Source organism: Sulfurisphaera tokodaii str. 7 (genome assembly GCF_000011205.1).
Classification (GTDB): domain Archaea; phylum Thermoproteota; class Thermoprotei_A; order Sulfolobales; family Sulfolobaceae; genus Sulfurisphaera; species Sulfurisphaera tokodaii.
On the sequence record NC_003106.2, the window covers coordinates 2,508,012 to 2,623,354 of the forward strand.

A 115,343-nucleotide genomic window follows, 5' to 3' on the forward strand; every position below is an offset into this window, starting at 1 on the left:
CTCATCATGAAGTCAGCCTAATCGATTCAATCACAAAAAATCATGGAAAAAGCAACGGGGGGATAGGTCATGAGTAATTCTAACTCTATCTTTATAAACCTTTCTCTCACGCAAACCCTTTTTAGGAGACGGTTTAACGATAAAAAAGCCCATGAAAAGAAGGACAATAATACAATATACGTTACAGATCTCCTATATTGCCCACTAAAGTCAAGGTTAAGAGAACAATTTAAGGAACTCACTTACGCTGAGGCTTACACTCCTTCAACTCTTCAAGGCTCATTAATCCATGATAGTGTAGAAAGGATTCTACGTGAAGAGCTTAATGCTGAAGTTGAGGTTCCGATAAGTAAGGAGATAAAGATAGGAGACCAAGTTTATACATTAATAGGTAGAGCTGATGCAATAAAGGATAATGCAGTTATTGAGATAAAGACCTCAAGAAATGATTCGGGTATACCGAGAGTTGAGCATGTACTTCAACTAAGGATTTACCTCAACATGTTAAACAATAATCCAAATTGGGATAAGCGCTTATCCCAAAATGGAACACGATTTTACGGAATTCTACTATACATAACTCCCGATAGGATTACTGAATTCCACATAGAAGATGGAATAAGTGAAGATGAACTAAGTGAATTAGTTCAAGATTTCATATACACTAGAATTACCCCTAAACACGATTGGGAATGTAAGTATTGCGTCTTTGCTAAGGTTTGCCCTAACAAGGTGATTATTAATGAAGGTAAAGACGCAAGTTAAAGCAATAATTACAAACGGGGACTACAAGAGCCTAACCATAAACGGTATACACGTAGTAATAGATGATGATAACGCATACATCAATGACACACCTATACCTAAGGAGATAGCAGAAGACGTAATAGACCATGTTAAGGCTGAGACACCAATACGCTTACACCTACATTACGTAGAGTATGAGGCTAATCTAACGTTAGAGATAGAGGATTACGGCATAACGGTCACGCAAAGAGGGAAGGAACTCCTAACGATCATTTTCAAGGGGAATAACGCGTTACTACTCACTCCTAAGCATTCACACAAGATAAGGAATGCTGACAGATTGAGGAGATTGCTGAAACGTGAGGTCATTTCCCTATGCGTGAGATAAATCAACTTTTAATCCCTGGGGTAACGTTACAGAGGACAGAGAAGAGGACTACAATAAAGGGAAAGCCCTATAACTACGCTCAGTACTACGTTTATATACCAAAGAAGTTTGAGGCTCTTGTTAAGGACAAGGAATGGTTAGTTACGGTTATCTTAGATGACCAAGAAATCCCAATAGGCTTAAAGAAACCTACTAGGCATAACAAACACTACATCATAACCTTACCAAGTAACTTAGCAGTGTATTGGGAAAAGTACGTTTACAAAGAGGTTACGATACTGTTAGAGAGAACGGGTTAAGGCATGTCTTCTTTTTCCTCTCCTTCTTCTGTCGATTTTTGGATTATTTCACGTTTGAAAAGGGAAAACGCAGTTCCACTTACTATTATGGCTGAGGAGTATGCAAAGGAGAAGAATATACCAAAGCAGTCAGCCCGTAAGGTATTGGAAAAGCGCCTAAAGGTTCTTGTTGAACAAGGTATCGTAGAGAAGTTAAAGACTTATCCAATCTCCTACACGCTAAAACGTTTACCGAAAAATTTCATTTTACCTTCTAGTAAAATTTTAAGGCTTATCTGTTCCTTTGACTTGAGTTCAAATAATCACAATTCCCAAATTCTAGGAAAAAGTGCAAATCCGAAACAAAAAATACAAGAATTGAGGAAGATAGGGATAAGAGTAATAGCCCTGGCTAACAGATATAGGCAAAAAGCATTACTTACTGCTCAGTACAAAGCCTCTATTCGCCCTGGCACTAGAGAGCATTCGGATATCGCCTTTCTTTATCAAGAGAACATTAAGGAATGGAACAATAGCGTAATGGTTTTCATGAATGATGATGAGGAATTCATGATCACTAAAGTTAGGACTAGGTTTAACGATAAGAAGAGGGCGTTTATGAACGTAATTAAGAGTAGTAAGGCTTTAGATAACGCGTTTAAGCATCATAAGAATGCAATCATGATTACCCTTACCGTACCTCATATTTTTCCGCTAATAATTCCAGTTAAGGATAATGGGAAAATTATCGGCTTTATCCCCCTACAAGACTCCATAATAACTCAACTTAAGACATTAATGATGGCATGGATTAGACAAATGTGGAAGGGTAAGGATATCAAGGTCTTTACGGCTTACGAGTATCATGGGGATTACGTTCTTCATATTCATGTTATTCTGTTTGGGGTCCCATACCTCATTCCATGGGATAGAAAATTCGGAAGGAAGAAAGAAGACGCTTTCACATACTACGTTAGGCGTTACAATATCCCCTTACCCTCAGACCTGGAAACAAAGATGAAAGAGGGAAAGTTAGAGCGAAAGGACAAGACCCTTATTAATAAGCACATCTTTACGGCGTTACTTGATATGTGGTTAGAGAAGATTCTGGTTAGGTTTGGCTCAGCCCTTCATATGAATTTACTCCAGGCTTACCTTGACTATAAGAAGAAGGAGAAGTTACAAGGACCGATAAACGAGATTCACCGTATAAAAAACGGGAAATGGAAAGGTAAACCGCCGAAAGATGCAGTAATAGAATACAGTTCGGGGGCATGTTATAGAAAGGTTCAATCACCAAAGCAATACGTTTTAAAGTACGTTCTCAAAATGGCTTATCTTATAGCTAATAGTAATGTGGCCAATGTAGAGGAGAAAGACCAGGCTAAGGTTTACGGCTATTGGCTCTTTGGGAAACGCTTTAACTCTTATTCTCCTTCATTACTTCCAAAGGAGAAGGAAGTTAAAATCCCCTATTGGCATTTTGTAGGGGTGTTTAGAAAACTGGATTTACCGGATTACGTAATGGATAGACTAAGTCTCGATTTGACGTGAGGAAACATGATAATAGGGATTGGTAAAAGTCCTTTATCGTATTTTGTGTGGAAGTATATGAGTGAATATATCTATAACCCTCTTTACCCTTATCCTCTTTTTTATGACGCTAAGAGAGACCTTTTGACGAGTAAGTTAGCTTATATTGATTATTTGAGGAGACTGCAAATTAAGAGGAATGAGGTTAAGATTGCAGTTTACCCCGATTACGTTTTACCGCATGAAAGTCGTGTGAATTTATCTCTATTAAAGTCGATTGAGTTTATTGTTCCCATTCACTCCTTAGAAAAGGACATAACGATAGTTGAAGAGTTACAAGAGATGGGCTTTAAGGTTTATTATGGTTATGCCTCAGATAAGCGGTATAGGTCATATACGCTTAGTGAGTTCCTTAGTATAAAAGGAAGGAAATGGTATTTGGGAATTTCAACAATGCGTGAATTTGAAGAGGCTCTACGCTATAATTTTGATGGTATTGATATAACTGGTTATCTCCTTGGGAATCATAAAATAAGAAAGGATTCGGAGAGACTAAAAAGGAGAGTTGAAGAGTTGATTATAAAGGTTAAGCAAAAGCGGATTACGGATTTCATTGGAAAAAGCTATTAGCTTACCCATTTTGGTATAAGCGCTTATCCCAACGGTGAAATGTACGGGATTATAAGACGCAAGAGGTAACGTTTTCATATACGCGTTAGCGGAATAATTTATAAAGACGGTATACACGCAAATATGCTAACGTGCAACATTTACGTATTGTATATCTCGTTAAAATGCAACTATTTAACCCCTTAAGAGGGGTGCCCGTGGCGGAATTAGAAGTAATTAAAAGTAAGGGGAAGTTACGCCGCGGGTAAACACCTAGCTTCTGCAACTGTAGAAGGTGCCTTTAAACTGTAACCAGCTATAGGTCTACCAATTTTCCTAGATCAAGCTTTAATTTAAAAGCAAACGTTAATAATCAACAAAACATTAGCTGAAAACTACTGATAACAAAAGAGTTATAATTCAATCAGCAAAGTTGTATTTGTGATAATTTCTACAGTCCCTGGACCAGTAGCATATCCATTAATTGCCTCAACAATGAAGAGGCACGATTTTGAAATTAAATTTGAAAAAGTCCCTAATGCTGATGTGTATCTAGATGCAATACCTATTCTTGGAAAAGTTGATTATGTTCTATTATCTAAGCTTCTAATTATAACTCCTAAAATTGGTAAAAAGATTGCAGTATGGAAAAAAGGAAGTGCTAATGACATTCTTTTACAACTTCTAGTAAAGCTTTACAATATTTCTCCCCAAGTTGTTTATACAGACAATCCATTTGAGGTACAGAAGTTATACCAGGATGGTGAAGTAGACTCTGCACTAGTAACTGTAGGTGTTACTACTAAAGGAGTATTCATAGAGGATCTATTTAAGAGTAAAGGAGTTATGTTACCGGGAATTTGTGGTGCTAAAGGTGAAAATGAAGATTTTTCCTCAGTCTATAAAGAGGGTATTGATCTATTTAATGAAAATCCTGAAGAAGTATCAGAGTACATTGCCGATAATTTACCAATACCTAGACCTTCAAGTTTTATAGAGAGGATATTTAAAAATGCTGAATACAAGGTAGAAAGAGTAAACTTTAACTTTGATGAACTAAAAAATGGGATACTTCATGATACTTCTTCACTCTACTAAAGACGATATTTACGGGAAAATACCACTAATACCAATTGGTAGTATTGAGCAACACGGACCTCATTTACCTATGGGGACTGATTCTATAATCGTCGAGGAAATAGCAAAGAGAATAGAAAAAATGCTAAGCGATAAGATCCTTCTTTTTCCCACAATATATTATACTTGCTCAATAGAACACGGTGATTTTCCATACTTTGGGGTTTCTTATATTACAATGATTTCGTACTTAACGGAACTGGTTAATCAATTGTCGAGATATTTTGATAAGGCGATAATATTAAACGGTCATGGAGGAAATGAATCAATACTTGATATTGTAAAAAGAAGTATCAATTTTCAAAATAAACACTTTAAACTTTACATATTTTCGGTTGTGGGAAAGGGTTTAGAGTACTTTAAAATACGTGATTTGCATGCCGGTACAGTAGAATCTTCTATAATTAAATACATAAATCCCAGATTAGTTAGAGAGGAAAGATTAAAGGATATTGATTACACAGTCAAGGACGGAGTGTTTAACACGATAACTACATCTGATGCTAACCCTCACGGTATAATAAACCTAGACGGTAAAGTTAAGATAGATGAAAAACTTGGCGAGGAGTTCATAAGTCGTGTTGTAAACGATTTGTACTCTTTTATTTTATCTTTGGAGTGACTTTTTTCCAGCTTCTGTAAGTGCGTATCTTCCTTTCTCTTTTTTAATAAGTCCTTCTTTAATCAAATCGTTAAGTTCTCTTTTTAAAGCATCAGTAGAAATATTAAGCTGATCCTTTATATCTTTAAAAAGCACTGGTCTATTATAAGAATTGATTATACTAAGAATCTTTTCTTTTAATTCGCTTAACATTGATTAAATATATTGTAAAAGACTTATAAAAAATGATGGTTTACTACCGAATAGTTAAGTTTTTTAACTATCTCTCCATTATAACCTCATGGCCTGGTTTAACCTTGAAGAGTTAAAAAAGTACATAAGAAGAGATAACTCAGTACTTGTTGTTTGGGATGTACAAGAAGCATTGGTAAACAGTATTTTCAATAAAGAAGAATTCTTAGGAAAGCTGAAAGAGCTAATCTCAGCAGCTAGACAATATAACGTTTCAATAGTTTACACGAAAATTACTCCTTACCCAGAAAGGTTCCAAAATCCAGCGTTTAGAAGAAACTTTAATCCTGGTGATATAGTCAAAGAAGTTTATCCACAACCAGCTGATGTTGTACTTAACAAAAACACACCTAGCATATTTGTGGGTACAAACTTCGAATTAATGTTAAGAAATGTAGGAATTACAACGATTGTATTTACGGGTATTGCTACTGATATTGGTGTTGAAACTTCTGCTAGACATGCACAAGCTTTGGGTTTCTTACCGGTAATTGCTAAAGAGGCAGTATCTTCAGCTGATAAGGCAGCACATGAAAGATCATTGGCTAACCTTCAAAGGCTAATGTTGGTTCTGAGTAATAAGGAAATCATAGAAAGATGGTCAGCTTAAATTCAACTGGAACTTTTTCTGGGTTATTTTTATCGTATAATAATTCTTGAAGTTAAAAACATTAGTATCGTTTATCTTTTTCTGTTAGGGACGTTCATGCTAGGATTTTGCAACTCTTGTACTCGGAGACTTACGTAATTCTAGTGTATAATAAAGACAAATTATGATGGAAAATTTATACATAATTTTATTGTGTATTTATCTAAATCTGATGGAAGATACTACGTTCTAAAATATGTGAAATAAATCTTATCTTCTAATTTGAGTAAAAGTCCCGCATACTAGTGTGAAAGAATTTTAAATCTTTCTACAAACTTTATTTTTAATGAATTGCATAGAGGTAAGAAATGTTATAAAGAGGTTTAATGGTATTTATGCTCTTAATGGTATTTCATTCTCAATTCCGTGCAATGGGAAATATGCATTGTTAGGTCCTAATGGTGCTGGTAAATCCACTACTCTAAAGATTATTTCTGGTCTCTTAAGACCAGATTCTGGTGAAGTATACATAAAGGGTATGAATCCCACCTCTGTAGAAGTAAAAAGAATTTTAGGTTATTTGCCGGAAGATGCGATGCCTTACAGAAATTTAACAGTAATAGAAAATCTTGAATACTTTGCTTCTTTGAGGGATTTACCTAAAGAGAGAGTTAAAGAAATGATTTATCTTTTGGGGTTAGAAGATTATATGTATGTTGAGGCTGGTAAGTTATCAAGAGGAAATTTGCAAAAACTTTCTTTAGCACTCGTTCTTCTTCATAACCCAGAAATTGTCTTACTTGATGAACCACTTAATTATTTAGATATCCCGACGCAAGAAAGAGTAATAAACGTATTAAAATCATTAAACGGTACACTTTTAGTCTCAACACATATAATGTCAATAGCAACTAGACTAACTGATCACGTTATAATAATTAATCACGGTAAAGTTATTTGGACTGGGTCTATAGATGAATTAAGGAGTTTAGGGAGGGAAGATGAACCGATTGAAACCATAGTAACAAAAATCATGAGTGGCACACTATGAAACTATTTAAAATTGCTTGGCTAAAGATTAGGTCAACATACTCTCTACCTCTGCTTATCTTCTCTATGCTAGTTTTGATCTTTTATATATACATAGGCGTACTTGAAGCAGAAGTTACTCATCTTATTCCAAATAACTCTTTTACTCTCACATCTTTTAAAACTACAATAATAGAACTAATCGCGATCTACTTAATTTCTTACTCCATTTTCCCGACAAGTAGGGTTATTTCAAAATCCGACCAAGATTTTCTTTTTATGATCCCTGCTGATGAAAAAGAATTAGCAATAGGAATTATTTGCTCTTATTTAATTATCAACTTATTAGTAGTAGGAGTTTTAATTCCATTTACAGCTCCTATTTTAAGTTTTGGTTCATTCGCCTTATTCCTTATGTTCTCTATACTATTCTCCTTTATACCTATACTCTCATTAAGACTAAGGACTTTATATAGAGTAATATTTACAATCTTGTTACTGTTATGGTTCATTTCAGCTTACTTTAATTTTCCTTATTCCCCATTATCAATGTTAGATAATTATACTTACTCATATTTTATACTTTTAGGACTTACCATTGTAGTCATTTTCTTTTCTTTATATAAGCTTAACGTGTATGATTTAGTTAGAGTAAATTATCAATCTACCAGATCAATAAAAAATCCCATTACTTTCTCTCCATCCTCGTCTCCTCTTATTACAATGTTAAAGAAAAACATAAACTTAATCGAGCTAGGAGGAAGAGTAAGTCAAGCAACTGGAGGGCAATATGTGATTGCTAGAGTAAAAATATATTATATCTTAATACCAATCATAGCTTTAGCTCTATTGGTCTATCTATTTCCAACAACCTCATTTTTAGTTTTCTTAACTGAGTTTTTGATTTTATTAAACTATGCTCAAGCATCATTTATTAATGAACCACTCTGGTTAGATTTATCAATTATGTCACCGTCAAAGTTTGCTAGAAATTACCTAGTAAGTAAAACCCTCACTCTGTATATTCTTTTTATCCCACTAACCATCTCTGAAATACTATCTAGAAATATAAGTTTTGCAATAGCATCGTTAGAATTTCCTCTCACTTTTATATACCTTTCCTCTATGCTTGCAAGATTTTATCCAGTTCCACAGTCTGGTACACAAGTCCTAAACTTAAGAAGATTGATCTTTACAATTATCGGAATTATACCAGTGCTAGTGATCTTATTTCTAAGCTTAGTTTTCCCACTCTTTACCTTTTTGATCATAGCCATTGTAGTCTCATACTTCTTCCTAAACGAGAGGTTCTGGGAAAAGGCGTTTGAAAATGCAATCTCGTCACCTTATTGAACATTTCTCTTTTCAGTTAATCTACACCTCGTATCCATCTTAAATTTTTCGTCTTTAGTATTATTTTTCTATAAAATTATATGGAATACACTTTTATTCTAAATTCTTTGTTAACGATATGCGGACACATATAGGTTATGAATTTCTATTTTAGAAGTCTCTTCACAAATTTCATACATTACTAATTTATTCGCTTCTTATCGTTTTTATTTTTGTATCATACCACATATATTACTAAAAAAGCATTTACTATTTATTTTCGTCGTCTCTTTCACTCTTAAGCTATCACTTAATCTCTCTTTTCCGATTTTTAAAGTCTTTATAAATGTTAATCTATATTTATAAACATAAGTCAGAATATAAGCTTGCTTTTAGATATTATTTTATAATTAATGATATATAACTGTAAAATTAAAAATTATCTTTTAGATTCCCTTCTTTCTTCTCATTTTTCTCTTTTTCAAGAACCTCAAAAAGATGTACCCATGCTAAAAAGCATGGATCTACTTTCTCCCTTTTTTCACTCATTTCGATAACCTCTTTAAGAAATTCTTTACTCTTTCCCAAGCATCTTCAGCAGCATCTTTATTATAAACTGGTCCTCTATCATTAAAGAACGCATGGTATGCCCCAGGATAAATCTTAAGCTCTAAATCTTTCTTGTATTTTATTACTGCTGATATTAAATCCGGTAATCCGGATAGTATTGGTGGATCTTCGCCTGCATATAAACCTAGAATTGGTCCCTTAATCTTCTGTACAGCATCAATAGGTTGAGGATTCCTACCATAAAATACTATAGTCCCATCGAGTGGTACTTCAGTAGCTAACTGGAAAGCTAGTCCTCCTCCCATACAGAAACCCATACTAACAATCTTCTTATAACCTTGGGAATTTAGATATTCATAGGCCTTAATCAGATCCTTTATCATCTGTTCTTCCATTTTAGCCCTTCCAGTAACTAACAATTCAACTACTTTTTTACCATTCTCATCAAGTGAACTGATTATTTCATTATATGTACTGGGATCTGTCCTTTTTTCTGCTGGTATACTCCAGACTTTTCGCATAACATTCTGTATATTTTCTGGTGTAAGGATATTTTCATACTTGGTATATAGCTGTGGGGCAAACGCAAAATAACCTTCGTTAGCTAGTCTTCTTGAAATGTCCTTAATATTATCATTAAGCCCCCATATCTCATGAATTACAATAACAGCTAGTTTAGGATTTTCTGGGGAAGCTATAAAAGCTCTTATATTTGAGTCGTATGAGTTATAAAATATTTCCTTTTCCGAAAGCATAATCATGTATGATAATAAACAAATTAAAAATTAACTACTTAAATTCAACAGTTGTAAAAAATATGTTAAAAACTAATATAGTTAATTTATATAAGAAAATCATAGATCATAATATGAGATTTTATACATCTTGAAATTAGCAACAGAATTCCATCATAATATGCTGATAATTATGAGTATAAGTATTGTGTCGTCATTATGGTATAAATTTATTAGATAACCTTTTCTTTACATGGAGTATGAGTATTAAATTAAGGTATTATTATATGCTAAAATTTACAGAAATATAAATTATTCCAATAAAAGCATATGATTGTAATACTCTTTGGGTGACTCGTGGATTTTTAGTATTTAAACAATTGGGATACTAACTAAGTTTAGTGTTACTTGTTTATTTAAGCATCTGTATTAATTTTATATAAATATGGGCTAATCGTTAAGCAATGTAAAAAATTATTTTTATGTATATTTATTGTATTCTACTTACGTATATTCTTGGACAAACTATTTTGTAGTTTTCCTCTTGAACAATTTATTTATAATTCATAAAGTCTAATAAACATTTTTTATCGGCCAAATTATAAAACCTATTTTATACGTTCAGTAATATCTTTCTCTTTTTAAGTTTTTTATTTATGTAACATTTTGTTATGTTAATTTTTAAAAAGTTTTTAAGGTTCTCTTAAAGTATAAAGGCTAAGGAAGTAAAAAACCATACCAAAAGACAAATATATCATTTATATAGCTACTCTTGTTTTTAAATCTAAAGTCCCAAGCATTATTTATCATTAAACTTAAGACTTTCTTACTTAACAAGGACTCTATACTTTCTCTGAAAGTACCATTATATCTAAGTGATTATGAGATTTCTTTTTATCTCTAAAGTAATATAAATTGAAATTTTATTATATGAATAATTTTCTTTAAAATTATGATAATCAAATCTTTAACTATTTTTAGGGCTCTCTCATCGAGCTTATTTTGTTTTACGATTTTATAAATTATTCCTCATTACGAGCTTAATTGAGAATATATTTGTTTATTAAGCATAAGCATGTAAGTTACTCTTGGTACTTTAAGCTCTTTACTATTCCTGTAATCCCACTACTTTAGAAACATATTCTTATTTCTATAAATTTTTTGAAATAACCAATCCTATATCGCAAGATACTGTTAGTTCTAAACCTGCATCAAATACATATCCGTCTAGAACATCTATTACTGGTTTAGATATCCTCTCCGAAATTGATAAATCTTCTCTTCAGTTCATCAAAACCTCTAGTGTTAGTTAAAAAACTCACTTAAATCCCTTCTCGAGTTGAAAGCCTTACATCCTTCTACGATGGATTTCACGAACGAACAAAACTGAGTATTATAAGAGTAAAACAAATAAATTGCAAGGAGAAAATAACATAGTTCTGTAGTTCTAAGAGGTAAAACACCCTTTCGTTAGAATGTGCTGTAACGTCTCTAAAACTATCTAATAAAAAGGTCAAATCCGAGTATTGAGGACTTGAACAAATTATTCTGGGAGCTGAATAGAGTTAGCACAATGCAAAGAAACATGGTATTATGACCACAAAGGATATATAGGGTTTACTATATATCTAGCGTACTTTTATAACGTAAACTCGTCTTACCCAAATACTAGAAGTAAGCATCTTCATCCATATACTCATAATCTCCTGTTAAAGAATAACCATTCTTAAAGTTTTTCTATATTAACATTTTAAGAAAAATTTAAAAATTGATAGCTTAAAAACAAATCATATTATTTCTATCTCAAATCAATTGAATAGTATATTTTATTCTAAAACAAATTATAGATATTAATTTAATTGTTTGAATTATTAAATATAATGATTTTCCGATAAGTGTTAAATGATTTTTATCTGCGATCACTTTTTAATATATAAATTAACTATAATGATCTCTCGTTTTCTTTAAGATAATCTATATAACTCATAATGGCATCTCTTATTAGGTCACTCCTATTATTATAGCCCAATCTTTTGACTAAGTCATCTATTGTTTTTAAAAAATCTTCATCAAGTTTAAATGTTATTACATGTATCTCTTCCATGTCTAAAATATAAGTATTTTCATCAAGTTTGATAGTCTTTTCCATTATAATAACCCCATTATTAATAATAGATTACTAGATTATAAATGTTATATTTGAGTTAACTATGATAAATAGATAAATTATACGATGAAATATTAAGATTTTAGTTTTATAAATAGGATCTTCTATCATATTGTTAAAAATCTTCAAATATGTGACATAGAAATTTTAATCGGAATTCATCTGCTTAGTATATTTATTCGCAGTTATTTTCATACTTAGATATTCTATAATTATATCTATATTAGGAAGTTCTATTTCCAAGGGATTTTCCAGATATTCTTTATTAAAGGGTACCGGCACTATTAGAGGGTCTCTAAAGTACTTTCTTATTTTTTCATAATTTATCTGATAATCTGATTTCACTTGGTTGATTACTATAATTATTGGATTAAATAACTTTACTTTATCTATTATGGGAAATTTTTTCTTAAGTAAATCATTTAAGAAATCATTTATTGGTAACATCATTCTTAAAGTGTATTCTATTATATCATCTGGGGGCGTTAAAACAACTATTGCCCTATACGTAAATTCATTTGTAATCAAGATCCAATTATAAAGAAATTTTTCAAAACATTCATCTGTAAATAAAGACGGGTTATCAATCACTATATTCTCGTAACTAAAATAATATTTTTTAAATTCTTCCATAAGGTGTTTATCATCTGCTGAGAGAAATTCGGGGCTACATCCCATATTAACTACTCTTAATGAATCAAAATCCTTCCAATAAATCCCTCTAGGAAATTTATCTTTTATTCCAAAATGGCTAGAAATTGTTGTCGATAAAGATCTATCTATTAATATTGTAGGTTGATACTTTGATAGTTCCTTAGCTATTTGGTATGAAATTGTTGATTTACCTACTCCACCCTTTAGACTAGTAACATTTACCACTCCCATATAATCTCTATTTGGTAAAGATATTGATAAATATAATATTATATTCTCTATGTGAAGATGTTTAAACATTCTTTGAAATATTTAAATTCGTTTTAATTATTTTTATTCTTAGTACTGGAGACACCTATAATTATAGTACCTATTAATAAGCAGAAGTAAGAGTAATTTCCCAATATTAATGATAATATTTGTTTATTAGAATAAAATATAGCTGATAATATTAATTCAATGATCCCTGTTAAAATAAAAGCTCTACCCACGTTTTGTAGTTTCACTTTTATCCACCCTCTGTAAGATAAAATAGAATGAAGCAACAAAGATTATAGTAAGTAGTAGGGTCTCAATATTATATTTGCTTTCATCAATATTATGGTGTAAGAAATAAGAGGGAATTGGTTTGTTAATTCCCGGTCCTAAGGGTATGCTTGCCCCTATTAAGGTTGCGTTAATTCCATTACCAAGGTAATGTATAACTATCCCGTTATATTTATCCACATAGATTACAAAATTATGCTCATGGATTATCCCCACCTCTATTCCGTCATATTGAGTAATATTATTTGATGTCATATTATCATTAATAAGAAGAAAAGATGGATAATGTACTACATAGGATAAAGTTACATTATGCGAAATTACAGTCATATTTACAAGAATAGAAGAAGTAGAAGCCATGTTAAGTATTGTTATTAGTAGGTAATAATGTGTGTAATTTCCAGATATTAAATAAAGTAAGGTAATATTGATAAAATCCAACTTTTTCACCTATTTAGCTGTTATATACGCGTATACACTTAATAAAGTAAAGAAAATTAATACATAAAGCCAGACTATACCTATATAGCGCATAAAAGGTACATTAAGATAATATATTATAATAGGGGAAGTTAACGCTAAGAATATCATAATTTTTATTAAAGCAGTATCATAACGTAAGCTAAAAGTCACTTTTAATAAAAATCTTAAAAATATATTATTCTTCATTTTTATTAAACTCGGAATTCTATATGCTAATTTTTTTCCTTCACTAGTTATGATATAACATTGTTTTGCGTGTCCAAATAAAGTTTTTTTATTAATCTTTTTAAAAATACCTTTTTCTGCAAACAAGTCAATATAATATTTTAGTGTCTGAGTAGATATTCCTAATTCCCTTGATACTTTTTCAACTGGTAATACATCACTGTTAATTAACGATGCTTTTAGCATTTCAATTAAATAGAAATATTGTATAGAGTTATTAAGCGGTATTTCATCTTCAATTTTAGGTAAAGTAGTATAGTGTGTAAGGTCATTTAGTTTATTTAATATCTCTTTTCCTTTTTCAGATAAATCATATATATCATATTTAATCTTAACAACTAATTCTTTATCAGTTAGTTTCCGTATAGCATCAAGTACAGCCTTTCTACTATTGTTAGTTGCTTCTGCAATTTCAGAAACAGAGGAAGGACCTTTTGATGCAATATATAATAAAATATCCCATTGGATTTTAGCTCTTCCAAAATCAACAATTGAGTCTAATTCTCTTAAGACGTCGAATATATTATGATTCATATCATCAAATAATTTATATCTTCGTCTATTTAAATATTGATAATGATTATACAAACGTAACAACTACTACGAATTCTTTATAATATTAATTAAATAATCAATTCCCTCATATAAATTCATAGTTATTACTTTTGAGTTAAACTTTATAATTAAATTATTCCCATTTATTACTATAGTATTATCTTTGAGAGTATTCATTGACTGTAACTGAGTAGTAACTATAAATTTTTTCCTTACTAACTCTTCGGCATTTTTACCATAGACCATAGAGATATATTTATAGAAAGTTTTTTCATTCTTTATATTAGGAATTCTTGATTCTTCTATTAAATATATAGATAATAATATTACTAATAGTATGAGAATATACGTTTTTAAATCTGCAATTATGATCATTAATGTTGAGTTTATACCAACTAACATTATTTTATATAATTCTTTCACATTCATTTTCTCACCCTAAATAAGGAACACTATTAATACTCATGTAAACTCCCCAAAGTATTAGGAATAGGATTACTAGATATGAGATACTGAGTCTCTTTAGACTATTTACTGCATAAGCAGTTGGGATAAATAATGGCAAATCTATTACTAAATTACTTGCTGGTTGAAGCACTATAATACCTAGCAAAGATATTACGTAGAGAGATTTTAGGATTCCATTAAGATATCTTGTCCCATATGCCGAAAGCAAATAGTAAATGAGAGCATTATTTGAACCCCAGCTTATCACAGCAATTTGATAGACTAATTGGTTAAAATTAAATAATCCTATCGGTACTGGGAAAATTCCCGCAAAGATTGCATAAAGTCCAGTTATAGTGAAAGGTATTATTGAAAATAAATATATGATTTCATATTTAGAAGGCTTAGTTTTCTTAAAAATAAACATAAATAAATAGTAGATTATAATAGCTGAGGATAACTGGGCCCAGGCATAAATATGGGATAAAAGTGCAAGAAAAGAGAGCAATATGGCTAATGCTAATCTCTTTCTCTTAATAAGGTATGAAATAGATATAAACATTAAAGAAATTGAAAACAAATTGGCCTCTAATCCAGAATAAAGAAAGGTTATAAGCATAGGAGACACAGCAGCCAATAAAGCAGATAGGTTTGCTATTTTATTATCTATAGCCGAAGCTAGTTTATATGCAGAATATACATAAAGTAGTGAAATAAATACGAATTCGTAAAATGCTACTTGATACGGTCCGAATACGAGGGATAAAGAATAAAGCATTAGCAAATATAACGGCCTAGAATAGAAGAACCAACCATCAAAAGTGGGATGTAAAAGCCATGAATAATAATATGTAAAGTCAACAGTTTCTGGTATTTTAGCAGGATTAATAAAGGGAATATATGGAATTAAAGCAATTAGTAATACTAAAACATAAGGCAAAAATAACGGTATTCTAATACGTATATTACTTTTTCCGTTTAACAATGCAAATAGAATCCCAGAAAACCAAATAATAGGAATAGCTATTGGCAATCCGCTATTAAGTATTAATAATGGGACAGAGAAATAAGAGTTAATACCGAGTAGTATCCTCAACAGTAACCACGTTATCATAGACGAATTTACTGTTATCAGGACATAAGTAATAACTGAGCTAACCCCTTTCCTTAATTCATAAATGATCGGAATAAGGAGAAGAATAGGTGTTAATTGTAATGAATAAAAAGAGAGTAAAGATAATGGTAATAAAAATGCGTATCTCCTAGGATTATATAATACCATTAATGCAGCTGACAATATATTAAAGAACATTGAAGCTAACTTCCATTCGAAGACTGGATAATATGTTATTCTATTTATTGTTATGTAAATACCATTTCCTAGAGAGTATGCAATAATTAAAATGAGTGCACTAATCCAAGGAATATTTGCACTTTTAGCTAATTTTATCATATTTTCTCACCATTTTTACTAAGAGCAACGATGTAGCAAAAGTAAATAATACGCCGGTGATAATAAATTTTGATTTCTTATTAAATATATGAATATCAGCTAGTTTATATAAATTAGGAAAAGAATCATTAGCTATTCCAGGGAAATTGGCACTTACTAAGCATGAAAGGGAATTATTATTGATTTTTTCTTTTAATATTAATCCATTTTTTGCAACTATTAAATTTCTGCTATTATATGCTAAAATTTTATGTCCATTCAGAGTATAATAAGTTATATTTCCTGATATATTTGAAAAAATTTGTTGTGGTTCTAAAGATACATTATAAATTAAAATTGTATGACTATTAGGATTTATTACATACATTGTAACAAATTTTAAAGTCAAATTATTAATAAAAACATAAATTATATAAAATGTAATATTATGATCAATAACCCTATATTCTAAAAATATAGGAGTCATCAAAATTATATGCAAATTTAGTCTTTAAAAGGATATCCGATTCTTCGTCGACTGGTAGTCGAAAGTAAGCTGAAGATTTTTAAAAACAATCGGAGCAAGATTACTTAGAAAGTGAGAAAAAATGGGAGCAAAAAATGCAATAAAAAAATATAATAAAATAGTAAAAAGAAAAGGACTTGCGGGTTTAGACACTGCAATAATATTAATAGCATTTATTATTACAGCATCAGTATTAGCGTATGTTGCAATAAATATGGGATTATTTGTAACGCAGAAGGCTAAATCTACCATAAATAAGGGCGAAGAGACAGCTTCTACTGCGCTAACTTTATCTGGTTCTGTATTATACGCAGTAAACTATCCTACTAATACTAAGAGTTACTGGATATTCTTTACAGTGTCGCCAAGCTCTGGAGTATCTAGTGTTGAATTGTCTCCAGCTACTACAGCAATATCATTTACAGCATCTACGGAAGGTATAGCTTATTCGAATATATACAAGTATACATTATTAACTGTATCTCCATCAACATTAAGTGATGTTGTATACTCCAATAGCCAATATCTGAGTTTAGTAGATACTGAATCAAGCGGTGGTCAAACTTATGTGTATTATCCAAATCCATATTATGCATTACTAGCACTTAATTACACCTTATCTCAGAAGGTAAACGATAAAATTATAAAATATTCACCATTATTCATAAATTATACGCCAATACCAACTAAGCCTTCATGGTTACAAAGTGATAATGTGTTCTCATTTACTCTTAATATCAGCGGTAAACCTGTTACCTATTGTGCATTTGTTAATCAAACATTTGCATTTACTTATCCGGTAGCAGGTGACCCTCTAGTAGGTAGTGCAATAGCACCGGCAGGGTCTGTAATAGGTGTGATGATATTATTTGGTCCTAGTCTGGGCAGTCATGTATTTCAATATCAAACAATAAGTATACAAATATCGCCTAATATAGGATCACCATTAACATTAAGCGAATATATATACCAGCCTGAAGGCACTGTTACCGTAATAGGATAAGAAAACTTTAAAAGGTAAATAAGGTGAGTAAATTTTTTTATTTTAAAATTTAAAGGGGGTGTAAATTGATAGGTTTAAATTTCCAACAAATTATTGACTCTACTCTATTCATATTACTTGTAACTATAAGTATTCCTTTAACAGCTTTCTTCATATTACTTTTTAAGGTAATTTTACCTAAGACTTCTAAACCTAAAACACTTCAACAGCCTCCACCACCAGAGCAAGTTCCTCAGCAACAGCAACAACAAGAGAAAAATCAGCAATTAGAGGAAACGTTTAAAACATTAATAAATAAGATTGACAAATACCAAAGTGACCTAGTAAATGTGATAAATACTTCTATGAATGATTTAAAACAAATGATACAGAGTATGAATTCATCAATAGAGGATGTCGTATTATCTTTAAAGGCTTCGCAAGCAGATTCAACTTCGCCTTTTAATATTATAACTAAGGAAAGCAATGAAAGCCAAAAACCTGAAGGTGCTAAAAGTTTAAAGGCGGTAGCTGAAATTGTTGGAACATCAAATATAGACCTTACAAGCTTCGTTAGAAATTGTGTATTATTAGAAGTTTTAGAGTATGATGATTCTAAAATAACGGCGTTATATGAATTAGGTTATATTTCTGCTGATGATATGTACATACTTATGAAGATTCAATCATATATTAGAGCTAACAATGGGAAGATCAGAGCTAAGGAATTGGCAAGTATCGCTATGAATGTGGCTGAAAGTTATTCAGCAATAACTGCAGATATGAAGAAGTATTTGCTGGTATTGGAGGCGAATAAGAATGGTTAATGAAGCGATAAGTGAGTCCATAATGATAATAGTAAGCATAGTCTTAATAGGGGCATTGGCCGGTGTTGTTTTTTCTCTAGTATCTTCTATATCAACAAGTATGATGTCCTACGGTTTATTAGAATCTCAGAAGTTAGTTACGAATTTACAGATAGATTATGCCACTAACACAAGCCCTACTACTGTAGTAGTTTATCTGCAAAACGTGGGAGAATCTACAATATTTAATTTGGAGCAGAGTGTATTATATTTTGGCCCAGAGGGAAGTTTACAACAAATAGGATACAATACTGGCACACCACCCTATTGGACTGTTAATACTAATACTTTATATCCAGGATCAGTTGCCAAAATTACTATCTATTTGTCCTCACCTTTATCCTCAAACCAATATTACACTGTTGAGATATATACTCCTAATGGATATTCAGTAAGTTATACTTTTGGGGTGAGTTAAAAATGAGTTTTTCACTTATTTTAACATATGCTTTTCTAATTTTTATCTCAGTCTCATTAGCTCTTATTCTCTTAAGTACATATATTAGAAATCAACAACTTTTGACTTACTCAGAAGAAATTCAACAGAGAATTGAGTTAAATGAATTAAATACAAAAATATTAATAAAAAGCGTTTATGTAAGTAATAATCTTGTATATGTAACAGTAACTAATAACGGCTCAACTACCTTCTATGATTTTAAATCATTCGTAGTTATTGTGAAATATTATGCTAATATTAGTAATGTATCAACACTAATACTTTCTCAATATAACTATTCAACTGTATTGGCACCTTATAAATGGACATCTAGTGCGGTAGTAATTCCACCAGATAGTAATGCCGTTTTTACTATTGATTTACCTTATCCTCCTTATCCAAATACTAAGGCTACAATTGTTATATCTACTAATTATGGTAATGAGGCTATATGGAGGGGTATACTGTGATTATAAAGACTGGAAATGAGGATTTAGATAGGCGATTAACTGGTTTACCCTTTCCAGCCTTAATCATGATTGAAGGAGATCACGGAACTGGCAAAAGTGTGTTAGCTGCACAAATATGTTATGGATTGTTAATTTCTGATAAAAAAGGTTATGTAATAACTACTGAACAAACTACTAAGGATTATTTAGTGAAAATGAGGGATGTAAAAATAAACTTAATCCCCTTTTTTATAAAGGGTAGCCTTGGAGTAGCTCCGTTAAATACAAATAAATTTAACTGGAATTCAGATTTAGCTAATAAGATTCTTGATTTGATTATAGATTTTGTGAAAAAGAGAAAAAATATTGAGTTTCTAATTATAGATAGTTTGTCTGTATTAGCGACTTTTGCTGAGGAGAGACAAATATTACAATTTATGAAAGAGTCTAGGGTTTTAGTAGATTTAGGAAAATTAATACTTTTTACAATTCATCCAGATGTATTTAGTGAAGAAATAAAAAGTAGAATTACTAGTATAGTTGATGTTTATTTTAAATTATCAGCTGTTACCATAGGTGGTAGAAGGATTAAAGTATTAGAGAGAGTAAAGACGGTAGGTGGTATTCAAGGTTCCGATACAATATCTTTTGATATAGATCCGGCCTTAGGAATTAAAGTAATTCCGTTATCCTTATCGAGGGCGTAGCTATGAGCTTTGTTAATGATTATATAGGGAATTTAAAGGAAAAACCTATTTTAGTTGATAATCCCAATTCTCTAAAAGGATCTAAGAGTTATAATGCAATATATAAAGTAGACGATAACATCTATATACATGTTCAAAGTTTACAATCTGAAGATGGATATAATCAATATACTGTAATTGAACCACCAAGGCCTAAACCAGAAGAGATGGAGGAAATTGAGGAAAGATTTGCTAAAGTGATAGGAGATAAAGATCCTCCAATAACTATTGAAGAGAAAGAAAAATTTATTATACAAAAATTAGAAAAAATATTAAGTAAGATGAAATTATCAGTAGCTAAAGAATATGTTATTTATCATTTTATACGAGATAAATTATATTTAGGAATAATCGAACCACTAATTAGAGATCCCTATATTGAAGATATATCCCTACCAGGGTTAGGTCATATATACATAGTGCATAAAGTTTTTGGTCCAATGAGAACATCAATAAAAATAGAAAAAGAAGAAGAATTAGATGATTTGATTATATCCCTAAGTGAGAAGACATATAGACCGGTATCTCATAATAGGCCTATTGTTGACGCAAGTTTACCGGATGGTTCTAGAGTAAATTTTGTTTATGGAATAGATGTAAGTAGAAGAGGTTCGAATTTAACTATTAGAAAATTCAGTAAAGTTCCAATAAGTATAACCCAGTTAATATCTTTCGGTACTATGTCTCCACTATTAGCTGGTTATATTTGGATGATGTTAGATGAAGGTATGAATTTATTTGTATGCGGTGAAACTGCTTCTGGTAAAACTACGACCTTAAATGCAATTACTGCATTTATTCCGCCAAATTTAAAAATAATTACGATTGAAGATACGCCGGAGTTAACTGTTCCTCATTCTAACTGGGTTGCGGAAGTGACTAGGGAAACTGGAGGAGAAGGTACAATAAAACTATTTGACTTGCTAAAAGCTGCTTTAAGGCAAAGACCAAACTATATTCTCGTTGGCGAGATAAGAGATAAAGAAGGAAACGTGGCTTTTCAAGCTATGCAAACTGGTCATTCGGTAATGGCAACATTCCACGCTGCAAACATAACAACTTTAATACAAAGACTTACAGGATATCCGATAGAAGTGCCAAAAACTTATATTAATAATCTTAATATAGCTTTATTTCAGACAGCATTATATGATAAAAAAGGGAATCTGATTAGAAGAGTTATTGAAGTTGATGAGATAATTGACGTAGATCCTGCTACCAATGATGTAATTTACATACCTTCATTCACTTATGATGCAACAGAAGATAAAATAATTTTTGCAGGAAGAGGTTCATCATATTTAATAGAAAATAAAATAGCAATAAGAAGGGGAGTTAGTAGGAAAAATATTGGAATTCTCTATGATGAATTAAACTTAAGGGCTGAATTTCTTAGAATTTTAGTTGAAAAAAAGATATTTAATTATTTTGATGTATGGGAATATATTCTTAGAGCGAGACAATTAGGCCTAGAGGAGGCAGTTAGATATGTTAAAAATATTTAACAAGAGAGATGAAGTAGATTCAAAATACATATTTATGATAGCTTATATGTTAGCATTGTTTTCATCGGGAGTTCCACCAGAAATAGTTATTCTTCATCTATCTAGAGAAAATTCATTTGAACCTTACGTCAAATTTATAAAAAAGATAAAAAATCTAGTGTCAGGATATAGGTATAAATTCTCGTCAGCAATATCGTTTACGACTAAAACTATTAATATTAGATATTTAAAAGAATTCCTAATAAGATTCTCACAAGCTGTTACATTTGGAGATGATATGGTAGAATTTCTGACTAGAGAGATAGACTTCTCATTATCTGAATATAACGCATCCTCCACTAGATTAATAGAATCAATGAATAACTTTCTTACGGTTTATGCTACTTTAAATAGCTCTCTCACGTTTTTAGTAGCTGATATGACAATATTATCTTTAATTTACGGTGGTGGAACTGCATTAATAGTACAACTTGCAATACTGTCCTTTGTACTATTAGGAAATTTAACTGTTGTAATGTATATGTTATATAGACCAGAAAGTTATATGAGATATGGTAAAAAAGATAAAACTATTCTGTTTTTATCCATAATGATACCTGTTTTGTTATCATTTATATTTACCTCATATATAACGTTGTTAATAATAGGCATAATACTAGCAATCATCGGGTTTAGATATAAAACATTTGAGAACAAAATTTATAATATAGAGAGACATTACATACTTTTTATAAGATATTTTTCTAGAAATTATGCAATAGTAGGTAACTTAAAAGAATCACTGATTGCTGTATTAAGAGGAGATTTAGGTGATGTGAAACCATTAATAAAAAGGGCTATAAATAGACTTTATCTAGGTATAAATAAAGAAAAAGTATTCAAATTAATAGGTGATGAAAGTAAAAGTGTTCTAGTGAGTATGTTAACTAAGGTTATATATGAAACAATAACTATGGGTGGAAATATTTTAGTTGTAGGAGAGATCTTAAGTAAGATAGGTGATTCAATATTAAATATAAGAGCTAGGAAAGAGCAAAATGGAAGAGCGTTCGAGACTTCAATTTATGCATTACAAACTGCCTCGGCAGGAATATCAGCTGCATTAATATCTATTGTAGGAATTTTAAGTAGTATATTTTCAATAGGGGCTGTATCTACAGTTTTTAACTTTACGCCAGTAAATGTAGATTTAATATCCAAAATATTGCTTATCATTATATTAATTTTAAGCTTTGCAAATGGGATTGCAATCACATTAGCTTATGGAAGATCCATATATGCGGGCCTATACTTTATAGGAATATTATTAATACTAAGTTCAATAACTTATCATATAGTCCTAATACTTACTGGGGATATATTTAGGGAGTTATCCTCTCCATCAGGAGTCTTACATGTTCCTTAGGTTTTCCTAAATATCTCTCAAAAAATTACGTAAATACGATTTTTGAATAGGAAAGATTAGGCCCAGCAACAAAAAAAAAACAAATTTAAAAAAATTCCATATACAGATATAATTTCATAAATTATTATGGAAAGGATTAATTGTTAAACTATATCTATTTATGTATTTTAACTAGTTATAATCACGTATTAATGGGTACGAGTTTTTCAAAAATTGTGTCCTTATTTTATTCTATTTTTTATCATATACAAATTTTATTATATAATCTCTGCAAAAATTACCAAGTTCTAAAAAGGTAAGTAAAGATACTAATTTGCCTGTTATTGATACTCCAATAAATAACCATGCCCAAAACTTTGTTTTAAATCCGCCTAGTATTGATGCAGCGGAAATGTTTATTTTTACCATATATAAAAACAAGAGATGCAAGATGCGATTACATCAAGTAGTGCTAAGAAGATCTGATACTTAAAAACTTAATAGAAATTAGCAGATAAGTAAGTAGTTAAGTTAATAAAGTCACTAGGTTAGAATATCACTAGGTTATAAATTTATGAAAACGAATCGTATATTTCGATGGCTAGATTTAGTGCTCTATAGGGTATATTCACTATAAGGATAGTATATACTTTAATGATAGCATTATAGAATATAGTAGCGTGAGTAAAAATGCTTATATAACTCAAAATAATTCAAAAAGAACGTAAAATCTAACTCTTGAATGAACACTGTGTCGTTACTTACAAGCTAATTTGAGTAATAACTTTATCTACTTTGACTATTCCAAATTCACTTATAATATTTCTAACATATGTTGGTGAGTTAAACGTTATTTTCTTCTCTTTCCTTGCAGCCTTACCCTTAATCTCACCGTCACCAAAAGAAACTATATCGCCATCATCTAACTGTATTAAACTTCCTTCCCTTATATATATCGGTAAATTGCTCTTACTATTCACCCAACCTTCACTTATTTCTTGATTCCAGAACTCCATCCACTTACTCTTTCTTGGTAAATAGACTATCCTCTTATCACTTTTCTCTATGATAGGAGCATAAAGTACATGTTTACCAACCAAGTATTCATCATCAATCCTATATGTATTTTCGTCATCTGGAAACTCATAAAACAGTGGTCTAATTATAGGATGTCCAGTTTCATGTGCTTCTATAGCTAAAGAATATATGTAACTTAAAAAGTTGTACCTAGTTTCTATCACTCTTTTCACTCTCTCTTTATAATAATCTGGCAGAAAAGTCGGTTCTGTGTCTATCCCGTCTTTACCCTTGTGTGTTCTAAACATCGGAAAGAACATTGCAATCTCAAAGTACTTAACCAGTAATTCTAACGAGTTATCTATCTTTTCAAACCCTCTACCCTGGAAACCACCAATATCAATCCCTATATAGGCTATTCCAGAAATTGATAAGCCAAGGATCAACTGTAGTTGTAGTTTTAAGTCATCCCATGATGGCGTATTATCACCTGTCCAAATACCGGCAAACTTTTGTATTCCAGCATAACCGCCCCTAGTGAGTATGAACACTTCTTCTTTGTTCTTAAATCCCTCATACGTTGCCATAGCCTCGTAATAGGGATAAGCATTCCTAACCAATTCGTGGTATACTTTTTTGCCTTTATGATAATGGATTACATTCTTAGGAAAGGCTAATAATAATCTATCTCCACCCTCTTTATACTGTGAGAAGTCTGTTGGTTCGTTCATATCTAACCAGATACCATCAATACCTTGGCTTAACCATTTACTAATTAACTCACTCCACCACTTCCTAGTTTCTTCTCTAAAGAAATCCGGATATACTGAGTTACCAGGCCATAATTTTCCAACAAATAATTCTCCCTTATCAGTCTCACAATACTTACCTAGACCAGACAAAAATACGTCATAATTCTGGTCAGCTTTTATTGAGTGATCAACTATTGTTATTATCTTTACACCCCTTCCATGAACTTCTTCAATAAACTTTTTCACATCTGGAAACTTTTCCTTATCCCAAGTAAATAATTTGTATGAGTCCATATAATCAATATCAAGGAAAATTCCAGTAACTTTGAATTCCTTCATTAAATCAAGTAACTTAACTATTTCATCTTGAGGAAAATACGAGAATCTGGAAATTAGATAACCGAAAGCCCACTTTGGGGGTAGATAGGGCTTGCCAGTAACATCTGTATATTTCTCAATAACCTTTTCTGGTGTTGGACCCTCAAATACGTAAATTTCTACGTCTTTATGTGGTATCGTAATTATGACTTTTGAATAGTGAGTAAAACCAACGTCTATAATGACTTTTGAAGCAGAATTTACAAAATATCCGGTAGCTTTTCCCTTGTAAATGGAGATGAAGAAGGGAATATTAGCATATAATGGATCCTGGAATCTTTTATAAGCCCCCGCGTCTACATTATACATCACGTATCTAAACCTTTTTCTGTCAAGTTCAGTTGCTTTTTCTCCTAAACCAACTATGTGTTCCTCTAATTCTAATTTCTTTTCTACGACAACGGAATTTTCGCCTTCAATTATTTTTAATCCTTCTGGTATTTTATCTACCCTTTCTCCTTGAAAGTTAAACTCTACTGGGGGTATTGGATTATTTACTCTTATTCTATAAATCCCATTTCTCTCTTCGACTTCAATCATAGGTAGAGATTTATGCTGAAAAATAAATCTTTTATTATGGATAATGGCATACCTTTAGGAGGTTTAGGTACTGGAAAGATTGAGTTCTTCCCAGATTTAACAATTGGTAATATTACTATAATGAATAATTGGAGTAAACCATTAAGAAATATTAGGGGATTTCATATAGTCAAAGATGGGATATTTCTTCAAACAAATCCCGGTAGGAATGTTCCATCACCTCCTGAGTATAAGAAGGTTAAAGAGATAAAGGTTATAGAGAAATTCCCTTTAATAAAATATGAAATCCCGGAAGTTAATGTTAAGATAACTATTTATTCTATAATTAATAAGGATTTGAAAGAGTCTTCTTTACCAGCAGTAATAATTAAGGTTAGAGGTAATGGAGTCTTTGCAATATCTTTTCCTAATATTGTGGGTAGTAGGAGGGCTGGGAGAGTTAATTATGCATTGAAGAAGAAATTAAATGGTGTATTGTTCACTAATGAGAGGTCTTTACAATGGGATCCTGCTTATGGTAATATGTTTTTAGGTTGTATAGGTTGTAAAGTTTACGCGGGTTATTCGTTTTATATACCATCTGAGAGGGGAATGACTGAAGATATTTCACCACTGCTTTCTCTAGGTGAAAAAGATTATTATAAGATTGAAAGTTATGCTAGGGAAGAGATTGCTGGGATTGTTTGGAAAGAAATTGATGGTGAAGACACGTTTGTTCTCTCTTGGTATTTTAATGGTAAGCCACATCATTATCCCTATGGTCACTATTGTGAGAATTGGTTTAGTAATTCTTATGAAGTTGCAGAATACATCTTTACTAATGAGCCTAAAATGGGGCTTGAGGATGAGGATTCGTGGATTAATGAAGCATATAGGGATGGTTTATATATTCTCACCCACAGTTGGTTTACTAAGGATGGTAGATTTGCTATCTATGAGGATCCAGAGATTTCTCTTTTAATGAATACTATAGGAGCCATGACTTGGGATTCTGCATCTTTTCCTTTGCTTGAGCTTTACCCAGATTTAGTGAAAAAGATGGATGAGTATTTTGGTTTATTTATTAGAAATGGTGAGGTACCGCATGATTTAGGTGAGGAAAGTATTGAGGCTCCAATTTATGGTGCCTCTTATGGCTATCCATGGACAGATTTAGGTTCTACTTGGGTTTTAATGATATATAGAGATTATAAGTTTACTAATGATTTAGCTTTTCTAAAGAGAAATTACAGAAAAATGAAGGAAGTTATAGATTGGTTAATTTCTTTAGATAAGGATAAGGACTGTATTCCCGATAGTAAAGGTGGGTTTGATAATTCTTATGACGGCACTTATATGTATGGCGCTTCATCATATGTAGGATCAATGTTTCTCTGTGCTTTAAGGGCTTTTATCTCAGCTTCCAAGATTCTTGGAATGGAGTACTCAATATATGAGGATTGTTTAAGAAGAGGTATAATGACTTTTAATTCCCTATGGAATGGTAAATATTTTATTGCGTGGAAGAGTGATAACAGAAAAAAGGAGAGTTGTATGAGTTCTCAAATTTTGGGTCAATTCTGGTGTGATATTTTAGGTTTAGAACCTATAATTGATGAGGATAAGATTGTTCAAGCTTTAAGGAGTATTTATGAGTTAAATGGTAAAGCATCGAAGTTCTGTCTTGTAAATTCTGTTAACCCAGATGGTAGTATTGATACTGAGACTGATCAGATGAGGAGTTGCTGGTCTAGGGTTGCTTTTGCTGTTTCTGCTCATATGATAATTAGGGGTTTAAAGAATGAAGGAATTGAGATTGCTAATAGGGAGTGGGAGACTATAAAGAGTTTGGGGAAATGGAATCAGAGTTCTAGGATTGATGGGATGACTGGTAATAAAGTTGGACTACCTTATTATATTGGTAGTGCTTCAACATGGTTTATTAAGTTTGCTTTAACTAACTTCACTAAATGAGAAAAAACTTCCTTATTTCGTCATGGCTCTTCGGTTTTGGGAATAGTATTTCCTCTCCATTAGTTTCACTTTACATTTATGTTACATCATCAACATTTTATGCGTTAAAATTTATACTTTTTAATTCACTCTTTATCTTAATGTCATATTTTATAGCTGGTTATATACTTTCAATAAAAACTAAAGTGTTAAGTTTATATAAGATTGGTATATCTCTTTACATTACTTTTTATCTCCTTTTAGCTTTATTAAATGTGAATTCTTACAAACTGGTAGACTTAATTAGCGTTATCTACGGCTTTGCTCAAGGATTTTATTGGTTTGGTTGGGATGTGATTTTTTACAATACTCCAAGAAAAATGGAGTTCTTTAATAAATCTTCTTACTTAGGTTATTTAACAACTCTCCTAGCTCCAGCAATTTATGATATAGTCCTATCTATTTTTCATAGTACCGGTTATATAATTCTTTTCATCTTATCTTCTTTAATTTTACTTACTGTAATATTACTAGTGGAAGATATTAAGATTAACGTTAAGCTTAATTTAAAGAAATCTTTCTCTGTAATTACTAAAAATGAAAATTATAAGTATACAATGGTTGCCTTAGCACTGGTTGCTGGTTATAATTATGTTGTGGGGAATTTGAACCCAATCCTCATGTATAAGATCTTCTCTGGTAACTATACATTTTTCTCTATAACCAACTATATCTTAGGGCTTATATCTCTATTGTCTGTATATTTTATTAGAGGTAAAATAATAAATAAGGTTAGGCATAATTATGTTGTTTTATCTTCCTCTCTCCTTCTAGTTGTTGCTACTTTCTTTATACTTCTATATCCTCTAGTTTATCTTATATTCTATTCGTTCTTCTCTCCCCTAATCTACCCTATAATAGATGTCCATAACTGGAACAATATAGAGAGAAATCTTCTTTTACCTTACCTAATAAATAGGCAAATATTCCTTAACATAAGCAGAATAATGGCTAGCCTAATGGATATTTACGTAGTTAACGTTGACATGGGGATAATTGTTTTAATACCTTTACTTATATCTGCTTCAGTAATATTTTATTCTTGGAGGATGAAAGTATGAAATACTTGTATTCTTATGCTCTGGACTCTGGAGTCGTGTTAGGTGGTATAGGTACTGGATCTATAGAAATAAGAGCTGATGGGAGGTTGTATGATTGGACAATATTCAATAATGGTAGTTATGCTGAAAGACAAGAGATTAGAAGGGTTTATTATCTCACTCAAAACGATTTCTTTACTGGAATAAGATATGGAAATAAGGTGAGGATTCTCCAGGCTTATGATTATTATTTTGGTGCAAGCCCCTATTACACACCATGGTTAAGACCTGTAAAGAGTTTAGAATATATGGGAGAACCGCCTTTTGCATTCTTAAACTTTAAGGATGATTTTGAAGTTAAACTAAGAGCATTTTCACCTTTCATACCGCATGACCTTAAGAATTCCTCCTTGCCAGTTGCAATATTTGAATATGAGGTTGATAAGGATTCAGATTTTATAGTAGGTATAAGAAATCCATTTGAAAGCGGTAGAATCGAGTTTAAGAGGGATACTTTAGTTTTTTCTGGTGAGGTTACCTCTAAGGATCCTAGATATGGTGGTAATTTATGTATAAAGGTTGTTAGAAGTCCATGGCTTGCAAAGGGAGATAACTTTCCTCTATTTAAGGAGTGGAATGAATTTAGAGAAAAGGGATATATTTCCACTAATCAAGGTGATAAATGGGGTTTTATTGGTAATAAGAATAAGAAGTTTACTGTAATACTAGGCTGGTATTTTCCAAATCACTTAACTGCTAACGGCAAAAACATAGGCCATTATTATGAAAACTTCTTTAATAACTGTCTTGATGTCGTAAATTATGCTGAGGAAAATCTTATCTATCTAGAAAAAATGACTAACGAGTTTCATGATGCTCTTTATAATACTCGAGGAGTTGAGAATTGGATAGCTGATTTGGTTGGATCCCAGTTGACAACTCTTATTAAATCTACATGGTTGTCGAAAGATGGTAATTTCTATATCTGGGAAGGATATTATCAGACCTCAGATGAAAGAAAGGTTGGTGAGCATCCATATACTGATGGGCCAGTTAATACTGCGTTAAATACCATCGATGTTTCCACGTACTTTATTTATACTCTTACAGTATTATATCCACAATTAGCAAAGAATTTGCTTTTAACCTCTTCTAGGAGTGCATTAAGTTACGATAACCCTCTATATATTTTTTACTCATTAGCAATGCCAGAGAATAGATCAAAATATGTAGAGAGAGTGATTAAAGATCCCTCTATTCCCTCTTCTATCGAAAAGCTTTTGCAAACTGTAAAAGAGATAGCTAAGGAAACTGGAAAAGATCCCAAGGGAAGAATTGCTCATTATATATATAGAGATTTAAAATTTGATGAATATGGTAGGAACGATTTAAATCCAGAATTTGTACTAATGTGGGGTTTAGTTTCTAAATATACTGGCGATATTGAATTTATGAAATCCTTATATCCTGTAGCAAAAGAGGCTATGGAAAGTGTTTTAAGGACTCATTCTTATGAAGGTTTAATTTATAGTAGATTACCTAGTGGTTTTGAGTGGAATAGACAAGTGTTTTCTTATTTTAAGGACGTTAATATTTATGATAATCTCTTCTTAGTTGTCTCTTTATTAGGTATAGATTCCTTTCACATGAGTGTTAACACTTTTGATGATTGGACTACAATTGGTATTAACTCTTTTGTTTCTCTTCTAGGTATTTCGGCTTTGAAAATACTAAACGAGTTAGGAGGAGATAAATATAATGTTGAAAACGCTCTCTCACTTTATGAGTCTATGCTTTGGAATGGCGAATATTTTGACCTATGGTATGATCCAATATCTGGATATAGGGATAAAACTTGTCAAGCTTCACAACTATTAGGCGAATTTTATTTAAACTTATTAGGTTATTCTCTTCTAGATAGAGAGAAGACAAGGAAAACTCTACTATCTATTGTCAAATACAATTTGAAAGAAGAGGAAGGAGTGATTAATGGTGCTTATCCAGATGGTTATAGGCCTTTAATGAGGGAATATGAAAATCCATTAAAGATTAAAGAAGCTAGCATTCATCAAGATACTCCTTGGAGTGGTGTTGAGTTTTACTTAGCCTCTCACTTAATTTATGAGAAAATGATTGATGAGGCTAAGAAAGTGTTAAAGGAAGTTTATGATAGATATTCTATTGCTGGCAACTTCTGGAATCATTGGGAGTGGGGTTCACATTATTCAAGACCTCTATCCTCATGGCTAATAATTCCAGCATATTTAGGACTTATTTATGATGGTGTTAACAGAGTCCTTACTTTAGATCCTGCAATCGAGGAATTATCGTGGATAATTGTTTTGCCAGACTTTTGGGGAAGGATTAATGTAAATAAGGAAAAGACAGAAATTAAGATTATTGAGGGTAAAGCTGTTTTAAAGAAGATTGATATTAAAGGTAAGAAGATTACAAGAATAGTCGCTGATGGGAAAGTTGTTGATGGGGATATTATTGCTGAGAAGGAGATAATTGTTGAATATGAGTAAATAAGCTTACCTTTCATTGTGCTCATGTAAGAGTTTTATCTAGAAAAATTCTAAATTTTTCATCATAATTATATAATGTTGTGTAAGATTTTGATAATTTACCACAGACATAAATACCATCTTCTCCTTTATTTAAACTATACCATGTAAGTTTTGGTTTATATGTCTCTATTTCCTCGAAGATCTTTTCATACATTTCCCTTAATATACTTACTTTAGTGTTTTTTATTATCTCTTCCTGTCTTTCATTCAGATAGTAGGATTGATTATATAAGTTTTTTAATATATCAGTCTTATCTATTTTTTTCTTGTTCATGTGCTGTAAAGACTCGTATCCTTCTCTCATTAATGTAATAACTTGGTTTAAATCTAATCCTTCAATACCTTCTTTTTCCTCGTTTTCGCACTTAGGTATGACTAAAAATATTCTGTCTTCTGGTAAAGATACTTTATCAATAAAAAACGAGTCAATTGCTATTTTGTTAAAAACATAATAGGGGATGTTCATGCTCTTAGCCTTGGATTTGTTATTTCGTCTATCCCGTAACTTAGTAAAATCAACCCAAACATTAACCCTATTACAGCCAAGCTTGGGAAGATTAAATACCAGACTCCTTTTCCTCCGAAAATAGCACCCATATTAAGTGCTTGATTTATCATATACCCCCAGTTATTTGGATTAACTGGCAATACACCTAAGAAATAAAGACCAACAGCCGCATAAAGGGCTCCTTCAACATTGAAAATAAAGTGTACTGCTATATATGAGCCTAAATTTGGAATTATTTCTCTGAAGATAATATGTAAATTACTAAGACCTAATATTCTTGAAATTTCTATGTATTGCATTGATTTTAACAAGAGAACTTGTGACCTAATTGATCTTGCTAATCCTGTCCAACTCATGGAACTTAATATTAATGCCAAGATAACTGGGTTTGAAGTTCTGATAAGTGTGGCTAAAATAATGTAAACCACTAATGTAGGTAGTGTCATTACAATATCGTTTATTGCCATAAGTATGTTATCAGCAATCCCTCCTAAATACCCAGCAGTTATACCAATTAAAATTCCTATTAATGTAGTAAATAATCCCGCAAGCAAAGACAATTCTATAATGAATCCAGCACCGTAAACTATATTAGCTAATATACTTTCACCTAAAGGACCTGTACCTAGGATATAATAAAAGTTTGGTTGAGGAGGAAGGAAGATTTTCTTAGCATTTATTGTTGATACTATTGGTGGGCGAATGAAGAACGGGAAGATAAATGCTAAAATTAAGTAGAAGACAAGTATAATTAGCCCTACTCGACTCTTTTTATTCCTCCATATTAACTTTATATATTCTAGTATGTTCATATTAAAATATTCATATTAACAGTATTTATCTTTTCTGACGCTGTTTGTCCATACACTTTCATTTCAATTATAATTGAGTATAGGACTTAGTCCTCATTGTTAGTTGGTCTTAGACTCCTTTAAACCAACGTCACGATGCTCATATTTCTGCTATTTTTGGAAATATGGTGGAAGTTTATCGTTTATTTTCTTAAGCTTTTTCTTATTTTATAAATTGAAAATATAATGAGAAAAAGTGATAGGATGAGGATATAAAGTAAGATGGGAAGTACTGCCATATTATTATAATCAAAAATAAGGGAAAAAATTGAGAGGAATAAAAAAATGTATCCTATAGCTAATAAAACCCTATATTCTTCTAGCGTTTTATTTTACCTCCTTCTTCTTAGCAGGAGTACAGCAACTATAATAACCACGATTATTATCGCTACAGCTACTCCTACTATTAATCCTACATTAGTAGTACTCACAGTTACAGTTGATGGAGGTACTACAGAGGTAGTTGTAGAGGTAACGGTAGAGGTAACTGGTACTGTAGTTGTAGAGGTAACTGTTGGTATTGATGTCGTAGTTGTAGTTACTGTTGTAGGAACAAGATATCCATATTGGAATCCCGCTTGTAAGAGTGCTGTTCCTCCAATTCCATATAATGCTTCTTCCCAGAACCATGAGCTTGATGGAGGGGCTGATATTACATTGGAATTGTAAACAATTACATAATCTGTATAGACTAATGGTAATACTGGCAGATAGTAGTTTAATGCATATGCTATTTCATCATTTGCTGCTATTAATTGCGAAGTTGAATTTGGTGCAGTCGATTCTACGTAAAGCTTTGACATATTATATACACTACCATTAGGTAATGGGACTAGTAGGTCCCAGTGAGTTACATTGTATGGTATTCCGCTAAGATATTGTAGTTGTAAGTACCAATCAACTGTACCAGGATAGTAGCCGCCCCATGCCTGGAATACCAAACCATAATCTCCAGATTTGTAAAGTTGGTGATTTATTGAAGCAATAGTTGAAACTGAATAGGTAGTCGGAATACCGAATGACGTTAGTTCATCAGCTATTAATGTTAACATTGAAGTTACTCCTGGTGATGAACTAATTGTGTCTGTAATATTTAATGTAAACGGTGTACCAGCGGGGGTATACCATTGTCCGTTCTTTTCAGTAAAACCAACACTTTCTAATAATTCTGCTGCTTTAGTTAAGTTTACATTATATGGATTTAAGTTAGATACTGCGGGGGTTCTAAATTCATTAAAGTATGAGAAGTTAGGTATTCCATTTGGTACATGGACTGGAGAATATTTTGCACCACCTACTAAAGCAACTGCAGTCCTATTTATTATATAAGCTATTGCTTGTCTCACTTGCACATACTTTAACCATGGGTTTTGCAAGTTGAAGTATAGTCCATATCCACCAGGTTGAGGTATTGAGATTACCTTATAACTACTAGGTAATGATGATAAAGCTAAAGATGGTAACGATGTAGCCCCTGTATAAAGTAAATCTATTTCACCTGTTTTTACTCCTGCTAATAGGTCTTGAGAAGAAGTATATTGATAGATTATTACTTCATTCCATGGAACCATATTTGCAGCATAAAATCCAGGGTTCTTTGATAATACTATTTCACTTGGAGTTATTTGACTCACATAGAATGGTCCGTTATAGTCTGCAGAAATTGAGGCTACTAACGCTGGGTTAAAACTTCTTATCATACTTCTAAATACTGTAGTCTTTACTTTACCTTCTTGTAATAAAGTCCAGTTCCCTTCAATTTGTGTAATAATTGGCTTCCATACTTGGTAATTAGTTATAACTGCAACTTCACCTAATCCTACCGTATCCAAAAGTGTGAAAGGCATTAAATATGGTGAAACGTAATCCTTAGGGTATGAGATAGTTATTGTGTAATTGTTAATCACGGTGTAATTTGGAAATGGCGGAGCACTATACATATCTAGAATTAGACATGTTGCTAAAATATCGTAAGCAGTAACTGGTTGTCCGTTTGCCCAATGAGCATTAGGATTCAAGTATAGTGTCACATTAACACTACTGAGTGAATTAAATTCTTGAACCCAGTTTGATGGAGAGAACGTCCAGTTCTCCACAATCCCAGGTAGCATTTGATTGTTAGAAACATTAAGTATTGCAGAATAAGCATAGACGAGACCATAAAATGCTCCTCCAAGTCCACCAGAGAATATGTTCGGATTATATGAGGATAAGCTAGTGTATGGAGAACTAGTTACCCAACCAATTGTTAATACGTTCGAAGTTTGTGAGTTTGTAACTATAGTTACAGACGGTAATATTAAGCCTAGCAGTAGAATAAGTAGTGGTATACTATACAGTATTTTAGTCTTCATTCCAATCACAAAATAAAAATATATAATCATGATATATAAACTTTTTCAAATGTTTAAGTACCGTAAAATTAGTGATAAACAATTGTTAGTTATATTAAATATTTATATAGTTGGTGAATTAACACTATAATTATGAAAACATGGCTTATTCGACGTGTTATCATGTCGATAGTTACTATCCTAGCAACAATAATATTTACCTGGGCATTATTAGAATTTTCACCTACAAGTCCAGCTAACTATATTCTTAGCCAAATTTCTCCATCAGCCTTAAGCTCCATTAGATCAGCCGAGATATATACTAGTTTAGAGCAATATTTAGAAACTTTACGACCACATGGAAATCCAGTTATTCAAGCTTTAACTTACTTAGGTAATTTTCTTCATGGAAATTTAGGAGTTAGTATAGTTTATGAGGTACCTGTAACTACATTAATAGCAAATGCCTTACCATGGACGCTTTTCGTGATTGTAACGTCAGTCATTATAAGCTTCTTTATTGGTATTAGGGCTGGAGAAATTATGGGATATAAAAGAGGAACTAAAAAAGATTCTACTCTACTTATGACATTCATAACGATTAGGGCTATACCAATTTATATCTTAGGTACACTATTCTTATTCTTCTTAGGTTATGAACTTCATATATTTCCAAGCGGTGGTGCATATTCGGTTAATGTGACACCAGGGTTTAATTTCCCATTTATTGAAAGTGTTCTTTATCACGCAACCCTACCAATCTTAACCTTAACGTTAATCAATTTAGCTGGTTGGGCAATACATATGAGAGCTAATACAATTTATACATTAAGGGAGGACTATGTAGATTTTGCAGAAACTAGGGGTGTAATGGATAAGATAATTGAATCAAAATATGTTGGAAGGAATTCAATACTACCCCTTTACACCAGTTTAATAATCACATTAGGTTTCTCCTTTGGAGGTTCAGTCTTTTTAGAAGAAATCTTTAGTTATCCCGGCGTGGGATTACTTCTTTATAACTCAATAATGAATAACGATTACCCAGTAGAGATGGGTATTTTAGTTATAATAGTTTTAGCAGTCGTAATTGGAGTATTTTTGGCAGATCTAACATATTCCTTGCTGGATCCCAGAGTAAAAATGGGTGACTAGATTGCTTCTAAAAGTACAAGATCTATCAGTAGCTTACTTTATTCACAAGCAAGAAATAGTAGCATTAAAAGATGTTTCTTTTGAAATAGAGAGGGGAGAAATATTAGGAATTATTGGAGAGAGCGGTTCTGGAAAAACAACTTTGGCTAAAGCGATTATTAGGAGCATTAAACCCCCAGGAAAGATAACCAAGGGTAAAATACTTTATGAAGGTGAAGATATTCTCTCAGTTGACATTAAGAGATTTAAAAGGGAGTATCTATGGAAGAAGATCAGTTATGTACCTCAAGCTAGTCAAAATTCTTTAAACGGTGTTATGAGAATAATCGATCATTTTTATGATACAGCAATATCTCACGGTATTACAGATAGAAACACTATATATGATAAGGCTAAAGAAGCTGTAAAAATGGTATCTTTAGATGAAAGAGTTTTATCATCTTATCCTCACGAACTGAGCGGTGGAATGAAGCAAAGAGTATTAATTGCCTTATCACTTCTTCTTGATCCTGAACTTATTATTTTAGATGAACCAACAAGCGCTTTAGATGTAGCTACGCAAAAATCAATCCTTGATTTAGTAATGAAAATAAATAAGGAACTAGGAACTACAATTATTTTAATAACTCATGATATTGGAGTGGCTAATTATATTGCTAAGAAAATGCTTGTCTTATATGCTGGGCAGGTTATGGAGTTTGGAAACACTGAAGAAATAATGAATAATCCGCTACATCCTTATACACAAGGTTTAATTAATTCAGTTCCATCAATTTATAAGGATGTTAGTAAATTAAAACCTATAAGTGAAGGAGAAATACCGCTAAAGGGTTGTCCTTTTCATACTAGGTGTAGTTATGTGTCTGAAATTTGCAAGATGGAGGAACCGGGGTTGTATACAGCTAATACTAGGTTAGTTAGGTGTTTTCTTTATGATAAAGCTAGAAAAAATATCAGTTAAATTTGGTGGTGGATTACTTTCAAGGAAAAGAGCTGTTTACGCACTGAGAGATATAACTACTGATGAGATAACTTCATCTGCATTAGTCATAGGAGAAAGTGGTGCCGGTAAGACAACATTAGGAAAAGTAATTTTAGGTCTTATAAAACCCTCTGAAGGAACGTATTATTACAAGGGAGTTAACGTGTGGAAAAATAAGAGAAAGATGCTGAAAATTATTAGGAGAGAAATCCAATATATTGCACAAGACCCCTTTGCATCTTTTAATCCAAACAAGACTGTAGGTGAATCAATAGGTTATGTTGTAAAGAAATACTATGGAAGGAAAAACTATAAAGAAAGGGTGATAGAGTTATTAAAAAGTGTAGGATTAAGTGAAAGGGAGTTTTATAAGTACCCCCACCAATTATCCGGTGGACAATTACAGAGGGCAAATATTGCTAGGGCTTTAGTTCCTAGTCCTAAGATCTTAGTAGCTGATGAACCTACATCAATGTTAGATGCTTCATTAAGATTAAGCATTGTAAATTTGTTAGCAAATATAATAGAAAAAAATGACTTAAAAGTTATTATGATAACTCATGATTTAGGAATTGCTAAGTATTTTTATCATAAGGTGAAAAACGTTAAAGGGCTAATTCTTTATAAAGGTAGGCTAGTTGAAGAAGGAGATTTTCTAGATATATTAGAGAAACCATTACATCCTTATACGAAATTTCTAAAAGAGAATATAATTGATATTGCTAGTGTGAACAGAGATAATCAATATATAGTTAGTGAAGAAAAATTAAACGAGAATGGATGCCCATTTTATCCTTTCTGCTCATTTAGGGTAGATATTTGTAAAAATAATTTTCCTCCTAGCAAGAGTATTAATAATCGTAAAGTTGCTTGTTACCATTATGCTTAAAAATCAGTTTTAATAAGTTTTCACATGTGAAGCTTCTTTATATTAGTCTGTTTTTAATAGTCCTTGGTATATTACTAGTCCCAATTACTTATTTCGTTTCTAATGAAGTAATATATAAGAGTAGCTTTAATAGAACTTTATCAGATCTTGGAGCGTATACGATAAATATACCAAAGTATCAAGGAGAGCTCGTAGTGAGAGGTTATACAAATTCCACTGTAACAATTGAGGTTCTTAAGTACTTAGAGTTAATAAAAAGCGAGGAGGTAAATGGGAATTTCTCCTTTTCTTTAACTGATAACAATGCAAACGCAATTTTCTTACATAATGGATATAATCCAGCACATGTATATTTGTTTATAAAAATTATCAACAGTGGATTTCAAGGTATTGGATATACAATAGCTTCACTTCTCATCATAATTGGATTAATTTTATTGGGTTATCACAGAGTATTATCTAAGTAAAAAAAATAAATTCTTCTTTTTCATTTTACTGAATCAAAAGGATGAGCAAATCTTAACATTTCTAATGTGGTCCTTAAATTAAATAAAGGATGAGAAATAGAGGCACCAATTTATACCCTATTTTCCAGCCTCTTTATTCTTTTCTTTAAAAGCTTTTTGAAATCACAGTATAAAATGTGGGATAATATTTGTGGATGGGCCTTTATCCTCACATTTTTCATAATGAATTCAAACTCAGCCTCATTAATTTCAAATGGGTTTAATTCAACTATCATTTGTTTACTATTTTAACAACCTCGTCTTTCGAGAAACCATAATCTGCTCTAATACTCTTAACTCAAGTTTTCCAATGAGTTCCTAAGCCTATGTCGAATCTCTGAAGAACCGTAATTTCTTTCAATTTTTATAGTTTCTCTTTTATCTCTTTTCATCTGAGAGTACTGAAAAACCTATCTTTCTTTTGTCTCATAGATTATACGATTACCTTCTATTTAAATAGTTGATTTATTAAACTTAAAAAATAAAAACGGGTATAAACATTAGAAGAGTTGCTTAAACCTCTTTTGAAAAAGATAAAAAATTACATGCCTTGACTTGAATAGGTATACGTGGAGTAGTACATCATGTTGTAGAAGTAGCCTACATATGGGTTGTATACAAATCCTTGTACGTACGGTTGTACTATATAGTATGTATCTGGGACTGGTAGCCATGCATAGGGTGCTTCATTGTAGAGTATTTGATATATTTTAGCCACTAGCTGTATTTGTTCCGTCTGGTTAGTAATAAATGGTAGTGTCTGATAAATCTGTTGTAGAGTTGATATATTTACCCATGCTAGATTTCCAGAGATACCACCAAATTGTACATTAGTTAATGGCATTAATTGTTGGAATACGGGATCTGGCCAATCTGGGAACCATCCTAGATCTACCATATCTGGAGTACCAGATGGCGTTGTCCATCCATCTGTTACTGATGGTAAGACATATTTCACTGAAACACTAAGACCTATTTGTTGTAAATCTTGAGTTATTATTTCAAGTTCATCTTGCTCTAATGGTGTTACGGGGGCTAATGCATATATGTTTAATGTAGGTAATTCTTGACCGTTAGGATTACCTAATATTGTACCGTTTGGTAAAACTACGTAGAAGTCTCCTTCATAACCAGCCTCATTTAGATATTTCATAGCTAATGCTGGGTTATACTGGTACGGTGTCAAGTTATCCGGATTATAATAACCTGGGAATTGTGGAGATATTGGTCCTAAAAACTCAGCTGCTAAAATCTTACCATTATAACTAAATATTTGTAATAACTGCTGGTAGTTAATTGCATGAACTATAGCTAGTCTAAAATCAGTGATGTTTGTTGGAAATTGCTCCATGTTCATTGAAATGTAGAATACACCAGGTTCAGCACCAAAGTTCCTAAATGAAACGTTTAAAGGTAATAATGAATATGGCTTCTGTCCTAGTATTTGTCCTAAGTATGGTATTGAAACGTAAGATATTTGGGCTTGGTTTGTTAAGAAGTCCTCTACTCTATCATTATGTGATAATCCGTAATCAATTACAATATATTTAATATGAGCTGGTTGAGCTACAGCAGGTACATTCTGATACTTACCCCAATAGTTAGGATTAGCCTCCAATACTATTGTAGAGAACCCTGGAGTAACCTTAACTATTAGATACGGCCCAGTCCCATTCATACCATACTCATCAATATATGAATTTGGTGTATTTGGCTGTACACCACCATGCTCATCCACAAACACAGGATTAACAATAGCACCCCACCATGATGCTATATCGTAAATGAAGAACCTGTATGGTTCTAATGTATTGATTTCTACCTCATAAGGTCCTAGGACTACAACTGCTTGATTTGGATAACTCATTATTTTTTGTATTGTTGCATTGTTTGCATTAAAGTGAGATAATATTGACGCTAATACTTCTGCTGTTAGTGTATAATTGTTTGCAGTTGGTAAGCCAGTAGCATTTTGTATTGCGTAATTAACACCCCATGGTATAGCATAACCAGTTTGACCATAAATTGTAGCATTAAATAGTAATTCAATATAGTTTGCTACTCCAGGACCTTGACCCATCAATATAGTCCTATATAAGGAGAACCATACTGTTGATGCATTAACCTGAACACCATCTGGGAAGTAAATTCCGTGCCTAATGTAAAATATCCAATGCTGATAATCAGTTGTAGTATAATTCTGAGCAATTACCGGAACTACCTCATGATAATTACTACCATTAAACTCCACAAGCTCTTGGAAAACAGCTGTAAACAATGGACCATCTTGCACATAAAACCCGGTTGCCGGATCTAAAGCATCTGGAGGAGCAGTTTGAGCTACATCAACCAAAGTAGATGAATTTGGAGGAGAAAGCGTAATTGTCGTAGTAGTGGTTATTGAAGTTGTAGTAGTGGTTGTTGTTGTAGTAGTAGTCGTTGTCGTCGTGGTAGTCGAAATTGTTGGAGTAGTCGTAGAAGTAATTGAAGTAGTCGAAACAGTTGTTGGAGTAGTTTTATGACTTGTTAGCATTATTGCAGCTACTGCCGCTATTATTATTATTACAACTACTATTGCTGCAATTACAGCTCCTGATACTCCACGAGTTAATTTCCTATTCATATTAGACCAATAAAAAGTTTCTAATTCTATTATTTAAATCTTATCAAACTAATCAGTGTTGGTAATGACATAAAACAATAAATTTTAAATCATGATTATGGGTAGTTTAATTATGCAAAGTTCATTTTTGAAATTCGCGGTCAGAAGGGTTATAAACGGGATTGTGACATTACTACTTCTTATACTTTTTGTGTTTATTCTTATTCACGCTGCTGCCCCAAATCCAGCAGCCTTAGCCAGAATATATGCTGGAAACCCTCACGCTCCTCCTACAGAAATAGATGAGATAATAAAAGAGTATAATCTTAACGCCCCACTCTACGTTCAATTTGTGGATTACATAAAGGATATTTTTACTGGGAATTGGGGCATAGATCCTATATATAAGGTTCAAGAATCTTCTCTTTTATTTCATTATTTGCCAATCAGTCTTCAAATTGTTATACCCGGTGATATTCTAGCAGCAATAATTGGAATATTAAGCGGTGCTGTTGCTGCTGCAAACAGAGGGACTTTAAAAGATAGGTCTATAAAAGGTGTTTATTTATTAACTTGGGCTTCTCCCCCATTTTTAGTTGCTCTAGTACTCCAACTAATTATAGCTTATTATTTAGGCTTATTACCACCTAACGGGACGGTTAATCCTTTATTAAAAGCTCCACCCTCATATACACCATTCCCTATCTTAAATGCATTAATAGCTGGAGACTGGCCATATTTTATATCGGCAGTAAGACACGCGGTGTTACCAGCAATTTCAATAGCTATAATCACATTCGGATTATTTACTAGGATAACAAGGTCGTCTATGCTTGATGCAATGGAATCTGATTATACGAAATTGGCCTTTGCTAAAGGATTAAAGAGAAATTATGTAGTTTACAGAGTTGCTTTGCGAAATAGCCTAATCCCAGTAATAACACTTATAGCACTGTTTTTTGGCTATTCCGTTGCTGGGGCAGTAATAATTGAGGATATTTACCACTATTTGGGAATTGGTTATTTCATAACTCAAGCAATAGAAAGCTTAGATTACATAGCCGTTTTAGATTTTACGATAATTATTGGTATTGCTGTAATAATAGCCAACTTTATAGCTGATGTACTTTACGGTATTTTAGACCCAAGGGTGAAATTAGAATGAAAGTAAGTAAAATATTTATAATTGCAGTTGTTGCTTATCTTATAATTAATATAGGTATTTATGCGTATTCAGCAAATAAAGGAACCTTAAAAGCCTTACATTATCATAACACTGTGTTAGTGCCTTATGTACTATTTTCTACATTCAGCATAACCGCCTCTTTTGTAGCTTTAGGAATTTATTTTATATATAAGAATAGCTTAATGAGAAACGCGCTAAAAAGTAAAGTAGCATTTGGTGCGTTAATAATAATCTTCGCTTACTATACATGGTCTATATTTGAGGGGCTTTTGCAATATGCTTCTCATCAAATTCTATATTTTCCGTTAGCATACAAGTTCCTACCATATAATCCATTCCAATTTAATTTCACAGCATCATTATTACCGCCATCAATTCATCATCCTTTCGGAACGAATTATAATGGTGAAGACATTCTGAGTAGAATCTTATACGCTGCCCCCTCAGATGCAGAAATATCAACTGTAGTTGTAATTTCAGCAATTATAATTGGAGGTTTAATAGGAATGTTTGCTGGGTATTTTGGAGGATGGGTTGATGAAGTGTTGATGAGAATTACAGATGTATTCTTAGCAATACCCGGTCTAATACTGGTTATTGCTGTTGCAGTTCTTTTGGGATCTAGTTTTACTAGTGCAATGATTGGATTAATGATACCTTGGTGGGCAACATATGCAAGATTATTTAGAAGTCAAACTTTAGTAGTTAAGAACATGGGTTATGTTGATATGGCAAAATTAATGGGGTTTAGAAGTTTTAGAATAATTTTCAAACATGTGTTCCATAACGTTATAGATCCTATCCTATCTTATGCTGCGTTAGACTTTGGCAACGTAATTTTAACTTATGCAAGCTTAACCTTTTTAGGAATAGGACTACAAGGTATTAATCAGCCAGAGTGGGGTGCAATGGTATCTGATGGTTTACAGTACTTACCGCATGTATGGTGGTGGTCTTTATTTCCCTCCATTATCATTTTAGTTTTGGTAGCGTCATTCGTAATTTTGGGTGATAGATTACAAGATGTAATTGCAGGGAGGGTTACATATTGAAAGTCCTTGAAGTCAAAAATCTTTCAGTAGGGTATAAATCACTAGTTGGGAAATTTAGAGTCCTACATAATGTAACCTTTAATGTGGAGAGCGGAGAAATTATAGGAATTGTTGGAGAATCGGGTTCAGGTAAGTCTACTCTAGGTCATTCAATTATTAGATTATTACCACCAAATGCCTACTTTGAGGGCGGTGAGATTCTCTTTCAAGGAAAAGACATAACTAAAATTCCCGAGAAGGAAATGGTAAATATAAGAGGTAATGGAATTTTCATGATATTCCAGAATCCGTTAAATAGTCTAAACCCAGTAAAATCTGTTGAATATCAGCTTCTGGAAGCCGTAAGGGTTAAAGCAAGCAGAGATGGTAAAAATTTTGATGAAAAAGAAGCTAAAGAAATAATTTTAAATGCTGTAAAAGATGTTAGATTACCGGATCCAGAAGAAATAATAAAGAAGTATCCTCACCAATTATCAGGAGGACAAGTCCAAAGAGTCGTAATTGCTATGGCTCTAATTTTAAGACCAAAAATACTTATTGCCGATGAGCCTACTTCAGCATTGGACGTTACAATACAAGCTCAAGTAGTAAAACTATTTAAACAGCTTAGAGAAGAGGAGGGAATTTCTATCCTTTTTATCTCTCACGATATATCTCTTGTTTACGCTATTGCTGATAGAATAATGGTAATGTATGCTGGAAGGATAATGGAGGATGGTAATATAGAGGAAGTTATCAAAAATCCAATGCATCCCTATACTCAAGGGTTAGTAAGTAGTATTCCAACGATTTCGAAGAAAGAAGGGGAATTAAGAGTAATTGAGGGTAGCCCACCGTCATTTTTAGTTTTACCAACTGGATGTAAGTTTCATCCTAGATGCAATAAGGTAATGGATATATGTAAAAATAAAGAACCAGAATTGAAAGAGATAAATAATAGAAGAGTAAGGTGTTGGTTATATGAATGAATTAATAAGAGTAGTGGGATTGAAGAAATATTTTATAGTAGGCAGTTATGGTATTTTAGATAAAATTTTAGGGAAAAAACCGGTTATAGTAAAGGCACTTGATGGTATAGACTTGGAAATTTATGAGAAAGAGACTTTAGGCGTTGTAGGGGAATCTGGTTCTGGGAAAACGACTTTAGGAAGAATTCTTGTAACGTTAGATAAACCAACAGCTGGGGAAATATATTACAGAGGTAAAAAAATAACTGACAAAAACATTAACGAGATAAGAAAGAAAATTTCAATGGTTTTCCAGAATCCTGCAAGTAGTATAGATCCCAAGATGAAAATATTTGATGTAGTTGCTGAACCTCTAAGAAAAGTAAGTTCAGATACTAAAAGGAAGTTGGTAAAGGAAGCGTTAGAGAGTGTTGGCTTAGACTTTGATTATGTAGCCGAAAAGTATCCGAAAGAATTATCTGGTGGACAATTACAAAGAGTAGCAATAGCTAGGGCATTAATAACTGAACCAGAATTTATTGTATTAGATGAGCCAACTTCCGCGTTAGATGCTTCAGTTCAGTCGCAGATATTAAATCTTCTAGTAAAAATTCAGAGAGAAAGAGGAATAACATACATGTTCATAACTCACAATATTCATGTTGCAAGATATATTTCAGATAGGATTGCGGTATTGTATGCTGGAAAATTAATGGAAATCGGTAGTTCTGAAGACATAATTTCTTCACCGAAACACCCATATACTCAAAGTTTAATTGCATCAGTACCATCATTAAAGAGAAGGGAACTACAACCACCAAGTGGAGAAGTACCATCATTAATTAATCCCCCTAATGGTTGTAGATTTAACCCAAGATGTCCGTTTGTAATGGAGATATGTAAAAAACAGGAACCACCATTATTCGAATATAACGGGAGAAAGGTAGCATGTTGGTTACTAAACCAACAGTTACAAAAACAGTAGTAAAAGGAACTATTCTAATTTTCATCTTCTCCTTATTTTTAGATTTTTACAAAGTATTTGATTTTATTTTATTTTTGGTAATTGTATATTCATTACTCTTCTTATACATAATCTGGAAAAGAATGCATACTTATGAGTTCGATGAGAGTGAAATAATAATAAAAACACCTTTTTCAAAGAAAAAGATTATGTACTCCACCATTGATGATGCATTCTTTTCTATAGGTTTTTTGGCTAAAAGGTTTCACTGCGGTTCAATATACTTAATATTAAAGGGGGGAAAGGTAGAAATAATTAGAGATATTCCAAACCCAGAGGAGGTTTTTGAACTACTAAAAAAGAAAGTTATATAGTTACGGCCTTAACTAAACCTACTGGAGTATCAATTGGTAACTCCTTCTTAACGCCAAGTTTATAAGCTAGTAGTTGAAGGGGAATAACATTAGCTATTGGAGAAAGATCTCTAGTAGTCTTTACGCTCCTAAAATCGCCCTCTGGGGAAATAGTAATTATAGGACTGCCCCTATCTTTTGCTAACTTGATAACTTTGTTATATAAGTCCTCAGCTTGTTCTTCAGCAGGCTTTATAATTAGTATCGGATAACCCTTATTAGCTAAAACAATTGGACCATGAAGAAGTTCTCCCAATTGAATACCTTCAGCATGGGTTAGTGAAGCCTCCTTAAACTTTAAAGCACCTTCAAGGGCAATAGGATAATTGATCCCACTACTAGCAACATATAGACTTTCTTTATCAATTAAATTAACTAACTCCTCAGCTCTTTTCTCCATATAGGGTAATGAGTCTAAAACCAATTTTGATAATCTTTGTATTTCGTTCTTATCATGATCTATGTCTTTCTTATCAATTTTACCTAGTTGATAAGACACATAATCAGATAAAATTTTGAGAACAATAATTGTAGAAGTGAAGGTTTTTGTAGCCGGGACAGCAAGTTCCGGTCCGGCAGTTATTGGTAAATAAACGTTTGATTCTAAAGCTAATCTAGAGCCTACAGAGTTAGTAATACCCAAAATTACAGCGCCCCTCTGCTTTGCAAGTTTAACACTCCTTATTACATCTGAAGTCTCGCCACTTTGACTAATTGCAATAACCACAGTTCCAGTTGTAATGTTATCTAATGCGTAATAAGGAAATTCAGCCGCACTTACAACGTTTAAACTAACATCGTGAAGGTAATAGGAAGAAATATAGCCGGCGTGTAAACTACTACCATTAGCAATAATGTAAACCTTTCTAGCATTTGCAATTATCATTGAAGCTAAAGATAAGTACTTTTCCATGAGTGAATTTACAGAATTTATTAATGAGAGAGGAATATCATAAATTTCTTTTAGCATAAAGTGTGAAAAACCTCCCTTATCTGCAATCTCTTCCTTATACTTAACCCTCTTTAATTCACCATTTACTTCACCTTGGGTGTTAAATATCTTAAAACTATCTGGAGATAATATTACATAAGTATTCTCCGGGACAATGATAGCGTTTTCCGCAAAACCAGTTAAAGAGGGTAAATCACTTGAAATAAAGAAACATTCATTAGAAATACCAATATATAACCCTTGACCAGCATTTACTGCAAATATCTTTTCAACACCCTTAACTATGAAAGCAAAGGAATACAGACCTTTGATTACGTTCCAGATACCCTTTAACTTCTCCTCATAATTTCCTTCCAGATAATGTGGTAAAACTTCAGTATCAGTAGTAGTAACAAATTTGTGTCCTTCTCTCTCCAATTTTTCCCTTAATACCTCATAATCGTATAAAATACCATCCATAACCAGTCCAATTTCCCCTTTACAATCAGTTATCGGATGTGCATTATTTAATGTTGGCCATCCCCTACTTGCATACCTAGTATGACCTAAGGCGACTTTAGACTTATCATTCACCTTAAGTTCATTCCTAGCAATATTACCCAACATCTTAATTACTTCTAATGAGGAGTCCTTTTCATAAGCAATACCCGCACTATCATACCCCCTATAAATGAGCCTTTTTAAACCAATATTAATAATAGAAACATCCCTAGGATTTTTACATATAAACCCAAAAATCCCTCCCATACATTTTATACCTCTCTAACTTTAATAAACCTTAATGGAGTTAAAATTAACAAACGCTAAGATCATAACACCTTATAAAGAAATTGAAAGGGGTAGTGTGATAATTAAAGATGGTATAATTAGTGAAATATTAGAGGAAAGGACTGAGGGGGAAGACTTAGAGGGAATGCTCTTACTTCCAGCGTTTGTTGATATTCATACTCACGGAATTGGTGGATATGATTATACATCATGGGATAGTGAGGATGATTTCATAAAAAACGCTATAGGGATGAAAAAGAAACTGATCCAACATGGTGTAACAACTTTCTTACCTACAACAGTTACAATGCCTAGAGAAAGTCTGTTGGAGGCTTGTAAGGCTATATCACAGACAGATATTTTAGGACTCCACTTAGAAGGTCCTTATATAAGTGAAAAACATGCTGGTGCACAAGATGTAAGATATATAAGAAACCCAGACAAGAATGAAGTGTTGGAGTGTGTCAGAGAGAGTAATAATAAAGTAATAACAATAACTTATTCTCCCGAAAAAGATCTGGATTTTATTCCATTCATGTTAAGTCTGGGAATTTACCCTTCAATAGGACATACAGATGCAGATTATGAGACAGCAGTTAAAGCATTCCTCTTAGGTGCTAGTAGGGTTACACATTTATTTAATGCAATGAGGGCATTTCATCATAGAGATCCAGGCGTAATTTTAGCTAGTATTAATTTTTCTCCATTTATTGAAATAATTCCAGACTTTATACACGTTGATAAAGAGGTGGTGAGGTTTTTAACTAAAATAGTTGATATAAAAAGAATTGTTGCAGTAACAGATTCTATAATAGCTACTGATCTTCAAGATGGTACTTATACTTTGGGTAAAATGAGGATAAGGGTTGAAAATGGTATTGCAAGGACTGAGGATGGAAAATTGGCCGGGAGTACTTTAACAATGGATAAGGCATTTAAAAATCTATCAAGTATTATAGGAATAAGGGAGGCTTCACTCATATGTTCATATAATCCAGCAAGGGCAATAGGACTTAGTGACAGAGGGATTATTGAAAAGGGGAAGAGGGCTGACTTAATCGTAATGGATGAAAAGTTGAATGTTAAAAAAGTATTTATAAATGGAGAGGAGATTTTTTCTAGCAGTTAGACAAAGAAGTGTTTCAACTGAGATTATAATCCTTAATATTTTCTAAAGTTAACTATTACCTTTCTTCATCGGAGTTGTAAAAACTTGAAAAGGATATTAAGTTATCAAACAATTAAGTAATGTTTTTTACTTAGTTAAAGGAAATTCTTTAATACGAACATTTTAAAAATACTTCTGATGGAGACATTTTTATTGGCTAAAAAAGAGTTTGAAAAAGAATTTGGTTCTAAATTTATTGATACTGAAGAAATTATAGATGAGTATTCAAAAGCTCCTTACTTAGTTTCACCTATTCTTTCAAAAATGGGTAAAAGAATTTTGGGTGCTGTAATAGCTGAAGATGAGAATGACATTGAATACGCTATTAAAGTTTGTAGCAAATATCGTATTCCTTTATTGGCTAGAGGTGCTGGTACTTCAACAATTGGTCAAGTTTTACCTATTTTTCCCTCAATAGTTGTTGATATTCAGAAATTGAATAAAGTATTGGAACTTGATGGAGACTTTTTAAAAATATCTCCTGGCGTTAAAGTTTTGCAAGCACTTAATTACTTAAGAAAAAAAGGAAAGGAGTTAAGAGTATATCCTAGTAGCTTTTATATATCTACATTAGGAGGTTACATTGCCGGTGGAGATGTAGGAATAGGATCTTATCAATTTGGATATCATTTTCATGGTAATGGGATCAGACGCGTAAAAATAGTAGCTCCTAATGGATCTCAAGAACTTACTGGAGATATGACTTTAGCCGTTGCTCAAGCTGCCGGGACTACTGGAATTATAACTGAGGCTGAAGTAGCTGTTATTGATTATGAAGACTGGAAAGATCAATTAGTACGTTTCAATAACGTCAGTGAAGTAGTTAAGTTCTTAAAAGATTTAGAAAAAGAAAGATCTAATATAAGAAGAATTACAGTAGAAGACGAAGAAGCTTTGGCTTTGGTCTCTCAAGGTAGAGTTAAACCGGGAAAGTGGAATGTTATATTAGCAAGCACTAAAAGTTTCGGAGAAGAAGTAAATATGAGGTTTTTAGACGAATTAGCATTCGCAGCAATTTACGTGACTATGAGTAAGTTAACTAGATTTCCAAACTATTTCTACGAGGTAAGATTGCTACCTCTAAATAGTTTTCTGAGTGTTGTAAGTCAAATAAAGAAAGCTTTAGGTTCAAACGTATTAATTCACGGGGATGTTATGACTTTAAGAGGTGAAACGATAATCTATACTGTATTCATGTCAGATAAAAGCAATTTCGAACTAATAGATTCGATAATGATAAAGGAGGGTATACCATTTGAAATACATTCCCTAGTAGTAAATGATAGAGTTGATGAGGAATATAGACTAGAATTAATGAAAAAACTAAAGAAAATGGTTGATCCGCATGATATTCTAAATCCAGGGAAGCTGAGAATATGATTTTAAAAACTCTAATTGACGTAATTGATATCTTAGAATCTAAAAACCCACTAGAGATAATTAGAAAGAGATTAGAAAATAAGGTTAAATATGAGGAAATTACAGTGGGTGAGGTTCCTTATATTAAAGTTTTATATAAAGGTGGAGGGAAGGATAAGATTGAGATTTTAGGAAGATTAGGAGCAATACAGATGATTAATACGAATAAGGGTTTAGTTTCTGATGCTGATGGCGCTATTATCACGTTAACTACACTTTTCGAACTTCTTGACCTAATGGATAAAGGAATTGTCTTTGATATTGATATAGTATTTGTTACAAATCTAGCTACTAAAGCTAAACTTATCCCTCATAAACCATTTGACTTTATGGTTCCATTAATGGGATTAGATGATGCATTAAAAATTGAAGTAGACCCTACAGCTTCATTTATATTATCTATAGATTCTACTAAGGGGAATAGGTTAGCAAAATACGACGATTTTGCATTAACACATGTTATTAAAGACGGTTATATATTGAAATTGCATGATAACGTCATTGATATCTATAATAGAGTTACTGAACACGAAATTTATATGGTACCTCTTACTACCGGTGATCTTACACCTTTAGACTATAATGTATATCATATTAGTACTTTAATTTCCCCTTGGCTGTATACTTCTTCACCGGTCATTGGCTTAGCAACTGTTTCTAAACAAGTAATACCCGGATATGATACTGGAGTTCAAAATCTAACAATGTTTGAGCATGCATCTAGATTTTGTGTTGAACTTATAAAGTATTTAGAAAAGGGTGGAAAAGTATACGATGAAAACGAGTTAATGGAATTAGAGAGCAAACTAGGTAAATCGAATCTGATTAAGGCTAAGAGAGTGTAAAGTGATGATTGTTTCGTTATTGAGAGATTTAATAGAAATTCAAACGGTAAATCCACCTGGAAAAGATTATGAAACAATTGTAAACTATTTGAAGGATTTATTTTCTAGATTAGGATTTAAAACCGAACTTATAACCATACCGGAGGAATACATTGATAAAAATTATATTTATTCTCCTCAACATAAAGGATATAAAAGAGTTATACTGATTGTAAAAAATTCTAGAGAACCATTACTTCATTTTAATTTTCATTATGACGTAGTTCCACCTGGGGATAATTGGATAACAGAACCGTTTAAACTAAAGATAATTGATAACAAAGCATTTGGTAGGGGAACGTCAGATATGAAAGGAGCTATAGTTAGCTTATATTTAGCTTTATTAAGGTTCAATGAGACACCAATAGAGATCGCCTTTGTTCCCGATGAGGAGAGTGGAGGAATTGGTTCTAAATATTTAACAGAGGAAATCGGAATTAAACCTAAGGAGGTAATATTTGGAGAACCTAGCTTCCCAAATATCTACATAGGGCACTACGGTATAATAAGAGGTGTTATAAAAGTTTTTGGAAAGCAAGTCCATGCAAGCATGGCGAATGAAGGTGTAAATGCATTTCTTGAAGCATCAAAGTTTGCCCTCAAATTAAATGAAGAACTAAGTAAGAAATATAATATTAATTTGGGCGGATATACTATAAATTCTTCTAATAATGATGGAATAGTACCAGGATTTTTTGCCTTTAGTTATTATAGGGCTATTTCACCTAATGAAGATAAACTTTTTGATAAGGAGATTGTTGACACAGTTTCCAAAGAGTTGGGAATAAATTATGAATTCGAAATAAAATCTGCAATACCAGGATATGTTTCTAAAGAATCAGATTTAACTAAGCAACTAGAGTATTGTGTTAAATCTGTTTTAAATATAAACCCAGAAAAATTAGTCAGCAGTCTAAGATATGATGCAATATTCTATAAAGATTCTGTTTCAGTGAATTTTGGTCCGGGAGATCCCAAACAAGCACATATAGTGAATGAATATATAGAACTAAAAAACATTGAAAAAACTAGTTTAGTCTATGAATATCTGTTGAGGGAAAAAATAAAAAGTTTCAAAAATACGTGATATGAGAAGAAGGATAAAATTAAAAAATTTTTAAGAAGTAAGTAAAAAAGTTTATTAATTGGAATTGGCTAATAACCCGTTAGAATGAAGAAACTATACAAGATTAACTTTTCAATATTACATGAAGGTTGCTGGACCAGTAACGTTAAGGATAAGGTAGTTACATTGAATATCTCAAAATACAATAATAATAAGATAAAAGTTAGTATAATATCGCCTCGACTACTAATAAAAGATCTAGAGAAATCCGAAAATGTATATGATATATTAAAATATAGGAAGATTAAGGGAGGTTATGTTATTGATTTTCTTGAGGAAACAAATAGTACTATATCCGGGTATTTATTATCTGATGATAACATCTTATATCACAAAAATATTGTAAGACAGAAATTAGAAAAATGGGAAATAATATCGCTAAGTAAATCTGTTACTAATAAATTAACTGAAAAATTTAATATTAATACTATTTCAATTAATGAAATAAAACCCTCAGATATATTATATTATGGTCTAACTGAAAAGGAATTATTAGTTCTCAAAAACGCGATTTCTATGGGCTATTTTAATTATCCTAGAGCAGTAAAGGCTAATGATATAGCTAAAAAATTAGGAATAAGCAAACAAGATTTCCTTTATCATTTAAGAAATTCAATTAATAAACTAGTCTCCTCAATTGATTTCGATTAACTTTTCGAAAACTATTTATTACCTCTTATACTTAAATAACGTCGTATATAGCAAATGACAAATAACTAATATTCTTATAAACTTTTCTTTTAACCCCGTTAAAAGAATAAACAAAAGTTATAGGATTATTTTAAGGTGAAAAAGGAAAAATCTTTCAGCCGTCTCTTATTATATGATGGAAGACAAAAAGAGTGATTTACAAAAACCAGAACTTAAGAGAGATGTGCTAGGAACATGGCTAGTTGCAAGTTACGGTATAGCAGCTAATGCACCAATAGCTGTTGCAACACTCTATTTTGTAGGTTTAGCTGGGCTAGTTGGTGGGGCAATGCCACTCACAGTTCTCCTTTCATATCTAATTTATGCTACCACCTTAGTAGTAATTTATGAGTGGAGTAAAGAGATTGCAGCCTCTTACGGATATGTCGCTATGATAAAAAAGGGTCTCAATAGTAGCTTAGCAGCATTTACTGTAGGTTACGGATATATTTACCAATATCTTATTGCTGGTGCCGCCGGTTTCGGAATATTAGGGTTAGCCTCGTTCATTTATCTAATCTCTCCTAGTATACAGGTAACAATGCCTTGGTTATGGGCTTTAATTGTAGTTATAGTCACGGCTGAAATCACATTAATAATGTGGCTTGGAGTAAAACCAGGTGGAATTCTTAATCTTATTATAGGTTTAATATCAATAGGTTTCTTAATAATAACTTCGCTATATTTAATAGTTATCGCAGGTCCTAAGAATACTATTTATCCTTTTACGGCTCTTCCCGTAAATAACAACTGGGCTTCAGTATTAACTGCAATGATATTTGGAGTAACGACATTTGGAGGAGCTACTACACCAATAGGAGTTGCGGAAGAAGCTAAAATACCTAAGAAAACTTTACCTAAAGCACTCCTCATAACTTTCCTTCTTTTAGGAATTGGGTTAATTCTTAACTCTTATGCTCAGACAATAGTTTATGGAATAAATAATATGTTTAATTATGCTAATCTACCAGATCCGATGATTATAATATATAACAAATATTTTAACCCCGTCATAGTTGGTCTTCTCATATTCTTAGTAGCATTTATGTTTAACTCCTCTGCTTTAGCATTTGCTACAAGTGGTAGTAGAATGATATTTGGGATGGCTAGAGACGGTATACTTTATCCTGAAGTTTTTTCTAGAACTAATCGTTACGGAGTTCCAGGCAATGCCATTATACTAACTGGTATAATCACTGGTGTGGTTAGCCTTATCAGCGGATATATTTTAGGGCCGTTAGAGGCCAGTATATTCTTGATAACCTTCGGTTCATTTTATGTAGCTTTAGGACATTTATTTGCTGCAATCGGGCTAATAACACACAAGATAAAGTTAAGAAAGGCAGATATAGTAAAACACATAGTAGTACCATTAATTTCCATAGGATTATATTTAGCAGTAATATATTTTGGTACTTATCCAGCCCCAGCATTTCCTCTTAATATAGCAGTATATACAGCGTGGGGTGTTCTATTACTCCACATAATTGGATATTATATATTAAGAACGAGAAACCCAGAGAAAATAAGACATTTTGGGGATTATAGCCTATAGAAGTTATTTAGCTTCTTTTTTATAAATAGTTAACTAACATAGAAAAAATGAGAAACTACAATTTGCATTATCAAAAACCCTAGTACTCTATTATCGACTAACTGACCTCCTCCTCGCCCTAAAGGGCGAGGGTTCCCTTAGGGCGGTTCATAGGTTTGTGGTTTACCACCTTCATCCTCACAACTTCATAGTTAGTGGGTGCGTAAAGCACCCACCCCGCTCCGTTCGTCCAGCGGTAGACCACGGGCTGGGTCTTCAGCCCATTACCCCTATCCCTCACTGGGAGTTGCCCTCCACTCCCAGATCCTAGGGACTCGGGGATATGTAGGATATTTATCGCTCCATTCAGGTCTGCGTTTATCACTTTCCCTATGCGGGGACACTTAAATAGGCCGCGTTTAACACGCCCACTTTCGTGGGCTTCCCCGCATAGGGAGCACGTCTTAGAAGTATAAGATTCATCCACTTTAACAACCCTAATTCCTAGTTCTTCCCCAATCTCCTCAAAACGCTTAATAACATACCTGTAGTTCCAGAAGTTTACAGTGAGTTTATTACCGTGGTTCCTATTAATCTCTTTAGGATAACCTATAACAACCTCGCTTACCCGTTTGTCCTTCAACAGCTCCACTACTTTCCTAACCATACTGTTTAAAGCGTGTTTGAGGAACCTACTCCTATTCTCGTAGAGGAGTTTCAGCTTCTTACTCCTATTCTGCTTATGCCTCGCTAAGGTCTTCTGAACGATTCGTATCTTCTTGCTATAATACTCATACTGTGAAAGAACACTACCACCCTTGAAAAGGTACCAATTACCATCTTCTACGTAAACTGTTGCTAAATTGATGATTCCTAAATCAACAGAAGCCCTCAGATTGCCCTCAACTTTCGTTTCACTTTCAACCTCCACTGGAATATGAGCATACCAACTCCTCTTAGCTTCGTTGTAAATTATTTCTAATCTACCTTGTTTCCCGTGCCACTTGAGTTTCCCCTTAAACCTCAGAGAGAGTTTGAAGTCCTTCAAATAGATGATCCTCTTGTTCTCATCCACCTCATAACGATCGTTCCTAATGATTAGGATTAGTTTATAATTTCCACTTTTATCTTTCCAATACCCTGGAGGTCTTGGTTTAAACCACTTTGGTAATTTTCCCTCCTTCTTCTCTTCGATTAGGGAGAAGAAGCTTCTCCAGTCCTCAGCGTTCTTTCTAGCAACTTGTTGAACGTTAACCTTTAACACGTGTTTGTACTTCTCGTACACCTCCTTTTCTGTCTTAGCAAAGTCTACTCTCTCCCCTTCCTTGTACTGTTGCATCCTTAACCAGTTCACTTCGTTCCAACACTTCGCTGTGGTAATAGCCAACTCCTTCAGTCTTTCGTGGGTTTGCTTGTCTACTATTAGTTTAACTACGTTAGTCCTCTTCACCCTCTTTCACCCACTGTTCTTCAATGTACTTCTTTATCGTCTCGCTGGATATGTTACCAGAAGTCGATACGAAGTAGCTTCTAGTCCAGAGCTTCCCGTTAGTAGCTTTCTTCAGCTCTGGGAACTTCTTGAGTATTAGTCTTGCTGATTTTCCTTTGAAGTAGTTTGCTAAATATGACGGTGCGTATCTCGGTGGGCAGTTAACGAATAGGTGGATGTGGTCTGGCATTACTTCTAGGGCTAATACTTCACAGCCCAACTCTTCTGCTATGGTTCTTAGTACCTCTTTAGTGTATTCAGCTATTTCGCCTGTTAACACTTTCCTACGGTATTTCGGTATCCATACGAAGTGGTAGTTGCAGAGGTACTTTGCATGCCTAGTTGATTTGTATTCCACACTTTAAAGTATTCAAAATAATTTTTAAACTTTACCCCGCCTTAAAAGGCGAGGCTGCCCCGCGTTTTGTCATTAAAAAGTGTAAAGAAGTCACCTATAATTATGGCGTTTCTAATTTAAACCAAATGAAAAATTACTCGATACTAACTATTTCTTCAGCTTGTATACTTATTTCTTTCTTTGTAGAATCTTTTATGTAAACTAAAGTACCGTTAGCTTTAGAGTACACCCTATTATTTCCAATAATCTCTATTGGATAAGGAGGCAAAAGATACTCTTTAAGTCCCACTATATTTCTCCCTTTAGGCAAAATTATCACAATCTCTGCTTCAAGTTCCTTCAATTTTACTTTAATATCGCCTTTTCCTAGTTCACCAGAAAACACTTTATAATAAATTGCTTCTTTATCGGTCTTGTAGACCTCTTCAATTTCTTTCTCATTTACATTAAAGAAAGCTATTGCATCATACCCTTTAACCTTACTTCTAATTTTTAGCAGAACATCATCTTTTAAGGGATTTTTAAACAGCAGATCTGGCGTAATAATACCCGGTTCATCTACTCTAACTATTTCCCCATTTGGTAACAATACTGACTTAAGTAGCTCAACGTTTGTTCTTTCTGGATGCCTATCAGTAATATATATTGGACCTCCACTGAAAATCCTGGCTATTAGATGTATTTTAGCATAGGGATCATATGAGATGAACATATCATAGTCTGGATAAGCTATTTGAGAAGTTAGTAGGGAATTGTACGCGTTAAAGAGTATGTGCAACTTCGCTCCTTCTTTCCAAAAAGGAACATAATCAATTGAGTTTCTCATAATATTACTGTATAAATAGTTACAATAGTTTTCTGGGGTCATAGACATACAATTTATTATATCTAAACCAAAGATACTTTGAAGAGAAAACTGTATATTTCTAGCCATAATGCCTATAGGTAATCCCTCATATATAGCGTGAATAACCCATTGATTATCTACCTTAACGAAATCAAAACCCTCTCTCATAATATGACCGTCAAATTCCTTGTAAAAGTGAAGAGAATCTTCTAGTGATGAGGCTGGCGGAACATAACTATTAAGGAACTTACTGAAATAACCGGTAACACTATACGTTTTTAAAAAGTTTTGTGTTAATCCTCCCCAATGACCGTTTATAGTATGCCATAAGCCTACATACTTAACTCCTAGTGCTCTTAAAGATTCTATGAGTTTTTTAAACCCGCTGGGAAATTTCTTACTATCCGGATTTAAGGAATTTAAAGCCCTATCAGAGTTTTGATCCTGCCAACCATCATCTATCAGAACCCAGCTTAGCTTTACACCCCTATCAATTATGCCCTTTACCGTTTTCAACAAATTTTCCTCATTTAGATCTTTAGTTAGGAAAGCGTTCCAACTACACCAGCCCAATCCATTTAACAATTTCTGAGGAACTCCCTTTTGTTCTCGCAGTTTAAATGTTAGTAAATGTTTAGAGGCTATTTCAAATGAAGATCTTATAGCCTCATAAGGATCTTCTGAAATTCCAATTGATAAGAAATAACTTTCTGGAATTGTATCAGTGACTAACCCAGTATAAACTATAACTTTGTCTGATGATAAATAACTCGTTACATAGTTATTTGAAAGAGATAGTATGGCTTCATATTTTCCATTTTCTTCAGCTAATACAAAGACAGAATAGGCTGGAATAATCCCGACAACCGGATAAATCCAACAAGGATAAGTTCTTAAGTAACTTTCATGATCTAGATTCTCTAATTTATAATTAACTTCTTTAGGGGGCTCTGTTTCTGGTACTTTGTCGACAGCAAGTGAATTATAATAATTAAAGGCTTTTCCGTAAGTTTCAGCATATATTTGTTGGGTTGTAAATGATAATACATTATTAGTATTAATGTCCAGCTTCATTTCTATAGGAAATTTAGATAGTCTAATGAGGGACTTAACCTCTACGCTTAATAATTTACCTTTATCAAACTCCTTAGTATGTAACCTCACTAACGCAATATTTTCACAATTTCCTTTTTCATCACACGTATATTTCTTCCCATTTTCATCATATATCCAAATCATCTTGTCATATATAATAGCAAAGATAATTATTAAGATAATCAGTTTTGGTTTGCATATTATGAGAATTAACATTCCTTCTAACTGCCTCTCTTTTACATAGCTAGAGTTAAAAATTATGTAGTTGTTGATTTTGAACTTTATTTATTGATTGATTTAATACTATAACTAATACTTAATATACAAAAATTGATAATTTAACCTTACCCTTTCTTATAATTTTTTAAATCTATATGATGGAATTCCCTTTACATTTACGTGCGTAGTGAAAACCCTACCGCTTAATGGTTCGTCTTCTTTACTTGCAGTGGTTATAAATAACCTATTCATTTCATGCATACCGAATGTGACTGAAGTAACATAAGTCACTGGAAGCTTTATTTCAAAGACTTTTTCTCCCCGCGCTGACCACCTACTAACTCTCCCTCCACCCCAATGGGCTATCCATAAATATCCTTCCTCATCTATCGTCATACCGTCAGGATTACCCGGTTCTCCATTAAAGTCAATCAAAACTCTTTTATTGTATATCTCTCCCTTGTTAAGGTCAAAATCAAAAGCATAAACTTTCCTTATCGGGCTATCTATTAAGTACATGACATCATTATCAGGACTCCATCCTAAACCATTAGATACAGTTAAGCCAGATAAAATTTTGGTTATATTACTTTTTTCAAATCTGTACAAGTTACCGGTAGGACCGGATTTCTTCATATTCATTGTACCCGCCCAGTATCTTCCTAGAGCATCGCACTTTCCGTCATTAAATCTATTCTCCTCGTAATCAACTTCTACTTCTCCTATTCTATTTACATTTTTTGTTCTGAAATTTATAATATAAAAACCATGCCTTATCGTAGCTATAATTTCATCTTCTGAAATAATACATAATGAGGAAACCAAATCTGGAGTTTCGAACGCGTTCTCTGAATTACTATCAAGGTCTTTAATCAAAATTTTCTTTCCTTCAATATCTACCCAAAAAAGTTTATTTAACTGTATATCATAAACAGGTCCTTCTCCTAATTTTGCTTTATATACGCTAAAGGCTTCTACATTCATATTATTCATTAATTATTAGAGTTTTAAAGTTTTTAATAAGAGGTTTATTAAGATATACGTGATAGTATGCATGAGCGATTCAGATTTCTATTGAATTCATTTTATTTTGTTAACATGAGATCAAATAATTTCTTCTCTATTTGATACTTACGGAAGCATGAGATTATACTATTAAAAAAGATATTCAATCAACTATTTCTTCATAGAATCATATTAATTTTCTGAGAGAAAATACAATTTGCAAAGTAACTTTGAAGAATCCATTCATTAACTATCTGTAACCCTACCATAAACACAAAGATTATCTTTAAAAATTACATTATCATACCGCACCAGAAGTAATTTCTTCTGGATCTGGCTTTCTGCTTATTATTCTCCCTCCATCTATGATTATCTCAGTTCCAGTTATGAATGTATTGTAATCTGAGGCTAGAAAAGCTAACAAATTAGCAACTTCTTGAGGCCTGCCCATTCTTCCGAGAAGTGTAGCTGCATTTTTATCTAGATTTTCTGGGACTTTTTCACCTTTAGTATATATAGGTCCCGGGACAACCGCAATAACTTGAATTCCATATTTTCCTAAATCTACAGCAAGACTTTTGGTCATAGCTATAAGACCTCCCTTAACTGTAACGTAAGGTAAGGATTCCGGCAATGGGTAGTGAGCTTGTATAGCAGCTATGTTTATTATTTTACCTTTAATACCATTTTTTATCATAAGTTCAGCTGCCATTTTTGAAAGTAACATAGGGGCAGTAAGTACTAAAGATATCATCTTATCCCACTCTTCTAATGTAACATTGAGTATAGAATATCTAGAATTAGTTGAAGCATTATTAATTAGACAATCTATAATTCCTATTTCCTTTTTATACAACTCTATAAATGAGAGGAGTTGTTCCCTAGAAGTTAAATCTACTTTAACAAATTGAATACTATTGTTCTCTTTTTCGACTGATTCAATATTTCTCCCTAAAGCTATTACTTTTGCACCAAGCTCAGCAAATAGTTTTGCTGTGGCCAATCCTATTCCGTGAGTACCTCCAGTAATTAGACATGTTTTACCTTTGAGAGATATTTCCATGATTATCGTGAAATAAAAGAGCTAATTAAATATTAATATCTTTATTATAATGTATACGCATCAAAATATTATGAGACATAAATTTATCATAAAAACGAATTATGCAAATATTATCTAATATCTATTTAATCAGTGTAATAACTAAAAGATTTAATCAATAATATTTAACATTTACATCATTGTATACCATTAAACTTTATATATGTAAATGTATACAATAATATTTGAGGAATTACCATGATAATTCCTATGAGGAGGTGGTAAAAAGATTAGATAACGCTGAAGTTATAAGACTACATATTTTAGCAACTATTATAGGTGCACTAGGGGGATTTCTATTTGGATATGATACTGGAATAATAGGGAGCGTGTTGGTATACGTTACACCTCTTTTTCATTTAACGCCGCCAGAAGTTGCAATATTAACTTCTGGCACATCATTATTAGCAGGCATCGGTGCACTTGCGGCTGGACCTATAACTGATAAATATGGAAGAAAATCACTACTAGTTACAGATGGCATAATGTATGCTGTCTTCGCTCTGCTATCTGCGATAGCTATAAACTCATTTCTCCTTATTTTATGGAGAAGTTTAGTAGGTTTCGCTATAGGTGCAGATACCGCAATAGCTACTGCTTATATATCCGAATTTTCACCCAAGAGATGGAGAGGGAGATTAGCGATAACTCAACAATTAATGATATTTTCGGGAATTACTGCTTCTTTCTGGGCAGGATATCTACTTTCTTTCTCAGCTAACTGGAGACTAATGTTAGGCTTAGGAGTAATTCCAGCGGTAATTTTAGTAGCTTTAAGAGCGTTTTTACCTGAAAGTCCCAGATGGTTATTACTTAATGGAATGGAAGAAAAAGCAAAGAACATACTAAGAAAATTTGGAGTTAATATCGCAGAAAATGAACATATTGCAGCTCCATCTAAAGAATTATCATTTAAGGAAATGTTCAACAATAAAGCAATTAGAACCGCTATAATATTGGTAGGTCTATGGTTAGCATTTCAACAAATAACAGGTATAAATGTTATATTATATTATGGTCCTACTATATATAAATATCTAGGATTAACCGGACCGAGAGCTATTCTTAATACAGCAATCTCAGAATCATTAGGAGCAATAGAATATGCAATTTCATTTTATCTTATAGATAAATGGGGAAGAAGAAAGCTAGGAATTTTTGGATATGCTGGATTAGTAGGATCTTTAGCTATAATGTTAATAGGCCTAAGAGCCTTTACGTCAGGTATCGTATTTGCTGGTGTAGCTTTAGTTTTTACTGCAATGACATTATTTCTACTGTTCTTCCATGTAGGTGTAGGCGGAGTAGGATGGGTTCTACAAGGAGAAACAATACCAACGGAAGTAAGAGGAAGAGGTGCCGGTTTATTAGCAGCAATAGACTGGTTCGCAAATTTTGTAATAATATTTATTTTTCCATACTGGAAGGCAGCGTTTGGAGTTTATTCATTCTTCGCATTAGAACTTGTACTATCTATATTAGCAATAGCAATAGTATACTTATTCATGCCAGAGACCAAAGGAGTATCATTGGAAGACATGTTAAAAGTATTTGAAAGAGGGTTAAGTGTACAAAGGCAAAAACAGTATGCTAAATAATATGTTAATTCCTTCAAATAGAATTATAAAAATTTTTATTTAAAATCTTTTTTATTCAACTATCAATATGAAAAAATATTAAAGCTAGGAGAAACTCATCTGCTTATAACCCCTTGAGTAAATAAAGGGGGCTAAAACGAGTACTAACAAGAAGAAAATCCACGCTCTATAGAAGTAAAGAAATTAATGGCAATTATAGATTACATTATACGAGTAACATTAGTTAATGTATACAGTTAAGTATATATACTTTTTTACAAGACTATATATTATGCCACATTTTTTAATTCACAACAAGCAAGATAATGTAGGGGTAGCTGTAGTGGATATAAAGGCTGGAGAAGAGGTTGAAGGAGTTTATATCGAGGATATGGCAATTGGTCCTAAAATTAAGGCTCTCAATGATATACCATTGGGTCATAAAATTGCATTAACTAATATAAAGAAGGGCGATGTCGCCATTAAATATGGAAGACCTATAGGGATTGCTATATCCGATATCAAAGCTGGTGAGCACGTTCATATACATAATATAAAATCGATTAGGTGGGGAAATTTAAAGAGGTGAGGTAAATGGAAAAGGTTACTATTAAAGGTTATATAAGGGAAAACGGTAGTGTTGGAATAAGGAATCATGTTGCGATAATACCGGTTGATGATTTATCAAATAGTGCAGCAGTAGCAGTTTCAAGAATTATTAGGGGCACAATTGCTTTACCTCATCCTTATGGTAGGTTACAATTTGGGAAAGATTTAGATTTACTCTTCCACATATTGTCTGGGACCGGAGCAAACCCGAATGTTGCTGGAGCTATTGTTATTGGAATTGAGGATAACTGGGCTCATAAAGTTGCTGATAAAATCGCTGAAACCGGTAAACCAGTGGAAGTTTTTCCAATTGAAGGAAATGGTGATTTAAGAGTAATTGAGAAAGCGTCTAGAAAGGCTAAAGAATTTGTTCAATACGCAAGTGAGAAACAAAGGACAGAAGTTGACTTATCATCAATTGTTGTGAGTATAAAGTGTGGAGAGAGTGATACAACATCTGGTTTAGCATCAAACCCAGCAACAGGCTATGCTGTAGATAAATTAATTGATTATGGTGCTACAGTTCTATTTGGTGAGACTTCAGAGTTAACGGGAGCTGAGGACATAGTTGCTAATAGGATTCCAGATCTAACATTAAGAGAAAAATTCATGAAGATTTATAAAGAGTACGTTAGTTTTATTGAATCACAAGGAGTTGATCTATTAGGCTCTCAGCCTACGGAAGGAAATATTAAAGGCGGTTTATCTACGATTGAAGAAAAGGCTTTAGGAAATATACAGAAACTTGGTACCAAACCAATCACATGTGTATTGGACTACTTAGATCCTCTTCCTTCCGGATCATCTCGCTTATGTTTCGTAAACACCTCTTCTGCTGCAGCTGAAGCAGTAACGTTATTTGCTGCTAAAGGTTCTGTTCTACATTTATTCACAACTGGGCAGGGAAATGTTGTTGGTCATCCTATTATTCCAGTAATAAAAATATCGGCAAATCCTAAAACTGTAACAACAATGGCTGAACACATAGATGTTGATGTATCGGACTTACTTCAACTTAAGGTTTCATTAAAAGAGGCTGGAGAAAGAATATTTAATTATGCTTTAAGGGTAATGAATGGAAGATTAACATCAGCAGAAGTACTTCAGCATGATGAATTCTCTCCTATAAAATTATACATAAGTGCATAAAAAATGAAGGTTTCTATTTTACCAGCGTCAATACCTTATGTAGATAATCCTATGCCAGAATGGGTTGATGAGTGGGGAGTACAATTATTTACAAAAGTTAATTTAGGTGATTATGCTGGCTATGGTGAGGTTCTAATAGCTGGTAGTGGCATTATCTCAGCTTATATCGGTGTTTTTGAGGATCTAATTATTCCTTATTTAGAAAATGTAGAAGTTGTCTCAATAAATGAGGTAGTTGAAAAGTTAGAGAAAATGTTATACTCTGCTGGTCTATGTAGTATAACTTTAGGTTCTATTAGTGGGGTTGAAACTGCATTATGGCATGTTTTTTCAAAGATGAGGAATATGAAAATTTATGAGTTCTTTGGAGGCAAGGTAAGGGATCGCGTCCCGGTTTATGCTAGTTTTCCACGATATAAGAGCGTTGATGATATAGTAAGTGCAGTTAAGGTTGCAATTAATAGAGGCTTTACCCTTGTGAAGCTACATCAACAACCTCAGATGATTGAGGATGCTTTGAAGAAAATTAGGGAGATTTTTGGTTTTGAAATTAAGATAGCTATTGATTTTAATTCTGCTTTTGATTACTCATCAGCATTATCATTTTTGAATAAGATCCACCGTTATGAGATTGAATGGTATGAGGAACCGATTTATCCTCCAAACGATTACGATAATTTAAAGCGTTTAGCAGAAAAATTCCCAATATCTGCTGGGGAGAATGAATATACTATTAATAGCTTTAGGAAGTTGATTGAAAGTGGAATTGAATATGTGCAACCGGATATTTCTAAGATTGGTGGTTACTTGAAAATGATTAAAGTTATTGATTTAGCCGAGAGTTACGGAGTAAAAGTCATGCCACATTTAAGGCCTCAGAGATCTGGAATAGCACTATTTCACACTCTACAACTTGCGTTAGCGAAAAGGAATATAGTTCAAGTTGAGTTCCCATTAGCTCAAATTCCTTCAGAACTGTTTAACGCTGAGTTCAATATAAACAATGGTTTAGTAAAGGTTCCAGAAGATGTTTCATTAAATGAGGAAATACTACGCGAAAAATATAATTTCACTAGAAAACTAAGGATTTTGAAATTTGCTGATTTGGCAACATAATCTTAAATACTTTTTTTTCCTAGTTAATTATTGTGTCTTTATCACAATTGGCATATGAAAAGATCTTGAATTTAATTATAAACGGCAAGTATAAACCAGGGAATTTGCTTAAGGAAGATGAATTGGCAAACACTCTTAATATTAGTAGGACACCTGTTAGAGAAGCTTTAGCTAGATTAGAGAGGGATGGTATTATAATAAAATCTGGGAAGTCGTATTCTGTTATTCCTTTATCAGCAGAAGATATAATTCAAATTTATGAAATTAGGATTCCTTTAGAGGCTGAAGCAAGTAAGTTAGCTTCTATTAGGGGTACTGAGGAGGAGTTAAAGAAAATGTTAGACATTATAGAAGAGATAAAAAGAGTTAAGGAGGATGCAGAACCTTTGACTTTAGCTGAACTCAATGGAAAACTTCATAGAACTATAAGTGAAGCTTCCCATAATAAATTTCTGGCTGATATATTAGAGAATATAAGATTAAAATTAAAGATAGTTAGGGTAACACTTTTTACTAGTTTTCAGAGGAGAGAAGAAGAATTAAGAGAACACAGTGAAATTGTTACGGCTATTATAGAGAGGAATCCAGATAAAGCTTATCAACTTATGAAGGAACATGAACTAAATGTTCTAGAATATGTAAAAAAGAATATTTTACCAATACTCTTTAGATGAGTTACTTTAACCGTCTCGGTAGAATATATCTTACTGTATACATTAATCTCTTCCTTTTAAAATCTCCTCTAACTTGTTTTCTACTTATTAACATTTTAGTCTACAATTAGAATGTAAATGATAATTTTGTTAATTAATAAATCTTATAAAATAATTTCTGATTCCAATCTATTTCAAGATTTATAATTAAGGAGAAGTAAGAATTAGCCTATTTCCAGAATTTTATAATATATTAAGCTTAGGAGTATAAGTTTAAACAAAAAAGAATTTTAGGGTTTAACTATAGTTTAAGTAGAACACACCAGTAGGTATTATGTAGTATTGCCCATTAATATCGTATAGGGCACTATAATTTGAATAATATACATTAAGTGGTGTAGCAAGCTCATTTCTTACACTCAATATTAACGCTGAGCCTGAAAGTTGACTACTAGAAATACTAACCCCAATATTTACCATACCTAATTCTGCAATCAATGCTGGTGAGGCCTCTGGCATTACAAGAGCAGCTAAAGCACCAACATTAAGCCCAACCTGAAACTCCGAATTAACACCATGAATATACATGCTTCCATATGAAAAAATCTGATTACCGCTTGATGAGCCAATATATGTTAGGTTATTAAAGTAAACTGGAGCTATACAACCTCCACCACCACCCGGACTATAGAAAACGAAAGGCTTAATAGTTGAGAAACTATTCCTAGGTAACTTATTATAAGAAGTATTAGGAATATATGAATTGTAATAGTATATTTTTGGTGCTACTGCATTCCCATTCTCTACTGACACAATTTCTGTTAATATTACTTGTAGAAAGTGATAAACTTGATAAATACTATCATGAGGTATATAATAAATCTCAGTCCAATTAACCCATGCAACTTGACCTAAAACATACAACTGACCAACATCATATGGGGACGGAGTACCTATTTCTGTGGTATTATATGCTTCAACTATACTGTTACTATCGCATACTGTTAATGATGGACCGGGAATGGTAACTCTTAATGGTAATTGGCCTAGTAGAGGTTGGGAAATATAAAATCCAACATTAACAGAATAACCTTGTTGGTTAGAAACAATCACTCCTAGTGTAGATTCATAGTAGTTTAGGTTGTTTTGTGGTCCTATTATTGTTGCTATTGCTATTGGTCCTACTGATTTGTTGTTTGGGTACCATGCTATGATGTTTGGTATGTATTCTGTTATTATGTAATCTCCGTTTGTTTTGGATGTTATTGTTGTGGTTGTTGTTTGTTGTGGTTGTATTGTTTGTTGTTTTTTATTGGTGTTTTTTATTGTTTTTATTTTGTTTTTTATTGGTGTTTTGAATTTTATTATTATGTTTTTTCCTCCTTGTCCTTTGGTTATTTGTGTTGTGTTTAGTGGTGTTGCGTATGTTTGTGTTAGTGTTGTTATTGTTTTTTGGTTTATTATGCTGTATGTTGCTAGGATTAGGATTGATGGGTAGATTTTTGTTTTTTCTTTTTTATTGAATTTTATCCATTGTTTTGCCCATTTATCTAGTTTTTTTACTGGGAATTGGTAGTATTGTTTGTTGGAGGCGTTGTATATTTTTTGGAATATTGTTCCTTTTCGTGTGGGGTAGAATGCGAAGACTGATATTGAGGCATTGGTTATTAGTTTGTGGTGGGAGTATAAGAAGATTTTTATAGTATTTGCTGTTGTTAATGCTTGCTGAATCGTAATATTTAACTGTGGATAATATAGTCCAAATAAGACTATTAATAATAAGATAATTGGAATAAAATAGTAATAAAATCTCCTCATAATAAGAAATATTTTCAAAACATATTAAAAAGTTTTTTCACAAATTCTCCATGTAAGGAATCATAAAATTAAATGTTTTTAAAAGACTACATAACATATGATAAAATTTCATATTAACCTATTCAACTCTTATTTTATATATCTTAAGTTAAGGACTAAGTAATTACTCATCTGTTCATAAGATAACTAAATTATCCATAAATGTCTTTTTAGGGTTTCCATTTAAAATTAAATATTATTATACTACTTATGGAAATTAGATTGTTTGCCGTTGCTTGTTAGAGTTATAGTCAAAAAATTTATTATTTCAACCTTTAAATCTAGCTTATCCTTGGAGATTCCAGAGTCTTACAATATGTCACATATAAATATGTTATATTTTTTATATTTTTGTCAGAATATAAATTATATAGTCTACCTAATGTTTCATATAAAGAGGATTAAGCTCATTATGTTCTATAATGTATAATTTTCCTATAAATAAAACGCCAATATTTCCTCCTATAGCCAATTTTTCATGGTTTACACTTTGTCAAACTTCAAAGGTAAAGATCCCCTACTTAATGTACACAAAAATCTTTATATGATTTTCAAGACATTGTTGTCTTATAAACTATGATTAAACATAAATCATATATATCATGCATCAAATTTAAACTTAATGAAAGAAAAATTTATATTAAAATTATATACATTCTTTTATAACTTCTATTTTCAAGAAAGTATCTTCTTTACCCTTTTCAATAATTTTTAATGGCATGTCATTGATTTGGATAATGTATCTTAAACTTAAAAGCCAATCATAATCGTTTAATAGAACTTCCACACTTTCATCACATTCTTTTATTTTTTTAATAACATCTAATATTATACTTAAAGGACTTCTTGATCCGCAAGATTCTGTTCTGTCTAACTTAACCTTATCTATTATTTTCATGGTTCATTTCCTTTTTTGACTGGCGCTCCTACTATGTTTCCCCACTCAGCCCATGAGCCGTCGTATACTCTTACTGCAGGATAGCCTAATAAGTATTTCAAAACAAACCATGTATGAGCAGCCCTCTCTCCTATTCTACAATACGTTATTATCTCCTTATCTTGTGATATTCCAGAACTCTCTACTAATCTCCTCAATTCTTCTATTGGTTTAAATTCCCCTGTTTCTGGGTTAACTGCTTGTGACCATGGAAAACTAATTGCTCCAGGGATATGACCACCAACTTGTGTTTGTTCATCAGCATATTCAGGGGGAGCTCTAATCTCTCCAGTATACTCCTTAGGTGACCTCACATCAACTAATATTGTGGTTTTTCCAACTTCACCTTTAGTTACTCTTTGAAGTACTTCCCAGAAGAAGGCTCTATGACTTCCCCAATCTACTTTTTTAACCTTATATGACCCTTTAGGATATTGAGGCTCTTTAGGTCCTTGTTCTGTAGGTAAGTTTTCTTTAGCCCATTTAGTTCTCCCACCATTTAATATTCTCACATCTTCATGTCCATAAGCTTTGAACAGCCAGAATGTATATACTGCAAACCAATTATTGTAATCTCCGTAGAGTACAACTGTAGTATTATTACTTATCCCTTTAGATTCCATTAACTTTTCAAAATCACTAGGTTCTATGAAGTCCCTTATTACCGGATGTCTTAAATCTTCTCTCCATCTTATTAGTACTGCTCCTTGAATATGCCATACGTTGTATGCAGTGTTGGGGTCGTAATCCACTTCCACAATCCTAACATTAGGATCCTTTAAATGCTCTAACAGCCATTTAGTATCAACTACAACTTGTTGTTGTATTGTTTGTGACATTTTTGATCACTAAATATACATTGGTTTCAACATTTAAATATCCACATGAATTGTGCAATTTTAGTTTTTAACGAATAGATTGAAAATAAACGTAATAATGTTTTAAGATAATTTCCACAAGAAATTTCTGAGTTTTACTACATCTCCTATGACTAACATAGAGGGGGAGGATAGTTTAAGTTCTGACAATTCCTTAAGCTTAACTAAGGAAACTCGTTGATCAATATAAGTACCTCTTTCTATTACAGCCACTTTCTCTGATGGGTTTCTTTTGGCTATTAAGCCTTTAGAAATTTCCTCTAATCTCTTACCTGGCATTAATATTACTAAAGTTCCCTTCTCTGGAATTTTCTGAAAATCGAAAAGCTTACCTCCATCAGTTATACCACTAACAATAGTTATCATATCGGAGATTTTCGGGAAAGTTAAAGGTATTCCAGCATAAGCCGGGACTGAATTAACTGATGAAACACCGGGTATTACTTCACATTCTATTCCCTCTTCCTTTAACGTAAGACAGATCTTTCCTCCCCTTCCAAAAACGTAAGGATCGCCGTTCTTTAATCTTACTACCAGCTTACCCTCTAAGGAATGTTTTCTTAGTACATCAATTTCCTCATCATCATTGTTAAGGTAAATTATTTTACAAGAAGGTTTTGCGTAAGACAATATCTCTTTAAGTGTTAAATGGTCGTAAACTATGACATCAGCTGTTTGAATATATTTAATTCCCTTTAAGGTTATTAATTCTGGATCTCCAGGACCTACACCAACTAATACTACCTTACCCTTGTTTAAATTTTATCACCTCATTTATTCTCTGCTTTAATAATTCGTGGTATTCCCTATATCCCTCTATTTTTGTATCAAATTTGTGTGGTTTCATTAAATCTCTAGTCTTCTCATGACTTTTCAAATATTCAATTATCTTCTTATTGCCTAATTTTCTAAACACTTCTCCTGCATCTTTTCCTAAGTCCTTATTCTTTTCATAAAGCTGTAGTAATGCCTCAGTAACATCAGCTAATCTTTTAGAAGGTACTTGATATAAATAAATTACGTTCTCCTCCCAATCTATTAAGGGTTCTCCTATATGGTCGTTAGAGCCTCCTATCTTTAACATATAAAGCTCATAACCACTACCTACCCAGCTTATGGGATGAGTAGCTGGCCTGGAGCATTGTGCCACACAACCAGAAATACCTACAGACGCTGAAACGTTAGAAAAACCTCTCCTCTCTAACTCATCGATAAGTGATGGAAGGAATCTTTCAGAGTCAGTAAACGATAACTTACAAGTAGGAAATCCTACACAAGCTATAGAATTAATTCTCAATTTAGAATATGCCTTTCCATCTCTGATTCCGTAACCGAATTCCTTAAATATCTTTTCAAATTCCTCTCTTTGATCTATTTGAGTAATTATTAAATGCTGATTAGGAGTTATAAACAGTTTTACATCGTAATAATTATCTACAATATATCTTATCATACTCTTTACCTTACCGTTCTTTCCATCAATAACTCTTCCATTTTCAATGAAAATTCCGTAACCCCATTTATCTCCTAATTTAATCCACCCTAGATGTAATTCTTTGAAACTAAGATCAATATCCTTAATTTCTCCTAATTCTATGCCAGAGTACTCCTTTACTTTCTCCCTTATCCATTCTACTCCCATTTTATATACTAAATATTTCAACCTAGCCCAATGACGATTCTTTCTATCACCCCATTCTTGTTGTATCCTAACTATAGCATCTAAAACTCTTACTAATTCTTCTTCACTAACAGTCCCTATAGGTAATGCTAAAGCTGAGAAAGTAGGATATGAATTATTTTCTCCCATTGAGCCGCCAACGTATATTTGATAACCTTCTATTTTACCTTCTTCTATTACTGGAACTATACCTATATCATTAGCCCTAACCTCTACGCAATTATCAATAACGTAGCTACCATTAATTTTAATAATTCCTGCAATTGCAATCTTGAATTTTCTAGGTAATAAATTATCTGAATACTGAAAGGACTCCCTATTTTCCAGTTCACTTGAAATATTCGGATCTAGCTCGAATACTTGAATATAAAGTTTTGATGGTAGTCTAAAATACTCAGCTATTTTCTTGGCAAGCCTATTTATATCAAAACCGTAATATGATGATATAGGGCAAGATATCGTATTTCTTACATTATCTCCACACCCATTTAACGTATAGAATTTGGATTGAACTATATCTCTTATTGCATTAACCAGATCCTTCTTTTTAACATTATGGAATTGAACATCTTGTCTAGTAGTCAACTTTAATGAGGGTTGTGGATAACCAGTATATGCATTTGAAACAGTATACTTATTTGCAACTTCATCGAGTATTCTCCACTGATCAGAACTTATAGGACCTCCTCCGGGAATTGCTACCCTAATCATGTAAATCCAATCCTTAACCCTATCAAACTTCATCTTATCTCTATTAAATTCTAAGTAGATACCAAAACTTTTAACTATCTGTGATATTTCTTTTTCTATGTCGTCTTTTGTTAAATCGCTAAGCGAGTTATAAATTCCTAAGGAATCTTGTGTTAAACCTTTAGTCATCAGTTTTATCTTTTCCTCTTCACTATACTCTTCAGGCTTCGTTTTAAAGTTGGGATTTATTGGTATGATCACTTCACCTCCCTATAATGTAATCCACATTCTTTATCTCCACTTTGTTCCCACCACCATCTACCTGCCCTAGGGTGTTCCCAAGGCTTTACAGGTCTCGTACATGGTACACAGCCAATGCTCTTATAGCCCTTATCGTAAAGCTTATTGTAAGGAACGTTATTCTTCTTTATATAATCCCATACTTGTTCATAAACCCAATCTGCTAAAGGATTTAGTTTTACTATTCCTCCATTAATCTCATCAATTTCAATTTTCCTTATTTTGCTTCTAGTGAAATTTTGTTCCCTTCTAAGCCCTGTTATCCATGCATCCATCCCCTCTAAAGCTCTCTTTAAAGGCCTTACTTTCCTAATTTCACAGCATAATTTTCTAAGCTCGATACTTTTATAAAATAGATTTATTCCATATTTTTTGACCATTTCCTCTACCTCTTTATAATCTGGGAAGTATATCGATAAATCTACGTCGTATTTACTTGTAATCTGTTCTATCAAATCGTAAGTTTCTTGATGTAATCTCCCAGTATCTATTATGAAAACCTTTGGTCTTTTCACTATTTTACTAAGCATGTCTAATATTACTAAATCTTCTGCTTGAAGACTGCACGCTAATGTTATTTTAGGGTGGAACTTTTCTATACCCCATTTTAAGATTTCTATTGGCTCTTTCTCTTCGAAGTAACTGTTGAGTTTTTCAAGTTCTTCTCTGCTTATCATCTAAATACTTGTATTTGGATTAATAATTTGAGCTTTTCGATATGTGCAAAATTTGCACAAATAGCTAAATTTAAAAATCAGCTAAGAAAATAACTTTTGCAAATGACCCAATTTATAGGGCACGGAAGAGTTGAGGTAGTTGAAAGAACTCTTAGGGATTTTAGTGAGTTTAAGGAGTTAAATAAAATTGACGTGAGAAGGCAGTTGGCCCATGAAATAATAGGAATAGCCTTTGGTTTTTTCTCTCCGCTTAAAGGTTTCATGACTTTTAACGAAGTAGATTCAGTTGTTAATGATATGAGACTTCCAAATGGAATATTATGGCCTATCCCATTGGTTTTTGATGTAAATGAAACAAACGGAATAAAGGAAGGTGATGTTATAGGAATTACATATATGGGAAAACCATTGGCAATAATGCATGTTAAGGAGATATTTACTTATGACAAAGCCTATATGGCTGAGAAAGTGTATAAGACTAGGGATATTAAGCATCCTGGTGTGAAAAGAACACTAAATTATGCTAATAAATTCATAGGTGGTGATATTTGGTTAATAAAAGAGCCTAAATTTTCCCATCCTTACACTGATTTTTGGTTAACTCCAAGGCAACATAGAGAGGTGTTTGAAAGGAAAGGCTGGAAAAATATAGTAGCGTTCCAAACCAGAAATGTACCTCATACGGGTCATGAGTATTTAATGAAATATGCTTGGTTTGCTGCAAATGGAAGTGAGAAAGTTGAAGAGCCAAAAACCGGGATTTTAGTTAATGTAGTAATAGGTGAAAAGAGAATAGGGGATTACATAGATGAGGCCATCCTACTAACTCATGATGCTCTATCTAAATATGGTTACATTAGCAGGAGAATTCATATGCTCTCATTTACCTTATGGGATATGAGATATGCTGGACCTAGAGAAGCTGTACTTCATGCTATAATTAGAAGTAATATAGGTTGTACTCATCATGTATTTGGAAGAGATCATGCTGGAGTTGGAAACTATTATTCACCTTATGAAGCCCATAAAATTTTTGATATGATTGACGAGAAGGACTTAATTATAAAGCCAATATTCTTGAGGGAGAATTATTACTGCCCTAAGTGCGGAAGCATAGAAAATGAAATGTTATGTGATCATAAGGATGAAAGGCAGGAGTTTAGTGGAAGTTTACTAAGGAGCGTTATATTGGATGAAGTTAAGCCTACTAAGATGGTCATGAGACCGGAAGTTTTTGATATCCTAATGAAAGCTGCTAAGGAGTATGGTTTTGGAAGCCCATTCGTGACTGAAGAATATTTAGAGAAAAGAAGGAAAATATTCGATTTAGGTGATTACTAATGAAAATCTTTATCTGGCTTAATGAGGAAATGAGTAAGAAATTAGAGGAGTTGGGTTTAAATTATGCCAAAGAAGTGTTGGAAGGAATGAGGAGAATAGAGATTGATGTTGAGGAAGATATTGTTAACGAGATAGTTAAGCTATTTCCTAATGTAAAAATAGACAAATCTACTACTAATTCCATAGAGCTATTACCTAAGAGTTTTAAGAGTGAAATAGTCAAAATAATTATAGAAAAGAAAATTGAACCTAAGAAAGCATTACTTGAAGTATTAAATACACTTAAACATAGACGAATATAATTGATTATAATATATTTATTAAGAAATTTTATTGAAAACAGTATTACTACCACATTATAAAGTTTTCTGAAGAAAGTTCCTCTTATTGTATCTAATCTACCAAAGAGGAATTTGTAACTTATTTGTCTTAATTCAATTATCAAAAATAACTATTCTATATGTAAAAAATTATAGTAATAACAAAAATTATTTAATAATATTAAAAGCTATAAAAACATTACAGATAGATATTTTAAGGCTTAAATTAAAAGCTATATTGTGATCATTCTAGCATTTGATATCTTCGGAACAGTTCTTGATACATCTACGGTAATTCAAGAGTTTAGGAATAAGCAATTAGAGTATACATGGTTACTTACAATAATGGGGAAATATGTGGAATTTGAGGAAATAACAAAGATTACTTTAAGATACATCTTAAAGGTAAGAGGCGAAGAGAGCAAATTTGATGAGGAGTTAAATAAGTGGAAGAATCTTAAAGCTTATGAAGATACTAAATATTTAAAGGAAATATCTGAGATAGCCGAGGTCTACGCGTTATCTAACGGGTCTATAAATGAGGTTAAACAACATTTAGAGCGCAATGGTTTGTTAAGATATTTTAAGGGCATATTTAGTGCAGAAAGTGTTAAAGAATATAAACCTTCACCTAAAGTATACAAATATTTCCTAGACTCGATAGGAGCTAAAGAAGCATTCTTAGTTTCATCAAATGCATTTGACGTCATAGGAGCTAAAAACGCGGGTATGAGGAGTATATTCGTAAATAGGAAGAATACAATAGTCGATCCTATAGGTGGCAAACCTGATGTTATAGTAAATGACTTCAAAGAGTTATATGAATGGATTTTGCGATATAAGTGATAAAGAGATGATTACAATTTACAAGATGCTATGAATTTTAATACCAAATTCTTAAACTTACTTAAGTTACGGACAATCTCCTAACAAGGGTTTCTATGTATTTGAAAGATCATTGTTTTCCTTTAAACCACGGTATAAAAAAACATAGAATCAAAGAGTTATTACATAGAGCTTTTCAACGTTTTTATATCTTATTGATTAATTATACCTTAACTATTTTTTATTCAATTTATCTTATTCACTATACTGCATAAGTTTTACGGCAAAGCTATTCACTATACTGCATAAGTTTATAAGAATTAAGGGAAAATATATACTGTGAATGAAATAAAACAAGTGCTTGTAGACCAGAAAGTAAGATTAGAAAGAAAATTTGAAAAGGAAAGAATTATAGAGAGAGATACTCCAAATTTGAAAAAATATCTTTCTCAGCCTAACGTTTTAGCAATACTTGGCGTTAGAAGGAGTGGTAAATCAACATTAGCTGAAATGTTATTAAGAGGAGAAAATTTCGGATATATAAACTTTGACGACGATAGATTGGCAGGAATAAAAGTTGAGGATTTACACAAGTTGGAAAAAGCTATTTATGAGTTATTTGGAGAAGTTGAGTACTTTCTATTCGACGAAATTCATAACGTAGATGGCTGGGAATTATTCGTGAGTAGATTAAGGGAAGAAGGTAAAAAAATAGTCATAACTGGAAGTAATTCAAAAATGCTCTCTGGCGAATTGGCAACTACATTAACTGGAAGGCACATAAACTTTACTTTATTTCCCTTCTCTTTTTCGGAGTATTTGAGATTTAAGGGGGTTAGAATTGAAAAAGTAAAGAATACATATACTACTTCCTCGGAAGGCATAATCAAAAGGGAATTAGAAAATTACATGAGAGAAGGAGGTTTCCCAGAAGTATTGAAAATCTCTGAAGACTTCATTTTCACAATATTTTCGGATATAGTTTATAAAGACATTGTGCAAAGATTAAAAATAAAAAGAATTGAATTATTCAGATCATTTGCAGTAAATATTATAAAATATTTCTCTAATGAAGTCTCATTATCAAGATTGTCTAAAACACTTAAACTTAGCAATAATACTGTTGAAGAGTGGTTCAACGGTCTTATAAATGCTTATATAATAATAACGTCTGAAAGGTTTACTGGTAAGCCAAGAGAAGGTATGACATCACCAAAGAAAGTTTACGTAATAGACCCGGGTTTTATATCTTCAATTGCTTTAGATAACTCTAAAGGTAGGATAATGGAAAATTTAGTTGCATTACAACTATCTAGAATGGGAGAAAAACTATTTTATGTAAAGGGTAATAATTATGAAATAGATTTTCTAGTAAGGGATAAGGCAATCCAAGTTACTTATGCTTCTGGGAAGGATGAAATACCTAAGAGAGAGATTGAAGGATTAAATAAGATAAAGGCGAGAAAAAAGATTGTGATAACTTGGGACTATGAGGATGAAATGCAAGAAATAAAATTTGTACCAATATGGAAATTTTTACTAAATACACAAGAGTATTTTTAACGCTAATTAACTCTTATTGCTGACTTCTAAATTTTCTATTAGTCGATATTTCAATATTAATCTTATCAATTATATTCTATGTTTAATCGCCATAAAATATGAAATCTTCCAAGTCAGCTACTTCACTCTTTAATAATCTTTCCAAGTTCCTTTTACTACCCATAATGGTTCGCCAGGTTCAAAAACCTCCTCTTTAACCCTTAACTCTTCTATCATTTTCTCGTTGAAATCAACTCCAATTCCAGGCTTCTCTGGCACTAAGGCTTCACCATTTTCTACTGGAGTACTATCCCTTATTAATTCTCTTTTCCATGAAGGGAACCATTCGTAGAAAGATTCTTGAATTAAAAAGTTTGGTATTACAGTATCTAATTGTAAAGTTACAGCATTTAATATTGGTCCTTGAGCATTATGGAAAGCCATTAATACATCAAAAGCTTCAGCAATTCCTACAACCTTCTTAGCCTCAGTAACGCCACCTATTCTGTATAAGTCTATCTGTAAATAATCAACAAGTCCCTCCTTCATAAACTCTAACGCTTGAGTCTTTGTAATTATCCTTTCACCTAGTGCAATTTTAAGCTTAGTAAAAGACCTATATTTTCTTAACCCCTCAACATCTTCTGGGTGTACGGGTTCTTCAACGAATAAGGGGTTATACTTTTCAAGAATTTTAGCTATCTCAATGGCACTATCTACATTAAATCTACCGTGATGCTCAATAAGAATATCAACATCATCACCAACGGCTTCCCTAACAGCTTTAACTCTCTCTTCAGCCTCTTTCAAACCTTTTTTATCTATAAAGTGAAAATATGAGCCAAAAGGGTCAAATTTTAACGCTTTGTAACCACGTTTAACAACTTCTTTAGCTTTCTCAGCAAAATCCTCTGGGGTTACGGCATTTTGGTACCAACCATTAGCATAAAGTTTTATCCTATCCCTATATTTCCCACCTAAGAGTTTATAAATAGGTACTCCGAACTCCTTCCCAATTATATCCCATGATGCTATATCAAATGCACTGTAAGCTGTTGTTGATTCTAGTGAGATAGACATGTTAAAATCCTGCTTGTACCACTCCATCTTGTTTTTCTCTAAGTCAAATACGTCTTTTCCTTTCATAACCTTATTAATCTTTTTTACTAAATCGACTACAGCATTAGCTCTTAAAGCTGTTACCGTCTCCCCATAACCAATCCTTCCATCCGTTGTAACAACTCTTACCAAGACCATTAATGATGCCCATTTTGCACTAGTTATTTCCTTACCTAATAAGATGGCTTCTACATCAGAAATTTTTGTCATAATACAAATAATAGAAAGAGGAAAAATAAACGTTACCTAACTTATATTCAGAATTTAATGATAAAATAATCGGTTAACCATCATGGCTTAGTAGCATAATGAGTGATAAAGTTTAAATCATCTAGATTTGAAGATAATGAAAAGGCAGAGTGTTTAGTCTAGAGATTTTATTTTCAAAACTATTTATCGCATAAATCTTCACCAATTTCGATAAAGCACCCTTTATAACGCTATCCTTGAATAATCCTATATATTCATCACCAACTTTTAAAACTATAGCCTTTTGATTGGGTTTGAAAACGATATTATCATCTTCTACAGCATTCTTTATTGCTACACTTCCAGCTTGAGAAGCTACTTGGGCTGATTGAGGAATAAAACCGTTCTTAAAATTCGCACAATCTCCTGCACCATAAACAAAATCATAATCAACAGACCTTAAATACTCATCAACTAACATTCTATTATTCTTATTTGTTAATCCTAGTTCTTTTATTATCTTAGGACCACTAAATCCGGCTGAAAATATTGTATAGTCTGTCTTTATTACTCCTTGGCTCGTAATAACTTCGTTTTCCTTAACCTCATCAACTTTCCCATTTAAGATAATGTTTACCCCTAATTCCTCTAAAGCCTTCTGTACTTCTGTAGAAAAGTTAGAGGATAAATAAGGTACTAATCTCTTTTCTGCTTCTATCAGATTAACGTTAAAACCCCTCTTCTTCAAAGCCCCAGCCAATTCGATGCCTAAAGCACCTCCTCCGAGTATAGTTACAGTTGACCCCTCTCTAAATTTTCTTATTTTCTCTATGTTTTGTATGGTAAATCCAATTGCATACTTCTCAGCTCCCTTTATCTTACTTAGGTCTTGCTCATAACCTAAGGATATTATTAATTTGTCAAACTTAACCTTTCCTTCAGTCGTAATAACTTCTTTCTCCTTAAAATCTACCTTTAAAACCTTAGCCTTAAGATCGACCTTTCTATGAATTAATGCATGAGAAATTTCTAAGTCAACATTCTCTATAACTTCAACCAATTTAGGAGTATTAACTACGAAATCATTTTCATCTATTAGTATTGAGTTAGGATAAGATAATTTAGCTGATATTCCAGCAAATCCTCCGCCTAAGATTACAACTTTCATAGGTTTATATTATACTAGTAACATTTAAATGCAACTACTAATACTTAAGTAAACGAAGAAATAGGGACTCATGGTGTAATTAATAGATTATAAACATCTTTGACTAAGTTGAATCGGAATTTAAATGTCAATTTATCGTACTCTATAAGGAGTATTAGTTATAAGAATATAATTTATATCATAAGATTTTGATGTTAATGCTTTCTTAAAAGTGTCATTACAATTTTCCAATTCTGTTGTTCAATAAATTTCATCACTAAATATTAAACTCAATTATTTTTTCCTTAATCATCTTTTCTATCTCGCCATCTGAATATCCTAACTCCTTCAATATGTGTAAAGTGTCTTCACCTAAATTTGGTACATTTTGATTATTTAAAGATCCGGGTAAGGGAAGCTTTGGTATCATAATGTTCTTAAGCATCTCCCACTCTACTAATCCCTCACTACTAATTAGATCCTTCACACTATTTAGTTTACCTACCGGAATATCGTTGTTACGCAGAGTCTCTATTATTTCATCTAAACTCATTGAACTAAATTTCTGTTGCAATATTTCATGAAGGATTTTTCTATTCTTCACTCTATCTGCATTATTCTTAAACCTTTCATCATTTAAGAGACTAACTAATCCTAACGCTTTGCAAAGCTTCTCAAACTTTAAATTGTCATTTACTGCTAAGTAAAATTCTCTTCCTTCAGAACTCTTGAATAACTCGTATGGAGCCCAGAAGGGTAATTCATCGCTTCCTCCTTCAAATAGCTTACCTAACTTTTGATATGCTATAAGATAATAACCTAACCAAACGGCATTACTTTGAATTATATCAACTCTATAATGCCCAGGCTTCTTCATAAGTAATGCCCATAAGATTGTGATTACACAGTATGTAGAAGCGTTCATGTCTGTTATTGAAGCAGGCAATCTAGCTTTACCATTTGCATCCATTACCCCACTTTCAGCCTCAATTATAGTACCGAAAGCAGGCAAGTTCTCGTATTTTCCCTTAGGATATCCTTTCAAGGAACAATATACGAGTGAGGGATTAGCAGAAAATATAACCTCATCTGATAGTCCTAATCTATCCATAGCATAAGGAGATAAGTTCTCTATTAGAACGTCAGAATTCTTAACTAACTTCAGAAAAATCTCCTTTCCTTTTTCCTTTTTTAAATCTATAGAAATTGATTTTTTACCCCTATTATTGAAAATAAACATAGAATCTCCCAATACATCGTCTTTTCTACTTAAATCGCCTTGTAACGTTTCTACTTTTATTACCTCAAATCCTAAATGCCGTAAAATTTCTCCAGCAAAAGGTGCTGCGATAACATGCCCTAATTCAATAACTCTATACATACTATCTATTTTTGATATTAGATAAAAAACGTTATTAAATGTTTTGTTAATAGCACAATAATAGTTATATACTAAAAACAAGATAATTTTATTATGTTTGAAATTGACCTAAGGGAAAATAGATTTCATAATTATGATGAATTAATAAAGACATTTAAGTGGAGTATCCCTTCTTATTTTAATATAGGAGAAGCAATATTAGACAGAAAAATTAGAGAAGGATTAGGAGATAATGTAGCTGTTTACTATGAAGATGAAGAGGGTAATCACTCTGTTTATACGTTCTCACAATTGAAAAAACTTAGTGATTCTTTGATAACACTTTTGAAAGAAAATGGAGTGAAAAAGGGTGATGTGATAGGTGTTTATTTACAACCTAGAGTTGAAACAATCGTAAGTATTCTGACAATATATAGGCTTGGAGGTGTCACTTTATCTATTTCCCCGTTAATGGGAGTAGATGCTGTTGAGTACAGAATAAAGCAAAGTGGAGCAAAAGTCATAATAATGGAAGGTTCAAGAAAGGAAGTAAGAGAGAGGTTAAAAAATGTAACTAAGATAGTAGTTGATGGTGAAGCTAATAGAGAAAATGAGATAGAATTCGACGAGGTTAAGAAAGCTTCTGGAATATACGACGCTGTGAATACTGGAAGTGAAGATCCTGCCCAACTTTTTTATACTTCAGGTAGTACTGGTGCACCAAAAGGGGTTCTTCATGCTCATAGATTTTTATTAGGACATATTCCAACTTATCAACTTTATTTCGAAATGGCACCAAAAGAGGAAGACGTATTTTATACGCCAGCAGACTGGGGATGGATAGGAGCTATAGGTGATGTACTATTACCTAGTTTATATTTCGGAAAGCCTATAGTAGCATACAGAAGAACGGGCAAGTTCTCTCCTAAAGATACTCTTGCAGTAATGCAAAAATATAAGGTTACATGCGCATTTATTCCTCCTACTGCTTTGAGAATGATTAGAAGAGAAGTTAGTAGCCCTACAAAGGACTACGATTTAAAGCTAAGGGCAATTAGTAGTGCAGGAGAAGCTGTAGGAGAGGAGTTAATAGAATGGGCAATGAAAGAATTGTCTCCTAATGTCAATGAATTTTATGGTTGTACTGAAGCTAATTTAGTAACAGTAAACAATTCCTTATGGAGAAAAATAGGTTCTGTGGGCAAACCTGCACCGGGACATGAGGTAGCGGTTATTGATGAACAAGGAAATAAACTGATAAATCAGATAGGGGAAATAGCAGTAAAGTCTGGAGATCCAGTACTTTTTCTAGGATATTATAAAAACCCGGAAGCTACTGCAAAGAAATTTAGAGGGGATTGGTTTTTAATTGGAGATTTAGGAATAATGGACGAATATGGCTACATTTGGTTTAAAGGTAGGGCAGATGATGTAATAAAAGTATCTGGATATAGGTTAGGACCAGAAGAGATAGAAAGCATTATATTACAACATCCTGCGGTTCAAGAGGTAGCGGTAATAGGTAAGGCAGATAAATTGAGAGGAAATATAATCAAGGCATTCATAGTATTAAAGGAAGGGTATAGTCCCTCAGAGGAGTTAGTAACTGAAATCCAGCAGTTGGTAAAGAGTAGACTAGCTTCTTATGCATATCCTAGGGAAATAGAGTTCGTAAAAGAATTACCTAGGACGGAAACGGGTAAGTTAAAGAGATTTGAACTAAGAAAAAGAGAGGAAGAAAAAAGTTAACTTTTTAATGCAACTCTAGTCCCACTCTATCTCGTGGTGACATTAAAGCTACTACTCCTCCCAGTATAGAAGTGATTATATCAAACACTGCAATTCCTGTAACTGGATTACTAAATACTAGTCCTAAAAATGTGACTATATAAGGTGCAAAAGATGATAATGCTACACCTAGATTTATCGAAAAAGCTATATAAGAATATCTTACATTAGTGGTTATATTTTCAGATAACCAGGCTGGAAATATTGAATATTGAAATGCAAATAAGAATCCTAGTACTAAGCCAGCAATAATGCTTAGAACGTATGAACCAGTTGCAAGTAAGATTATTATCGGATATACTAAAGCACCTATTACAAAGCCTAAGATCGCTATTAGTAACTTTCTCACCTTCAATACATCACTTAAGTAGCCAGTTAACGGTGAAACAAATAACCATATTAGATTAGTAGCTAAAACCACATTATCTATTTGATATGCCGATAAACGAGTATAAAGCCCTAAAAATGTAGGCATATATGCTATAATTCCATAGTATATACTTCCGCTACTAAAAAGAACTATTGTAGCTATTATAACTAACTTCCACCACTTCTTAAAAACAGTAGCTATAGGTATTTTTTCTGGATTATTAGCAACCTTGTTTAACCACTCTACACTCTCTCCAACTTTCCACCTTATAGCTAAAGCTATAGCTAATGGGACAACGCCAAACCAAAACATAATTCTCCAGCCATACGTTTGAAAAGCATCTCCTGGTGCCAAGGCTAAGGCTACTTCATTAGCAATTACTGCAAATATTAACCCTAATGCGGCACCCCCTTGTTGAATTCCACTCATTAGCCCTCTTAAATTAGGAGGAGAAAATTCATTTACTAACGTCATTCCTCCTCCCCATTCACCAGCTAAGAAAAAGCCTTGGACTATTCTTAACAAAATTATGAGCACAGTTGCTAATATTCCAATCTGATAGTACGTAGGCAAAAACCCTATAGACACAGTTGCTATACCCATTCCAGCTAAAGATACAAACCACAATCTTTTCCTTCCAATTCTATCTCCATAATGTCCGAAGAATATACCTCCTAAAGGTCTTGCAAAATACCCTATAACTATAGTTAATAAGAATAATAACAAGCTAGCTATTTTACTTGAGGAAGGAAAGAATAGAGGAGCTATAGTCGTTGCCACATACAAATAAACTACTAAATCAAATAGCTCAAATCCCCAACCTAAATTAGCTGATATGGCTACCTTTAAAGCGGTTTTCCAGTCCTTCTCTCCATTATCTGCCATTGTTAATATAAAATATTATGCGAAATTTAAAAACTTTTCTTTTCTTAAGTTGATTGTGATAACAATTTTGTTAACTTAAAATAAGCTGTATAAATTATCAATTTATTCTTAATTAACGAAAAAAGCGTAATATATCTTTATTATTATTGTAATAAAACTCAATACATTTTAATACTTTAAGGAGATCGAAATTACTTAAGGTACTAATACTTGCCTCCCAACAGCTTTAAAGTTCTCCAAATTATCTATAGCCTCATTTGCCTCTTCTAATTTCATCGTCTTAGTCACCATAGGTTTAACCTTACCAGCCTCGGCTAAGCTCATAATACCCAAGAAGTCAGATTGATTACCAACAAGACTACCTATAAATTGAACCTCATTTAACGTTATTAAAGGTGCATGATACTTTAAATCAGCACCAAAAAGTCCAACCATTACGTATTTCCCTTGTTTAGCTAAAACATAAGGATAAATTGAGAGAGTTTTTTCTGAGTTGTTTAAATCTATAACAGCATCAGCCCCTTTACCTTGAGTTATTCTCCTAATCTCACTTACCGGATCTTGAGATGAAGCGTTTATTACATAATCAGCCCCAGCCCTTTTAGCAGCCTCTAATGCCTCCTCCCTCACATCAACACCAATTATTGTAGCACCACTCACAGCCTTAGCTATTTGTATAGCCATAGTACCTAATCCTCCACCAGCACCTATTACTACTAGTGTCTTTGAGGGATCAAGAGATGCTTTCCTAACAGCCCTATACGTTGTTACACCGGAACAAGTTAATGGTGCAGCCTCAACGGCACTAAGTCTCCTTAACTTATACAAGTATTTATAATGAGGAACTAAAACATATTCGGCATAAGCACCATCATAATTAATCCCTAACCACCTTGGTGAGTCACACAAGTGCTCTTCACCAATTCTACAGTAATAACAATTTCCCTCACCCTCCCAAGGATTCACAGCAACCAAATCACCCTTAGAATATCCGACAACCTCATCACCTACTTCCTCTATCCTACCAGCAATCTCATGACCTAAAGTAACAGGCAATTTCACACCTAAATCTTCAACTATTCTCAAATTACCAAATCTTCCTTGCCTCATATGCACGTCTGAATGACATACTCCAGCGGCTTCAATTTTTATTAAGACTTGAGAACCTTTTGGCTTAGGGATTGGAATATCTTCCAACTTTAACGGCTTTCCTATTTCTACTAATCTCATCGCGCGCATAAAATATTATGCGTTATTCTAATTAATAAAGATTTCGGAGATATTTTTAATAAAAAAGTTAAAATGGTACATACACTAATATAGTTTCTGATAACACTAATGGATGGGCTAAGGCTTATTTGCTAGTTCATTTTATTTCATTGATATGAGGTTAAATAAGTGATTGTACATTTAGGAGTAATTTACATTTCTTATATAGGCCGTGGCAATCTTAGTTAACACTAAGCTCTAAGGCGGCGGAAAGATTTATTACTTGACACTTATTGAACCATTAGACTGTCTATGTTTCTATTTCGATGAATAGTAATGATTTGATTTGATTATACTCCTAGATCATTCATAAATTTGTATACTGGTACAGTACCATCTCTACACTCTTGTTCAAATGGGAACATTTATAAGCCTACATATTTAAATAGCCTTGATGGAGTCTAAAATCTCTCATAAAGAAAAATAAGGAGGGGTATATAAAAGTCAGGCTGATCGAGTGTTTACTAAGAGCTTCAACTATCATTGTTAATGCTTAAAGAAGGCTTTACTAAGAATTCAGCTAACAAGGTCTTCATGGTCTGGAAGTCTTTTATCAATGCTTTAGTAGTATTAAACCTTGATAAGATGTATAGGGACGAAAAGGAGAAGGAGTGATACTACAAGATCGGATTTTTAGCCCCTAAAACTGGACTAAAGGGTATTTCACAGAGGCTTGAAGAATTGGGCTACGGAGTGGTCAACTTGACTTCTACAGCCCTTGCTCTTCACCATTAATGGTTTATACAAAGGTGCGAGTGTCTACTCAGATAGGGATGAGGTTGTAAAGGACATTTTACACTTAGTGAGGAAGACATCAGAACTTCTCCATAAGTACTTTAAAGACAAGAGGGACGAGGAGTTGGAGGGGTTGTATAAAAAAGTAGAGGAATTACTCAATAAATTCCTCAAATAACTCGATAATGGTTAGGTCCCTTTAAGAAGGAAGTAACAATAGCCCTTATTCTTATTAACGCCATATATTGCTTATAATTATATCACCCTGCGTATCCACATGACTAGATTGTGTATATAGTTAGCCTTAACGTTAATATTTTCCCTGGTAATACAGAATTCACAAAAGTTTTTAGATCAACGCTGATTAATGGAAAGTGCGAAGCCCGAGGAGTAGATGAAAGGTTCTCCACAGATTCGTTGAACTACCTACTTTAAGCTAAAAAGTAGAACAATTACTAACTGTGAAATGAATGATGACAAGGGTTGGATCTTGAAGTTATCTAGCTGTTATTGATCTAAAAAGCGGATTCCACTGAAATAACCCACATCATTGCAGAACTTTTTCTCCCTCTTCCAGCATCTTTTTAACAGTATTAACCCAAGGCAGAATATCTTGAATGCTCCACTTAGCTTCATGAAAACCCCAGACGTGCAAAGTGTATCCTGCACTCCACCCATTCATTACCCAGGCTCCCAGATATGAGGAAAGCTTCCCTGCTGCAGAACCGAGCAAGTATGTATACCACTTCTCCTCATTTCTAGCCTTTTGATATTCCGGTAGGTTAAACTTCTCAGCAAGGGCTTTCACCAGCTCTTCTGCAACCTTATAAGCTTTCTCAGAGGCCTGGACTGGATCACCTTTCTTAATATAATCTTCAGCCTCAGCCATGTACTTCTTCGCCATCTCTAACCTAAACTTTACCTCCCCTTCAGGATCGTCTTTGTATATTAGCTGAATTAGAACCTCTTCAACGTCTATCCCTTTTTCCTCAGCTCTTCTTATCAGTTCTTCCATCATTTGATTATTACTTTGTTAAGTATTAAAATTTTAAAATGTGAAAGAGAGTATCCTTTTTAAAGGACTAATTCAAAAATGCCCTATAATAATAGTAACTCTCTTGGAACGCGATACTATAAATTCCCCATACAATTCCCCAACTATAGATCCTCAGAAAAGGTATAAGTGTTGACCCAAAAATAGACCCTCTCCTTTCCTTAATGCTCTCAGCAGACCCTAATAAGAGACCAACAGCTAAAGACGTAGTAGACATGATGAAGAGAATAGATCCATCGATTTGCTAAATACTAACCATAGAGTCTTCATTAGGGTATTTATATTTCTATATCTAAAATTATTTAAGATATACAAAACCTTATCATCTTAGGGTCTTTCATGGCTCTTTTGCGAATTCACTTTATTTTATTATTTCGAAATTAAAAAATTGATTTTACATTCACAATTGGAGATATCAATAAGTTATACCACGGACTTACTGGAGATAATGATATATAATCAATTATTTCTCCATACAATTATTATAATTTTAAGAGAATATTACAATCCGCAGAGGAAACTTGACTCACCTTTATGTCAACATCTTCTCTTTATGAGATTTTAATTAATTAATAAATTTACACACTAGCGACAACACTATGTTCACACGCCTAGTAGCTACTTAAAAATTTATTTTATTGTTAGAAAGTATCCTTTGAGATGGATAAGAAAATTTACGATGAAATAATTAAGCCTTTTGGTTCTTATGAGAGATTTAAGAAAAGGGTAGATGATATAAAGGCTGAGATAGAAATCAGAAAAAGAACGGGTAAAACGTCTGAAGAGATTTTTTTAGAACTTTATGAACTGTGGGAAAAGGAGTACCTTAAAGCATTTAACGGCGATGTAAATAAAGCAAGGGAGCATTTAATGAAGGTGAGAGAGTGGAGAAGATCTCTGAGGCCTTACAAAGGTTAGTAGAAGCGTTAGAGAAAGCCAATTGCAGATATGTGATAGTAGGAGGTTTAATTGCAATTCATTATATATAGCATAACCTTAATTTCAATTAGCGATAAAGATTACAAAACAAAATTTAATCCTAACAAAAATTTCACTATCAGTTAGAACTCTTAAAATTAATTAGCTTAGGAACTTATTATTTCTTTTTCTGCAATTTTATAATGTTGTTCAATTTCTTCATCCCAGTAATCCTTAAATAATTCCCTTACATTAGTAAGAATATCTTTGGCTAACTGAAGAATATCTCTTACTGCCTCTTCTCTGTCTGAGTAGTCACTTGCTCCTTTATATAATCCATTATAAGCATATCTATGTAGTTCAAGAGCAGTAGAAGTTAAATGATTCACTTTATACCCTAATTCTTCAAGTCTTTGTGATATTCCTTTCAATCCAGTAGTTGGAGCGAGGAAACCAGATTTATAGTACCACTCTTTTTCTTTTTCGTCTCTGGGCATTTTTTCTAAGTTCATGACTGCTAAAGCGCTTATTAATGCCTTCCATGAAAGGAAAATCTTACTTGCTGAGTTCCTACTGAATCCCTCTTTAAGGAGTTTTAAAGCCAAGGCTAGTTCATCTAAGCTTTCAATCACTCTGATTTTTATGTAAGCATTTCTGTGCTTCTCAATTGCTGGTATTTTTGCCTCCATATTATTATATGATACTTGAGGGATTAAAAAGAGCAACAACTCAGTTATTTTAGTTACATAATTAAATTTACATAGTTGATTACTTTAGTTTATTATATCTCGTTGTAGATTCATACCATAATTCTTATTAAAGGCATGACTTTCCGATACAAGATACATATTTCAAAGTATTCAAATAACCCCTACATCACATAACAGATATATAAGCAAACTGTAGTGGTATTAAAATTATGCTATGAGAGGAATTTCTAAGCTGATAACATTATTCTCTCTACAGGAGATTTGACGTTAATTTCATATAAGCTAAATTTATGACAAAGAGAAGCCAATTTATCTCTTAATTAAAATAAAGTCGATTTTTTAAACTTTAAAAACTTTAATTATCTTATGAGAAAAATATATTTTATAATACCTATAGTTATTCTGATTGTAGGTCTCATTCCATTACTTATTACTCATGTTAAAGAAAGCAGTAGAGGAACTGTATATATAATAGGGAAAGTAAAAGTTGGACAATCAAAAATTCCCATTGAGCAAAAATTAGGTATAAACGCTACAGAATACATAAATTTAACCGCTAAAAATAGTGGGAACGAGGCTATTGCTATATGTTATATACGGCAAGGAGATACTACAATCCCAGGTTATAATATTACTGTAATAGTTAACGGGAGTGAAGAATATGGTTCATCTATTCCACCTGGGATAAATAACTTGACTCTACTAATCTTTGGCTACAAAATAGAAGAGAATAATACTGCATATATGTACTTAGGTAATGGTCAACTGTTGGAATTAAACTTTTCATAAAAAGTGTATTAAATCTATCATATTCATTAAGATAATTGTTCAAATTTAAAAACAATAATATATACTACATATTCTAAGCTTATATTTTAGTAAACTTACTTATACTTGACCAATATGAGCTTAAACAAGCATGCAATTGCCTTTACCTCAGTTATATCATACACTTTGGCAACTTATGTATTAGTTGCACCAGCATTTACAGTAAATCAATTTACTTTACCTCAGTGGTTATCATTTCTAATAGTATCTATACCCTTTGGCGGAAGAGTAATAGGCTCGTTATTATATCAGAGACTAGTTTCAATATTTGGGTCTAGGTTAACTTATTTAATCTCAATTATTGCATTAGGACTTTTTTCTCTAGGTAGCAGTATAAATATCTTAGGATTATTGATACCCTTGAGATTGTTAGTGGGAATTGCATTTGGAATAGCTACATCATTAGCTGTTGAACAAGCAATGAGAAGCGGTAATAAGATAATAATTGCGCTAACTATGAGTGGTTGGGCATTCGGATGGATAATGGGGGCATTTTCTTATTTAGAACTACAAAATTGGAGCTTAATTGCCATTTCCGGAGTGATAACTATACCTTTCTCGCTGCTGTACAAAGGTTTGTTAAACTTTAAAGTAGAAGAAGATAAGTTCTCTTTACCTTCAATATCGTCAATCTTAATTTTCTTCTTTTCCTTTGAACCAGCATTTGCGTTACAATTAGCTCCTTCGATAGTTGAAGATGAAGGGGGAATTAGCTGGCTAATTCTAGGATATATAGTTGCAATACCAATGTATGTATTAATGCCAACAATTTCGAGATTTTTAGGTGAAACTAGAACTGCTATAATCTATACTTCAGTTTCAGCTATAAGCGGAGTTTTATTCTTCATCACTTCATTGCCTTATATTCTAGTAATTTTCACAGCATTTGGATTAGGAATGAATGCTATCGCTCCCAGACTAGCCTCAGTATATGGAGCAACTGCAAGAAGTATAGGAATAGCTTTAAATACGGCAGCATTAGGAGGAGTTGTTGTACCAGTGGTTGCGTCGTTAAATATTAAAATTATAGCTTCATTGTTCACCGCAATTTCAATGGTGATACTACTAGTTATGGCTGTGAGAAAGAGAAATGCAATTTACGTTGAAGTTAGTTAAAGATCTTGTCAGCTCACAATTTAATAATAAAAAACATTATCTGATTATAATTCAGAATTTTCTAACTGGTTTTAAACCTTAATTCACCTTTATTCTTAATCAATGCAATATATGCTCAGTAAATAGAAATAAACACTATATTTTCATTGTTTTATTAGCATTTCAGCTAAGAATTTGGTTAATAACTCGAATAATCTAACTATCAAATAGTGTAAACATATTTCTAAGACTTTCATGATATTAAAGGCTTTAATACTTCATTATGGTTAAGCTAACAAGAAAGTTTCAGATAACTATACCTAAAGAAGTTAGGGAGAAAATTAATTTAAAGCCTAATGAGAAGTTTGAAGTTATAGTATTAAATGATAATGAGATTTTACTAAGAAGGAAGGTTAAGAATCCTTTAGAAGTTCTTATTGGCAAAGGGAAAAGAGAAGAAATTCTACCAGAGAAAGTTGATGATCTAAGTGAAGAATAAATTTTATTTTTATAGATCGCAATACATTATTAACAAGGCAAATATTATATCTTTAAAAAAGAGAATATTTATATATTTTTTATTTAGAAATGTTATACCCTGAAGAGCGTAGTTTGAGATGCGAAACTTAGCTAGAAAGAGTTCATAGGCTTACTGTTAAGGGCTAAATTGCAAATTGAATAATTGACTACAATAGGAGTGAGGTGCAAACGGAATATTCTACTTAAACTCTCTTCTTCTAAGTATAAAGTAAATTATACATGGAAGAGACATTGCTACAGGCTTCCATGGAATTACATGTTTAGGTGAAGTCAATTTTTCTTCATAAAATTCTTCAACTCTTAGAATTCTCTTATTATGATTATATAGTTCTAGATACGGAAGCATTAGTTGAAGCTCATAAGCAAATGAAACTGAAGGAAAACTTAAGTGCTGAAAATATTCTCTACTCAATTCTAAATGAGAATCTATAAAACCATCTTGGTAAATCCTCACGTGTATTTCCCAAACTCCTATCTTCTTAGATAGAGAGTATTTTTCACCCTTTCTTATTTCTAAAAGAGTTTCCTTAAAACCAGATCCTTTCAAGTCTCTTAGAAGCCTTTTAATATCATTTGTATAAAGCCTTAAGTTACCCTCCGCCTTTACGTAATCTTTAGGCAAAATCTCAGAAGTACCATCATCATAAATTACCTTTTTAGGTAGTCTAATGCTTATTTCGTCCATATTATTTAAATTTGTATATCTTATTTATATTATTTAAAAAGAACTACATAGTGGTATCGCTTAATTTTTCTTACTAATAATGTGTGCAGAAATATTATGTGAGCCTAGTCCTTTATAGAGATCTATTTAGTGCCAACCATATCAAGGAACTGAATTAGCATTTGTATTTATTATCAACGACAAATCAACAAACCTTAAATCTCCCAGAGGTTCTGTTTAATTATATTTTCTGAGGTTTTAAAGGGCAAGGACTTTTCCTTGTAGGTTTTCCGTTTAATCTGAAGGCTTACTGTTTCCCTTTAAGCTATGACCAAGTATAAGTTATTTGAGGCAAAGTACCTTTAAATACGGGCTTTAGTAGTATTCTGTACAGTATTTTAGACTTCAAAGAGTAAGATCTCTTCATAACTTATTAAGTAATTGTAAATTAGAAATATGATTACTCTTTGAACCATAACTAAATATAGAGTTATTTGATGAGTTTTTTAACATATTCATAAAACACTTTCACACATCTTTATAGCACTTTCAGCCTCAAACTTTGAATATAATTCCTCTGGAGTAGCACCTATTTCCTCATCCCCGTACATAGCAGGCTCTCTTTCATTAAACTTTAGAATAGTATGCAAACTCATCTATTTTTTCTTGAAACCATTGAGGAAATCTGTTTTTCTCTTTCCTAAGTATATACCCGACGTCATGAAGCTTAGGAGGTTCTACACCAACATATCTTAATGATGCTTTAAGAAGTAATTCTACAGCCTCTTGACACTGTCTAACCGTGTAGGGATAATTGCCTTCATTTAATGCTTCTCTTGCATGTTTTATCCTCTCTTCAGCTTGTCTGACATATGATCTAGCAAGATTATCATTATTCAAGAAATCACCCGAAATCAATTATTTCTCCAGGCTTGTAATCCTTCTTTCTCCAATACCATATCTTTTTAGATAGCCAAACCCTTTCGAAACCTAGCTTCTGTAATTTTTCTCTAGTTTCATCTAGTACCCTTCCAAAGAAGTTATCCTTATCATAAAGGATTATCGCATCTTCGGTCATATCCATGTAAAGAGGAGAAAATTTTACTGCTTCTTCTGGGGTTTTAATGATAGGAGAAAAAGTCACGTAGTACCCTTCATCCATAAGTCTTTCGATTTCGCTCTCCATTTTACTCTCAACTTTTACAAAGAGCATTATCCTTTCAGTTAACGTTCTAGGTAGATCCTTTATAACTAGAAGTAAATCTATATCACTGTCTTTCCTATTATCTCCCCTAGCCACACTCCCGTAAACTACTACAGAAATTAACTTATCTCCGAATTCTTGTAAGAGTAGATTAGTTAGCTTCTCTAGCAAGCTTTTATAAGGCTCATCCATACACGAATATTGCTTAACTAAAGTAAAAACTTTCACTGAACTAGATAAGAGGAGTTTATGATGAATAATATAAACTTTCACGGTTTGTCAGAAACTGTTGATAACGGCTTTGATTCATAACTTTAATTTGTGATAGGAGGAAAATAGAAAAGAGTTTCTACCAAATATTTGAAAAAATTGATATACTAAATCCCGTAATTATTTCCTTTAACGTATATTTCTAGGTATAATCTATATTATAAGTTTGAGTTCTAATTTATATATCTGAAAATTATTAGATTATTTTAACGCTGGAAAATCAGAGCTACGCAATTAGTAAGCACAAAATCCTTTAATTTAAATACTTAAATTAAACCTTGAATCCTATAAAATTGATAACTAATATCATGAATTATAAGTTCGAATTTATAATAATGTGTTATTTTAGCAAAAGTTTGCATGACATAGATAGGTTTTGAGGAGACATCACTTTTAGATTTAACAAATAAACCATAAAAGCTAGGAATTTATTCTCAGCTTATAAATATGAATAAAAATCAAATTATTTTTACCATGATTCGTACTATAAATTATCTGAAATAGGGTTCTAATTTAGATAATAAATTTCTCGTATCATTTATTTCTGTTGATCTAGTAACACTTCATTACAAACGTGTTATATAATTATTTAAATTGTTAGATGATATAGTATTTAAAGATACTATGATTTCGCAACAGTTTTTCTTTGTAAGAGTATACGAAGGAAGAGTTAAGCAAGATGTTGCTTTAGTCAGTAGTAATATTATGCAGTCTTATGGATTATTACCAGGTGATGTAATACTCCTTTTGGGAAATAGGCAAATTCCTTTTTATGTTCAAGAAAGTTCCGATAACAAGATAGATGGTATCGTTATAGGCGAAAATAAACTTAAACTTTTAGGGATAAGAAGTGGTGAAAGAGTACCAGTTAGGAAAGTTTCAGTTTCCTCTATAAAAGAAATAACTTTGGCACCCTCAGAACAAAAGAATTACGATCTAAGAAAATTAAACTTAGAATTAAGAGGAAGATTAGTTACCAGAGGTATAACCTTAGAATCAAAAGAAGGAACTTTTGCAGTAATTTCCTATTCCCCACAAGTGGAAGTTGGTTATATTTCGAGTGAGACTCGAATAAATATAGCTCCGGAATCAATCAGAATAGCTCAGAAAAATATTCCTTATGTAACCCTTGATGATGTTGGTGGTTTATCAAAACAAATAAGGGAATTACTAGAAATAGTAGAATTAGCCTTAACAAAAGTAGAGGTAGCCAGGATGTTAGGTTTAAGACCGCCTAAAGGAGTACTCCTCTATGGTCCTCCAGGTACTGGAAAGACTTTGATTGCAAAAGCTATTGCAAATACTATTATGGCTAACTTCTTTTATATAAGTGGTCCAGAAATAGGCTCCAAATATTATGGTGAGAGTGAAAAAAGGCTAAGAGATATATTTGAGCAAGCTGAGAAAAATGCTCCATCCATAATTTTCGTAGACGAAATAGATGCAATCGCACCTAATAGAGATACTACATCATCTGAGACTGACAGAAGGATTGTAGCACAGCTATTAACATTAATGGATGGTTTGACTAGTGGCAGTGGAGTAGTGGTTATTGGTGCAACAAATAGACCAAATGCTCTAGATCCGGCCCTAAGAAGACCTGGTAGATTTGACAGAGAAATAGAAATTCCCGTTCCAGATAAGCAAGGAAGATTAGAAATATTAAAAATACATACTAGGCGAGTTCCTTTATCACAAGAAGTAGACTTGGAAAAAATTGCTGAGAGGACCCATGGCTTCGTCGGTGCTGATCTAGAGGCTTTAGTAAGGGAAGCAGTTCTGAGTGCTTATCATAGATGTAATGGTAATTTAGAATGTATGCAAGTTACGATGAGTGATTTTGATGAAGCATTAAAGAATGTAGAACCTTCAGCACTAAGAGAATTCAGAATTGAAATACCTAATACTACATGGGAAGACATTGTAGGTTTAGAAGATATTAAACTAGAGCTAAAGGAAGTTGTAGAATGGCCATTAAAGGATCCAGGGTTATATGAGGAAATGAAAGCAGAAATACCGTCTGGGATTCTTCTTTACGGACCACCCGGTACTGGAAAGACTATGTTAGCTAGGGCTGTTGCACATGAAAGTGGTGCTAACTTTATTGCGATAAATGGGCCGGAATTAATGAGTATGTGGGTAGGAGAGACTGAAAGGGCTATTAGAGAGGTATTTAAGAAAGCTAGACAATCCTCACCTACTATTATATTCTTTGATGAGATAGATGCAATAGCAGTTGCAAGGGGTGCTGATCCAAATAAAGTAACTGATAGGATTGTTAGCCAATTATTAACTGAAATGGATGGGATAAGCAAAAGGAGGGAAAAAGTAGTTATCATAGCTGCAACTAACAGACCAGACATAATAGACCCAGCTTTATTAAGACCCGGGAGATTAGAAAAGTTAATTTATGTTCCCCCACCAGATTATCAGACTAGGATAGCTTTGTTCTCAAGGCTCATAAATAATAGACCTCATGAGGAAATTGATATTGAAAGATTAGCTAAATTAACTGAAAATTATACGCCAGCTGAGATTAAAGGAATAGTGAATAAGGCTGTATTATTAGCAATTAGAAGAGCAAAACTAAAGAACGAAAAACCTGAGCTCACAATGAGTGATTTTGAAGAAGCTTTGAAGACTGTAAAACCTATTGTTACTCAGACTATGTTAGATTATTATGTCTCATTCTATCAAAGAGTAAGGAGAGCAAGTGGATATGCTTGAACATTTCGTTATATTTGGATTAATGGCTTATTCTCTAGTATTTTCTGGAGTATTCACACTTATTTTACTCGGAATTAGTGAGAACGAGATAATCGAATCTTTGCATATAGATTTAAATGTAATATCAAGAGAAGAATTAAGAGTACTAACATTAATGATTATGTATTTTATTGTGAATGGAATTTTAGAAGCAATATTAGTAGCACCTCCAGTAATTATTTTAAGCTTTGAAACTATACCATATATTATAGCATTAATTAGTGGAAATTGGGTGAGAAGATGAAGATTGAACCATATAGAGCATTAGTACATATGGGAACTATAGGAATTGCATTTGCAGCTGCTATATATTTCCTTCAATATGTAAAACAACCTATGATGTATTATACTTTATTTGGATTAACAATTGTAGGTTTTCTAGTATTAATTTACTATCTTATCTTTAAACCGATAGTGGATTCCGAATATTTTAACTTCTAATTTTTTTAATCAAAAGTACAATAGCGATAATTATAATTATAGGGATAATGACATAGATTAAGCTTGTAAACTGGTTACTAGTAGTCTTTTGAGAATATAAGGAAATTTCATAAGCATTATCATTTGCGGTATCTATGAATATACCGTAAGGTTTTCCATTTTCAAATATTATTGAAGTGGGAATATAAGCTCCATGAATAGTGCTTAGGTATTTAACTTGATATTGATTATTAATTTTTATAAGTTCTATCTCAGATTTATTTTGAAATATGCTTGATACCAAAATGTATAAGGAACCATTATAATAATCTTCTTGAATGTAATTGTCTCCTCCTTGAAGCGCATGAAGTGGAATGAGTTCCTTTCCGATTACTATCTCGCTATCATTAATTTTAATCAGTGTGCCATTAGGCGAAAAATTTACACCCTCTACTGTTCCTAAGTAAATTGAGGTATTAGAGATTATATTATATTCATAAGCTTGAATGCCGTTACTTTCAATATAACCAGAAATGAGATAAGGATAATAAAAGGCAAATGGCTCACCAAAATAGCTTTCATTTATAATAGTTTTACCATTATATATGTTAAAAATCTGTAAATATCCGTTATTTATAATAGCAAGAAACCCGGAAGAAAATAAAGGAACTCCTTCTATAAAGCCTTGGTTAACAAGCTTCTCCTCGTGGAAACTAATACCATTATAGGAAATAAACACATTCAAACTATTCCCGTTATCATCAATTACAACAAGTGAATTGTTGTAGACATATAAATAGCCGATCCCTTGAAACGATAATATAGGAGAAAAATTGCGATATAATGTAGACACGAAAGACTGATTAGTGGCTATGAAGTAGACTGAGTTGTTGTAGTTTATCCCTTGAACATAATATATGTTGTGAAAAAGAACGAGAAAAATAAAAACATGTAGCACCAATTTCACCTTGTAATTCTCAATTCTCTCGGTATAGATATTCTTTTCCTAGCTTTCACTCCAGTATATATTAATAAACCTAGAAGTACAGCTTCTGATAAGAATGAAAGAATTAACTGACCTTGTAAACTATTCACAAAGTTAGATACGTAAGTAGAGGCAAAAGCTGATGCCAATATACTTATTGAATATGCTGAGAAAGAGGATAAAGTACATGCTGGGCAAACAGCAACAGATCCAATTATTGTTCCTAAAAGACCTTTTTTGCCAACTCTATTTTCGAATGTGTAAGATGTAATAGCACCTGCAAGCATTGAAGATGCTATTAACTGTAAAATTTGTAAAGGATAAATTACAGCACCAATAATGTGAGGAACGTAAATTGTAATTACTGGTGCAAACATGGGTATACCGAATAAACCTAATAATATTGGTGGGTAAGGATATCCATAAACTCCAACATGAATTACCCCAGCAAGAAAAATATAAGCTATTGCAAATGGTAAACTCCATTTAAACCAATTCTTTGGTCTAGGAAGATGAAAGACTGTGTTAATTAACTTTGATATTCCATAACCTAGCGTTATACTTCCAATAGTTATTAGTAAAGTCGATACGCCAGTCATAACTGATAAAAATATTAAATCATAACCGTTATAGTCAACGTAATAAGGAACATGAGTTAAGAAATATGCTACTTGTACTATAATCATAAATGCACCTATTACTATCCAAATTATACCGCTCTCTCTACTTTGTGGTAAACTTATCCTTATCTCAACTTGTTTAGTAGCCATAGTGTCTCTAAGATATTGCAAATAGTAAATACCCGCATACCAAGCTAATGGTGTTCCAATTATCCATGTAGTTATCCAGAGTAAAAGCGATTGAGAAGGAGATAAGTTGAAAAACGGTATAGGATAACCTAAGATTAACGATATTGGTCCGGGCATAATTAAAGACCATGCAATTACATGGAGTATTCCTAATCTAGCCCAGGGTTTTAAAGTAGAATATCCCATTGCTCCTACAAGTCCACTTATAAAAGGTAAGATATAAAAGAGAGGTAAATTAGCATATATGTTAAGATATAGAGAGAAGATTATGACATTTAATATTACGGAAAGCATAAACCCATATTTCCATCTTTTCTGCAACACTAGACCAAAAGCCCCTCCAGATGCTTCACTTAAAACAAATTTAGCAAGAGAGAATGAAGGATTTAATGGTAATGCTATAGAGATTATTAGAAATATTAATGTTAGAGTAAAACCTTTTACGCCCTTGCTAATTCCCTTAAGTACTCTTTTTCCGTTTATTTCATTATACAATACGAATGTAGAGATAAGTAATATAGTTAAGGCTAAAATGACTAGGGTTTCGAAAAGGGTTGTCATAAAAGTTATGGATACGAGGAACGGTATGTTGGCTGCTACACTACCTATTAGTCCAGTAAATAACTCACAGCTACATGAAAGAGCTGTAGCTATAAGTCCTAGTGATGAGAGAATTTGTGATGTCGCTTTTAATTTCATAGTCATATATAAGGTAAGGTAAAGAGTTACATTAAGCGCTACAAGCAAAGATAAAAATAATGATATTCCTATAGAAAGAGGTGTCATAGCCCAAGTAAAGTAAGGAGTTGTTATTGAGAGAAAGGGTCCCCAAAGTGGAAACGGCATTTGTGATGGCGGTACTGGTGTAGAAGTACTGACTACAAAGTATACTCCAGAAGGAAAATTTATATGAGTAATAACGATAAGTCTAGTTAAGAGTTGATATGCAAAAAAATAAAGAACAAAAATCGAAGAAAAAATTAATTTATATCTTCTTAGTCTGAGAACCTCTAATATATCCATACATCTCACTCAACTATACGGACTCTCTTGCTTTGCAATATCTACTGGATCTACTTGTTTATCCTTATCAGCAAACACAATTAATAAGATATACCATATTGGATAAATTAACGCCATTAGTATATAGCCAACAATCCATAGCATCGCTTCGCTTTCGTAGAGTGCCATTAAGATCACTCATAAAAACATTATTCTCCTAAATATATAAACTTTCCTAAAATTTATTGAGAAAAAAATAAATTAACTTAAAATAAGCCCAAATCTTTAAGTACCTTAACCATGTAATAAGTCGATGGTACGGCTGCCATTACAAATAACATGTATGAAGTTTGAACAAGCTGATAAGTAGGATATACCGGATAATAGTTAACAGAATAGTAACCAGCCATTTCCAAGAATAATTCAGCAACAGCAGCCATCATACTGAACATAGAGAAAAGCGTAAAGCTCCTCATTGCCTTTCCTAGAGCGTCCCAACCAATACCGCCAAAAATCCCTGCTATAATAAACGATAATATCTGGAGAACCCTAAACTCTGTTGAAATTACACTTAGGTCAAAAAAGTTAGGGAGATACCACAGAGTAAGTAGTGCACCACCTATACCCCAACTATATAGTACTCCTTTTGTTTTGTAGTTTAAAGACAATATGCTTTTACTTATTTCATCTCCTTTAGAGTACATTAATTTTGCCAAATACACTCCTATTAATCCTGCTCCCCACACTAACAACATGTCAAAAGAAAACCTAGCTATTTCAAGCTGATTAGCTAGCATTAAGGACAGCGGATTTATTGAAGCAATAATTAAAACAAAGCCAAAAATAAGATACCTTTTTTCTTCTGGGGTCAATTCCATAACCCCATTAACAGTCCTCCAACTACCGTAACTACACCAGAAGCTACGACAGAGGCTACTAGTGCATCATCTTCATAAAGACTATATGGTAATGAAAAAACCATTATTACTGTTAAAACCCATCCTGCTATTCCTAATCCGGCTAATACAGCTCCTAAGACTCTCCTAGATAAATTAACACCAGCCATAATTAAAAATATAAAAAAGATGTTTATAAAGTTTACCTAATATGAAGAAACAAACAAAAAATCAAACTTTAATTTTTTCCTTGATTAAACTTCCTATTAAAGTTGCAATTAACGGAATTAACATATATGTTGTAGTAGTAACTGTATCAAAAATTAAAGCACCTCCAAATAAGGCTAGAGCTGTTAGTGATACTTGCTGATTTTTCTTATATAAACCTATAGCCGAAAATAAGGCTAAAACAGCTATAAGGAAGAAAATTGGTGGCATCCAGTTTCTCACTCCTAACATACCCAATACGTATGGGAAAGTAAAACCTATAGCCATAGCTATTCCCGGAATTAGATTAAACCATGCTATAATGAACACTGGTAAACCCAGTGCAATGCCAGGAATAATATATTTCCAACTTACCTTATTCCAGATAGAATATCCTATGAATATTACGCCAGAAATTAACACTAAATATGCTAATAATTCGCCAGAAATTACGTTAATAACATCAAATGAGGAAGATTTACTTAATTCTGTTAACCAGCTTCCAAATAGCACTAAATATGCGTCAATGTCTGGGATGATTAACATTAGCATAACTAGTTTATCAGAAACTCTACTTGCTTGCGTAATAACTAGAAATGAAGCTGTGAGTATTAAGATAGAATAAATGAGTGAAGAGATTATAGGTAATTCAAATCCCGTATAACTTGTACCTAAATACACATGAACCAAATCGAAAAGTATTGTTAAATAAAGTATTGACCATAAAAGACCTTTTGTGATTTTATTAAGGTTACTGAAATAAGCTGAAAAGAAAAGAACTACAAACTGCAGTATAAATATCATTCCAAAGGAGAACGCACCTATATAAAACATTATGAGAAAAGGTAATGATCTTGATACATTTATACCAATATAACCTAGGGGTAAGACTCCAATTAGAAATTCTCTATTAAATATAAGTTCAAAAAATGAAAAAATAATATAACTTAGAAGAAAATATTTTAAATTCCTTGTAATAACATTACTCATATTGATAATCCCCTTCTTATTGAATCTATGACTGCATAAATTCCATTAACAATAGGAAAAGTCATTAATAAGAATAACAGTAATAGCATAGACTTAATAAATCTTGGTAGACTCATGGAAATCCTATTTAATTCGCTCATCATGGAATTTCTATTCATTATAGCTACAGCTATAATAGGGGATAGAATTGAGTTAGTTATAATAAACAATGGTAATACCGATTGCTGTTGATCAGCTGGCTGTATATAAATTCTCCACCAGAATGATATTGATTTAAAGTCAACAGACTCACCAGCACCCCCTTGGAATACCGCAAAAGCTACCCAATATGTATGTCCAGGCTGTAATTGAACTTGATAGTGAGACTCTCCTTGACCGTTAGATACACCTACAGTACTAAATGTTCTTGCAAATTCTACAATCATCCACGGTCCAGTTGGTGTATTATAAAACTGAAATCCAGTTGCGACTACAGATGGGTCCCAGAGTAATGAATCATTAGCTAAACCGTTCCAGACTTCCCATGGGGTTATATGAGGATTGTCAATCGATGGGAACAGAGTAATGAATCATTAGCTAAACCGTTCCAGACTTCCCATGGGGTTATATGAGGATTGTCAATCGATGGGAACGATGCTAGATAGTTTCCGCCAATGTAATATATTGAGGATCCATTTACGTATGCATCAGCTATAAGTCCTTGATTAGGTAAGTAGCCGAGATTTAGAGGATCCTTATATGATGGCCAATGTATATATGGTGGTGGAGAGGTTCTACTGAAGAATGTGGGACCAGGATAACCGGAATCTTGAGTATTATTACCTCTTGGATTGTCATTAAAGATCCATAGCTCTTCTTGACCAGCTGACATTGCACCAGAAGTACCAGGCATCATGTGAGGTGTATAAGCTATTTGCGTCCAATCACTTGGCACACCTCCTAATAGCCACATAATAGCGAATCTTTCTGGATACATATAAGTACTGTTGTAAAATAATGAAACATATCCTGCAGTATCCTCTGGATAGAATAAATTATATGCATCTTGGAACCATGTAGTACCATTTAACCCTAGCTTTAAGAATTGCTCAAATGATGTAACATTTATAGTACCATTAACGATTAAGTTGATAGAAGTTATGTTTATCGGTTGTCCATTATTTAGGGGTATTCCTTGTGGATTAATCGCACCTACTATTTGCCCATATAGTTTTCCACTAACATTATATACGTATATCGTTATAGGATTAACAAGTGCTTGACCCGGTGGATATCCTATCTGTTCTGAGTTAGGTAATGTATATACTGATGCCACCCCTTGATCTGAGGTCTTATATGATACGTTCACTACCCACCATCCCTCTGGTACTACATTTCCGAATGGTTGCCATATTTGACCTTGAGGAGTCCTTTCTGGACATGCTAACCATGACTCTTGTCCTACAACCGGTGCCTTCATGTCAATTATTATATATGGTACACCATCAACATATGTCCATGCTGCTCTAACATAGACTGTTTTAGTATGGCCAGCAATTCCATCGGGAACTGGTACAGTTGGAACTAAAGGCACTGCGGTCCATGGAATTGTCTGCCAGAATGGCTCTTGCCCCGGAGTCCCTAAATCAATCGTAGCATTAGGTACATAATACGCTGTGATAGTATCACTAGCTACTTCTGCCGAATTCAACAAATAATCCACGCCATATGCTACTCCGACTATAACTAAAAAAACTATTAGACCTAGGACAACTAATGATACATATCCATTAGCCATTTATCCCTTCACCCCTTTTCTATTTAATTCAAAATGCGAAATTATGGAACCAATTCCGAATAGGAATATTGCTAAACCCACAAAATTCCAAAAATAGTTTGGGGTTGTTGCTGGAGAACCAAGTGTCATACCGTTGACAGTAAAGACCTCATGTTGGTAAGTAACTGTTGTTGTACCTACTCCCAATAGTATAACCCCTATTACAACTAGTACTATCCCTATATAGAGGAAATTTTTAGTAGGAGTCTTCCCTGCCATCAATAACCACCTACACCAACACCACTTACACTATATGGAGCCCAAACTCCTTGTGGTGGTACTCCTCCAGTTAAATCTAAAGCATAGGTATAATTAGCTGTAGCAACTATTGTCCCTACCAACCATGAGTGACCTAATCCTACTGCTGCAGTACCACAATATTCTGCACAAGCTACATGATATAAGCCGGGTTTTGGAAATACTAGGACAATATATGAGTAGTAGCCTGGAACGGCTTCAGCACCGAAATTAAATAGAGTGAAATTACTGGTAGCACTCTGTACGAAGAACTCATGGAATACGTCTACGCTGTGAATAACAAAAACTACTGGTTCGTCTACGGGAACAACTGTTAGATTAGTGTATATCTTATCGTGAGGATAGAAGTCCCAGTGCCATTGTTGGCCAGTAACATATATTATGACATAAGGTCCTTTATATGATCCAAGGGCATTCGCGAAAGAGGCATGGACTACTCCTACACCGGCATTGTTATTTGGATTATATCCTATATAGTCATATGAGTCGTATTGTACTTCTAACGAAATTACAGCTACAGTGACTAAGACTAAGAATAGAGCTATAACAGTGGCTCGTTTCATATTTATCCCTTCTAAATAAAAATAAGCATAATGGTTTTTAAAGTTTTCTTTTACAACATTACTTAATACAATACACAATTAGAATTAGAAATCAATTTAAATGTTAATATACACAAAAAGTATTTTTTATAAAAATTTTAATAAAAAAAGAATTTACTTATTTATCTTTAAATCAGCGTCAGCTTTGCTTTCTGTTACCTTTGTAAATCCCTCTCCTTTAGCTTGAGTACCACTAGCTTGTACTCCACTGCTTGAAGAAGCTCTTTCTGTTGCCCTAATAAATTCTTCAACCCTAATCATACCATCAGCTGGTAAAGCAACTGGTAACTCTTCCTCCTTATAACCTTCTCTTCTTAATCCATACCTCTCCATAGCTATTGATAATACGGCCCACATTGGTATATCAGTTTCTTTAATCTTCTCTCCATACAACAGAGTGAGTATTAAGTTAAACGTGAATACTATTAAGGAGAAACCTGCAACCCATCCTCCAATCATTAATAATTGATAATACGGTTCATAGAAGGCTGCCCAAGCTACTTCTCTTCTTATAAGTCCATAGAAACCACCTATAGCTGAAGCTGTAACGAACAATCCCATACCCGCCTGCCATCCCCAGAAGTGTAACCATGATAGTTTTTCACTATACCATTTTCTACCAAACATGTATGGTCCGGCTGCATAAACAGCACCAAAAACTCCACCAACTGAGTATAAGGCTAACATTATGTGGAAGTGTGAGAAAATCCAAGCAGTATTGTGAATTGTGGGATCGACTGCCTGAACTGGGTTAGTAGGTTCTGCTTGTATACCACCAATTATGTTCCATATAGCGGCAGCATATAAGAATGCTAAACCCGTATCCCATTTTAACTTTCTAGGATCACCTAGCGTTATAAAGAATAATAACCAAAACGCGGCAAATGGTATTGCAATTAATGCTGTGGTAGTTTGAGCGAAAATATCTCTTAATACCAATGGCCATGGGTCGTCTCCTAAGTGATGTACATAAACGCTTGAGCCTAGAACAAACAATACTGGAATTAACCATCTCATAAACCTATAACTATATATGGGTCTTCTGGCATATAATGGTAATAATGCCACTGTTGCACCGCTTAGGGCGTATGGGGCGAAATAAACTAATGGGTGGTCTGCAAACCAGAATAATCCCTTCCATACTTCTGCATTAGGAACACCGAAGAAGTTTATACCTAATCCTCCTATAGGAGAGAATAATGACCACATATCGGCAATAAATACAGATACATTAGCCAAGGCCATCATTATCATATCCATTACTATGAAACCTATAGCTGTAGGTACTAGTTTGCCTTTAACCCTACCGATAAACGATGTCCCTAGAACAGAAGCAATCTCCATCCATTCTGCTACTACCATTAAACCATAACCAATGTACCATGTGGGAGAAGCTTTTAATGGATTTAAGAATGTGAACAGATATTGATTTTGTACTCCTCCTAAATTCATCATTAGTAAGGCAAAATTATTTAGCCAGAAACCAGCATTAGCGATTTTAGGCCATTTTACAAGTCTGGTTCCATTTAATGCTGGTATCATGTAGAAAGACAATGCGAATACAAATGTGAAAACCATTCCAAATATCATGTCCATTACGTGATTAGTCATGGCTTGGAAATAATAGGATGGTGAGACCACCATTGGAATTCCAGTTGATGCCAATCCAGCCTGTGACCTTAACATTAATGCAAAGGCCCCTCCTATGAAGAACCAGACTAAAGCAGCTATTGCTAGTTTTAATGATAGAAATCTATAATCCTCAGTATACAACACTTTTAGAAATACGTTCCTTTTTGCCTCTCTTTCTTGTACTCTTTTATATTCCATTGCCCATTCAGCGAGTCTTTCCATATCTTGCCTTTTTAGTTCCTCCACTGATGCCATAGCTCCTCCTACTGAGAATTAATTGATACATGTGATTTATAAGTATCTTTTTCTAAGATTTTTATTTTCACAAAATTTAATAAAAGTAGGGCAACCCTTAATTTTTTATTATTTTTGATTTATGGAATTTTTTATACATAAAAGATTTTTTAAAAAGTAAATACCTATAAATTGTCTGAATTCGGAATTCACTTACTACTATCTTTTTAAGAAATAATTTCTCTCAGATAATTGAAAATAAAGAAAAGCTTATAAATCAGGGTTCAGTAGTTACTATGAAATTGAAATGAGTGAGGCTAAAATATCTAAATTAGAGGAAATTATAGCCAATTATTCTGATAAATTAGTGAATTTATTTCCATCTTTCGCTAGACAATCATTCTATAGTAAAAAGGAAATCCTTTTGGTTGTGCTTAAAGCTCTAATTGATAATCAATCAATAGAGAATGCCGTAAGAGAACTAAGAAAACAAAAAATTGATGTACCCTCAGCTAGTACAGTAAGAAGGAGATTAAAACAGATAGATATCGAGAAGTTAAGGGAATTTGTAAACACCTTACCAGAATTAAAACACTGTAACAATAACGTACACTAGGATTTTTTGTACACTTTTATTCTTATGCAGTATGATGCTTCTACACTTTTTATAAATTTTATAATTATTAAATATTGCTAAGAAATATAGTAAAGTTTATATGTGCAATTGATAAAATATAATTCGATCTGATATGAATGTAAAAATGTGGGGGCTAATATTAGTAGGTGGTATATTAACAGCTATATCGATAGGATTAGAGGTTATGTATTCCTTCAGCTTACTTAAACCAAATCCAGCGGCATTCTACTATATACCAGGCGGAATGGATTACGCAGGAGAATTTCTTGCTTTAATAGGGTTAATTTTAATCTTAGCAGGAAGTTTATTTACACGTGAAAGTAATAAATGAAAATCGGTGGTTAAATGAAAATTAATAAAAAGGTAATAATTTTTCTTGTCGCTATTGGTATAATTGCTGTGCTTTTCTCGCTCTTTATTTTTGATCGAAGTTTTGCTTTTAGTATTATCTCTTCTCAATCAAGTAATTATAATTATACTTACGGCACTTTCACAGTTTATATATATAATCCAGCTAATGGGATAGTTAAAAAGGAGAATATTACTGGAATTATGCTTTATATAGACAACGTAGATGTACAAAACTTACAAATAACCTCAATATCTAACTCAACTTTCTCTGAAGTTCCGGTATATTATGTCCAAGTCCCAGTACCTTTGCCTAATGGTAGTGTTATTAATGGTTTTCAAAGAAGTTACGAGATATACATAGGTTATGAAAAAATTTTAATACCAACTACAGGTTTATCTTCTGGAAGTTATGTAATAGAATTAAGTGATGGAACTACAATATCAGTAACAATAAGATAAAATACTTTTTTATCTCTCGTCCGCCTTATAGTTAAATATATTAATCAAGTTTCTTACTTTATTCTTTAATTAGAACTTATTTATTTCGACGTTATTAATTCTTAGAAAGTTATAAAGCGGTCATAATCAACAAACCTATATTTATGAAATTCATTTTATAAAATTACGACATGGCGTAAATGTAAAATTGAAAGGGAAATATATTTCTAAAATTTCAATAACAAGTTCATACCCTTTATACTTTATAATCGTTAGAAAAATTCTCTCATAATTCTTTTTATGATTATAATTATAGTTTAGCGTGTAATTATATTTAAATGCAATTTTTACCAAAAAATTTTTAAAGGAGTATTTATGATAAATACTTTGACTATAAATGTGTATACTTGTGTGCAAAAATGGGTGAAAATATGGAAGTAGTTAGCTATAGGTATAAAGAAATAGAAATTACAGATTTTAATTCGAAATTAAATCTGGGTTTTTTATTAGCTTCAATAGTATCTGGAGCTCTACTTTGGTTAGGCACTGTAACAAAGAATATCTTTTTAGTAGAATTTAATTTATTATTTTTCACTACTTTTATCACAGTATTACTAACTAATTTAATTATTGATAAAATCCATAAAAAACCAAATAATGAATGGATTTATGTAGAATCACCAAGAAAGAGAGTTATACAAACAAGATGCGAACACAAACAGTCTATGTTTTCCTCCGCTTTAATTTCTAAATTATTTAAAAAGAATTGGGCACACTTCCTAATAATTTTGCCATCATTCCTTATATTTTATGTAGTTATGGTAGCTGGACTTATAGGTAATCAAAAACTTAACGAGGTAGGATTAAGTCTAATTAATTTCGCTCCAGACATTAGCTGGTTCTTTTGGTTTCCACTACTTTGGTTACTGACGTGGATAGCAAACGGTAGAGTATGGTGCCAAACTTGCCCATTTAGTGGTCAAGCAGAATGGGTGCAAAGAAGACATCCTTGGAAATATATAAAGAATAAGTTAGGTTTAAAGTTAAGGTGGCCCATAAAATATTCAACAATATTATATTCTGCAATAGGCTTTTCTGTTTTAACATGGGTTGAAGAATTTTATGGTATTGGCGGACCTGGAGTTCCATTATTGACTTCAGTAGTTTTAATTTATATTGCAATATTAGAATTAGCTATAGCTCTTCTCTTTCAAGATAGAACATTCTGTAGAACTATTTGCCCATTAAGCGCACCTTTAGCTATAAATACAATGATATCACCATTAGGAACTTTTACCGCAAAAGATCCTAACGTTTGTAAAAAATGTACTACTAAGGATTGCATGAAGGGAAATGATAAGACTCATGGATGCCCATGGTTTGCATCACCAGTAAGCGTTTCCTCCTCACCATTCTGCGGATTAGCTAGTGATTGCTATAAGGCTTGTCCTCATGGAAATATAGATTGGCCAGTAAAGAGGTTTCCATGGTTAGATGGATTGTTTACTACTAGGAAAAGATACGATATAGCAGTGTCTGTATTAATACTTTTAGGAGTCGTATTCTTTCAGTTCTTTAATGCTTACCATTATACTCTATGATAGATTCTTGGCTAAACACTGTTACAGGATGGATAAATATTGCTCAATCTCTCGGACCCGGACTAAGTAAATATGGTTGGAGTACTTCTGGTTATCCAAATCCCCTTGATTACGCGTTTCTAAATTCAGTACCGTTCCTAGTAGTTATCCCAATTGCTAAGCTCACTAAGAAGTATAGGTTAGCTTTTACATCGATATCTTACTCACTAATACCATTATTTGCAGCAACTATTCTGACGAGGAATTTGCCAAAATTACTTGGAGGAGCGTTATTGATTCTTAACGAAATTACAAATCCAGTTGGGATTGGAATCCATAATTCTCAAATATATTCAACATTTTGGGGACATGTACTTCAAATTCTGGGAAGTAACCCTATTGAAGCAACTGCTGAATGGTGGGTAATGTTAGTCATGGAAGCTGTAAACGTATTTGGCATTTACTTATCTTTAAGGGCTTCTAAGACATTATCAGAAGTTGACGAAATTCCTAGGAAATATTATTATGTTCCAATATTAGTGTTAGGAATTTCGTTCATTTTAATAACATATTGGATGTGTAGTCCAGCTTCACCATCTCTGCCGTTCTACAATAAGTATTTAGGAAATCTAATTTATAACCCATTACAAGCACAACCACCATTCTGAGGTGAGATTGTGGAACCTATAGTTATAATTGATGCTGATAGATGTGTTGGTTGTTTTATGTGTGAAAAAGCATGTGCATTAGCAAAATGTATAGAGGTGGATGAAGTTGATAGAATAGCTAAAGTAGTAAGACCTTGGGACTGCACGGGCTGTGGTGCATGTGAAAGAGTTTGCCCATATTCATGCATAATAGTAATATCCGATCCTACGGAAGTCAGTAAAAGGGCAAAGATAACGGTAAGTAGGGTAACAAGGTATATGAATAAACCAGTAATTATGTGTAACGGAAACGAGAGAATATATGAAGTAGCTAAGATAATGAGTAATTTTAATATAGCTTCTTTACCATTCTACAAGAAAGGAAAGCTTAACATTATCACAGAGAGTGATGTAGTGAAGCTTTATCTAAATAGAAAGGATGATATATCTAATTTTGAAAATCCTGCTATAACTGTAACGGAGAAAGAGACAGTATTTGATGCCATAAAGATAATGCTTGAGAAAGACATAGGGCATCTACCGGTAATATCTGTCAAGGGAGAGATTATTGGAATGTTATCTATAAGGGACTGTTTAAGGGGTATTAGTGTAACGGATATAATAAATACTAAATTATTGCCATTTAAGGGTACAGAATCTATAAGAGATGTGGTAAAAGATTTTAAACACATAGTAGTTGATGAAAATACTACTCTCATAGACGCGTTACAAATAATGAATAGAGAAAAAGTTAAAGCACTTATTGTACAAGAAGAAAAAGTAGGTATCTTCACTATTAGAGATGCTATCAAAATGATCGGAAATGGGAGTAGAGAAGACGAAAAAATAAAGCCAAGAAAAGTACCTATACTTTCTATCAATGATAAAATAAATAAAGCAGTTAGCGTGATGCTACAGCATAATCTTCGGCATCTGATAATATCTGATGAAAATAGTAACTATTACTTGATGCAAGTTAAAGAATTAATAAAAGATATGGTCTGGATAGGAAAAAACCTATTATAGATTAATTTTTTATGTGTTTATTTGTTGGAATACTTTGTGTGTTGGTCTACCCTCAATAATACTTTTACCATACTCAACAGTCTCCCTATAAGCAGTACTATTAATAAAATTCTTATAAGACTCCAAATCATCCCACTCACTATAAATCAAATACTCAGAAGGATCATCAACACTCCTATAAAGCCTAGCACCCCTAAAACCCTTAAAACTAGACAAAAAAGAAACAACCTCACCAAACTTCCTCTCAAACTCACCCTCAAAACCCCTCTTAACCCTATAATAAAAACCAACACTAATCAACCAAAAACACCCCTTTCTTAGTTGTTTTATCAATATATTATAAAAAATTAACCATGTAGGGTTTATTAGCTTTAGCACATGTTAGTGTTTTTCTTTAGTTTTAAGGTCTTTAACGTTAAATTTTGCAGTTACATAGAAATTTAATAAGTTTGGAGCTTAATGTAAACATTGCAAATCTTAGGAATAATTTTTTTAATTTCTGATAAATAAAAACATGATCATGTTGTAGGTGGAATACAGCTCACTATAATTTTATGAAATTCATTTTATAAAATTACGACTTGGCGTAAAACTAAAATTGAACATACTCTTTCAATTCTTAATAACTAAACTATACCTTATAATCAATTTTAAAGATATTATCTACTATTTAGATAATCTTTTGCATAATTAAAAAGGTAAATAAAGAAAATAGTTATTGTAATTTATGATATTGTTTTAGCTCCTAAAGTTATTGTTTTAGAATAATAGAAAATCATGGAAATTATTACCATTGCATCATAAGGATACGGAGAAATAAAAACTAGGAGTGTAGTTGATGCTAATAAGCCATAAATTATCTTCCAAGTTTTATCAGAGTTTAAAATTCCTATTAATGAGAAAATAACGGAAAATCCTATACTCGTGTAAACCCATTCGTAAAAACTGAATATAGTTGGAGGAAAGGTAGCTACGCCTATTAACGCGAATAGATTTTTGAATATGTCACCCCTAATAAAATGATAAAGATAAAGACCTAACATTTCAACCATCATTGGATAGAAAAACCATAAACTATTCACAGAATAATAAACTGAAGATAAAGCTGTAGTAAAAAGTCCTCTTCCGTATTGTGCTAATGTAAAAGTAGTACCCATAAGGATCTCATTTATAACAACTAATATGCCTAATGCTACTGAGTGAAGTTTTAAGTTATTAATTACTCTATTTGAGATATCTTCCGCGATCATAAAATAATATGCTAGAACGATAATCATGTAAATCATGTTTATTCCAAACGCTATTTCCAATGATTCTTGAGAAGGAGAAAGCAGATAAAGTACAGCACCAACTAACATGAGCATCATCATACCTAAAATGAAGTATACGAAGAATACTCTGGTATAACTTCTTCCATTTATAGCAAAAATTAGTGTAGCAATTATTGCCATTACCATTATACTCGCAAGAACAGATAATATAATCAGGGATACCATATTTTAAATGACGAAAATAGATATAATAAGCTTTATTACAATGTGTTTAATAAATATCTAAAAAATTATTATAATGACTAAATAGTTTTTATATATTTACGATTAAATGATAAATGTATGTTAGTACATTGCGCCTAATATTTATATTACTGTTTAATTTCATACTTATATTCATAGATAATATTAATACTATTTCTCCAAATCAAGAGTAAAGGTTTAGTAGTTTAATGTAGATATATCTTTAATGGAGAGGACTTTTTTAAGATATGTCCCAATTCTTGCGTTTATAACTATAATGACAATGTATGTAGAAATGGTGATTTTGCCTTCCTTACCAGAAATAGAGAACCAATTTTCAATAACATCATCAGAAGCCTCATGGATATTATCTTCAGAGACATTAGCAGGAATGGCTCTTGCTCCTTTTCTTGGAAAATTAGCTGATAATTACGGAAGGAAGAAAGTCCTAGTCATTATTCTTATTGCGTACACGTTTAGCGTATTTCTATCTGCGATCTCACCCAATTATCCTATCCTTATTCTTTCAAGAAGCATACAAGGAATAGGTTTAAGCATAAACCCAATAGCTTATACCATATTACGAGAAAGAATACCAGATAGAGAACTGCCAATAGCTCAAGGAATCATTGCATCAACTTTTGCAGTAGGTGCTGCAATAGCGATCCCAATTGGGAGTTATATCTCACAGTATTTCTCATGGGAATTTGCGTATGAAACAGCAATTCCCTTCTTACTCTTATCAACTGTTATAGCTTATGTAGTATTACCTTCTTCCGAAAGCAAAATTATAAGCAGGGAGTTAGATACAGTGGGGATTATTCTTCTCTCCTTATCCTTCTTAGTCTTAGGTGTTGGACTAACTGAAGCACCTACATGGGGCTGGTTATCTTCACAATTTTTTACATCACTTGCAATTTCTTTCCTTCTTTTCTACATCTTCTCATTACATATAAGCAAAACTGATAATCCTGTGATAAATCCTCAGGATTTCAAGAATCCTAATATTGCAGTTCCACTCATCTCATCATTTATAACAGGTTTCGGTTTATTTCTCACGTTTCAATCCCTAGTATTTATTTTTGAACTTCCTAGTCCGGTTGGTTATGGAATGGATATTCTACAGACAGGTGAAACTATAGCACCTATTGCATTAATAATGCTAGTAGCCGGACCATTTTTTGGAAGTTTAGTAACAAAAGTTGGTTATAAGAAAGTAATATTGCTGTCCTCTTCGATCTCATCTTTCCTTCTTCTTCTCCTTTCGTATATTATTTCTATTAAAGTTTCAATAATAGAACTCATGGGTTTCTTGGCTTTAATTTTGTTTTTTATTTCTGGAATGAATGTGACTAGAGTGACTTTACTTATAGCCTCTTCAGATAGAGAAAGAATGAGTACTTTAACTGGTACTAATACTGCAATGAGATTAATGGGAAATACTTTAGGTCCAATAGTAGTTGGATCGTTAGAAGATACTTTTAAAACACCGCTGTTTGAAGGTTATATAAATAACATTCCGATGTTTGCTTTTATTCCTTCGAGATTAGCTTTTGAATACTCATTTTTAGTATCTATGGGGACAACTGTTTTAGTTTCTATATTAGCTACGAGAATAAAAGAAGAGATTCATAATAGAAGAATCAGCGTATCTATCAGAACCTCTTAACAGTTGTTTAAAAAACTTAATTTCTCCTAACGGCATAAAAATTGATTTATAAAATATAAAAAAGAAAGTTTATAATTATTCTTGAGATAGTAGTATTATGCAAGAAATTAGCTTTAAAGTATCTGGTATATACTGCGAGAACTGCGTTAGAAAAGTGTATAAAGCTCTATCAACATTAAAAGGAGTAACTGATATCCAAATTATTCCTAACTTTAATGAAGAATACGCTGAAGTACGTTTGAAATGCGAAAGAAAAATACCTAAAGAAGAAATTGAAGATGTAATAAGTGAAGTCTCACAAGAAACTCCATATCACGAATACAAGGTTATCTGGGTAAAGCGTAGATTACTCTTCAGTTAAACATTTTATTGTTCGAAATAAAACAAAAGTGTGAAGGCATTAGTTTTTGATAAAAGCGGAATAGAAAACCTTAAGTATACGGATTATGAAGACCCAAAAATAGGTCCAAACGAAGTTCTAATTAGGGTAAGATATGCTGGAGTAAATCCAGTAGATTATTATACTGTAACACGGCTTAATGTAAAACCACTTCCTCATATACCGGGTGTAGAGTTTGCTGGAGAAGTTGAAAAAGTAGGTGAAAGAGTAACTAAGGTTAAACCTGGTGATAGAGTTACAATCTACGGTAGAATATTTGACGGTACTTGCGATATGTGTATGATTGGTTATGAAACTCTATGTAGAAATGGTGGAAGGATAGGAGTAGATGCTAATGGTGGCTGGGCTGAATATATTGCAGTTGAGGAAAAGTATGTGTTTAAATTACCTAGTGAGTTTTCATGGGAGTTAGGAAGTAGTATGACTGTTTCAGCTTTAACTGCTTATCATGCATTAAAAGAGGCTAATTTAAAGCCTGGAGAGGTTTTAGTAGTTTTTGGAGCATCCGGAAATACTGGAATGTTTGCGGTACAATTAGGTAAGAAATTTGGTGCTAAAGTTATTGCTGTAAGTAGGAAGAGTTGGTTAAAGGATTTCGGTGCAGATCTAGTTGTTGGATATGATGAAGTTGAAGAGAAAGTGAAAGAGTTTACTAACGGAAAAATGGCTGATGTTGTAATTGATTCCTTAGGAGGGAAGTTATGGAATAAGGGATTTTCTGTTGTTGGTGTGAAGGGAAGAATAGTAACTTTTGGGACTCTTTTAGGTGCTGAGGTCAGCTTAAATCTATCTGAACTTTATTCTAAACACATCTCGATATTGGGAGTTAACAGGGGGAATAGGAAGGATTTCGTTGAACTACTTGAATTATGTAAAGATTGTAAAGTAAAAACTCACAAAACTTACAAACTTGAAGAGGGTAAAGAAGCCTTACAAGAATTGTTTAACGAGAAGAGGGATGGAAGAATTTTCCTCTCAACTTAATAGTTTTTTGAAACCATGTTTATTAACATAAATAAATATATTAATATATGCCAATCTGTCCTTCATGTGAAATTAAATTTAACAGCTGGTATGATGTTGCAGAACATATAGATCTAATGGCTAATAAGAGGAGTGATAAATCTCATGTTATGTGGCTGAACAGAAATCTGAGTATAAAGAGGCTTAGTAAAGAAGAGTTAGCAAACAAATTAGAGGATTATTTCTCAACTCCAGAAGGCTTAGGAATGTGGATAAGAAAAAGGTTTATTGAGAAGTTCTATGGAGAGAATCCTCATCCCTTCATATTAGCAATGCAAAAACCAACTAGAGGTGTTCTTTTAGGATATGTTATAGAACATCAACACTTCTTAAAGAATTGGGTTAAGGTACTTTCTTCTATTGTATTTAAAACTGACAAAGATGAAGTAGTTGAATACGAGTTAGAAAACATAGCTGTTGAATTTATAGGATATAAGGGAAGACCATCTCATTATGAGCTTCTACTAAGAATGGGAGAATCACTAGGAATGCCAAGAGAGAAAATCCTTAATACGCAACCATTACCAGATACTCAATTTGCAATTAACACTTGGAGAAGGATTGCTGAGGAAAAACATTGGTTAATTACTATGGCTAGTATGCATA

General features: G+C 32.7%; 112 protein-coding genes and 2 pseudogenes (2 of these 114 cut by a window edge). 64 read left to right on the forward strand and 50 right to left on the reverse strand.

Annotated features, from left to right (window positions below; translation table 11 throughout):
- The 8 genes from STK_RS15035 to STK_RS13770 form a co-directional block, all read left to right on the forward strand.
- On the forward strand, positions 1 to 10 hold the 3' portion of the coding sequence (locus tag STK_RS15035; RefSeq protein ID WP_010980586.1) for a ribbon-helix-helix domain-containing protein. 158 nt of this gene lie to the left of the window's left edge; 10 of the gene's 168 nt are visible here — the last part of the coding sequence; its start codon lies beyond the left edge, outside the window; its stop codon occupies positions 8 to 10.
- A gap of 59 nt (positions 11 to 69) precedes the next feature.
- Entirely contained in the window at positions 70 to 765 is a 696-nt protein-coding gene (gene cas4 / locus STK_RS13740; protein WP_010980587.1) for a CRISPR-associated protein Cas4, read from the forward strand.
- Positions 743 to 1,135, forward strand: a complete 393-nt coding sequence (locus STK_RS13745; RefSeq protein ID WP_010980588.1) for a hypothetical protein — start codon at positions 743 to 745, stop codon at positions 1,133 to 1,135. The genes cas4 and STK_RS13745 overlap by 23 nt, the downstream gene beginning before the upstream one ends.
- Positions 1,123 to 1,434: a hypothetical protein gene (locus tag STK_RS13750; protein ID WP_010980589.1), complete on the forward strand. Its 312-nt coding sequence runs from the start codon at positions 1,123 to 1,125 to the stop codon at positions 1,432 to 1,434. The genes STK_RS13745 and STK_RS13750 overlap by 13 nt, the downstream gene beginning before the upstream one ends.
- Before the next feature lie 3 nt (positions 1,435 to 1,437).
- Positions 1,438 to 2,967 (forward strand): hypothetical protein, encoded by a 1,530-nt coding sequence (locus tag STK_RS13755; RefSeq protein WP_010980590.1) that lies wholly within the window; start codon positions 1,438 to 1,440, stop codon positions 2,965 to 2,967.
- Positions 2,968 to 2,973: 6 nt separating this feature from the next.
- Positions 2,974 to 3,576, forward strand: coding sequence for a hypothetical protein (locus STK_RS13760; protein ID WP_010980591.1), 603 nt, complete (start codon positions 2,974 to 2,976; stop codon positions 3,574 to 3,576).
- A gap of 420 nt (positions 3,577 to 3,996) precedes the next feature.
- A complete protein-coding gene (locus tag STK_RS13765) occupies positions 3,997 to 4,653 on the forward strand; it encodes a DUF3834 domain-containing protein (RefSeq protein ID WP_010980592.1) in 657 nt (218 codons plus the stop codon).
- Complete coding sequence (locus tag STK_RS13770) at positions 4,631 to 5,314, forward strand: creatininase family protein (protein ID WP_052846811.1); 684 nt, start codon at positions 4,631 to 4,633, stop codon at positions 5,312 to 5,314. The genes STK_RS13765 and STK_RS13770 overlap by 23 nt, the downstream gene beginning before the upstream one ends.
- Here STK_RS13770 and STK_RS13775 read toward each other — a convergent pair.
- Positions 5,300 to 5,506: a winged helix-turn-helix domain-containing protein gene (locus STK_RS13775; RefSeq protein ID WP_010980594.1), complete on the reverse strand. Its 207-nt coding sequence runs from the start codon at positions 5,504 to 5,506 to the stop codon at positions 5,300 to 5,302. The genes STK_RS13770 and STK_RS13775 overlap by 15 nt on opposite strands.
- 88 nt (positions 5,507 to 5,594) lie before the next feature.
- Here STK_RS13775 and STK_RS13780 point away from each other — a divergent pair, with 88 nt between their 5' ends.
- The 3 genes from STK_RS13780 (at position 5,595) to STK_RS13790 (ending at position 8,516) form a co-directional block, all read left to right on the forward strand.
- Positions 5,595 to 6,155, forward strand: a complete 561-nt coding sequence (locus tag STK_RS13780; protein ID WP_010980595.1) for an isochorismatase family cysteine hydrolase — start codon at positions 5,595 to 5,597, stop codon at positions 6,153 to 6,155.
- Between the two features lie 325 nt (positions 6,156 to 6,480).
- On the forward strand, positions 6,481 to 7,185 hold the full coding sequence (locus STK_RS13785; protein ID WP_010980596.1) for an ABC transporter ATP-binding protein: 705 nt from the start codon (positions 6,481 to 6,483) through the stop codon (positions 7,183 to 7,185).
- Complete coding sequence (locus STK_RS13790) at positions 7,182 to 8,516, forward strand: hypothetical protein (RefSeq protein ID WP_010980597.1); 1,335 nt, start codon at positions 7,182 to 7,184, stop codon at positions 8,514 to 8,516. The genes STK_RS13785 and STK_RS13790 overlap by 4 nt, the downstream gene beginning before the upstream one ends.
- A gap of 524 nt (positions 8,517 to 9,040) precedes the next feature.
- Here the strand turns inward: STK_RS13790 and STK_RS13795 are convergent.
- The 8 genes from STK_RS13795 to STK_RS13830 form a co-directional block, all read right to left on the reverse strand.
- Positions 9,041 to 9,820, reverse strand: coding sequence for a dienelactone hydrolase family protein (locus tag STK_RS13795; protein ID WP_052846813.1), 780 nt, complete (start codon positions 9,818 to 9,820; stop codon positions 9,041 to 9,043).
- A gap of 1,921 nt (positions 9,821 to 11,741) precedes the next feature.
- Positions 11,742 to 11,948 (reverse strand): ribbon-helix-helix domain-containing protein, encoded by a 207-nt coding sequence (locus STK_RS13800; protein ID WP_010980599.1) that lies wholly within the window; start codon positions 11,946 to 11,948, stop codon positions 11,742 to 11,744.
- A gap of 165 nt (positions 11,949 to 12,113) precedes the next feature.
- Positions 12,114 to 12,920: a ParA family protein gene (locus STK_RS13805; protein ID WP_010980600.1), complete on the reverse strand. Its 807-nt coding sequence runs from the start codon at positions 12,918 to 12,920 to the stop codon at positions 12,114 to 12,116.
- Positions 12,921 to 13,103: 183 nt separating this feature from the next.
- Positions 13,104 to 13,616, reverse strand: coding sequence for a hypothetical protein (locus STK_RS13810; RefSeq protein ID WP_010980601.1), 513 nt, complete (start codon positions 13,614 to 13,616; stop codon positions 13,104 to 13,106).
- The gene (gene arnR, locus STK_RS13815) at positions 13,617 to 14,408 is read right to left on the reverse strand and encodes an HTH-type transcriptional activator ArnR (protein ID WP_010980602.1); all 792 of its coding nucleotides are present in this window, start codon (positions 14,406 to 14,408) and stop codon (positions 13,617 to 13,619) included.
- 66 nt (positions 14,409 to 14,474) lie between these two features.
- The gene (locus STK_RS13820) at positions 14,475 to 14,858 is read right to left on the reverse strand and encodes a hypothetical protein (RefSeq protein WP_010980603.1); all 384 of its coding nucleotides are present in this window, start codon (positions 14,856 to 14,858) and stop codon (positions 14,475 to 14,477) included.
- A 4-nt stretch (positions 14,859 to 14,862) separates the two neighbouring features.
- Positions 14,863 to 16,329, reverse strand: a complete 1,467-nt coding sequence (locus STK_RS13825) for a hypothetical protein (RefSeq protein WP_010980604.1) — start codon at positions 16,327 to 16,329, stop codon at positions 14,863 to 14,865.
- Positions 16,313 to 16,795 carry a hypothetical protein gene (locus STK_RS13830; RefSeq protein ID WP_010980605.1) on the reverse strand — a complete coding sequence of 161 codons (483 nt, stop codon included), beginning with the start codon at positions 16,793 to 16,795 and terminating at the stop codon, positions 16,313 to 16,315. The genes STK_RS13825 and STK_RS13830 overlap by 17 nt, the downstream gene beginning before the upstream one ends.
- Positions 16,796 to 16,916: 121 nt before the next feature.
- Between STK_RS13830 and STK_RS13835 the strand changes: the two genes are divergently transcribed.
- The 7 genes from STK_RS13835 to STK_RS13865 all read left to right on the forward strand — a co-directional run bounded on the left by STK_RS13835 (position 16,917) and on the right by STK_RS13865 (position 23,226).
- Complete coding sequence (locus tag STK_RS13835; protein ID WP_010980606.1) at positions 16,917 to 17,837, forward strand: archaellin/type IV pilin N-terminal domain-containing protein; 921 nt, start codon at positions 16,917 to 16,919, stop codon at positions 17,835 to 17,837.
- 65 nt (positions 17,838 to 17,902) lie between these two features.
- Positions 17,903 to 18,643 (forward strand): hypothetical protein, encoded by a 741-nt coding sequence (locus STK_RS13840; RefSeq protein WP_052846814.1) that lies wholly within the window; start codon positions 17,903 to 17,905, stop codon positions 18,641 to 18,643.
- Positions 18,636 to 19,100 (forward strand): flagellar protein FlaG, encoded by a 465-nt coding sequence (locus STK_RS13845; RefSeq protein ID WP_010980608.1) that lies wholly within the window; start codon positions 18,636 to 18,638, stop codon positions 19,098 to 19,100. Before STK_RS13840 ends, STK_RS13845 begins: the two co-directional genes overlap by 8 nt.
- Before the next feature lie 2 nt (positions 19,101 to 19,102).
- A complete protein-coding gene (locus tag STK_RS13850; RefSeq protein ID WP_010980609.1) occupies positions 19,103 to 19,591 on the forward strand; it encodes a hypothetical protein in 489 nt (162 codons plus the stop codon).
- A complete protein-coding gene (locus STK_RS13855) occupies positions 19,573 to 20,277 on the forward strand; it encodes an ATPase domain-containing protein (protein ID WP_010980610.1) in 705 nt (234 codons plus the stop codon). Before STK_RS13850 ends, STK_RS13855 begins: the two co-directional genes overlap by 19 nt.
- 2 nt (positions 20,278 to 20,279) lie before the next feature.
- Positions 20,280 to 21,821 (forward strand): type II/IV secretion system ATPase subunit, encoded by a 1,542-nt coding sequence (locus tag STK_RS13860; protein WP_010980611.1) that lies wholly within the window; start codon positions 20,280 to 20,282, stop codon positions 21,819 to 21,821.
- Positions 21,805 to 23,226 carry a type II secretion system F family protein gene (locus tag STK_RS13865; protein ID WP_010980612.1) on the forward strand — a complete coding sequence of 474 codons (1,422 nt, stop codon included), beginning with the start codon at positions 21,805 to 21,807 and terminating at the stop codon, positions 23,224 to 23,226. The genes STK_RS13860 and STK_RS13865 overlap by 17 nt, the downstream gene beginning before the upstream one ends.
- A gap of 740 nt (positions 23,227 to 23,966) precedes the next feature.
- Here the strand turns inward: STK_RS13865 and malA are convergent.
- Positions 23,967 to 25,892, reverse strand: coding sequence for an alpha-glucosidase MalA (gene malA / locus STK_RS13870; protein ID WP_010980614.1), 1,926 nt, complete (start codon positions 25,890 to 25,892; stop codon positions 23,967 to 23,969).
- Positions 25,893 to 25,904: 12 nt separating this feature from the next.
- On the opposite strand from malA, the gene STK_RS13875 reads away from it, so the two are divergent.
- From STK_RS13875 to STK_RS13885, 3 genes are read left to right on the forward strand one after another with little or no spacing between them, the layout of a single operon-like run.
- Complete coding sequence (locus STK_RS13875) at positions 25,905 to 27,845, forward strand: GH116 family glycosyl hydrolase (protein WP_010980615.1); 1,941 nt, start codon at positions 25,905 to 25,907, stop codon at positions 27,843 to 27,845.
- Positions 27,842 to 28,945, forward strand: a complete 1,104-nt coding sequence (locus STK_RS13880) for a hypothetical protein (RefSeq protein WP_010980616.1) — start codon at positions 27,842 to 27,844, stop codon at positions 28,943 to 28,945. Before STK_RS13875 ends, STK_RS13880 begins: the two co-directional genes overlap by 4 nt.
- Complete coding sequence (locus STK_RS13885) at positions 28,942 to 31,452, forward strand: GH116 family glycosyl hydrolase (protein WP_010980617.1); 2,511 nt, start codon at positions 28,942 to 28,944, stop codon at positions 31,450 to 31,452. Before STK_RS13880 ends, STK_RS13885 begins: the two co-directional genes overlap by 4 nt.
- Positions 31,453 to 31,474: 22 nt before the next feature.
- Here the strand turns inward: STK_RS13885 and STK_RS13890 are convergent, their stop codons facing one another.
- The 3 genes from STK_RS13890 to STK_RS13900 all read right to left on the reverse strand — a co-directional run bounded on the left by STK_RS13890 (position 31,475) and on the right by STK_RS13900 (position 35,207).
- On the reverse strand, positions 31,475 to 31,960 hold the full coding sequence (locus STK_RS13890) for a hypothetical protein (protein ID WP_010980618.1): 486 nt from the start codon (positions 31,958 to 31,960) through the stop codon (positions 31,475 to 31,477).
- On the reverse strand, positions 31,957 to 32,814 hold the full coding sequence (locus tag STK_RS13895; RefSeq protein WP_010980619.1) for an ABC transporter permease: 858 nt from the start codon (positions 32,812 to 32,814) through the stop codon (positions 31,957 to 31,959). The genes STK_RS13890 and STK_RS13895 overlap by 4 nt, the downstream gene beginning before the upstream one ends.
- Positions 32,815 to 33,185: 371 nt before the next feature.
- Positions 33,186 to 35,207: an ABC transporter substrate-binding protein gene (locus tag STK_RS13900; protein ID WP_069168215.1), complete on the reverse strand. Its 2,022-nt coding sequence runs from the start codon at positions 35,205 to 35,207 to the stop codon at positions 33,186 to 33,188.
- Positions 35,208 to 35,336: 129 nt separating this feature from the next.
- Here STK_RS13900 and STK_RS13905 point away from each other — a divergent pair, with 129 nt between their 5' ends.
- From STK_RS13905 to STK_RS13920, 4 genes are read left to right on the forward strand one after another with little or no spacing between them, the layout of a single operon-like run.
- Positions 35,337 to 36,341: an ABC transporter permease subunit gene (locus STK_RS13905; RefSeq protein WP_198429835.1), complete on the forward strand. Its 1,005-nt coding sequence runs from the start codon at positions 35,337 to 35,339 to the stop codon at positions 36,339 to 36,341.
- Positions 36,334 to 37,302 (forward strand): ABC transporter ATP-binding protein, encoded by a 969-nt coding sequence (locus STK_RS13910; protein WP_010980623.1) that lies wholly within the window; start codon positions 36,334 to 36,336, stop codon positions 37,300 to 37,302. Before STK_RS13905 ends, STK_RS13910 begins: the two co-directional genes overlap by 8 nt.
- The gene (locus tag STK_RS13915) at positions 37,274 to 38,212 is read left to right on the forward strand and encodes an ABC transporter ATP-binding protein (protein WP_010980624.1); all 939 of its coding nucleotides are present in this window, start codon (positions 37,274 to 37,276) and stop codon (positions 38,210 to 38,212) included. The genes STK_RS13910 and STK_RS13915 overlap by 29 nt, the downstream gene beginning before the upstream one ends.
- 26 nt (positions 38,213 to 38,238) lie before the next feature.
- Positions 38,239 to 38,679, forward strand: a complete 441-nt coding sequence (locus tag STK_RS13920; RefSeq protein ID WP_010980625.1) for a hypothetical protein — start codon at positions 38,239 to 38,241, stop codon at positions 38,677 to 38,679.
- 110 nt (positions 38,680 to 38,789) lie between these two features.
- Here STK_RS13920 and STK_RS15455 read toward each other — a convergent pair whose 3' ends face one another.
- Positions 38,790 to 38,954: a hypothetical protein gene (locus tag STK_RS15455; RefSeq protein WP_198429706.1), complete on the reverse strand. Its 165-nt coding sequence runs from the start codon at positions 38,952 to 38,954 to the stop codon at positions 38,790 to 38,792.
- Positions 38,955 to 39,259: 305 nt separating this feature from the next.
- On the reverse strand, positions 39,260 to 41,341 hold the full coding sequence (locus STK_RS13925; protein ID WP_010980626.1) for an ABC transporter substrate-binding protein: 2,082 nt from the start codon (positions 41,339 to 41,341) through the stop codon (positions 39,260 to 39,262).
- A gap of 112 nt (positions 41,342 to 41,453) precedes the next feature.
- Here STK_RS13925 and STK_RS13930 point away from each other — a divergent pair, with 112 nt between their 5' ends.
- Genes STK_RS13930 through STK_RS13950 form a run of 5 tightly spaced genes read left to right on the forward strand, consistent with a single transcriptional unit; the run spans position 41,454 to position 45,843 of the window.
- Positions 41,454 to 42,485 carry an ABC transporter permease gene (locus STK_RS13930; RefSeq protein WP_052846815.1) on the forward strand — a complete coding sequence of 344 codons (1,032 nt, stop codon included), beginning with the start codon at positions 41,454 to 41,456 and terminating at the stop codon, positions 42,483 to 42,485.
- Positions 42,482 to 43,558 carry an ABC transporter permease gene (locus tag STK_RS13935; RefSeq protein WP_010980628.1) on the forward strand — a complete coding sequence of 359 codons (1,077 nt, stop codon included), beginning with the start codon at positions 42,482 to 42,484 and terminating at the stop codon, positions 43,556 to 43,558. The genes STK_RS13930 and STK_RS13935 overlap by 4 nt, the downstream gene beginning before the upstream one ends.
- Positions 43,555 to 44,526, forward strand: a complete 972-nt coding sequence (locus STK_RS13940) for an ABC transporter ATP-binding protein (RefSeq protein ID WP_052846816.1) — start codon at positions 43,555 to 43,557, stop codon at positions 44,524 to 44,526. The genes STK_RS13935 and STK_RS13940 overlap by 4 nt, the downstream gene beginning before the upstream one ends.
- Entirely contained in the window at positions 44,519 to 45,490 is a 972-nt protein-coding gene (locus tag STK_RS13945; RefSeq protein WP_010980630.1) for an ABC transporter ATP-binding protein, read from the forward strand. Before STK_RS13940 ends, STK_RS13945 begins: the two co-directional genes overlap by 8 nt.
- On the forward strand, positions 45,454 to 45,843 hold the full coding sequence (locus STK_RS13950; RefSeq protein WP_010980631.1) for a PH domain-containing protein: 390 nt from the start codon (positions 45,454 to 45,456) through the stop codon (positions 45,841 to 45,843). Before STK_RS13945 ends, STK_RS13950 begins: the two co-directional genes overlap by 37 nt.
- On the opposite strand, the gene glmS is transcribed toward STK_RS13950, so the two are convergent.
- The gene (gene glmS, locus STK_RS13955) at positions 45,836 to 47,581 is read right to left on the reverse strand and encodes a glutamine--fructose-6-phosphate transaminase (isomerizing) (protein WP_010980632.1); all 1,746 of its coding nucleotides are present in this window, start codon (positions 47,579 to 47,581) and stop codon (positions 45,836 to 45,838) included. The genes STK_RS13950 and glmS overlap by 8 nt on opposite strands.
- Before the next feature lie 34 nt (positions 47,582 to 47,615).
- On the opposite strand from glmS, the gene nagA reads away from it, so the two are divergent.
- From nagA to STK_RS13985, 6 genes are all read left to right on the forward strand, one after another.
- Positions 47,616 to 48,731 carry an N-acetylglucosamine-6-phosphate deacetylase gene (gene nagA, locus STK_RS13960; RefSeq protein WP_010980633.1) on the forward strand — a complete coding sequence of 372 codons (1,116 nt, stop codon included), beginning with the start codon at positions 47,616 to 47,618 and terminating at the stop codon, positions 48,729 to 48,731.
- A 177-nt stretch (positions 48,732 to 48,908) separates the two neighbouring features.
- Positions 48,909 to 50,150 carry an FAD-binding oxidoreductase gene (locus STK_RS13965; protein WP_010980634.1) on the forward strand — a complete coding sequence of 414 codons (1,242 nt, stop codon included), beginning with the start codon at positions 48,909 to 48,911 and terminating at the stop codon, positions 50,148 to 50,150.
- A complete protein-coding gene (locus STK_RS13970; protein ID WP_010980635.1) occupies positions 50,147 to 51,034 on the forward strand; it encodes a DUF1177 domain-containing protein in 888 nt (295 codons plus the stop codon). Before STK_RS13965 ends, STK_RS13970 begins: the two co-directional genes overlap by 4 nt.
- Before the next feature lie 4 nt (positions 51,035 to 51,038).
- Positions 51,039 to 52,160 carry a M20 family metallopeptidase gene (locus STK_RS13975; protein ID WP_052847045.1) on the forward strand — a complete coding sequence of 374 codons (1,122 nt, stop codon included), beginning with the start codon at positions 51,039 to 51,041 and terminating at the stop codon, positions 52,158 to 52,160.
- An 84-nt stretch (positions 52,161 to 52,244) separates the two neighbouring features.
- Positions 52,245 to 52,850, forward strand: a complete 606-nt coding sequence (locus STK_RS13980) for a helix-turn-helix domain-containing protein (protein ID WP_010980637.1) — start codon at positions 52,245 to 52,247, stop codon at positions 52,848 to 52,850.
- A gap of 172 nt (positions 52,851 to 53,022) precedes the next feature.
- Positions 53,023 to 54,444, forward strand: a complete 1,422-nt coding sequence (locus tag STK_RS13985) for an APC family permease (protein ID WP_010980638.1) — start codon at positions 53,023 to 53,025, stop codon at positions 54,442 to 54,444.
- A gap of 118 nt (positions 54,445 to 54,562) precedes the next feature.
- Here the strand turns inward: STK_RS13985 and STK_RS13990 are convergent, their stop codons facing one another.
- The 5 genes from STK_RS13990 to STK_RS14010 form a co-directional block, all read right to left on the reverse strand.
- Complete coding sequence (locus STK_RS13990) at positions 54,563 to 55,873, reverse strand: RNA-guided endonuclease InsQ/TnpB family protein (protein WP_010980639.1); 1,311 nt, start codon at positions 55,871 to 55,873, stop codon at positions 54,563 to 54,565.
- Entirely contained in the window at positions 55,860 to 56,270 is a 411-nt protein-coding gene (gene tnpA, locus STK_RS13995) for an IS200/IS605-like element ISSto1 family transposase (RefSeq protein WP_010977980.1), read from the reverse strand. Before tnpA ends, STK_RS13990 begins: the two co-directional genes overlap by 14 nt.
- Before the next feature lie 133 nt (positions 56,271 to 56,403).
- Positions 56,404 to 58,356: a Sip1-related alpha-galactosidase gene (locus STK_RS14000; RefSeq protein WP_052846817.1), complete on the reverse strand. Its 1,953-nt coding sequence runs from the start codon at positions 58,354 to 58,356 to the stop codon at positions 56,404 to 56,406.
- Positions 58,357 to 58,566: 210 nt separating this feature from the next.
- On the reverse strand, positions 58,567 to 59,424 hold the full coding sequence (locus STK_RS14005) for an SMP-30/gluconolactonase/LRE family protein (protein WP_010980641.1): 858 nt from the start codon (positions 59,422 to 59,424) through the stop codon (positions 58,567 to 58,569).
- Between the two features lie 313 nt (positions 59,425 to 59,737).
- Positions 59,738 to 60,502: an SDR family NAD(P)-dependent oxidoreductase gene (locus STK_RS14010; protein ID WP_052846819.1), complete on the reverse strand. Its 765-nt coding sequence runs from the start codon at positions 60,500 to 60,502 to the stop codon at positions 59,738 to 59,740.
- A 221-nt stretch (positions 60,503 to 60,723) separates the two neighbouring features.
- Between STK_RS14010 and STK_RS14015 the strand changes: the two genes are divergently transcribed.
- From STK_RS14015 to STK_RS14035, 5 genes are all read left to right on the forward strand, one after another.
- A complete protein-coding gene (locus STK_RS14015; protein ID WP_198429707.1) occupies positions 60,724 to 62,136 on the forward strand; it encodes a sugar porter family MFS transporter in 1,413 nt (470 codons plus the stop codon).
- 271 nt (positions 62,137 to 62,407) lie between these two features.
- Positions 62,408 to 62,704, forward strand: a complete 297-nt coding sequence (locus STK_RS14020) for a UxaA family hydrolase (protein ID WP_052846820.1) — start codon at positions 62,408 to 62,410, stop codon at positions 62,702 to 62,704.
- A 5-nt stretch (positions 62,705 to 62,709) separates the two neighbouring features.
- The gene (locus STK_RS14025) at positions 62,710 to 63,873 is read left to right on the forward strand and encodes a UxaA family hydrolase (RefSeq protein ID WP_010980645.1); all 1,164 of its coding nucleotides are present in this window, start codon (positions 62,710 to 62,712) and stop codon (positions 63,871 to 63,873) included.
- Between the two features lie 3 nt (positions 63,874 to 63,876).
- Complete coding sequence (locus tag STK_RS14030) at positions 63,877 to 64,989, forward strand: mandelate racemase/muconate lactonizing enzyme family protein (RefSeq protein WP_010980646.1); 1,113 nt, start codon at positions 63,877 to 63,879, stop codon at positions 64,987 to 64,989.
- A gap of 32 nt (positions 64,990 to 65,021) precedes the next feature.
- Positions 65,022 to 65,663, forward strand: coding sequence for a GntR family transcriptional regulator (locus tag STK_RS14035; RefSeq protein ID WP_010980647.1), 642 nt, complete (start codon positions 65,022 to 65,024; stop codon positions 65,661 to 65,663).
- Positions 65,664 to 65,939: 276 nt separating this feature from the next.
- Here STK_RS14035 and STK_RS14040 read toward each other — a convergent pair whose 3' ends face one another.
- The 6 genes and pseudogenes from STK_RS14040 to STK_RS14065 form a co-directional block, all read right to left on the reverse strand.
- Positions 65,940 to 67,460 carry a hypothetical protein gene (locus tag STK_RS14040; RefSeq protein ID WP_010980648.1) on the reverse strand — a complete coding sequence of 507 codons (1,521 nt, stop codon included), beginning with the start codon at positions 67,458 to 67,460 and terminating at the stop codon, positions 65,940 to 65,942.
- 685 nt (positions 67,461 to 68,145) lie between these two features.
- The gene (locus STK_RS14045) at positions 68,146 to 68,397 is read right to left on the reverse strand and encodes a hypothetical protein (protein WP_052846821.1); all 252 of its coding nucleotides are present in this window, start codon (positions 68,395 to 68,397) and stop codon (positions 68,146 to 68,148) included.
- Complete coding sequence (locus STK_RS14050; RefSeq protein ID WP_010980649.1) at positions 68,394 to 69,275, reverse strand: sulfurtransferase; 882 nt, start codon at positions 69,273 to 69,275, stop codon at positions 68,394 to 68,396. The genes STK_RS14045 and STK_RS14050 overlap by 4 nt, the downstream gene beginning before the upstream one ends.
- A 102-nt stretch (positions 69,276 to 69,377) precedes the next feature.
- Positions 69,378 to 70,049: pseudogene (gene cobA, locus STK_RS14055) on the reverse strand (uroporphyrinogen-III C-methyltransferase); the annotation flags it as partial.
- Between the two features lie 10 nt (positions 70,050 to 70,059).
- Positions 70,060 to 71,946, reverse strand: coding sequence for a nitrite/sulfite reductase (locus STK_RS14060; protein WP_010980651.1), 1,887 nt, complete (start codon positions 71,944 to 71,946; stop codon positions 70,060 to 70,062).
- A complete protein-coding gene (locus tag STK_RS14065; RefSeq protein WP_010980652.1) occupies positions 71,943 to 72,662 on the reverse strand; it encodes a phosphoadenylyl-sulfate reductase in 720 nt (239 codons plus the stop codon). The genes STK_RS14060 and STK_RS14065 overlap by 4 nt, the downstream gene beginning before the upstream one ends.
- Before the next feature lie 102 nt (positions 72,663 to 72,764).
- Here STK_RS14065 and sat point away from each other — a divergent pair, with 102 nt between their 5' ends.
- The 4 genes from sat to STK_RS14085 all read left to right on the forward strand — a co-directional run bounded on the left by sat (position 72,765) and on the right by STK_RS14085 (position 76,711).
- Positions 72,765 to 74,003 (forward strand): sulfate adenylyltransferase, encoded by a 1,239-nt coding sequence (sat, locus tag STK_RS14070; RefSeq protein WP_010980653.1) that lies wholly within the window; start codon positions 72,765 to 72,767, stop codon positions 74,001 to 74,003.
- Positions 74,003 to 74,305: a DUF6955 family protein gene (locus tag STK_RS14075; RefSeq protein WP_010980654.1), complete on the forward strand. Its 303-nt coding sequence runs from the start codon at positions 74,003 to 74,005 to the stop codon at positions 74,303 to 74,305. Before sat ends, STK_RS14075 begins: the two co-directional genes overlap by 1 nt.
- A 258-nt stretch (positions 74,306 to 74,563) precedes the next feature.
- Entirely contained in the window at positions 74,564 to 75,169 is a 606-nt protein-coding gene (locus STK_RS14080) for a haloacid dehalogenase type II (RefSeq protein WP_010980655.1), read from the forward strand.
- A 318-nt stretch (positions 75,170 to 75,487) separates the two neighbouring features.
- The gene (locus STK_RS14085; RefSeq protein WP_010980656.1) at positions 75,488 to 76,711 is read left to right on the forward strand and encodes an ATP-binding protein; all 1,224 of its coding nucleotides are present in this window, start codon (positions 75,488 to 75,490) and stop codon (positions 76,709 to 76,711) included.
- A 129-nt stretch (positions 76,712 to 76,840) separates the two neighbouring features.
- On the opposite strand, the gene STK_RS14090 is transcribed toward STK_RS14085, so the two are convergent.
- The 3 genes from STK_RS14090 to STK_RS14100 form a co-directional block, all read right to left on the reverse strand.
- Positions 76,841 to 78,019 carry a mandelate racemase/muconate lactonizing enzyme family protein gene (locus tag STK_RS14090; protein WP_010980657.1) on the reverse strand — a complete coding sequence of 393 codons (1,179 nt, stop codon included), beginning with the start codon at positions 78,017 to 78,019 and terminating at the stop codon, positions 76,841 to 76,843.
- Between the two features lie 121 nt (positions 78,020 to 78,140).
- Positions 78,141 to 79,166: an NAD(P)/FAD-dependent oxidoreductase gene (locus STK_RS14095; protein WP_010980658.1), complete on the reverse strand. Its 1,026-nt coding sequence runs from the start codon at positions 79,164 to 79,166 to the stop codon at positions 78,141 to 78,143.
- Positions 79,167 to 79,422: 256 nt separating this feature from the next.
- Complete coding sequence (locus STK_RS14100; protein WP_010980659.1) at positions 79,423 to 80,526, reverse strand: CaiB/BaiF CoA transferase family protein; 1,104 nt, start codon at positions 80,524 to 80,526, stop codon at positions 79,423 to 79,425.
- 93 nt (positions 80,527 to 80,619) lie between these two features.
- Here STK_RS14100 and STK_RS14105 point away from each other — a divergent pair, with 93 nt between their 5' ends.
- Positions 80,620 to 82,254 (forward strand): AMP-binding protein, encoded by a 1,635-nt coding sequence (locus tag STK_RS14105; protein ID WP_010980660.1) that lies wholly within the window; start codon positions 80,620 to 80,622, stop codon positions 82,252 to 82,254.
- Positions 82,255 to 82,258: 4 nt separating this feature from the next.
- Here STK_RS14105 and STK_RS14110 read toward each other — a convergent pair whose 3' ends face one another.
- Together STK_RS14110 and STK_RS14115 are read right to left on the reverse strand one after the other, a co-directional pair.
- On the reverse strand, positions 82,259 to 83,548 hold the full coding sequence (locus STK_RS14110; protein ID WP_010980661.1) for an MFS transporter: 1,290 nt from the start codon (positions 83,546 to 83,548) through the stop codon (positions 82,259 to 82,261).
- A gap of 195 nt (positions 83,549 to 83,743) precedes the next feature.
- A complete protein-coding gene (locus STK_RS14115) occupies positions 83,744 to 84,787 on the reverse strand; it encodes an NAD(P)-dependent alcohol dehydrogenase (protein WP_010980662.1) in 1,044 nt (347 codons plus the stop codon).
- A 519-nt stretch (positions 84,788 to 85,306) separates the two neighbouring features.
- Between STK_RS14115 and STK_RS15800 the strand changes: the two genes are divergently transcribed.
- On the forward strand, positions 85,307 to 85,432 hold the full coding sequence (locus STK_RS15800; protein WP_232616494.1) for a PaREP1 family protein: 126 nt from the start codon (positions 85,307 to 85,309) through the stop codon (positions 85,430 to 85,432).
- Positions 85,433 to 86,099: 667 nt separating this feature from the next.
- Here the strand turns inward: STK_RS15800 and STK_RS14125 are convergent.
- On the reverse strand, positions 86,100 to 86,567 hold the full coding sequence (locus STK_RS14125; protein ID WP_052846824.1) for a PaREP1 family protein: 468 nt from the start codon (positions 86,565 to 86,567) through the stop codon (positions 86,100 to 86,102).
- Between the two features lie 699 nt (positions 86,568 to 87,266).
- Here STK_RS14125 and STK_RS14135 point away from each other — a divergent pair.
- Positions 87,267 to 87,524 carry a hypothetical protein gene (locus STK_RS14135; protein ID WP_052846826.1) on the forward strand — a complete coding sequence of 86 codons (258 nt, stop codon included), beginning with the start codon at positions 87,267 to 87,269 and terminating at the stop codon, positions 87,522 to 87,524.
- Between the two features lie 167 nt (positions 87,525 to 87,691).
- Here STK_RS14135 and STK_RS14140 read toward each other — a convergent pair whose 3' ends face one another.
- On the reverse strand, positions 87,692 to 88,213 hold the full coding sequence (locus tag STK_RS14140) for a PaREP1 family protein (protein ID WP_010980664.1): 522 nt from the start codon (positions 88,211 to 88,213) through the stop codon (positions 87,692 to 87,694).
- Between the two features lie 387 nt (positions 88,214 to 88,600).
- On the opposite strand from STK_RS14140, the gene STK_RS14145 reads away from it, so the two are divergent.
- The 3 genes from STK_RS14145 to STK_RS14155 all read left to right on the forward strand — a co-directional run bounded on the left by STK_RS14145 (position 88,601) and on the right by STK_RS14155 (position 90,656).
- Positions 88,601 to 89,023 carry a hypothetical protein gene (locus STK_RS14145; RefSeq protein WP_010980665.1) on the forward strand — a complete coding sequence of 141 codons (423 nt, stop codon included), beginning with the start codon at positions 88,601 to 88,603 and terminating at the stop codon, positions 89,021 to 89,023.
- A 114-nt stretch (positions 89,024 to 89,137) separates the two neighbouring features.
- Positions 89,138 to 90,178: a hypothetical protein gene (locus STK_RS14150; protein WP_010980666.1), complete on the forward strand. Its 1,041-nt coding sequence runs from the start codon at positions 89,138 to 89,140 to the stop codon at positions 90,176 to 90,178.
- A 262-nt stretch (positions 90,179 to 90,440) separates the two neighbouring features.
- Positions 90,441 to 90,656, forward strand: coding sequence for an AbrB/MazE/SpoVT family DNA-binding domain-containing protein (locus STK_RS14155; RefSeq protein WP_010980667.1), 216 nt, complete (start codon positions 90,441 to 90,443; stop codon positions 90,654 to 90,656).
- A gap of 219 nt (positions 90,657 to 90,875) precedes the next feature.
- Here the strand turns inward: STK_RS14155 and STK_RS14160 are convergent, their stop codons facing one another.
- The 3 genes and pseudogenes from STK_RS14160 to STK_RS14170 form a co-directional block, all read right to left on the reverse strand.
- The gene (locus STK_RS14160) at positions 90,876 to 91,382 is read right to left on the reverse strand and encodes a hypothetical protein (protein WP_010980668.1); all 507 of its coding nucleotides are present in this window, start codon (positions 91,380 to 91,382) and stop codon (positions 90,876 to 90,878) included.
- Positions 91,383 to 91,851: 469 nt separating this feature from the next.
- Positions 91,852 to 92,261: pseudogene (locus STK_RS14165) on the reverse strand (HEPN domain-containing protein).
- Between the two features lie 4 nt (positions 92,262 to 92,265).
- Entirely contained in the window at positions 92,266 to 92,757 is a 492-nt protein-coding gene (locus tag STK_RS14170; RefSeq protein WP_052846827.1) for a nucleotidyltransferase domain-containing protein, read from the reverse strand.
- A gap of 702 nt (positions 92,758 to 93,459) precedes the next feature.
- Between STK_RS14170 and STK_RS14175 the strand changes: the two genes are divergently transcribed.
- From STK_RS14175 to STK_RS14185, 3 genes are read left to right on the forward strand one after another with little or no spacing between them, the layout of a single operon-like run.
- Entirely contained in the window at positions 93,460 to 95,562 is a 2,103-nt protein-coding gene (locus STK_RS14175; protein WP_010980670.1) for an AAA family ATPase, read from the forward strand.
- Complete coding sequence (locus STK_RS14180) at positions 95,555 to 95,845, forward strand: hypothetical protein (RefSeq protein WP_052846828.1); 291 nt, start codon at positions 95,555 to 95,557, stop codon at positions 95,843 to 95,845. Before STK_RS14175 ends, STK_RS14180 begins: the two co-directional genes overlap by 8 nt.
- Positions 95,842 to 96,042: a hypothetical protein gene (locus tag STK_RS14185; RefSeq protein ID WP_010980672.1), complete on the forward strand. Its 201-nt coding sequence runs from the start codon at positions 95,842 to 95,844 to the stop codon at positions 96,040 to 96,042. The genes STK_RS14180 and STK_RS14185 overlap by 4 nt, the downstream gene beginning before the upstream one ends.
- Here STK_RS14185 and STK_RS14190 read toward each other — a convergent pair.
- The 11 genes from STK_RS14190 to STK_RS14230 form a co-directional block, all read right to left on the reverse strand.
- On the reverse strand, positions 96,032 to 96,979 hold the full coding sequence (locus STK_RS14190) for a hypothetical protein (RefSeq protein WP_198429708.1): 948 nt from the start codon (positions 96,977 to 96,979) through the stop codon (positions 96,032 to 96,034). The genes STK_RS14185 and STK_RS14190 overlap by 11 nt on opposite strands.
- Before the next feature lie 5 nt (positions 96,980 to 96,984).
- A complete protein-coding gene (locus tag STK_RS14195) occupies positions 96,985 to 98,838 on the reverse strand; it encodes a hypothetical protein (RefSeq protein ID WP_069168216.1) in 1,854 nt (617 codons plus the stop codon).
- Between the two features lie 9 nt (positions 98,839 to 98,847).
- Positions 98,848 to 99,006, reverse strand: a complete 159-nt coding sequence (locus STK_RS15460) for a hypothetical protein (RefSeq protein ID WP_198429709.1) — start codon at positions 99,004 to 99,006, stop codon at positions 98,848 to 98,850.
- 77 nt (positions 99,007 to 99,083) lie between these two features.
- On the reverse strand, positions 99,084 to 99,695 hold the full coding sequence (locus STK_RS14200; protein WP_010980675.1) for a DUF1404 family protein: 612 nt from the start codon (positions 99,693 to 99,695) through the stop codon (positions 99,084 to 99,086).
- On the reverse strand, positions 99,686 to 99,883 hold the full coding sequence (locus STK_RS14205; protein ID WP_010980676.1) for a hypothetical protein: 198 nt from the start codon (positions 99,881 to 99,883) through the stop codon (positions 99,686 to 99,688). The genes STK_RS14200 and STK_RS14205 overlap by 10 nt, the downstream gene beginning before the upstream one ends.
- A gap of 61 nt (positions 99,884 to 99,944) precedes the next feature.
- Positions 99,945 to 100,910, reverse strand: coding sequence for a hypothetical protein (locus tag STK_RS14210; RefSeq protein ID WP_010980678.1), 966 nt, complete (start codon positions 100,908 to 100,910; stop codon positions 99,945 to 99,947).
- A complete protein-coding gene (locus STK_RS15805) occupies positions 100,907 to 101,335 on the reverse strand; it encodes a hypothetical protein (protein ID WP_010980679.1) in 429 nt (142 codons plus the stop codon). Before STK_RS15805 ends, STK_RS14210 begins: the two co-directional genes overlap by 4 nt.
- A 104-nt stretch (positions 101,336 to 101,439) precedes the next feature.
- A complete protein-coding gene (locus tag STK_RS14215) occupies positions 101,440 to 102,687 on the reverse strand; it encodes a hypothetical protein (RefSeq protein WP_010980680.1) in 1,248 nt (415 codons plus the stop codon).
- Entirely contained in the window at positions 102,688 to 102,945 is a 258-nt protein-coding gene (locus tag STK_RS14220) for a hypothetical protein (protein ID WP_052846830.1), read from the reverse strand. It lies immediately after the preceding gene.
- On the reverse strand, positions 102,945 to 103,547 hold the full coding sequence (locus tag STK_RS14225; RefSeq protein WP_010980681.1) for a heme/copper-type cytochrome/quinol oxidase subunit 2: 603 nt from the start codon (positions 103,545 to 103,547) through the stop codon (positions 102,945 to 102,947). Before STK_RS14225 ends, STK_RS14220 begins: the two co-directional genes overlap by 1 nt.
- 153 nt (positions 103,548 to 103,700) lie before the next feature.
- Positions 103,701 to 105,473, reverse strand: a complete 1,773-nt coding sequence (locus STK_RS14230) for a cbb3-type cytochrome c oxidase subunit I (protein ID WP_010980682.1) — start codon at positions 105,471 to 105,473, stop codon at positions 103,701 to 103,703.
- 286 nt (positions 105,474 to 105,759) lie between these two features.
- On the opposite strand from STK_RS14230, the gene STK_RS14235 reads away from it, so the two are divergent.
- From STK_RS14235 to STK_RS14255, 6 genes are all read left to right on the forward strand, one after another.
- Positions 105,760 to 106,068, forward strand: a complete 309-nt coding sequence (locus STK_RS14235) for a hypothetical protein (RefSeq protein ID WP_010980683.1) — start codon at positions 105,760 to 105,762, stop codon at positions 106,066 to 106,068.
- Between the two features lie 145 nt (positions 106,069 to 106,213).
- On the forward strand, positions 106,214 to 106,420 hold the full coding sequence (locus STK_RS14240; protein ID WP_232616498.1) for a hypothetical protein: 207 nt from the start codon (positions 106,214 to 106,216) through the stop codon (positions 106,418 to 106,420).
- A 14-nt stretch (positions 106,421 to 106,434) separates the two neighbouring features.
- Positions 106,435 to 106,899 (forward strand): hypothetical protein, encoded by a 465-nt coding sequence (locus STK_RS14245; RefSeq protein ID WP_010980684.1) that lies wholly within the window; start codon positions 106,435 to 106,437, stop codon positions 106,897 to 106,899.
- 410 nt (positions 106,900 to 107,309) lie between these two features.
- Positions 107,310 to 108,479, forward strand: coding sequence for a hypothetical protein (locus STK_RS15810; protein ID WP_232616499.1), 1,170 nt, complete (start codon positions 107,310 to 107,312; stop codon positions 108,477 to 108,479).
- The gene (locus STK_RS15815; protein ID WP_010980686.1) at positions 108,476 to 109,126 is read left to right on the forward strand and encodes a hypothetical protein; all 651 of its coding nucleotides are present in this window, start codon (positions 108,476 to 108,478) and stop codon (positions 109,124 to 109,126) included. The genes STK_RS15810 and STK_RS15815 overlap by 4 nt, the downstream gene beginning before the upstream one ends.
- Positions 109,127 to 109,135: 9 nt before the next feature.
- Positions 109,136 to 110,131, forward strand: a complete 996-nt coding sequence (locus STK_RS14255) for a CBS domain-containing protein (protein WP_010980688.1) — start codon at positions 109,136 to 109,138, stop codon at positions 110,129 to 110,131.
- Positions 110,132 to 110,140: 9 nt separating this feature from the next.
- Here STK_RS14255 and STK_RS14260 read toward each other — a convergent pair whose 3' ends face one another.
- On the reverse strand, positions 110,141 to 110,431 hold the full coding sequence (locus STK_RS14260) for an antibiotic biosynthesis monooxygenase family protein (protein ID WP_052847047.1): 291 nt from the start codon (positions 110,429 to 110,431) through the stop codon (positions 110,141 to 110,143).
- Between the two features lie 425 nt (positions 110,432 to 110,856).
- Positions 110,857 to 111,627, reverse strand: coding sequence for a hypothetical protein (locus tag STK_RS14265; RefSeq protein ID WP_010980690.1), 771 nt, complete (start codon positions 111,625 to 111,627; stop codon positions 110,857 to 110,859).
- 244 nt (positions 111,628 to 111,871) lie between these two features.
- On the opposite strand from STK_RS14265, the gene STK_RS14270 reads away from it, so the two are divergent.
- From STK_RS14270 to STK_RS14285, 4 genes are all read left to right on the forward strand, one after another.
- Positions 111,872 to 113,314 carry an MFS transporter gene (locus STK_RS14270; RefSeq protein WP_010980691.1) on the forward strand — a complete coding sequence of 481 codons (1,443 nt, stop codon included), beginning with the start codon at positions 111,872 to 111,874 and terminating at the stop codon, positions 113,312 to 113,314.
- A 97-nt stretch (positions 113,315 to 113,411) separates the two neighbouring features.
- Positions 113,412 to 113,675, forward strand: coding sequence for a heavy-metal-associated domain-containing protein (locus STK_RS14275; RefSeq protein ID WP_010980692.1), 264 nt, complete (start codon positions 113,412 to 113,414; stop codon positions 113,673 to 113,675).
- Positions 113,676 to 113,705: 30 nt separating this feature from the next.
- Positions 113,706 to 114,698 carry an alcohol dehydrogenase catalytic domain-containing protein gene (locus STK_RS14280; protein WP_010980693.1) on the forward strand — a complete coding sequence of 331 codons (993 nt, stop codon included), beginning with the start codon at positions 113,706 to 113,708 and terminating at the stop codon, positions 114,696 to 114,698.
- A gap of 47 nt (positions 114,699 to 114,745) precedes the next feature.
- Positions 114,746 to 115,343, forward strand: partial view of a C2H2 type zinc finger domain-containing protein gene (locus tag STK_RS14285; RefSeq protein ID WP_010980694.1) — the 5' portion only. The gene runs 308 nt beyond the window's last position; only the first 598 of its 906 coding nucleotides appear in the window; its start codon is at positions 114,746 to 114,748; its stop codon lies beyond the right edge, outside the window.

Bases quoted from the DNA above. Each gene is read 5' to 3' on its own strand.
- STK_RS13845 (WP_010980608.1), top strand. From the start codon at position 18,636: ATGGTTAATGAAGCGATAAGTGAGTCCATAATGATAATAGTAAGCATA.
- malA (WP_010980614.1), bottom strand. From the start codon at position 25,892: ATGATTGAAGTCGAAGAGAGAAATGGGATTTATAGAATAAGAGTAAAT.
- STK_RS14160 (WP_010980668.1), bottom strand. From the start codon at position 91,382: ATGGACGAAATAAGCATTAGACTACCTAAAAAGGTAATTTATGATGAT.
- STK_RS13945 (WP_010980630.1), top strand. From the start codon at position 44,519: ATGAATGAATTAATAAGAGTAGTGGGATTGAAGAAATATTTTATAGTA.
- STK_RS14210 (WP_010980678.1), bottom strand. From the start codon at position 100,910: ATGAGTAATGTTATTACAAGGAATTTAAAATATTTTCTTCTAAGTTAT.
- STK_RS15810 (WP_232616499.1), top strand. From the start codon at position 107,310: ATGGAAGTAGTTAGCTATAGGTATAAAGAAATAGAAATTACAGATTTT.
- STK_RS13915 (WP_010980624.1), top strand. From the start codon at position 37,274: ATGATAAAGCTAGAAAAAATATCAGTTAAATTTGGTGGTGGATTACTT.
- STK_RS14090 (WP_010980657.1), bottom strand. From the start codon at position 78,019: ATGACAAAAATTTCTGATGTAGAAGCCATCTTATTAGGTAAGGAAATA.
- STK_RS13850 (WP_010980609.1), top strand. From the start codon at position 19,103: ATGAGTTTTTCACTTATTTTAACATATGCTTTTCTAATTTTTATCTCA.
- STK_RS13780 (WP_010980595.1), top strand. From the start codon at position 5,595: ATGGCCTGGTTTAACCTTGAAGAGTTAAAAAAGTACATAAGAAGAGAT.
- STK_RS13820 (WP_010980603.1), bottom strand. From the start codon at position 14,858: ATGAATGTGAAAGAATTATATAAAATAATGTTAGTTGGTATAAACTCA.
- STK_RS14025 (WP_010980645.1), top strand. From the start codon at position 62,710: ATGGAAAAGGTTACTATTAAAGGTTATATAAGGGAAAACGGTAGTGTT.
- STK_RS14065 (WP_010980652.1), bottom strand. From the start codon at position 72,662: ATGATAAGCAGAGAAGAACTTGAAAAACTCAACAGTTACTTCGAAGAG.
- STK_RS13860 (WP_010980611.1), top strand. From the start codon at position 20,280: ATGAGCTTTGTTAATGATTATATAGGGAATTTAAAGGAAAAACCTATT.
- STK_RS14225 (WP_010980681.1), bottom strand. From the start codon at position 103,547: ATGAAACGAGCCACTGTTATAGCTCTATTCTTAGTCTTAGTCACTGTA.
- STK_RS14215 (WP_010980680.1), bottom strand. From the start codon at position 102,687: ATGGCTAATGGATATGTATCATTAGTTGTCCTAGGTCTAATAGTTTTT.
- STK_RS14185 (WP_010980672.1), top strand. From the start codon at position 95,842: ATGAAGATTGAACCATATAGAGCATTAGTACATATGGGAACTATAGGA.
- STK_RS14265 (WP_010980690.1), bottom strand. From the start codon at position 111,627: ATGGTATCCCTGATTATATTATCTGTTCTTGCGAGTATAATGGTAATG.
- STK_RS13790 (WP_010980597.1), top strand. From the start codon at position 7,182: ATGAAACTATTTAAAATTGCTTGGCTAAAGATTAGGTCAACATACTCT.
- STK_RS14020 (WP_052846820.1), top strand. From the start codon at position 62,408: ATGCCACATTTTTTAATTCACAACAAGCAAGATAATGTAGGGGTAGCT.
- STK_RS14140 (WP_010980664.1), bottom strand. From the start codon at position 88,213: ATGGAGGCAAAAATACCAGCAATTGAGAAGCACAGAAATGCTTACATA.
- STK_RS14030 (WP_010980646.1), top strand. From the start codon at position 63,877: ATGAAGGTTTCTATTTTACCAGCGTCAATACCTTATGTAGATAATCCT.
- STK_RS13900 (WP_069168215.1), bottom strand. From the start codon at position 35,207: ATGAAGACTAAAATACTGTATAGTATACCACTACTTATTCTACTGCTA.
- STK_RS14110 (WP_010980661.1), bottom strand. From the start codon at position 83,548: ATGGCAGATAATGGAGAGAAGGACTGGAAAACCGCTTTAAAGGTAGCC.
- STK_RS15805 (WP_010980679.1), bottom strand. From the start codon at position 101,335: ATGATTGTAGAATTTGCAAGAACATTTAGTACTGTAGGTGTATCTAAC.
- STK_RS13865 (WP_010980612.1), top strand. From the start codon at position 21,805: ATGTTAAAAATATTTAACAAGAGAGATGAAGTAGATTCAAAATACATA.
- nagA (WP_010980633.1), top strand. From the start codon at position 47,616: ATGGAGTTAAAATTAACAAACGCTAAGATCATAACACCTTATAAAGAA.
- sat (WP_010980653.1), top strand. From the start codon at position 72,765: ATGACCCAATTTATAGGGCACGGAAGAGTTGAGGTAGTTGAAAGAACT.
- STK_RS14155 (WP_010980667.1), top strand. From the start codon at position 90,441: ATGGTTAAGCTAACAAGAAAGTTTCAGATAACTATACCTAAAGAAGTT.
- glmS (WP_010980632.1), bottom strand. From the start codon at position 47,581: ATGGGAGGGATTTTTGGGTTTATATGTAAAAATCCTAGGGATGTTTCT.
- STK_RS13835 (WP_010980606.1), top strand. From the start codon at position 16,917: ATGGGAGCAAAAAATGCAATAAAAAAATATAATAAAATAGTAAAAAGA.
- STK_RS13925 (WP_010980626.1), bottom strand. From the start codon at position 41,341: ATGAATAGGAAATTAACTCGTGGAGTATCAGGAGCTGTAATTGCAGCA.
- STK_RS13775 (WP_010980594.1), bottom strand. From the start codon at position 5,506: ATGTTAAGCGAATTAAAAGAAAAGATTCTTAGTATAATCAATTCTTAT.
- STK_RS14245 (WP_010980684.1), top strand. From the start codon at position 106,435: ATGAAAATTAATAAAAAGGTAATAATTTTTCTTGTCGCTATTGGTATA.
- STK_RS14145 (WP_010980665.1), top strand. From the start codon at position 88,601: ATGAGAAAAATATATTTTATAATACCTATAGTTATTCTGATTGTAGGT.
- STK_RS14240 (WP_232616498.1), top strand. From the start codon at position 106,214: ATGTGGGGGCTAATATTAGTAGGTGGTATATTAACAGCTATATCGATA.
- STK_RS15460 (WP_198429709.1), bottom strand. From the start codon at position 99,006: ATGGCACTCTACGAAAGCGAAGCGATGCTATGGATTGTTGGCTATATA.
- STK_RS15800 (WP_232616494.1), top strand. From the start codon at position 85,307: ATGCTTAAAGAAGGCTTTACTAAGAATTCAGCTAACAAGGTCTTCATG.
- STK_RS14045 (WP_052846821.1), bottom strand. From the start codon at position 68,397: ATGAAAATAATAGATAAGGTTAAGTTAGACAGAACAGAATCTTGCGGA.
- STK_RS13970 (WP_010980635.1), top strand. From the start codon at position 50,147: ATGATTTTAAAAACTCTAATTGACGTAATTGATATCTTAGAATCTAAA.
- STK_RS13985 (WP_010980638.1), top strand. From the start codon at position 53,023: ATGATGGAAGACAAAAAGAGTGATTTACAAAAACCAGAACTTAAGAGA.
- STK_RS14050 (WP_010980649.1), bottom strand. From the start codon at position 69,275: ATGTCACAAACAATACAACAACAAGTTGTAGTTGATACTAAATGGCTG.
- STK_RS14205 (WP_010980676.1), bottom strand. From the start codon at position 99,883: ATGGCTGGTGTTAATTTATCTAGGAGAGTCTTAGGAGCTGTATTAGCC.
- STK_RS14000 (WP_052846817.1), bottom strand. From the start codon at position 58,356: ATGATTTGGATATATGATGAAAATGGGAAGAAATATACGTGTGATGAA.
- arnR (WP_010980602.1), bottom strand. From the start codon at position 14,408: ATGAATCATAATATATTCGACGTCTTAAGAGAATTAGACTCAATTGTT.
- STK_RS13825 (WP_010980604.1), bottom strand. From the start codon at position 16,329: ATGATAAAATTAGCTAAAAGTGCAAATATTCCTTGGATTAGTGCACTC.
- STK_RS13745 (WP_010980588.1), top strand. From the start codon at position 743: ATGAAGGTAAAGACGCAAGTTAAAGCAATAATTACAAACGGGGACTAC.
- STK_RS13795 (WP_052846813.1), bottom strand. From the start codon at position 9,820: ATGCTTTCGGAAAAGGAAATATTTTATAACTCATACGACTCAAATATA.
- STK_RS14200 (WP_010980675.1), bottom strand. From the start codon at position 99,695: ATGGAATTGACCCCAGAAGAAAAAAGGTATCTTATTTTTGGCTTTGTT.
- STK_RS13785 (WP_010980596.1), top strand. From the start codon at position 6,481: ATGAATTGCATAGAGGTAAGAAATGTTATAAAGAGGTTTAATGGTATT.
- STK_RS14095 (WP_010980658.1), bottom strand. From the start codon at position 79,166: ATGAAAGTTGTAATCTTAGGCGGAGGATTTGCTGGAATATCAGCTAAA.
- STK_RS14105 (WP_010980660.1), top strand. From the start codon at position 80,620: ATGTTTGAAATTGACCTAAGGGAAAATAGATTTCATAATTATGATGAA.
- STK_RS14125 (WP_052846824.1), bottom strand. From the start codon at position 86,567: ATGGAAGAACTGATAAGAAGAGCTGAGGAAAAAGGGATAGACGTTGAA.
- STK_RS15815 (WP_010980686.1), top strand. From the start codon at position 108,476: ATGATAGATTCTTGGCTAAACACTGTTACAGGATGGATAAATATTGCT.
- STK_RS13755 (WP_010980590.1), top strand. From the start codon at position 1,438: ATGTCTTCTTTTTCCTCTCCTTCTTCTGTCGATTTTTGGATTATTTCA.
- STK_RS13805 (WP_010980600.1), bottom strand. From the start codon at position 12,920: ATGTTTAAACATCTTCACATAGAGAATATAATATTATATTTATCAATA.
- STK_RS13875 (WP_010980615.1), top strand. From the start codon at position 25,905: ATGCTGAAAAATAAATCTTTTATTATGGATAATGGCATACCTTTAGGA.
- STK_RS14170 (WP_052846827.1), bottom strand. From the start codon at position 92,757: ATGGATGAGCCTTATAAAAGCTTGCTAGAGAAGCTAACTAATCTACTC.
- STK_RS13975 (WP_052847045.1), top strand. From the start codon at position 51,039: ATGATTGTTTCGTTATTGAGAGATTTAATAGAAATTCAAACGGTAAAT.
- STK_RS14075 (WP_010980654.1), top strand. From the start codon at position 74,003: ATGAAAATCTTTATCTGGCTTAATGAGGAAATGAGTAAGAAATTAGAG.
- STK_RS13880 (WP_010980616.1), top strand. From the start codon at position 27,842: ATGAGAAAAAACTTCCTTATTTCGTCATGGCTCTTCGGTTTTGGGAAT.
- STK_RS14115 (WP_010980662.1), bottom strand. From the start codon at position 84,787: ATGCGCGCGATGAGATTAGTAGAAATAGGAAAGCCGTTAAAGTTGGAA.
- STK_RS14150 (WP_010980666.1), top strand. From the start codon at position 89,138: ATGAGCTTAAACAAGCATGCAATTGCCTTTACCTCAGTTATATCATAC.
- STK_RS13800 (WP_010980599.1), bottom strand. From the start codon at position 11,948: ATGGAAAAGACTATCAAACTTGATGAAAATACTTATATTTTAGACATG.
- STK_RS14230 (WP_010980682.1), bottom strand. From the start codon at position 105,473: ATGGCATCAGTGGAGGAACTAAAAAGGCAAGATATGGAAAGACTCGCT.
- STK_RS13980 (WP_010980637.1), top strand. From the start codon at position 52,245: ATGAAGAAACTATACAAGATTAACTTTTCAATATTACATGAAGGTTGC.
- STK_RS13750 (WP_010980589.1), top strand. From the start codon at position 1,123: ATGCGTGAGATAAATCAACTTTTAATCCCTGGGGTAACGTTACAGAGG.
- STK_RS13770 (WP_052846811.1), top strand. From the start codon at position 4,631: ATGATACTTCTTCACTCTACTAAAGACGATATTTACGGGAAAATACCA.
- STK_RS14220 (WP_052846830.1), bottom strand. From the start codon at position 102,945: ATGGCAGGGAAGACTCCTACTAAAAATTTCCTCTATATAGGGATAGTA.
- cas4 (WP_010980587.1), top strand. From the start codon at position 70: ATGAGTAATTCTAACTCTATCTTTATAAACCTTTCTCTCACGCAAACC.
- STK_RS13965 (WP_010980634.1), top strand. From the start codon at position 48,909: ATGGAGACATTTTTATTGGCTAAAAAAGAGTTTGAAAAAGAATTTGGT.
- STK_RS14195 (WP_069168216.1), bottom strand. From the start codon at position 98,838: ATGGATATATTAGAGGTTCTCAGACTAAGAAGATATAAATTAATTTTT.
- STK_RS14100 (WP_010980659.1), bottom strand. From the start codon at position 80,526: ATGTATAGAGTTATTGAATTAGGGCATGTTATCGCAGCACCTTTTGCT.
- STK_RS13830 (WP_010980605.1), bottom strand. From the start codon at position 16,795: ATGACTCCTATATTTTTAGAATATAGGGTTATTGATCATAATATTACA.
- STK_RS14135 (WP_052846826.1), top strand. From the start codon at position 87,267: ATGGATAAGAAAATTTACGATGAAATAATTAAGCCTTTTGGTTCTTAT.
- STK_RS13935 (WP_010980628.1), top strand. From the start codon at position 42,482: ATGAAAGTAAGTAAAATATTTATAATTGCAGTTGTTGCTTATCTTATA.
- STK_RS14235 (WP_010980683.1), top strand. From the start codon at position 105,760: ATGAGTGAGGCTAAAATATCTAAATTAGAGGAAATTATAGCCAATTAT.
- STK_RS14180 (WP_052846828.1), top strand. From the start codon at position 95,555: ATGCTTGAACATTTCGTTATATTTGGATTAATGGCTTATTCTCTAGTA.
- STK_RS13930 (WP_052846815.1), top strand. From the start codon at position 41,454: ATGCAAAGTTCATTTTTGAAATTCGCGGTCAGAAGGGTTATAAACGGG.
- STK_RS13895 (WP_010980619.1), bottom strand. From the start codon at position 32,814: ATGAACATACTAGAATATATAAAGTTAATATGGAGGAATAAAAAGAGT.
- STK_RS14270 (WP_010980691.1), top strand. From the start codon at position 111,872: ATGGAGAGGACTTTTTTAAGATATGTCCCAATTCTTGCGTTTATAACT.
- STK_RS13950 (WP_010980631.1), top strand. From the start codon at position 45,454: ATGTTGGTTACTAAACCAACAGTTACAAAAACAGTAGTAAAAGGAACT.
- STK_RS14040 (WP_010980648.1), bottom strand. From the start codon at position 67,460: ATGAGGAGATTTTATTACTATTTTATTCCAATTATCTTATTATTAATA.
- STK_RS13760 (WP_010980591.1), top strand. From the start codon at position 2,974: ATGATAATAGGGATTGGTAAAAGTCCTTTATCGTATTTTGTGTGGAAG.
- STK_RS14005 (WP_010980641.1), bottom strand. From the start codon at position 59,424: ATGAATAATATGAATGTAGAAGCCTTTAGCGTATATAAAGCAAAATTA.
- STK_RS13890 (WP_010980618.1), bottom strand. From the start codon at position 31,960: ATGAACATCCCCTATTATGTTTTTAACAAAATAGCAATTGACTCGTTT.
- STK_RS13885 (WP_010980617.1), top strand. From the start codon at position 28,942: ATGAAATACTTGTATTCTTATGCTCTGGACTCTGGAGTCGTGTTAGGT.
- STK_RS15455 (WP_198429706.1), bottom strand. From the start codon at position 38,954: ATGATAGTTGAATTAAACCCATTTGAAATTAATGAGGCTGAGTTTGAA.
- STK_RS14275 (WP_010980692.1), top strand. From the start codon at position 113,412: ATGCAAGAAATTAGCTTTAAAGTATCTGGTATATACTGCGAGAACTGC.
- STK_RS14175 (WP_010980670.1), top strand. From the start codon at position 93,460: ATGATTTCGCAACAGTTTTTCTTTGTAAGAGTATACGAAGGAAGAGTT.
- STK_RS13855 (WP_010980610.1), top strand. From the start codon at position 19,573: ATGGAGGGGTATACTGTGATTATAAAGACTGGAAATGAGGATTTAGAT.